The sequence below is a fragment of the Microbacterium sp. Be9 genome, from assembly GCF_011754135.1.
Lineage (GTDB): Bacteria > Actinomycetota > Actinomycetes > Actinomycetales > Microbacteriaceae > Microbacterium > Microbacterium maritypicum_A.
On the sequence record NZ_WNWT01000008.1, the window covers coordinates 55,248 to 141,271 of the forward strand.

An 86,024-nucleotide genomic window follows, 5' to 3' on the forward strand; every position below is an offset into this window, starting at 1 on the left:
CGATGGCACATCAGTCGACGAGTGGCCGAACACGGGCGGCTTCCCGTTCATCGGGGACGCACTCGATGAGGCGCGACGGAGGATCGACGAATGATCGAGATCGCAACCAAAGCCGGTTGGCGTGAGTACGTGGAAGCCACCTACGATCGACCCGCGCCGATCACTTCACAGGAACTTCGAGCGCTTAGCTTCGGCGACCGTGCTTTGTACAATCAGGGTCGCGCACAGTACGCGCAAGCAGGAGCATTCGTGCAGACTCCGCGGTTCAAGGCGTTTCAGCACGCTGTGCGAGACCGCGTAATGCTCAATACCTACCGACGAGTTGGAAAACTGGGCTTGATCTTGTCCGGGGAACCGGGTCATGGAAAAACGACTTCGCTGGTCGAGGTGGGTAGGTCACACGAACTCCGTCGGCGAGAGATCGGCCATCCTGCGGCAGGGCCGGGAAAGCTCCCTGTCGTTTACGTCGCGGTGCCGGCGCAGTGCTCTGCCAAGGCTTTGATGCATGAGTTTGCTAGGTTCTTGGGCCTGCCCCTCGTCGGACGAAAGACATACGGGGACCTGCTCGACATGGTGGCCAACGCACTTCGAGGATGCTCCACCGAACTCATATTGATCGACGACGTTCACCATCTCGACCTCAAGTACCGGCAGAACATCGAGGCTTCCGACATGCTCAAGCAACTGTCAGAGAGATGCGGGGGAACCTTCGTCTACGCAGGAATCGCGGTCGAAGGCACTGGACTGCTCGACGGTGAGCGCGGTGGGCAGATAGGGAAGCGGTTCGAAGTTCATGTCGCCGCACCGTTCAGCCTGGGCTCGAAAGCCGACGACTCCTGCTGGGGCGACCTGCTCCTGGCTATGGAGAACTCGTTGTGCCTCACGGAGCAAAAACTGGGGTCCATACTGTCCGTGGCAGAGGTTCTTCACGCGCTGACTGGTGGCGAGATCGGCTTGCTCAAAGATCTACTGCAGTTCGCTTCGCTCAAAGCCATGGACGACGGAACCGAAAAGCTCGACCTAGCGGCGTTTGATCACGACTTACAGCGGAGGCAGGAAGTCGCCAAGCTCCTCAATCCGAAGCCACCTCGCTCTCGAGTTGCGGCGCATTCGAGATGAGAAGCGTTACAGCTCTCCCTATTGCGGTTCAGCCCTTTCGCGACGAGACAGCAACGAGCTACTGGGTACGCCTGTGCCGCGCCAATGCCATCGCTCAGGCCGATCTCTGGCTCGCGTTAAGGCACCTCGATCGCGCGCTCCCAATCGGCGTCACGCCTAGGAACGCGATCAGGCATATCGAACTCCTGGGCGGACTCACCGAAGGGCTCTTGCAGCACCCAATGCGCAGAATCTCCTGCAAACACGGTGGATCCACGCGGCGGGTGGACTGTGCAGTTTGTCGGATGCTCCCCGCCGCGATCAGCCTGTGCAGGCGGTGCACTCGAGGCGAACTGGTGACCGCAGCACGTCGGAGTGGGCCGATCTGTGTGCGCCACCGCCGGTGGCACCTTGACAACCGTGACCTCGATGTCGGAGGCAAAACGAGGCACTTGAGAGCGCAGCGTCTGCTCAACGGGACGATGGCATTGCGCGGAGTGTCGTACATGTCGAGCGAAGTCGAGGCGGCGACCTTGCTGCTACAGCTGCGAGCGGGCGAGAACGATCCTGAGCCGCGCGACCGGGAGCATAACCAAGTCTCCTTGTTTCCACTGCACATCAACATCGCCCTGGTGCTTACGGATGACCGGATGGCGGGCGTGCTAATGTCCCGTCGGATCGGGCCTCACGCGACCGCAGTGGCGATCGATTGGGTCCTCAGTGCTCATTTCATTGGTCGCCGCGTCGGGAATGACGCGCTCAACGAAATCAGGATCGAAGGGCGCGAGCTCTGGCTTGGTAGAACCGCCGTCCGGCTTCAGGGCGGATGTGCTCTCACGTCATCCGCGCTGCGGCTCCTCCCGCACGTGAGAACGCTGAGGGTGCAACTCCTTCAGCATCGTTCCAAACTAGTCGGCGACCACTCATGATTCCCCTCCCTTGCCGAGTTCGACCGTTGACGGGGGAGACGCCAGACGGGTTCCTGGGACGACTCGCGGCGACGAACGCCATCGGTCTCACGAGTCTCCAGCGCTATATCTGGCAGGAGCTGGGTCTGACGACAGCGAACTCAACCAACGCTCGCTATGTCGCGGCAATTGAGCAGGCCGGGGGATTGGAGCCAGGGCACTTCGCCGGTCAACACGCTAGGTCTGGTCTGTTCCGCCGCTGCCATCACCACCACTGGCTTCTCATGCCCTGCCGCAAGTGTGGTGTGTTGGACCGCCCACGCGCGGCATGTTCAGTCTGCAGCGACGGGATCCTGACCGAGGTTGTCAGTCGAGGTGGGGGATTCTGCGTCCGGCACCGACGATGGCACATGTTCGGGCAGGACGAGTTGATTCGTCCCCCCGACGTCAACCGTCACGCCGAGCAGGTGCTGTCGGGACGGCTCTGGAACCGCGGCGTGACGATGCACACCGGCGAGATCGCGCTCGCGATCACCCTGATTCAAGACAGCCGAAGTGAGACATCCTGCAGCAGCGATGCCGCGCTCTCGCTTGTATATGGGCCTGCCGTTGAGCTGGCATTGACACTGACCGATGCCAGTGTGGCTCTCAGTTTGAGTGCTCTCTCAGAAGGCGAAGCACGCCAAGTCGAGGGACTCATCGGGCTGACGATCGGAGCAGGCCGAGGCTCTCGAACACCGGAGCTGGAGAGGACTGCGGCTCTGGTTGTCGCCGCGCATCGCACCGCGTTGGACGAGGCGGTACATATGCCGAACTCGCCCGCTACACGCGTGCGGATCGTGAGGTTTGAGAAAGGAATCGCCGAGGCGTCCTTTCGGAGCAAGGCCGTCCTGCTGCGACACGTCACACGCCCTGGGCGTCGAGTGAACGGCGCGAAGCTCCTGGTGCGAGGTGCTCCCAGTTCGCGGGTGGTTTCTCGCCGTATCGTTCCGGGGTGGGCTGATGACGCGCCGTGGATCCGAGATGTCGTCGTTCCGTCAACGGCTTCGAAGGTCGGGGACGTCGTCCGGAATCAAGTCGTGCAGTGAGATCCCCAGCACCTGCACCAGCGCGAGAACGGTGCGAATGGTCGGGTTGGCTGGATGGCCCGGACGGGACTCCCCTTTTTCGTACTTCTGGTACGTGTAACGCGTCAGGCCCGAGCGGTACGCGACGTCCTCTTGCGTCAGCCCCGCGCGCTCGCGCGCGGAACGAAGCGAGGTCGCGAGGCGGCGCGCATACGCGTTCCATTCCGCGTCGATGTCATCGTTCCGTCGGGGCACCTACCAAGCGTCGCGACGGGCAACTCCTCGTATGGCCTAATCGGTATGGCATAATTTCGAAGGCCATACGAAACAATCTCGTCCTCGTCGGATCGCTCCGCTCTTCCCTGCACGTGTGCTGCCCATCCCGATGACAGGCGGTCGCGTCGCGGGAAGGCCCGTGCGAGCGACCGCGATTGTGATGGTTGAGATGCCCGAGTCGTACCCGATCTGGTGGCAGGAAATCGACTCGCCGCCGCCAGCTGAGTGGGTGTTCATGTTCGAGGACTTCACCGGTGAAGACACCGCCGAGCAATGGGCGCTGGCCGCGGCGATCTTCATCGCCCAAACTCGCCGCCGCACGGCAGCCGGCCCCACCTTCGCTGAACTGTTCACCTACCTGCTGCCGGACACCGACGGACTCCCTGGCCCCCTGCCGCGGAACCTGGACTTCATCCAGCGGCGCCGCGCCGTCGCAGGTTTCCGCGGCCACGCGGCAATCGAGTGGCGCCGTCGGGGAATGATCAGCTTCGACATCGGCGTCATGCGCAGCCTTCGAGTTGGACGTGACTTCCGCGAGCGGTCGCGGCGTCGCCAACAGGCCCGAGAAGCGACACGCCATCAGCGCGGAATCGAACGCGAACCAAGATTGGAACTCACGGACATTGCCGCCACCACGGAACGAGAGAGTTGACATGACCGAGGAATATCCGCCGGAACTCCGCGGCCTACTCAAGCGGATCGCTCCAGGCTGGCCAGAACTGCTGGAAGTCGGTGCCGGCTGGTACCCGCTGCTGGCGAGACTCGATGCAACGCTGTCCGTCATCGCCCCGAGCTACGTCGTGCAGCAGGTGAAGTCGAAGTTTGGTGCCCTGAGCTTCTATGCCGACCCGTCCGATGACCCGTCGAACTTCGATCAGGCGTTCGCGGACGCGGTGCGTGCGGCTGAGTGGGAAAGTACCGAGACGTGCGAGGTATGCGGGGCTCCGGCGAAGCAGTACGTGATCAGAATGTGGGTATCGACACTCTGCCAACGTCACGCCGCCGAGGCGGGAGGTGACGTGCTCGACCCAGATCCGCCGCCTTCGGCAGCCTGACTCGACGTCGCTGGCCGACACAGATTCGCACTCCTGCCGAGCCGTAGACTCGACTGCATGTCCTCTCAACCCGGAGCCAAGCCGCGCGTCGGCGCTGCTCTGGATCGGGGGGCCGCCGAGGAACTGGCGCGCACGCTGAGAGCGGTCGCTGACCCCACACGTCTGCAGATCCTCAGCATCATTCTGGGATCGGTCGACGAGCGCGCGACCGTCGGTCAGCTTGCAGATGTGCTGGGATTGCGGCAGCCGACAGTCACCCACCACGTCCGAATCCTGCTCGACGACGAATTCCTCACGCGGCAGCAGGACGGAAAGCTGGGCTGGCTGTCCGTCAGCCCCTCACGACGCAGCGCAGTTGAGGACTTCCTCCGGTGAACGATCGCTCGGCACACCGCGTCGGTCGGCCACTCGACGTGCAGTCAGCGCGAGATCGCGCGGCGCAGGTCTCGGTGCTGGGCAACCCCGACACCCTGCGAGTGCTCAGCGCACTCGCTTCCGACGTGCCGATCGGTGATATCCCTGCCGAACTGGCGCTCGATGCTGGAGTAGTCGAGGCGGCGCTCAAGTCGCTGCGGATGACAGGGCTGATTCGTGACTCTGCCGGGGCTGTGGCGCCGACGGTCGATGCCTGGGTGAGATTTGGGCGTCTGTTGGCGAGCGAGTCGATACAGCCCGCCGCGGCGGCGCCTGCAGCCACCGCGCTCCCACCGGGCGTAGCCACGATCGTCTCTGATCTCGCTTATCGGTTCAACTCGACGTTCAGTCGTGAGACGGTCGCCAGCTATGTCGCACAGAGCTATCTGCTTCTGAGCCAGCGGGCTCGTGTGCGCGAACATTTGCTGACGATGACGGCGCGGTATGCGGCTGATCGCCTCGACGCTCTCGCGACTGCACAGGGATTGATCCTGAGGGATACTCCGGAAGTGCTGTTCGTCTGTGTGCAGAATGCGGGGCGATCGCAGATGGCCGGGGCGTTCCTGCGGCATCTATCGGGCGGGAAGGTGCACGTGCGAACGGCAGGTTCGTCGCCTGCGGAGACCTCTCATCCGCGGGTGGAGGCGGCACTGGCCGAGGTGGGTGTCGAGCTCTGGGGTGAGTTCCCTAAGCCGCTCACGGAGGACGTGGTGCGCGCCGCTGACTACGTCATCACGATGGGTTGCGGGGATGCATGCCCGGTTTTCCCGGGCCGCCGATACATGGAGTGGGACCTCGCAGACCCGCTCGAACTCGATGACCAAGGGCTTCGCGTCGTGCGCGACGATATCCGCAGGCGCGTACTGGGGCTTCTCGTTGAGCTGGGTATTGAGCCTCAGGACGCGAGCCGGTAGCCGGCGACGCGGACCGTCTCGATGAGCGCCTGTGCAGGAGCGAAGTTTGCCAGACGCGCGCGCAGTTTCGTCATCGCAACCCGGACTGAGGCGTGAGGGTCCTCCAGATCCGATCCGAAGGCGAGAGCAAGCGTGTCGATGCTCACGCTCTCCGGATAGGCGCGGACGATCTGATGCAGCAGCTCGAACTCCCGCGGCGGAAGCAGGAGCGCATGGTCCCGCCAGCGGAGACTCCGGTGCGGGACATCGAGGGTCAGTTCTCCGAAGCGGAGCGAGCGATCCTGGGGCCCCGTTCTCGGGTGCAGGCGAGCTACTTCCCGCAGGCGATCGGGCGTGATGGGAAGGCGGATAGTGCCGCGCAATCCGGCCCGCATCGCGGCTTCGATCGTGGCGGTCTCGGTGTCGTCGGAGACTCCGAGGAAGATCGATCCACCACACACCGGTTCCGCGATCTGCATGATGGCTGCAAGCCTCTCGAACGACTCGCCACCGGCGAGGATGAGAGACGACTCGTAGTCGTGGGCCAAATCGGCCAGCGCGTCGACGATCTCGGCGTGAACCGTGATGGGGACTCCGGCATGGCGGAACTCAGCGAAGCTCCCGCGGAAGATCTCCGAACTTCGCCCGTGTAGGACGAACCGAGGATCGCCGCCAGACGGGGAACTCATCCGAACCGTCCGCTGATGTAGTCCTCCGTGCGCTGGTCCTGCGGCTGCTCAAAGATGTTCTTGGTGAGGTCGTATTCCACCAGAACTCCGGTGCGGTCCCCCGTCGTCTCGTCAGCCAGGGCGGTGAAGAATGCGGTCCGGTCAGCGACTCGAGCTGCCTGCTGCATGTTGTGGGTGACGATGATGATTGTGTAGTCCTTGCGCAGTTCGTGCATGAGGTCTTCGATCCGCGAGGTGGCGATGGGGTCGAGGGCCGAGCACGGCTCGTCCATGAGGATCACATCGGGCTGCACGGCGATGGTGCGCGCGATGCACAGACGCTGCTGCTGGCCGCCGGAGAGCCCGAACGCGGACTGCTTGAGCTTGTCCTTCACCTCGCCCCAGAGCGCTGAGCGTGTCAGTGCTTCCTCGACGAGGTCGTCCATGTTGTCGACCTTCATCCCGGTTACGCGAGGGCCGTAGGCGATGTTGTCGTAGATCGACTTCGGGAACGGGTTGGGCTTCTGAAACACCATGCCGATGCGTCGTCGAACCTCGATGGGGTCGACGCCCTTCGCGTAGATGTCCTCTTCCTGGAAGATGACGTTTCCTTCGACGCGGGCACCGTCGACGAGGTCGTTCATGCGGTTCAGAGAGCGCAGGAGCGTGGATTTGCCGCAGCCGGAGGGGCCGATGAGTGCGGTGATCTCGTTGCGTCCGAACTCGAGGTTCACGCCGGTGACTGCGCGGAAGTCCCCGTAGTAGACGTTGACGTCTTCGCAGCGGATGAGTCCGCTGGGGGTTTCAGCAACGTGACGCGATTCTGCGGCCTGGAAGTGGGTGTGCGCCGCCGGTGCGGAGCTGTCCTTCGAGGTGCTCGTGGAGGTGCTCATGGGTTTACCACCGTTTCTGGAACTTGTTGCGGATGAAGATGGCGAGGGCGTTCATCAGGATGAGGACGGCGAGCAGGAGGAGGCTTGTGGCTCCGGCGAGCTCGTGGAATCCCTCCTGCGGGCGTCCGGTCCAGTTGAAGATCTGGATGGGGAGCGTGGTGTAGCCGCTGAGCAGACCGTTCGGATCGAATGTGATGTATACGAGCGCACCGAGGACGAGCAATGGGGCTGCTTCGCCGAGAGCTCGTGACAGCGCGAGGATCGAGCCGGTCGCGATACCTGGGACCGATGCGGGAAGCACCTGCCTCCACGTTGTCTGCCATTGTGTGGCCCCCAACGCCAGCGAGCCGTCGCGGATCTCCCGGGGCACGGCGCGCAACGCCTCCCTGGTGGCGATGATGATGACCGGGAGGATGAGGAGCGTCAGCGCGAATGCTCCACCGATGACGATGTTCTTATTGGTGACTCCGAGCATCGACAGGAAGGCGAGGGCGAGGAGACCGTAGACGATTGAGGGGACAGCGGCGAGGTTTTGGACGTTGAGTTCGACGAACCGGTTGAACCAGCGTTTCCGGTCGGCGAACTCCTCGAGGTGCACGGCGGCGGCGATGCCCAGGGGGAGCGTCATCACCGCGGTGGCACCAATCGCCCAGACTGATCCGAGGATGGCCGGACGAGCGCCGGCCTCCTCCGGGTCAGCGGAGGGGAAGTTCGTCACGAGGTTCCAGCTGAGCTTGTTCTGCCCGGTGATGAAGATGGTGATGAGCAGTGTGACGAGCACGGCGAACGCGACGAAGAGTGACAGCCAAAGGAGCAGGAGGAAGATCAGCGCGGTGGGACGCAGTTCGCCGTTTCGGCCGGTATTCAGCGGCCGGGTCGCGTTAAGGACGCGGGACTCGGGAGTCGTGGGCGCGGACATCAGTAAGCCTCCCGGAATCGGCGAACGAATCGGATGCTGATGAAGTTGATGAGCAGGGTGATGAGGAACAACAGCAGTCCGACAGCGAAGAGGGTGTTGTACTCGAGGCTTCCGACGCGGGAGTCGCCGAGGGCGGCGTTCGCGATGAAGCCGGTCATCGTCTGCCCTTGCTCCAGCGGATTACTCACGAGCTGCGCCTGACTACCCGCAGCGATTGCGACAATCATCGTTTCTCCGACGGCTCGGGAGATTCCGAGAACCACGGCGGCGACGATGCCAGACAGCGCGGCCGGGAAGACCACGCGGAGAGTGGTCTGCATGCGGTTGGCGCCAAGAGCGGCACTTCCCTGACGGAGCGCGCTGGGGACAGCAGACATCGCGTCCTCTGCGATGGATGCGATGGTGGGGATGATCATGACTCCCATGACGAGGCCGGCGGCGAGGACGCTGAACGCCCCGGTGGGGAGCTGCAACCAGTCGCGGAGGACGGTGCCCTGCACGAACTGGAGAGCGAAGAACCCGTAGACCACGGTCGGGATACCCGCGAGGATCTCCAGCAGGGGCTTGAGCACCTTGCGCACTCGCGGTTTCGCGTACTCCGCGAGAAGGATCGCCGCACCGAGGCCGAAAGGAACGGCGACGAGGAGCGCGATGACGGTGGTCCACAGGGTTGCGGTGACCAGGGGGAGGACGCCGAAGGAGGCGTCCGCGAATCGGGGGGCCCAGCGCGTACCGAAGAGGAACTCGAACGGTGAGACCTCCGCGAAGAAGCTCAGGGACGGAACCAGGAGCGCGATGACGATGCCCACGGTCGTGATGACCGTGATGGCTGCAGCAAGGCGCAGACAGAGTTTGATGAGGAACTCACCGGGCCGGCGGCGGCCGGCGAAAGACGAGGAGGGGGCGGGGGCCCGGCCGGTAGCCGGGCCCCCGGGCCGCTCAGTGACGGTGGTCATGGGTAGCGTCCTGAGCGGTCGGGTCAGCCGAGCGAGGCGAGCTCGTCAGCAGCCGTGGTGACCTGCTCCTCGGTGAGGGGCACGAAGAGTGCGCGCTCTGCGATGTCGAGCGAGTTCGCGACGTAGAAGTCGATGAACGCCTTCACCGGCTCCTTGTCGACGTACGACGCGTTGTTGACGTAGACGAACAGCGGGCGGCCGAGCGGCGTGTACGTGCCGTCCTGAACGGTCTCGGTGCTCGGCATCACGCCGTCGACCGCGACAGCCTTGATGACGCCCTCGTTCTCTTCGACGTAGCTGAGTCCGAGGAACCCGATGGCGCCGACGTCACCTGCGACACCCTGGATGGTGATGTTGTCGTCTTCCGAGGGGCTGTAGTCGGTGCGGATCGCGCCCTCTTCGCCGTTGATGGCGTCGGTGAAGTAGTCGAACGTGCCCGAGTCAGTGCCTGCACCGAAGAGCGTGATTGCCTGGTCGGGGAAGCTCGAGTCGACCTGGTTCCAGTTGGTGATCTCGCCCTCGGCCTCGGGGCCCCAGATCTTGTTCAGCTGCTCGACGGTGAGGTCTTCAGCCCAGTCGTTCTCGGGGTTGACGACGACGGACAGGCCGTCGTTGGCCGCGATGATCTCGGTGTACTTGATGCCGGCGGCCTCGCACTCAGCGGCTTCTTCGTCCTTGATGGCGCGGGAGGCGTTGGAGATGTCTGTCTCGCCGGCGCAGAAGGTCTTGAAGCCTCCACCGGTGCCCGAGGTGGCGACGGAGACGTTCACTCCGGCTTCCTCGTCGCGGAACAGGTCAGCTGCGGCCTCCGTGAGAGGGGCGACTGTCGACGACCCATCGGTGTTCACGGAACCGGTCAATCCGCCCGATCCTTCACCGGAGCCGGCGGATTCGCCTGCGCTCGGCTGCCCGCCACAGGCGCTCAGCGCAAGAACGCCGATGACCAATGCTGTGGAGGCGAAGATCTTTGCTGTGGTCTTTCGCACGATTGCTTCCTTCATCTCAGACTCGTGACAGGCGGCCGATAGACCGCCTCGAATAGATGGTGATCTATTCGACGTATTGATAGAAGGTCATCTATGTGAACGTGAGGTTAACGGACTTGGAAGAGCGCCCGCGGATCGCAGGCAGTCGCTCGGCGGACCGTCTAGGAGAACCGGGCGAAGGCGAGTGAGATCGCCGCGAGCCCGACGGCGATGAGAGCCATGGCGGAGTAGGAACCGGTGGCTACTGCGAGAAGCGGACCGAGTGCGGGGCCGAATGCTCCGATGAGCGTTATCGGGGCAGCGAAGATCCCGTTGATGGCGCCGTAGTTGTGGGTGCCCCAGCGGTCCGCGATGGCGGAACCCTGGACAAGCGTCTGAGCGCCTCGCACGGCTCCGGCCACGATTCCGATGAAGACCAGTAACCACGGTGGCCCAGGAACCAACGCCAGGAGCGCGAGGGACCCAACGCTGAGGCCAGCCGTGACAGTCAAGGGGACCCATGGCGCGGCAGTGTGCGGGACGGCCACATAGAGCAGGCGGCCGACTACCTGCCCTGCGCCCAGGAGCCCGAGGGCCCAGGCTGCGAGCTCGTAGCTCATGCCCTTCTCAGCGAACAGAGGAATGAGAGCGAGTGTGACGCTGAAGAGCGCGGCTGCGAGAGCAAGCGTCGACAGCTCGAGCATCCAGAAGCGCCGGGTGCGCACGACCGTGCTCACCGTGTGAACCTCTGTGGCATCGTCATATCGAACGGGAGACCAGGTGCGCTCGAGGCTGAACCAGTGCAGAGGCACGGTGGTGAGGAGCAGAAAGCCAGCAAGTATCAGGAACATCGTGCGCCAGTCGATGACACCCAGGAGGCCGGCGACGACGGGAGCAAAGATCGTGGACGCGAGCCCGCCGGCCAACGTCAGAATCGTCATCGCGCTACGGCGTCGCGCCCCGTATCGCCGAGCGATGACAGTGAACGCGGCCTGATAGAGCACCGCCGATTGCGCAACACCCGCCACAACCCACCCAGCCGTGAAGATTACGAGATCCGGTGCGAGGGCGACGACCACGAGGCCGAGTGGACCGAGGATGCTCCCGGCGGTCATGATGAGGCGCGGGCCCCGCTCGTCGAGCCATTTGCCCACGAACACGCCGGCGGCCGCGGATGCGACAAGGCCAGAAGAGAATGACAGGGTTACCAGGGCCACGGGCCAGCCCGTGTCATCCGCGATTGCCGGAGACGCGACAATCAGCGCATAGAACAGGATCCCCCAACTGATGACCTGCCCCACCGAGAGCGCAGCCAACCGTCCGCCCAGGCGAGGCGGAGCACTAACTGCGCTCACACTGTGCGGAGAGCGTCGGCAGCAGCATCCATCGCGTCGCCGTTGAGAGCGAAGTACGCCCACTTGCCGCGCTGCTCCCGTGTGACCAGTCCAGCATCCGCAAGGAGCTTCATGTGGTGAGAGACGGTGCCCTGCGAGAGGCCGACTGGCTCGGTCAAGTCGCAGATGCACGCCTCCCCACCCGCGCCAGCAGCGATGAGGGACAGTAACCGGACCCGCGTCGGATCGCCGAGTGCTTTGAACACCCTCGCGACGCGCTCGGCTTCCTCGGCAGTCAGCGAGGATGTGATTCGCGGGACGCAACAGGTCGTCGCTTCGATTGTCGTTGGCAAGCTCACGGATCTAGTCTGACACGTATTGACAATCTTCGATAGATGGACGACAGTCGTTACATTGAAGAATTTCGATTTGAGGAGATGTGATGTCTGAGCTTCCTGTCGTCGTCATCGGTGCAGGGCCGCAGGGTCTCGCTGCAGCGGCGCATTTGGTCGAACGCGACGAGAACGTCCTCGTCGTTGAGCGCGGGCACGGCCCTGCCACTGCAGTCGCCGAGTGGGGGCATGTGCGGTTGTTCTCGGCATGGCCGGAGCTCACGGACGCAGCTGCGCGACGCCTGCTCGAGCCCACAGGATGGAGCGCACCCGCCTCCGGGTATCCGACCGGGGCGGAGTGGGTGAGCGGGTACCTGGCGCCGCTCGCAGGCGCCTTGGGCGAGCGAATCCGCTACGCGACGACCGTCACCGGGGTCGCCCGCCAGGGCCGCGACAAGGTCGTCGACGCAGGGCGCCGGAGCCAGCCGTTCGTCGTGCACACCGTCGACGCCGCGGGTAACGAGTCCCGCCTCCTCGCCCGCGCCGTCATCGACGCCAGCGGCACATGGGGTCTCCCGAATCCCGCTGGGGCGGATGGATTCCCCGCCCTCGGCGAAACCGCAGCGTCCGACCTGATCTCGTACCGCATCCCCTCCGACGTGTCAGAACTTGCCGGTTCGCATGTCGTCGTCGTGGGAGCGGGACACTCGGCCACGCATGCCGTGCTGCGCCTGAGCGAGTTGGCCCGCCGGTCGCCGGGAACGCGTGTGACCTGGCTGCTGCGCAGAGGGAGTGCCGCAAACGTCTTTGGTGGCGGAATCGGGGACGAGCTGCCAGAGCGCGCCGCGCTCGGCTCCCGCGCGCGCAAGGTAATCGACGACGGGGTCATCGACCTGGTGACAGGGTTCCGCGTCGCCGAGTTCCAGCGAGGCGTCGACGGTCTGACAGTCGTCGCCGAAGATGGGCGCGAGGTGACGAATGTCGGGCGAGTAATCGCGCTCACGGGCTTCCGCCCTGACACCGGGATGCTGCGGGAGCTCAGGATCGACCTCGACCCCACGCTCGAGGCGGTCGCAGGCATCGCTTCCGAGATCGACCCGAACATCCACTCCTGCGGATCGGTGTCGGCAACCGGAGCGAGAGAGCTGGCGCAGCCGGAGCAAGGGTTCTTCATCGTCGGAGTGAAGTCCTACGGGCGAGCCCCGACCTTCCTCGCATTGACTGGGTTCGAGCAGGTCCGGAGCGTCGCAGCGCACCTCGTGGGCGACCACGAGGCAGCCGCCCGTAACGAACTCGCTCTCCCTGACACCGGTGTGTGCGGTGGATCCGGTACCTTCGACGACAACGCGGGTAGCTGCTGCGCAGCCCCCCAGACCCTGCAGATCGGCGCGCGGCCTGTCACCGTCGGCTGATTGCAACTCATGAGGGGTGGGGCTCCCGAACCGAGCCCCACCCCTCAGTACTTAGCTGACGAGCCGAGCCGCCAAACCACGCACCTTCGCGTCGATGGCGTCGCGGAGTTCTCGCACGCCGTCGGCCTCCCAGTTCGACGGATCCGGGAATGACCACTCGACCAGCTCTCCACGCACCTCACCCGGGAGCGGGAGGCCCGGCTTCATCAGGACCACGACATCGGCCGCATCGAGATCTTCCACTGTCACCGCCCGCGGCGTGGCCGCTGACGTGTCAATTCCGAGCTCGTGCAGTGATTCCGCGATGGCAGGGTTGATCTTTTCCGCTGGGCTGATTCCCGCACTCCTCGCCACCAGTCGCTCATCGCCGACGTGCCCGAGAAGATGAGCGCCCAGTTGTGAGCGCCCCGCATTGTGCTTGCAAATGAACAGAACCGTCTTGGGCTGGGTCATTCGTCGTCCTCTGATTCGCTGGGTATCTTGATTGCTTCAACCGCATGATCCGTCCGGCAGGTGACGAACAGGTGAACTCCGCCAGGAGCAGTTGCAATCGGTATCGATGGATGTCAATATAGACACATGTCGATTCAAGAGGTTGAGCTGGTCATCATCGGGTCTGGCCCTGCGGGATACACCGCGGCCGTCTACGCCGCGCGTGCAGGTCTCGCTCCCGCAGTCCTCGCCGGTTCCGTGACGGCGGGCGGCGCGCTGATGACCACCACCGAGGTCGAGAACTTTCCCGGCTTCGTCAACGGCGTGCAGGGACCCGAACTGATGGAGTCGATGCGCGCTCAGGCCGAGCGCTTCGGTGCCCGCATCCTCCTCGACGACGCCATCCGGGTCGACCTCGACGGGCCTATCAAGACGGTCGAGACCGGCGCTGGAGAGACCTTCCTCGCCCGCGCCATCATCCTCACCATGGGCTCCGCTTATCGCAAGCTCGGGCTGCCGGATGAGGATCGACTCACCGGCCACGGCGTCTCCTGGTGCGCCACATGTGACGGCTTCTTCTTCCGTGATCAGGAGATCATCGTCGTCGGCGGCGGAGACTCCGCGATGGAGGAGGCACTGTTCCTCACCCGCTTCGCCTCGAAGGTGACCGTCGTGCACCGCCGGGAAGAGTTCCGCGCGTCGAAGATCATGGCACAACGCGTGCTCGACCACCCGAAGATCGAGGTCGCCTGGAACAGCGAGGTAGCCGGCCTCGTCGGCGCTGAGAAGGTCGAAGCCGTCACACTACGCGATACCGTCACCGGCGCCGAGCGGAAGTTGTCAGCCACCGGAGTGTTTGTCGCCATCGGCCATGACCCGCGGTCCGAGATCGTCACCGGCCTCGTCGACACGGATGCCGACGGCTACGTGCTCGTGGAGCACCCCTCCACCCGCACGAACCTTGCGGGAGTCTTCGCCGCCGGCGATCTCGTCGACCACACCTACCGCCAGGCCATCACCGCCGCAGGCACCGGATGCGCCGCAGCACAAGACGCGCAGCACTACCTCGCTGCCCTTGACGAGTCCGCACCAGTACCGACCGAGACCGAGGAGGTCTTCGCATGAGCGTGCCCATCACTGTCACCGATGCCACCTTCCAGGCCGAGGTCATCGACTCCGATATCCCCGTCGTCGTTGACATCTGGGCCACCTGGTGCGGGCCGTGCAAGCAGGTCGCGCCCCTCTTGGATCAGCTCGCCGCCGAGTATGACGGCCGAGTGAAGATCGTCAAGCTCGATGCCGACCAGAACCCCGAGACGGTGACCGCTGTCGGTGTCACATCCATTCCTACCCTCGGCTTCTACACGGCAGGCGCGCGCGTCGACATGCTCATCGGCGCCCACCCGAAGCCCATCATCGCCGAGAAGATGGAGGCGCTCCTCGCATGAGCACCACAACCGCCGACATCCCCACCATCGCCGCCCCGGCGACGCGCCGCCTGTCGAACCTCGACCGGTGGTTGCCGCTCTGGATCGGCCTGGCCATGGTCGGCGGCATCGTCATCGGTCGCTTCATCCCAGGAGTGTCCGGCCTCCTGGCCAGCCTCGAGGTCGGTGGAATCTCGATCCCCATCGCCCTCGGCCTCCTGGTGATGATGTATCCGGTTCTCGCGAAGGTCCGCTACGACAAGGTCGCCGCGGTCACCGGAGACAAGAAGCTCCTCATCTCCTCCCTGGTGCTCAACTGGGTCATCGGCCCGGCGCTCATGTTCGTTCTCGCCTGGGCGCTCCTCCCGGACCTGCCCGAGTATCGCACCGGGCTCATTATCGTCGGCCTCGCCCGCTGCATCGCCATGGTCGTGATCTGGAACGACCTCGCCTGTGGCGACCGAGAAGCCGCGGCAGTGCTCGTCGCCATCAACTCGGTCTTCCAGGTCTTCGCCTTCTCGCTGCTCGGCTGGTTCTACCTGACGGTTCTGCCCGGTTGGCTCGGGCTCGACTCGCAGGGCCTGGAGATCTCGGTCTGGCAGATCGCGCTGAACGTGCTGATCTTCCTCGGCATACCCCTCGTCGCCGGATTCGCCTCCCGCTTCATCGGGGAGCGCACGAAGGGACGCGACTGGTACGAAGACCGCTTCCTCCCGAAGATCGGCCCCTGGGCCCTCTACGGTCTCCTCTTCACCATCGTGCTGTTGTTCGCTCTTCAGGGCGAACAGGTCACCAGCCGCCCCTGGGACGTCGCTCGGATCGCGCTCCCATTGCTGGCGTACTTCGGGATCATGTGGTTCATCGGCCTCTTCACCGGCAAGGTGCTGGGGCTCGGATACGCCCGCTCGTCGACACTTGCGTTCACGGCGGCCGGCAACAACTTCGAACTCGCCATCGCCGTCGCCATCGGCACCTTCGGCGCGACCTCCGGCCAGGCCCTCGCCGGGGTCGTCGGCCCGCTCATCGAAGTCCCTGTTCTCGTCGGACTCGTCTATGTCTCTCTCTGGGCGGCCCGACGCTGGTTCCACACCGATCCATTCACCGCTGAAAGGATGTAGACATGAACGCCGTGCTGACCACCCAGGGCGACACCTGCAGTCCCGTCGCCAGCCACGCCATAGGCGTCGATGCGGCCACCTCGGTCGCCTCGACTCTGAAGGCGCTGTCGGATCCGCTCCGACTTCGAATGCTGTCCGCCATCGCGTCCGACCCTCGCGGGGAGTCGTGCGTCTGCGACCTCGCAGAGCTCGCCGACGTCGCCCAGCCGACGGTCTCTCACCATCTGAAGGTGCTGAAGGACGTCGATGTCCTCACCTCCGAGCGGCGTGGAACCTGGGTCTGGTACCGGATCAACCCGAACCGGCGCAGCGCCGTTACGGCCCTGCTGGAATCCTTCGCGCCCGCGACGCTCGCGCCGTGGAGTGTTCCCGACGGCCACGATGAGCCACGGCCCGACTTCGATGCGCGGGTGACCCATCTCGCAGATGAGCTCGCAGCGGAAGTCCCCGAGCTCGACCCCAACGTCGTGCTCACCATCGTTCGCGAGTCCTACACGGCCCTCGCCCGCACCGCACGAGTCACCTCAGCACTCGTGCCACTGACCGAGCGCTTCGCACGTCAGCGACTCGCCGACCTCACACGCGACCGCGACTCCGCTGTGCCCCAGGTGCTCTTCGTCTGCGTGGCCAACGCTGGGCGTTCGCAGCTCGCCGCCGCGCTCGTCAACAAGCTGGCGGCCGGCAAGGTCGTGGCTCGCTCGGCAGGATCGGCCCCCGCCGACGTCATCCACCCGCACGTCCGGTCGATTCTCGCCGAGATCGAAGGAGACGCTGCCGCCGAGCGCTTCCCGAAACCTCTCACCGATGATGCCGTCCGCGCAGCAGATGTCGTCATCACGATGGGCTGCGGAGATGTCTGCCCGATCATCCCGGGCGTCCGCTACGACGACTGGGCAGTCGGCGACCCTGCCCTCGCGTCGCGCGATGGTGTCGAAGCCATCCGTGACGACATCGCCGGACGCGTGCGCGCGCTCGTCGACGACCTTCTTTCTTGACCAACCCCTCGCACCAGGAGCAACCATGACTGACACGACCACCAAGCCCTCCGTCCTCTTCGTCTGCGTGCACAACGCCGGCCGCTCACAGATGGCCGCAGGCTTCCTCCGCGACATCGCCGGCGACCGCATCGAAGTACGCTCCGCTGGCTCCATGCCCGCCGACCAGATCAACCCGACTGCCGTCGAAGCGATGAATGAGCTCGGGATCGACATCACCGCCGAGCAGCCCAAGATCCTGACGACCGAGGCCGTGCAGGCATCCGACGTCGTCATCACGATGGGTTGCGGCGACGCCTGCCCGTTCTTCCCTGGCAAGCGCTACGAGGACTGGAAGCTCGACGACCCGGCCGGCCAGGGCATCGATGCCGTGCGTCCGATCCGGGACGACATCCGTGCGCGCATCGAGCAGTTGGTGAGCGAGCTGGTCTAAAGACCAGTCAGAACCAGCTGAAGCTTCAGCGGTTCTGATCTGTGCGCTCGAGGACGGCGGCGATTCTGACGACGTCTTCGAGCGTGAGACCCACATGCTTGTTCGGCCGCACGACGAACGAGGGAACCTCGGTCATTGCCGTGAGCCGTCGTGCGGCATCTTCTGGCGCACGGTCGTCCGCCCAGGCGACGGCGGAGGGCTTCACGTCGCGCACGTAGGAGATCAGGCTTTGCAGTCGCCAGCCCTGTTTCGGCCAGTTCTGCCAGGGCACGTAGGGGCCTGAAAGCTTGCCGCGAAGAGGCCCCTGGATGAGCCAAGCGACTTGATCGTGAGGCCACGTTGTCAGCCATGCCACGTCAATCTGAGAACCCTCGACGAGTTTGTGGAGTGCATCGACTACGTCATCATCAACGCTCATCCACGAACGCCATTGCGGCTGGTCTTCATGCAGAACGCGCTCTTCGTTTCGGTAGATCCGAGAAATGGTCCCGTCGACGTCGAGCACGAGAAGCTTGCGTTGGGGTTGCCGAGCTGACGGTGGCACTCTGTCGGCTCCTTGTGGTCATCGTGCGGCGAGTTGGACGCTTAGAGCGGAGCATCCCAGGTCGTGATCGCGAGCTCGACGCGCTCTTCCTCGAATGTGTTCACTGTAATGCGGGCATAGTTCCCGGACTGCAGGCGGATGCAGACGCGTCCATCCAGGCGATGAGGCTCGATCGTTTTCGTGGGGGCATACCCGGTGGCGACGGCGCAAGTCTCATAGGCGGCTTTTCCTTCGGGAAGTAGGAGCACATCGATATCCCACAGTGAGGTCAGAACTCCGTCCCGGGACTGGAGGGTGTCCTTCTGGATCCGATCAGCACCGTTCCCGAAGTTGGGGAGCGTGGAGTTCAGATCTATCGAATCGCCGCCGTCGGCCAAAGTTACGGTGCCGATGTTTCGTGCAGCAGGCACTTGCTCCGGCGGGATGCTCGGCGGGAGCGCAGCCAGGAGTTCCCGGTTCTCTGCGCGGAGGTCCTCGATGATCTCCTCGCGATCAGTGAGCAACGCCTCGGCGGACGCCACATCTTGGTGAAGCCCGTTGATCGTGGCGTTGAGATGAGCGACATCGGAGTTCAGGTTGGTCACCCATACGCCGAGCGCGATGCTCACGATAGGAGCAACGACGGCGAGCGAGTTCGCGATCACGCCGAGGACGCTAGAGTGTCGACCCAATCGAAGATTGCCGCGCTCGACGCGCGAAGAATTGAAGGACGTCTGAGGCATGAAATCGCATACTGGGGCGTGCCATCGACATCGTCGCACCACTGACCGCTTACGTATGAATCAGCTCACGGACACCGCAATCCGATTCGAATCGTTGCTCAGACAACCTCCCGCGCGCACCCGGATGGCGCAAGATGTAAGCGGGAGGCGATGCCCATGAATCTCTACCTCGTGAGGAACCCTGACGGCGTGCCTGTCTGGGTTGCGTTCGAGAGTGACCAGGAGCGCCTGTACACGTACGTGCAAAACTCCGGAAGATTCCATCTGAACCCGGGAATCTACAATGACTTCTACTTCGAACACAAGATGACGTACGAACCATTGGACGAGGCGGCCGCGGAGGAAGCGATCCTGAGCGGTCTCGGCCTCCTGGACGAACGCACGGTATCCCACATCATCGGGCGCTACCACCGGGATCCGGACGCCATCTCACCCGAAACGGTGTTCGTCCATGCCCTCGAATCATCGGGCACCACAGCCCAAGTCAGAAGCGAGGCGAAAATCCAAGACCCCTAGCGTCGAGCTTTCGCGCTAAGCGCCAATCTGGCGCGACCGCCCGCGATCGCGGAGTTCGGGTACGAACGTCTAGGCCCACGGACCGGGACGTGACGGGTCGAGACATGGCGCAGGATGCAAGAACCCGAACGGTGATGGACGAGCTCACGCGCCTGGCAGCGGCGGGATTCCTGTTTCCATCAGCGAGAGCGCATCAAGGATGAGATCCGCTGTCCGTTCCGTGATGAACTCAGTCCAGTCGTCCGTGAACAGCTGTTCTGGTATCAGTTGTGAATGAAGGATCGGGCCGATGTTCTTGCCCATCAAGCCTCGGTAAGAGGACGGAGCCTTATCGGAAATCTCACGGTTCTCGGATCTGCTTAGGAACGCGAAGTTTGCGAGGCAATCGATGCGAGCGCCCTTGAGATCGACGCCCTGCCTAACCAGGTATGCCTTTGGGAAGCAGTGATGATACTCACGGCGGTTTGGCTCGGCGAGCACCTTATCGAGGGCGATTTGGTTACCGCTCAATAGCGATCGGGGATGATGAGCGGCAAGCTGCAGGATGAACGCCTTCGTTGCAACCGTTCCCGTGTTGAAGCCGCGCGACGTGTAGAACGAGGGATCGATGCTCGAGGTGACGTCGTCCAGGGTGTGTGGCTGGTCTAGGCGGAGCTTGACGGCCTGCTGAACATCCGATTTCACGTTCCGCGACGGGTTGCCGCTGTACCGATGTGTAAACGACGTGCGCCAAAACCAACGTACGAGGGCGTCGCGGTGGTGGGCCGGAACCGATTTGCCTTGCCGCTGAGAGAAATATGCAGCAAGCGGGATCAGCAACGCCGAGTACGGCAAGAACTTCAGGTGCCGAACTTGGAGGTTGCTTCGTAGAAAGTCAATGGCCGCGTCCAGCGCCTTCGACACCGAGTCGAACTTGTCGCGCACCTCAGCACCGTTGACGTCAATGAGCGCCGTGGGAGAAGGGTCACCTCGAAGCACGGCAGCCGCGCACCGAAGCATCAGGTCGTTATCGGTGCCGACATCTTGAAAGCCGAACTCTTCAAATCGCTCCGCGAGTGCCTCGAACTTTGCCTGTAGATCGAAGTCTTCACTCCAGGTCCAAGCTGTCAGCAGTTGGAAGGTGTCGAGCTTGATCCCGAGCCTGTTCACACGTTCAAAGACGATAGCCACGCTGGCTCTGTTCTCTTCAACGAACGTCTCGACGGGGATAAGAGTGCCCGCGAACCGAGACTGGGCGTTGACAATTTCTGTCAATCGATCGTCATCCAGGCGCCGCTGTTCGAGAGCAAACTTCACCGGGTCGAAGAAAGTGCGCAGTGCGAAGTGGCGCTCTGGGTCAACTGCGGCGGAAGGGAGAGCGACAAACTTCGAGTCTTGGGCATCGGCCTGCGCTTCGAAGTCGTAGTAGATCGGAAGCCAGACCGCGGGGTCCTCCGCCTTTGCGGGCAGAGCGGTCTGGAAAGTTGCAAAGATGCTGGTTATTCGCTGCTGCCCATCGAGGACGTAGTCCAGCGGATAGTCCGCCTCAGGGTTTGGTAAGGCAAAGCCTCCAAGCTCCTTTTCGGTGCGTAGCTCCGTGCGAGTTCGCCAGAGCAACACGGATCCGAACGGATATTGCTTGTAGATCGAGTCCATCAAGAGTGCGGCGCGCTCGGGATCCCACACGAAGTTCCGCTGGAACCCCGGAACGCGTATTTCGCCGTGCATCACACGTTCGATCAGTCGTTGGATCTGCATGGGTTCACCCATTTCTTACCTCATCCGTTAGGGGGTACCGCGCCGTTTCAACCTGATGTTCTTCACCACTCGTAGACCGCTGCTCCGCCGATCGTGCGTGTGGGCCGCTTCACCGTTCCGCCGAGCAGATCGACAACGTCCCCGCCGTCGATGTGCTCCGAGCCGCCTCGCGTACCCATGTTCTCGATGACACCCGAGACGTGAAGGGACCCCGCCAGCCGTCCGCCACGTTTGACGATGACTCGTCCTCCCTTCGCAACGTGAACGCTTCCACTTTGCTTGCCCCGAACTGTGACCGTTGCCTCGCCTGCAACATGGAGCGAGCCGGTGTGGGAACCGCTGATGATGACCTGGGCGCCAGGCTCGACCTGCAGTGAACCACTGTGTGAAGCACTCGGACCGATCGTGAAGACGCCGGAGTGGACACATATGCCACCGCTGTGAGAGCTCCGGAGCGTCTCATCCGTCTCGACGATCGTCCGAGGAACCGTCGTCTGCGAGCCGTCAGGGCCGATACGGATGTCGTCGTCGTGTGAGTGCATCTGCTTCCTTGCAGTTCGAGGTGTGAATTTCCAGAATAGGGCGGTCGGTGCCGGCGCAGGGGCCATGAAACTCACATGACTAAGTGCCCGCACCAGCTCGGCGACTGCGCCCTGTGACTTCCGCCAACGTCGCCGACGTCATTTCTGGGGCTCTAATGGATTGAGGATGAGCTATCCGGAGAGATCCGCTCGTGATGTCGGTGGTCGCCGCTAGCATTCACATGCGGCGGGCTGCCGTCGGAGGCTGGGGGAAAGATGCGACAACGAACGGCAGAACCGTCAGTGGCGAATCGTTTGTTGCTTCTCAACCAGGTGAGGGAGCTGTACGGGCGGATCGCATACACCCAGAAGACGCATGAGAAGCAAGCTGACATCTGCGCGATGTCCTCGCGGAGGCAACGAGGGTGGAAGGTCGTCCTTACAGCGGTTGGGTCAGGGACGTTCCTTGCCTCCCTCTTCGGGGTGCTTCTGGAACCGCAGTGGGCATCGCTTGCTACTTCATTCATCGCTGTGCTGGTTACGGCGGCGAGCCTGGGCGACCGGACATTCCGGCACGGCGAGGAGATGCAGCAGCACCGCGATACAGCGGCCCAGCTTTGGGATTTGCGGGAGTCCTATCTGTCGCTGATTGTGGATCTGAAGTCGGAAACGGTGTCGCTCGGCCAAGCGCTGCACAGAAGAGACGAGCTACAGAAGGCCGCTCAAGCAGTGCTCAGGGATGCCCCGCGCACGACGCCACGGGCGTACACCATGGCTCAATCCGGTCTGAAGGACAACGAGGATCTCACCTTCAGCACGGAGGAGATCGATGTGATGCTGCCGCAGGCGCTCCGAGAGAATGGGGCGCAGTGATATCACAAACCGGCGATATCTTCGATGGTCTCCTAACCAATCTGAAGGTCAACACAGCTGAGAGCATCGCAGACCGGCGGGACGAAATCACGAAAGCGCTGAACAGCGAGTTCCGAGGTTTGACCGGCTCCACGGCGAACAAGCTGATGGTCGGTTCCTACGGTCGTTGGACAGCGATCAAAGGCATATCCGACCTCGATCTCCTGTATGTTCTGCCGGCGAGTCTGCGCGACACCTACGAGCAGGAAGGCGGGCCACTCAAAGCGCTGCAGCGCACGCGAGCCGCGATCCAGAAGCGGTACCCGACCACCACGGTCGGAGTCGACAGGCTCGTCGTCGTGGTGGAGTTCTCGAACTTCACGTTCGAGGTGCAGCCCGTGTTCGAAAATGACGACGGGTCGTTCGACTACCCAGACACTTACAGCGATTCATGGAAGCTGACAAAGCCCCGCGATGAGATTTCGGCGATCAGCGAAGAAGACACGTCGACTAGCGGCAACTTGCGAAGCCTGTGCAAACTCGCTCGAGCGTGGCGGAACAAGCACGGAGTCGTGATGGGTGGACTGCTGGTAGACACCCTCGCCTACAATTTCCTGACATCTACGACGGAACATCGCTCGGGCGCATCCGAAACCTACGGCGAGATGATGCGCGACTTCCTTCTGTACCTCGCGGACCAGGTGGACCACGATTTCTATCTGGCGCTCGGAAGCCGCCAGCGCGTTCGAGTCAAGAAGCACTTCCAGAAGAAGGCTGCGTCCGGCGCTGAGCTTTGCACTGAGGCCGTCAACGCTGCTGGTCAGAAGAACGAATACAAGAAGTGGAGAGCGGTATTCGGGAAGTCCGTCCCAGCAGTAGTGAGTGGAGGAGAGACGGCTCTTGCAGCCCGATCGTTCAACGACACAGAAGAGTTCATTGAGGACACTCATCCCGTAGACATCCGTTTCTCTGTCGAGATCAGCTGCACCGTGACCCAGGACGGATTCCGTCCTACCTCGCTGACCGCATTTCTCAACCTGTTCTCGCGACTGCCAGCAAAGAAGCAACTTGCCTTCGCGATCGACAACACCGACGTGCCGGGCTCGTACGAGGTGCGGTGGAAGGTGCTGAACCGAGGAGCCGAGGCTGAGCGGCGGGATCACATACGCGGTGAAATTATTCGTCCAACACACGGCACCGAGCGCCGCGAAGTGACTTCCTTCCGAGGGAACCACTACGTGGAGTGCTACGTCATCAAGCGCAACGTTGTCGTCGCTCGGGGGCACATCGACATTCCGATCGCAGCAGAGGCGGCTTCCTAGGCCGCCGCGCTCCGAGGGCGGCGGATGCGCATGCTCCGCCGCCTGCGGGCCGATCCATACTGCCAGGGTGGCTGGTTCTCACGCCTCTTGAGCGAGTAAAAGTGGCCGATCATGCTGATTCGCGCGGCGCTTCCGGCGAAAGGCGAGGCCGATGAAGATGTCCGTCGTCGAAATTCTGACAAGTGTCATGAGACAAAATCGCTCTATGTGCCAGCTGCAGCTGTCCCGGAAATTCGCGGGATCTGTGTCTCATCTCATGACAACTCCCGTGAGATCGGACATTTCAAGCAGGTTTCGACCGGTCTCGCTCACGAGATCTGTCGCGTGCTGTCCGGGTGTCGCGCCGACGAGAGGGGCGCATCTCACGGCCTCACTGCGCTGGTCCCGCGGTACGACGCGAGGTTCATGCCGCAGGTGGATGCCGGAGACGTGTGCCCGTGAATAGCGTGGGGGAAGCCCACGCCGCGCGCCGGAACGGAGAAGCCAGATGCTCGAGCTCGTTGCCCCCTTCCTCATCGCTGCTGTGGGTGCCTTGGTGGTCTGGTACGCGGACGCCTGTCGCCGCGGAACCGTGCGCAGGCAGCGGATCCTCGGCTACCGCACCGCCCTCACGATGCGCGATCCGAAGGCGTGGATCACGGTTCACCGCGCCACGGCGCCGATGTTCTACCTCGCTGGTGGCGGTGCCGTTCTCGCCGGATTGGCGGGCGGGGGGCTGGCGATGCTCGGCATCACTGCAGCTGTACCCTTCGTCCTCGGGGAGCGATCGTCTGGCTGCTCCTGTGGACGGTGCTCTCCGCCATTCCGGGGGCAGCCGCCGCGCGAGACTACAGGGGGCTGGGCGATCAGGCGACGGCGGAGCGCAGTCCTCGGTGATGCGAGAACGGTCACCCGAGCAACGATCGCCCTTGGGCGACACAAAGCCGCTTTGAGTGACACAGGTTCCCCGGGTGGTGACACTGTGTGTCACCGCAAAGACCGAGCTGCCGCCTGGCGATGAGAGATCGAGAGCACGCCCTCGTGCCCCGCTGCCGCGAGCTCAGGGGCTCCGATACTCCCGGTGCCGGCGGGAATGATGGGTCGGCCGTCGCGCCCTAAGATGACTCGGCTAGGGGACGAATACACACGATTTCCCGCATGATTCCGGGGGAGCGGTCGCGCGGAGGACTCGTGAGCGCCCTGGCGCGGGCGTACACTCTACGAATAGGGTTTCGAAAGTTTGGGAACGGGTGCCTACAACAGTCGTACCTCTGTACGCGTACTCAATGACCACGGATCCCATTCCGCTGCCGCAGCTGCTCGACGCGGTCCCTGCGGGTTTCCCCAGCCCGGCCCAAGACTATGACGCCGGCCCGATCGATCTCACCGAGCTGCTGATCGAGGACCAGGCCGCCACCTTCCTCGTCCGCATCTCCGGAACATCCATGGTCGACGCCGGGATCCACGACGGCGACGTCGTCATCGTCGACCGATCGAAGACGGCGCTCTCCGGGGATGTCGTCGTCGCGATCCTGGACGGCGACTTCACCATCAAGCGCCTCGTCCGAGAACGCGGCACCTGGGCGCTGCGCGCCGAGAACGCAGAGTGGCCCGACGTCGTCGTCGACGAACTCTCCACACTCGAGATCTTCGGGGTGGTCACCGTGAGCCTCAGGTTTCATCGGAGCCGGAGATGATCGGACACGTCGACATCAACAGCGCCTACGTGTCTTTCGAGAGAATCGTGAATCCGCGTCTCGAGAACCGCCCCTGCGTTGTGTTGAGCAATAACGACGGAATGGTCGTGGCGTCGTCGAAGGAGGCGAAGGCCATCGGCCTGGATCTCGGCAAGCCCTGGTTCGAGCTGCGGCCGCACGCGAAGAGGCTCGACCTGACTGCCCTGTCGTCGAATTATGAGCTCTACCAAGATTGCTCGAACAGGGTCATGGACGTGCTGTCTCGCTTCACCCCAGATCTCTCCGTCTACAGCATCGACGAGGCATTCTTCGAGGTGAGTCCGCGGATCGCGAAAGACCCCGAGGCGATGGCCGCCCTCGGCCGAGACATCAAGGACACCCTCCGCCGGCTCATCGGCGTTCCGGTCTGCGTCGGGATCGCACCGACGCGCACGTTGGCGAAGTTGAGCAATAAAACGGCCAAGCGGATCGCGGTGTTCGACGGGGTGTGCGTGTGGCCGGCGACCAGGCCCGAGTGGCGCCACGCACTCATGTCCCGGCTCCCGGTCTCCGAGGTGTGGGGGATCGCGTCTCGCCTCGAGCGCCGCCTGGCGGGTATCGGCATCACGACGATCGCGGATCTCGCGGCCGCGGATCCCGTCCTCATTCGGAAGGCGTTCAACGTGGTCGTGATGCGCACGGCGCTCGAGCTGCGCGGGGTGCCGGCGATCGCCGCCGAAGAGGATCGCACGGGCAAGAAGGATCAGCTGATCGTGTCCCGCAGCTTCTCCGAGAAAGTCACCACCCGAGACGGGATGCGCCAAGCGTTGTCGATCTACGCCCAGCAGGCGTCGACCCGGCTCATGAAGCACCAGCAGGTGGCGAAGATCCTCACCGCCTTCGCAGGCACCAGTCACTACACCGAGCAGATCCGTTACCCGTCACAGATGGTGCGGCTGCCGTTTCCCACCGCCGATCCCGTGGGGCTCACCCGCGCCGCGCACCGGCTCCTCCCACAGATCGAGGAAGGGGTGAAGTGGGCGCGGGCGGGAGTCATGCTCACCGACCTGAAACCGGCAGCCGTCATCCAACCGCTCGAGCTGTTCCGTCATGCCCACGAAGACGCCGGGATCGCCACCATCATCGACCAGGTGCAGAAGAAGGCCGGGCGTGAGGTCCTCGGGCTCGGGTGGGGAGGGATGCGCCCCGGCCCGTCCTGGCAGATGCACCGCGGCATGCTCTCCAAACGCGCCACCACGCACTGGGATGAGCTGATCGTCGCCCGAGCCTGAACGGAGTCGGACCCCCTCTCTAAGATGAAGGTAGAGGGGGACGAAAATGCGAGATCAGTTCAGCACACGCGCCGAGGCGATCGCCCGCGCCGCGCACGCCGGCCAGGTCGACAAGAGCGGTCAGCCCTACATCGATCACCCAGCCCGGGTCGTGGCTCGCGTGCGGGGGGATGAGCTGCTGGAGGCGATCGCCTGGCTCCACGACGTCGTGGAAGACACCGACGTGCAGCTGGTCGACCTGCAGGCGGAGTTCCCTCTCGAAGTGGTCGACGCCGTCGATGCCATCACCCACCGGCCCGGCGAACCGCGCGCCGACTACTACGCCCGCGTCGGCCGGAACCCCCTCGCGCGTCAGGTGAAAGACGCCGACATCGACGACAACACCGATCCGGCGCGCACCGCCCTCCTCGACGACGCCACCCGTTCCCGACTGGCCGCGAAGTACGCCGCGGCACGAGAGGCCCTCTCCAGTGTGTAGATCATCTGAGGACGGCGGCCGCCGCTGCCTTGACCACCGTCACCTCCGCGAGGTCGACGTCGACGACCTTCGTCCTGCGGCCACCGACGATGCACCCGACGTCGATTGGGGAGAGCACCCGCCGTCGACGGCAGAGCTCTACGACACCTACGGCTCCACCGTCGCCGGCGCCGCGATCCACAAGCTCGAAGAAGTGGCGGCCATCGAGCCGGAGATCACCGCGGCGATCATCGACGCGGCCCCGGCAGACTGCCGGATGCACAACCTCGAGTACCGGATGAAGTCGCCGGCATCCCTCGCAGGCAAGATCGAGAGTCGGATCCTCGTCGACCCGACCGCGACGCCGGTGGAGATCACGGGGCGCCTCACCGACTTCGTTCGCTACACCGTGGTCGCACCGATTCCCGATCGAGTCGTCCCTGCCGCACAGGAGACGCTGGAGGGTCTCGTCGCCAAGGGGTGGGAGGTGAAGGAGATCGAGCATTCCTTCGTCGACGGCAACCCGTACAAGGGTCTGCACTCGATCGTCGTGCACCACAGCGAGACCGACCAGGACGTCGAGATCCAGTTCCACTCCGAAGCCGGCGCCGCGATCAAAGACCGCTACCACCACGACTACGAAACGCTGCGCGATCAGACGCAGCCCTACCCGACGCGCGCCGCGGCCCACACGACCATGGTCAACGCCTGGAACATTGTCCCGACTCCGCCGGGCCTCGTCGACCTCCACATCGGCAGCGTCGTCGCCGTCGAGAAGGCCTATGGGCCACCAACACCTCCCACCCCGCCCCCTACCAAGACGGACTAAGATAAACTAAGATGTAGGCAATTGAGAATGGAGCGAGGAACACCATGAACCTCTATCTGGTCCGAAACGCCGCCGGCACCCCGGTCTGGATCGCGCACGAAGACAACGAGCAGCGCATCTGGACCTACGTGCAGAACACGGGCAAGTTTCACCTCAACCAGGGCCTCTACCGCGACTTCTACTTCGAGCACGCGAACACGTACGCGCCCATCAGCGCCGACGATGCGCTGCAGCAGATCCGCGGAGGCATCGGCAAGCTCGATGAGCAGACCGTCGGCCACCTCGTCGAACGGTTCAAGCAGGATCCCGCCGCACGAACCGTCGAAGATGTTCTCGGCTCCTCACCGGTCCCCACGGCGCGCCAGCAGGCGGAGGCTCGCGTCAACGCGCTCGTGCAGGCTCCCCGGGGGAAGTGGATGACCTGGAAGTCCTACCGGCTCGCAGAGAAGCAGCTCGCTCACGTCTCAGCGCGAGATCTCCGCCTGGGCAGGATCAAGATCGTCAAGACCAAGGTCGGCGCCGTCGAGTCGCGCCTCGAGGAAGACGGCGAGAACGTCAACGTCATGGTCGCGCGCGCCGCCAACGGATAGTTCGACCGCGCGACACAGCCACAACCAGTAGCGGCCGCCCCCCTCGATTCAGGGAGCGGCCGCTACTGCTGTGTAGGACGAGTCTGGATCACTCCACCTCGGGGGTGATCGCCCCGCGGTAGACCAACAGCTGGTGCAACACAGGATGAGGGTTCGTCTCCTGCAGCTTCACCAGTGCCGCGGTCGCAACCGACGGGCCACGCGACGTCGTCGACGTCGACGGAAGGCCGAGATCCCCGAAGAGCACCTCCTGCAGCTGCCCGCGATCCTCGAGGTTCACCTCACGGCCGAGCAGTCGATAGATCTCCTGCGCTGCGGCGAGCGCGGTGGTTCCGATCGCTGCGGCGCGGACGCGGCCTTTCTGGTTCTCTGCAGCTGCGCGTCGGCCAGCGATGAAGACGTCGGCTTCGAGCTTGTTGAAGAGAGGGGTGCGGACGCCGGCGGGAGTGACCGGTTCAGGGAAGCCGTGGATGTACTGGCCGCTGGTGGGGGTGCCGTACTTGTATGCGGTCTTGAGTGAGATCTGCAGGGCATCGGCGAAGTAGGAGAAGTCGACGAGCTTGGTGAGGTCGATCTTGATCGGCTCGGGCGTCGGGTTCTCAGGCGCTCCAGCCTTGCGGTGTGCGTCGATGTAGCGGTCGGCGTCGACGCGGCGGAACAGGGGGGAGCGCTGGCCGGGGTTCACCGGCTTCGGGTAGTCGTCGTGGCGGTGCCGGTACTCGCGTGCTTGCTGAGCGCCTTTGAGGCCGATCCCGGCGGCGATGTAGTCGTATCCGACGAGGTCACGGCTGGCCATGGTCATCCTCCTGCGTGTCGGTGAGGTCGTGGTGAGCGTGGATGGTGGGGCGGCGCCAGTCGGGGTCCGTCTCCTCGAGCTCGCTCGAGGTGAGGATCATCTGATTGGGGTCGGTGGTGCCGCGGTCGAGGCGGGCGCGGATGCTGGTGCCGAGCCGGTCGATGTAGCGGTGGGCGGGGGAGTGTGCCCAGTCGCCGGCCTTGCTGCAGGCGTCGATGTAGGCCAGGCGGGTGCGTTCCAGCTGGAGGATGAGCTCGTCGACGAGCGTGGGCGTGAGGAGTTCGGCGACGGGCTGCCACTTGTAGGGCTCCGCGGATGCGGCGAGCGCGGCGTCGGTGAGGATCTGGCCGAGTGTGTCGGCGTCGGTGACGAGGCGTTCGTGGTGGGTGGTGAGTTCGTCATCGGTGCTGAGCGCGGCGACGGCGGCGGTGACGAGGAGGTCGATGCTGTCGCGGTGGAGCATCAGCGGGTGCCTTTCGTGATCGTGGTGGGGGTGCGGGTGATCGACGAGGTAGGCGGCACCCGGCTGGAGCTGCTGGGAAATGTCAGGTTCACAACAGGCTCGGACCACCGTCCCGCGCGTGGCGGGGGTGCTCGACAGCCGGGTGCCTTGGCTCATGATATCCGCGGTGCTGCGGCGAGCGCGGCGCGGGTCGTGTTCGGTGTGGGCGGGATTCGTGGGGTTGGTCATTGGCTTCTTTCCCAGATCTTGTAGGCCTGGTGGAATTCGGGGGTGTCGTCGAGGCCTTGGGTGACGAGGCGGTCGAGGTAGTCGTTGAGTTCGGCTTGTGACATCCGCTGGGGGTCGGGTTTGTCGCGCTGCTGCAGGCGTGTGGTGCAGGCGCGATCGTTCGAGCATTCCCCATCCTTCGGAGCCCCAGGGCACGTACCCGCGTGTCCCGATGCGGTGGCATCGGGGGCATCGGTGGCATTCGAGGGTCTCGCCCGGTTTGCGATCGCCGGCGCTCACCGGCATCGCTCCCTGGATGCGGCGAGCGCTGTGCGTTGACGGCGGGCGAATGCGGTGTGGTCGGTGCGGCTCATGCGGAGGGAGAGGCGGGCTTGCGCTCGCGCGGGGTGCGGCCTTCGCTGGAGTATCCGCATCCAGGCTTGGGGCAGTCGATCAGTGTCTCAGTCATCGAGGGTGCCTCCTTGGGGGGGATGCGGCGAGCGCGGGTGTGTCCCATGTGCCGTCGGGGTTGAGGGGCGGTTTGCCCGCGTCGACCCACCGGCTCACGGTCGCCCAGTCGGGGCGGGGGCCGGGTGGGCGCTCGCCTGTGCTCATGCTGTGCCTGCCTATGCCGACAGCCCATCACGCTTTCTCCTGGGTGATTTGTGAACCTGACATTTACAGAGTACGGGGAGCCACCGACGTCATCCTTGGCGCCGAATCGAAGACCAGCGGCGAGCACCCGATTCCTGTGTGACTGACGGAGGACCCCACTCATCTCCTGCAGCTACGAGGGCGACCCATGGACGCTGTCGGATGGTGTCCGGCAGGCAACCGGGAAACGCAGCGTTGCGACGTGTGCTGTGAGGCAATATGGGCGTGGGCAAAAGAGCCGCTGGAAGTGCTGGTCGACGCCATCGCCGATCAGCAGCGGTTGCTGTGCTCTGGGACCGCGTCGACGTTCCTCAGCCCACGGGGTGGGCGGCGATCTTCGAAGAGATGACGAGACAGCCTTCTTCTCACCATTGGGCAACGCGCAGCTCTAGTCGTCGGGCGGGTGCGCGTCGCCACCGGCCAAGGGCCTACCTTCCCTGAACTCTTCCGCGAACTTCTTACGAATACCGAGGGGTCCCGAAGCCGCTACCCGCGGAATACACCTACATCGATCGTCGCTACGCGGTAAATCGGTTCCGCTACGGCGTGCGATCGTGTGGGCTGATTTGGGGTGGAACAGGTGGCGGCGCGGCGTCGAACGCAGCTTAGATATTGGACCTCGAGCTGTTCGCGCAACGCGCAACGCGCAACGACGGCTGAGTATTTCAAAATCGGGCGGGACGAATCTCCAAGACACACCACACAGTCTTTGAGGAGAGTGTCTCAGGGTTTTCTCTATACCCCATCGAACTCTGCAGGCTTGTGGATAACCCAGCTCAGCATGGGTTCGGGGTTCGAATCGGTATCCCTATCGGGTTCGAAACGGTATAGAAGTGTGCCCTTGGATGTCAGTGCTGGAGCGAAGATCAATCGTCGCCTAACCTTTCATTCCTAACTGTTAACCTTGCGGTGCCCAGTGCAACCATACGACGCGCGCGCGAAACGTCGACACATCCCCTCCTGGACCTCATCGCACAGCCAATCGAAGCCACCTACTCGCATAGCAACACAGCTCAGGTGAGAAGATGAGACCAGCCCAGATTGCATGCTTCGCCACAATGCCGAACGGCTCCCGGTGGACGACAGCCACGCGACGAACAAAGAGGTCAGTCCGAAATGACACCCGGCTCACAACCCGACGAGCGAGGTGTGCGCACGCCAGCGAGAGACCTTGTCCGAGCACTCAACCATCTCGGATCACTGGAACGAGGGGAGCTTGAAGAACGCTACGGAGTCGCTCCGTCCCTCTTCACCCAGTTCGGCCTCTTCCCTCTCACCGCCCCGGATGAATCCGCCCCGCTCTGGTCACGCAAAAATCCTTTCGGCGCAGTCACCATAAGCCGGGGGGTTGCTCTCGACCGCGAGGGAAACCTGACTCTCACGCGGTACCCAGCCGGCGGGTTGCCTCGCTTGTTCCTCGTCGATCTCGCAAGTGAAGTCCTCGCCGCGCAGCGCCGCGGCGAAGAGCACCCTGAAGTAATCGACCTTGGCCGCACCCTCAACCGATACACGACCGAGCGACTTGGCCTCCGTAAAGGCAGCCAAAACCGCGCCGTGCTCGAACAGGTGACAGCAACAGCCCGAGCAACGATCACGTTATCCACTACCGAGACCGATGCCACTACCGGCCGCCGAAAAGCGATCGCATGGGATGCGCCCAAAGTCGCCGATCGCTACGAGCTCTGGATGCCGGAACAGGAGACCCTCGACGGGTTCGAACCGTCGATCACGCTCTCACCCGCATTCGTCAAACTCGTCCTCGAAGGCCAGCGCGTCCCCGTGCGCCGCGACCTGCTCGCCCGCCTCGCAGGCAAGCCCATGGCATTCGACATCATGCTCTGGCTCGGTAGCGTCACATACTGGCTCCACCGCTCCGGCAAGGCGGACGCCTTCTTCGAGTGGCCCTACCTCTTCGCAACCTTCACCCACGACTACTCGACCCTGAACAACTTCACCATCAAGTGGAAAGCCGCGCTCACCGAGGCAATGCGCTACTACCCAGAGGGCCGAGTCGAGATCGTCAGAGGCGTACGAGGCCGCGCCGGGGGGATCCGAATCTACCGCTCACCCTTGCTGATCGAACCACGACGAGGCGATTGACTGTTATACCAAATCGAACCCACCCCGAAATCAGTTCGAACCGGTATAGGTAAATTCGCCGATTTCGCTGTGCTGAAGCCCAATCCCAAGCGACTAAGACTCATTCCGCTAGAGCTCTACACCCAGCCCTATCGAAACGTGCTTTAGAAGTCCAAGCACGTTTCGGCGCTTCTGTCAGCCGAGTTCGATCACGGACCGATACGCTGTTGATGCTGCCAATCATCGATGATGGTTAGGTCGGAGTGGTGATGTTGATGTGGAGGATAGGTGATGGCTGGTGTCTCAGAGAGCTGCGATTGCGGGTGTGGTGCTCCGGCACGCTCGGCATTCTCTCCGTTTGTTACGCGCTCCGAGCAAGTAGCGGTGCAGCACACTAGCGGCTCACATGGTATCGAGCAGGCGGTGATTTCCGCAGGAACTTTCGTGATGGGTGATTCGTCTGGTGATCGCAATGTCGCCGATGGTGAGATGCCGCTGCATCGGGTGTCTCTCTCGGCCTTCTCGATCGATGTGACCACTGTCACGAATGAGGCGTTCGCGACGTTTGTCGATGCCACCGACTATCGCACTGAAGCTGAGCAGTTCGGCTATTCGGCGGTGTTCCACCTTGCGGTGACGGCTCCCGATGATGACATTGTCGGTGTGCCGCCTCAGACGCCGTGGTGGCGTGGTGTGCGCGGCGCGGAGTGGCGGCGACCGGGCGGTGCGGGCTCGAGTATCGATGACCTCGGTAATCACCCGGTGGTCCATGTCAGTTGGAATGACGCGGTCGCGTACTGCGAGTGGGCGGGTCGCCGACTGCCTACGGAGGCCGAGTGGGAGTACGCGGCCCGCGGTGGGATCGAGGGCGCCAAGTATCCGTGGGGTGACGACGAGGTCGATGCAGGGGGCTGGCGCGCCAACATTTTCCAGGGCACCTTCCCGACGTTGAACACAATTGAGGACGGCTGGGCGACGACAGCGCCAGTGCGCGCCTTCACTCCCAACGGGTACGGGTTGTGGCAACCCGTCGGCAATGTGTGGGAGTGGTGCGCTGACCGCTTCGATGCCTCGTACTACCTCTCATCCCCGTCGTCCGACCCGACCGGCCCAAACATCGGCGACGCGCGGTCGCTGCGCGGCGGCAGCTACTTGTGCCACATCTCGTACTGCAATCGCTACCGCAACTCGGCGCGTTCTCAGAACACACCGGAGTCATCCATGGGCAATACCGGCTTCCGGACGGTGGCTCTGTGAGCGCACGCGGCCGTTTTCCCGCCTCGGTGTACGCTCACGGGACTGAGCCCGATGCCCGCTTCACGCTGGCGAACGAGCGCACCTTCCTCGCCTGGATCCGTACCGCGCTGGCCCTCCTCGCCGGTGGCGTCGCACTCGAACTCCTCGGACTAGAACTGAAATCGGAGCTGCGTCTCGCGGCCTCCCTCGTGCTCGTACTCACCGGCATCGCGACGCCCGTGCTTGCCTGGTTTGGATGGGGAAGAGCCGAGCGGGCGATGCGCCTCTCACAGCCGTTATCGTCGTCGCCGCTCGGCGCCGTCCTCGGTATCGCCGTCTCGCTGGCCGGCCTGCTTCTGCTGCTGGCGATTGTGCTGCGATGACCCTTTTCGATCCTGGACTCCAGCCGGAGCGCACCGAATTGGCGTGGCGGCGCACCGCACTCGCACTGGGTGCAGGCTCTCTCGTCGCGTTTCGACTGCTCCCCGCGACGTTCGGAAACCCGGTGTGGGCGTTCGGTGGTGTCGCCGGGCTTGCGGTGGCAGCCGGGTTCTGGATTGCCGCGAGGCAACGGTACAGCGCAGTGAACGCGGTGCTCTCTCGCGACGGTGATCGCGGGATGCTGCCCGGCGCATTGCCGATCGCGGCTCTCGCAACGGTCGTGCTCCTGATCGGCCTATCATCCCTCGCGGTCGTCATCATCGGCGCAGCATGAGGTAGACCACGCGGCTTCGAGCCGAATCATCCCCGCCTGAGAAGAGCAACGCTCCCGAGATTCGCAGTTCTCGCCAGAGCACGCGCTGGAGATCGACCGGCCGAGGTTGAGGGTGAATGGCGACGACGACGATTGTGCCCCGCATCTTCGCAAGCGACGTCGCTCCCAGCACTGCGCCTGCCGCACCGGACACTTCGAACACCACGTCGGCGCCCGCTTCACCGGTCCACGCCCCGACCGCAGATACCTGGTCTTCGGCGCGGGGATCGAGGGTGCGGAAGCCGAGGTTGCCGACGGCGGCACGGCGATCATCGTCCACCTCGGCGCCGAAGTCCCGCGCGACCGTCGCGATCAGCATGCCGATGGGGCCGGCGCCGATTGCGTCGGGTTGACCGTCCGCGGCCAGTTCGGATCGGCGGGCATCATGTACGGCGTCGGCAACGGGGTCAACAAGCGCAGCATCGTCAAGGGCCAGCGTGTCGGGCATGCGGACGAGGTTGGCGGGCACGTTCCACAGCGGCTGGAGCCCCGGGGAGTGGATGCCGATGAAGTTGAGGTTCTGGCAGATGTGCTGGTTGCCCGCGAGCTCGCGGGTCCTCCGCGTGTCGGCGTGCGATACCAACTTCCTCGTCGCTTCGACCGCGTTCGCTGGTACGGGCGAGGGCCTGGGGAGAGCTACCCCGAACGCAAGCGGCAGCATGATCGGCTTGTGGGAGGCGCGGATCGATGCTTGCCCGTACATCCTGCCGCAGGAGCACGGACTGCGCACTGATGTGCGCTGGTATGAACTGACCCACTCGAAGAGCGGCCAGCGCGTGCACGTTAAGGCCATAAACGCTCCTCTGTCAGTATCGGCGACTCGTCACACGTCCTATGAGTTGCACGCGGCACTACACGCCGACGACCTAGGACGTGTTTCCCAAAGCTCGAGAGGCTTCCCTAAGAGACTTGCGGGGTGGCGGGCACTCATCATGTCGAAGTGTGGGTCGCGAATCTCACGGGGCCGGCGCATGACCGTCGAAGTCCAGGCGTGAATCATCTCGCGTTCAAGGGCGGCGACGCCGACCAGATCGATCCCACGTGCCATCGCCGGAATAGCGGCGGTGCCGCTTCCACAGCGTCTGCCACGGCCCGAACGAGCGCGGCACGTCCCGCCACGGCGTCCCCACCCGATACCGCCAGATGATGCCCTCGATCACCCGTCGGTCGTCACGAAACGGCCGGCCCCGACGCCCCGCAACGAGGATAGCAGCGGCCGAATCCGATCCCACTGAGCATCCGTCACCACCTCATCTCGAGTCACTCAAGAATCACCCGCGAACATCCGCAAGGAATTAGGAGAAACGCCCGTTGACGATGAGCACTTTATCCTGACCATCGACGGTGTGCACGACGTGTCGTCGGCAATCACGCGTACGGTCCGGAGGTGTTGGAGTCATACCGCATCACGCGGGTCGGCATTCGTTCGCTCACTCGCTCAGTGTTTTAAGCGAGCGATCCGACGTCCGAACATGAATTGAAATTGGCTGAGAGTCCTTTTCGTCACAGTCGGTCAGCAGCACTTCACAGTGTTACACGGTCGCACTCCCCGCGAGTCCAGCCGATACGAACCAGTAGCCAACGCCAAAGTCGGTGCAGCCCAATGATGACCAGCGGATGGGGTGAGTAACCTCGCTACAATGGTCAGATGAATAACGGGGTTTCAGAGCGTGTCCGAGAGTCGACGGTATCTCAGACCGATGTCGTGGTCGAAGGAATCAAGACCATGATCTTGACGGGCGAACTGAACGCCGGTTCACGGTTACCCATCGAACGCGACCTGGCTGCACGCCTTTCTGTGTCCAGGGGGCCGCTCCGCGAGGGTGTCCGAGCGCTATGCACCATGGGCATCTTGACGACACGTCAGGGGGATGGCACATACGTCACCTCGCTGGATCCCGGACTGCTTATGGAGCCGATGAGCTTTCTTGTCGAGATGCAGGGCGGTCGGGGATCGGGGCACATCCAGGCAGTGCGACGGGTGCTCGAATGCGAGGCGGTTGCACAGGCATGCTTACGCATCTCGGACAGTCAGCTCGCGCACGCTTCCGAAATCATCGAGAGAATGGGGGAGTTTCTCTCAGCAGACGCACCGGATCACGAACAGATCATGGACGCAGATATCGCGTTTCATCGGATCATTGCGCAGGCGTCCGAGAACCCGGTACTGGAAGGATTGATAGATGCGCTTGCCGGGCGTACTGTCCGTGCTCGGCTGTGGCGCGCGATCGCCGACGACGATGCTGAAGCGCGCACGCATACCGAACACTTGGCCATTCTCGAGGCGTTGCGCCGTCGTGATCCGGACATAGCTCGCGTTCGGATGGCGAGCCATCTGCTCGAGGTCGAGGGCTTCCTCGAGCAACGTCCCACGAACGAGATCGTCTCACCGTTGCTCGCGCCAACGACTCGCTGAGAACGCACCACCCCCACGATCTCGTCCCTACAAGAGAGACACGCCCATGTCGATGCGACGTACAGAGAAGATGGTAGACAACTGGCGATTCAGCTATGAATGCGACATTGCTGCCGACGATCGCGTCTACGGCAATGTGCAGATCATCGCCAACGAGACAAGCCTGTGGCAGAAGGCTGGCAATCACGGGCTGTCCCGTCCCGTTGGAGTCAGCCAAACCGTCAGCAGTCCCTATCCGGGAGATGAGGTCAGTGGGCTTGCACGAGTGGCGGGATACGCGGTGCGTCGACCGTGGGCGGGACGAATCGGATGCGGAGGACAGGCATCCGTCCGGAATCTCCAGGAAGCTCGACTGTGAGGCCGTCGGGACCCTGCGCCCACTCGAGGTCGGTGCCGTCGGCAAGGAGCTGCACACGGGAGATCGAGCCTCCGAACGGTGACGCGGAACCGAGAGTACGGATCACGACTGCATCGCCGGACTCGCCGCCGAGCACGGCAGCGTAGAGGTCGCCGCGGGCGGTGCTGAACCGGATGTCGTCGCGCGTAAACGGGGTCCGTGCCACGTCATTGAACGTGCCGGGGGTGATTCGAGTAGGTCCCTCGCCGTAAATGTCCCATGGTTCGGTGCCGTAGATCGCTTCGCCGTTGGCATCGAGCCAGTTACCTATTTCGAGGAGCATGGCGGCTTCCTCGTCTGGAATCCGGCCATCGGACGTCGGTCCCACGTTGAGGAGCAGCGCACCGTTCTTGCTGACGATGTCGATCAGGTCGCCGAGGATGTCGTCGACGGTCTTGTACTTATGGTCATTGATGTGCGACCAGGAGTTCTTCGATAGCGAGGTGTCGTTCTGCCAGAACTCGGGATGTGCTTGGGCAACCTGTCCTCGTTCGATATCGAGCACCGCGGTGCCGGGAGCGAACGCATTGAACTTGTAGTTGATGGCCACTTCCCGATCCCATTCCACCCCGCGGTTGTAATAGAATGCCGCCAGTCGGCGCAGGTATGGCTCGAAAGCGGGCTGCTCGATCCACCAGTCGAACCAGAGCAAGGATGGCTGATAGCGGTCTATGATCTCGGCGGTACGTACCAACCAGTCCTCGAGAAATGGCTTGTCTGGCTGGAGCGTCTCGGGTGCGGCGGGGCCGTAGAGGGCGCGTGAGAGGCCGACATCGAGGACGTCGGAGTCGCCGTGGGCGCCGCCGTTGAAGAACCACCAGTTCTCCGCGCGGTGCGAGGAGGCACCGAATGTCATCGACTGCGTCGTGACTGCGGTGCGAAGTTCGCCCAGTACGTCGCGCTGTGGACCCATGGCGGCCGCGTTCCACGGCGTGAACTCGCTCTTGTACATCGCGAACCCGTCGTGGTGTTCGGCGACGGGGACGACGAAGCGCGCACCGGCCCGCCGAAACAGAGTGGCCCACTCGTTCGGGTCGAAGTTCTCGCCGCGCAATGCAGGGACGAGGTCCTTGTAGCCGAAGTCGGATTGTGGGCCGTAGGTGGCGCAGTGGTGACGGAACGTCTCGCTTCTGGACTGGTACATCTCGCGGCCATACCAATCCCCACCCGCACCTTCACCGGCGGTCTCGTCGCGATGAGCGGGAACCGAGAACACGCCCCAATGGATGAAGATGCCGAACTTGCCTTCGCGATACCAGCGCGGAACGTCGACCTTTTGCAGACTCGACCATTCGGCATCGTACGGACCATTGCGGATCACCGCGTCGATCAGCGCGAGGTAGTCGCGGTGGGCGGCGGTGTCGAAGTATGGGGTCGCGTCAGTGGTCATCAGGAACTCTCAGAATCGGTCGGGGGCACGGGGACTACTTTCTGATTGGGGTGGGGTGAGTCTCCAACCGCACGCTGCGCATTCGCAAGATCGGTGATCAGTCGGTCGCGGACTTCTCGATATGCCGAGTCGTAGAAAACGTTGCGAAGTTCATCGGGGTCCTGCTGCAGGTCGTAGAGTTCCCATTCGCCCGAGTAGTAGAACTGGCCCGTTCCGGGCAGGCACATGCCGTCGTTGTAGAAATAGATGATCTTGTAGCGCTGATCGCGGTAGCCGTAGTGGCCGGGGACATTGTGCCCACCCTCGTGTTCCCAGTACCGGTAATAAAAACCGGCGGCGGGGGGTTCGGGATCGGGAGCGTCGGTACTGTCGATCACGATGTCCGGCCAGAAACTGCGCCCCTGCATGCGCGGGTGGGGTGACGCCTGGGCGGCGTCCAAGATGCTGCGGGCGAAGTCGACGTTGGTGATGATTCCGTCGTGGACTCGACCAGATGCGAGCGCACGCGGATAGCTCATGACCAACGGCATCCGGATCGATTCCTCGTACATGAAACGCTTGTCGAACCAGCCATGGTCGCCGAGAAAGAAGCCCTGATCGGAGGAGTACATCATGACGGTGTCGTCGAACTCGCCGCGCGCATCGAGCCAGTCGGTGAGGCGGCCGACGTTGTCATCGACGGATGCGACGCACCGCAGGTAGTCCTCCATATAACGCTGGTACTTCCATAGCGCCTCCTGCTCATAGTCGAGCCCAGGAGGCGGATCCTGCTTCAGGTCGCCGAAATCGAGATGGTCGGCGACGCGCAAGGTGCTGCGCCGTGCCGAGGAGGTGCGTGTCTTATAGTCGTCGGTGAAGGTCGCGGGTACCGGGATCGGGTCAGAGTACATTTCGGCATGGGCTGCATCCGGTTCCCACGGGCGGTGGGGGGCTTTGTGGTAGACGAGCATGCACCAAGGCTCGTCACCTTCTAGGCTCTCCACCCAATTGATCGCGAGATCGGTGATGATGTCGGTCGCGTAGCCAGGGACAATTCGCACCCCGTCTTTCGACAGGAACTGCGGGTCGTGGTACTCGCCCTGACTAATCAGCACATCCCAGTAGTCGAATCCTTCGGGGTTATGGCCCTGTCCCTGCCCCAGGTGCCACTTGCCGATCATTGCTGTCCGATAGCCGACCTTGCCAAGCTGCGTGATGAACGTCGGCTGGTACGCATCAATGTCCATGGACAGCGTCTTGACGCCGTTAACATGACTGTGCGTTCCGGTGAGAATCGATGCTCTGCTGGGAGAGCAGAGCGAATTGGTGGCGAAGCAATTATCGAATCGCCACCCGCGGTCCGCGATTTCGTCGATCCGGGGAGTCCGATTGACGACAGAGCCATACGCGCCGATCGCATGTGCGGCATGGTCGTCGGTCAGCACGAGGACGATGTTCGGGCGGCGGGATGATGCGTCGGGCCGATCACTGTCCGGCGAGAATTCTTCGCTCATTGGTCATATGTTACAGATGTCTCAACCGATAGTCTAGCTGATACGGGCCCAGAAGCGGATTATAGATCTGATCTATCCATCCTCTCCCGTGGGTCTGCCTGTCTAGGTAGCCTCATGTTGATCTCTGATCAAACGTTTGTGCATGGCTTTGCTCGACGCTAGCCTTTCGATGTAGTGATGCGGAACGACACTTCCCCACCGCGGACCTCTCGAAGAAGTTAGGAGTCTGGGCGCACCCTGATCTGCGTGCGGCTCCACCCAGGACAAAGGAAGATTCACCTCGACCTCCATAACAGTGCGTATGTGGGGGCGATCTGCAGCGACTTCGACGCAGTGGCATGCGCCAATACGCTCGTCGGCGCAGCGGTGGACTCGATCGTCTTGTTCGCGAAGGACATGCACGGATACTTCTACTACTCTCGGATCTCGGTCCGGTACATCCCGGCTCGGCGCCGGGCGAGACCTCCCTGGCGAACAGATTGATGCATGCCGTGCTCGAGGCATTCGAACCTACGTTCACTACTGCACGACGTGGGACAACCATCTTGCGGAAAACCACCCCGAGTGGCTGTACACCACAAAGGATCGTCGCTCCTACCTGCCGCGGTCTGACGAAACGCCGGCGTGGACCGCGTTGTGTCTTGGAAACGAAGGATTCGTGACGTTGATGCTGGACCACTCGAGGGAGATCCTCGAGCGCTATCGTCCGGATGGCATCTGGTATTACATGCCGATGACCAACCTAGACGGTGAATTTACTTAGCGCGGTGTGCCTCGCGCTCTCCACGAGGGTGGTAGCGATCCGTTCGACATCGAATCGCAGCGAGACCGAGCGCAAGAGCTGGTCAGCCGCTGGCTGGCGCAGTCGCACGCGCTTGCTCGTGAGATCGTTCCGGAGTGTGTAGTCGAGCAAAGCAACCACAATCGTTTAGGGCTCGGGACTGCTGCACGAATAGGTGACATCTGATCGGGCTTGCCCGGGAGGGCGGCCTGGAAGGATGTTGCTGTGCCCAAGCCCTACCGGAGCGAGTTCCGTGACGACGTCGTGCGCGTCGCGAGGAACCGCGAGCCCGGCGCGCCCATCGAGCCGATCGCGAAAGACTTCGGTGTCCACCCGATGGCGCTGCAGAAATGGCTGCGCCGCGCCGACGTCGACGAGGGCGCGAAGCCCGGCCAGACCCGGACCGAGGCTACCGAGATCCGTGAGCTGCGGAAGCGGATCCGGCTGCTGGAGCAGGAGAACGAGGTGCTCCGGCGGGCGGCGGCGTATCCGTCGCAGGCGAACCTGCCGGGAGAAGGCTCTACCCGCTCGTAACGGAGCTCGCCGAAGCAGGGATCCCTGTGACGGTGACGTGTCGGGTGCTCAAGCTCTCCCGCCAGCCCTACTACCGCTGGCTGGCGACCACCATCACGCCGGGTGAGGTGGTGGAGGCGTATCGTGCGAACGCGCTGTTCGACGCGCACCGGGACGACCCTGAGTTCGGACATCGCCTGCTCGCCGACGAAGCCCGCGATGCCGGTGAGACGATGTCGGATCGCGTCCAGCAACGGCTGGTTCAGCGCGTTCGGGAAACCCAAGCGCGGCAAGCACCGCCGGCCCGGTCCTCCGGTGCACGACGATCTTTGCGCGGTCGTCGATGAGCACGGCCGGAAACGGCACGTGTTCGCCGCCGAGACTGCGAACGAGCTGTGGTTGACGGACATCACGGAGCATAGAACCGCCGAGGGCAAGCTCTACTATTACGACACCGTGATCGCGCGAGACGACGTCAGCTTTTCTCTTCGGGGCGCCGCTGCGCACCGACTTGTTCTGGATGCGACCTGGCGATCGTATCCGGATCGATCTACCAAAGATCGAGACGCACGAGATCCTCGCTATCGAGGACTGAACCCACATAGATCATACGAAAATCCCTGAAAACTAGTGGGCAATCGTTCGTTCCTCGCCTGCAACTAGACAATTCAGCTGATGAATATGTACGGTGGTGTTCAACACCACATCATCCGCGCGGTCCCTAGCCTCGCTCCACCGTAGGGACGGGCCCATCCGTGACTGCCAACCTCAAGGAAGAGCGTATTTTGAGAAAAACCGGTTTTGCAATAACCATTCTTGCGATTTCATCGCTTGGACTTGCCGCATGTTCGGGAAGCGGGAGCGAAGACGTCAGCAACTCGGCCGACGGCAGCGTCGACTGGTTTACGACTGCGGGGTCTGAGCAGGAGAAAGCGGTATGGAATCACATCGCTGACATCGCCCATGAAGAGAATCCTGACATCACCGTCAACCTGACGACGGCAGCGTGGCCCGACTACTGGACCAAGCTACCCACCGTGATCCGGGGGAACGAGGCACCGTGTGTTGCCTTCTTCCAGATGGCTCGTCTTGCTCCGTTCGCCGACAGCCTCACACCAATCACCGATGAGATGTTGCAGAAGGCGGGCGTCGACCTGTCCGACTTCGAACCCAGCATCCTGGACGCGATGAAGGTCGATGACACGCTGTACGCGCTGCCGTATGACCTCGGACCATACATCATGTACTACAACAAGGACCTCTTGAAGGAACACGGTGTGGCCGAGCCGGAAGACGGCTGGACGGTGGAGGACTTTGTTAAGGCGGGCAAAGCCGTCACCGGTGACGGAACGTGGGGTTTCTCGGTTTCGCAAAACCCCGAGCGTTTCAACGCCTGGTTGCCCACCTTGACGGGGGGACTGCTGGTCAACGAGGAGTACCAACTCGAAGCTGCCACACCTGCGGTGGAAGACGCACTCAGCTGGTACGCGGGGTTGGTTTCAGAAGACAAGATCGCGTCGCCAGTCAGCTCCTCCACGCAGGATCTAGAGCAGCAGGCCTTCCTTGCGGGTAACGCGGCGATGTATGTAGACGGACCGTGGGCCATGGTGAACCTGAAAGAGAACGCCAACTTCGATCTCGGCACCGTGACCATGCCCGTCGGACCCGCAGGCGGAGGTACTGTCGTCGGCGGATCGGGCTTCGCAATTCCGAAGACATGCAGCAACCCCGATGCGGCGATGAAAGCGCTCGCGTCGATCACCGGTCCCGACGCGCTCAATCACCTCGCTGAGGAGGGGCGTGCGTTCCCCGCGCGCACCGCGGAGCAGAACGCGTGGTATGAGAACGCCGTCCCTGGTGCCGAGAAGACGATGGAAGACTCTCTCACCGTCGCCACCGGCTATCGGGCTACCCCCACGTGGGTACAGGACGCGATCCTCTGGCAGCAGGGGATCGTCGGTGTGCTCAATGGTGACTCGACGGCGGAAAAGTTCCTCATGGACTTCCAGAGCAGAGTCGCCGGCTAGTTACCGTTTGGGGGCCGGTGAGTCGGCCCCCCAGAACGACGCGTCCGAGAAGGAAGAACACATGACACTCCTCGATACTAATCCGAGAGGCACGCGGCTAAACGTGCCGCGCCCCCACCATGCAACTCGGCGAAAGCGGGGTGATGGACTTGCCGCAACCGGCTTTCTCGCGCCGATGCTGGGAGGTTTCGGCATCTTCACACTGTTGCCGATCGTGGCCGCGCTGGCGCTGGCGTTCATGGCGTGGCCGCTGCTGGGCAGCCCGGAATTCGTCGGGCTCGACAACTTCATCCGCCTTTTCTCGAACGATCCGGGCTTCGTGCAAGCCCTTCGCAACACCCTGGTGTTCGTTCTTGTCTTGACGCCGCTCAATCTCGCGCTGTCACTGGGACTCGCAACGTGGATCTCGCCGAAAATGAAGTTCGGCAATGGGTTCCGTGTTCTGTTCTTCATCCCCGTTGTGACACCGATGGTAGCGAATGCTGCGGTGTGGCAGCTCATGCTCATTCCGAACGGGCTGATCGACTCTATCTGGCGCGAGCAATTCGGCGTAGCCGCGCCGAATTTCTTGGGCGACCCGCAGTGGGCAATGGCATCCGTGATCATCATGTCCCTTTGGCAGGGATTCGGCTACAACCTCATGATCTTCACAAGTGCGCTTAACGGAGTCCCGGAGAGTCTTTTGGAGGCTGCGGCCCTGGACGGAGCAGGAAAAGCTCGGATCTTCTTCAGCGTCCGAGTGCCGCAGATCTCGCCGGCGATTTTCTTCGCGACGACGATGACGTTGATCGGATCCTTCCAGGTCTTCGCTCAGCCCTACGTCCTCACAGGAGGCGGGCCGAACAACGCGACGACAACGCTAGCGATGAAGATGTACGACGAAGGATTTCAGTTCCAAGATCTCGGATACGCCTCTGCGATCGGAATGGTGTTGTTCGCGCTGATCCTGGTCGTGAGCGGAATTGTCTTCGCCTTCCAGAAGAAGCTGGTGCACTATGAATGAGACAACGATGGCAACGCGCGCTCTCGTCGCGCCGGGAACGCGCGGGAGCAGCGAGTATGCGCCCGGGAGCAAGAAGAAGTGGCCGGCGGTCCTCTCACGGGTCCTCCTCGTCGTGGTCGCCATCGTCTTCGCCTTTCCGCTCGTGTGGATGGTGGCAACGTCGCTGAAGCCCGCGTCGGACGTTTTCGCCTCGCCGCCGCAGTTAATCGGTTCAGAAGTGAAGTTCTCGAACTACGCCGATGTCTGGACCTATGTGCCGTTCGGGCAGTTCATGCTGAACGGCCTCCTGGTGTCACTCCTGGGGACGATGCTAGTCGTGCTGGTGTCGCTTTTGGCGGCTTACGCGTTCTCGCGTCTGCGGTTCCGGGGTCGAGACAAGCTGTTCTTCGTGTTCCTCGCGACGTTGATGGTGCCCGGGGAGGTCGTGGTGGTGCCGATGTTTCTGTTCATGCAGCAGTTCGGCTGGGTGAACTCTTACCAGGCGCTAATCGTGCCGTGGGCGTTCGGGGCCTTCGGAACGTTCCTCCTTCGACAGGCGCTCCTGTCCGTGCCGACCGAGCTCGAGGACGCGGCGAAGATCGACGGCGCGAATCACCTTCGTATTCTGTTCCAGATCATGGCGCCCATCGTGAAGCCCACGTTGGCAGTTCTGGTCGCTTTCACCTTCATTAACTATTGGAACAGCTTCCTGTGGCCATTGATCATCGTGAACGGTCCCGACAAGGCAACCGTCCCACTGGGGCTGAACTACTTCCTCGGGCAGGGCGGCGCTCAATGGCAGCTCATTATGGCGGCCTCGGCTATTTCGATGCTCCCAACAGCCGCCCTCGCGATCGGTCTTCAGAAGTTCCTCGTGCGTGGAATCTCGATGACCGGCATCGGCGGCAGGTAGATCGCGTCGCGCGATCTTTGAAAAGACGACAGGTTGTGAAGCACAGTGAGAAGTGAGATGAACCTTGCCGAGTGGCGCTTTCGGAGGGGCGACCCGTCCGGGGCTGCCATGCCCGCGTTCGACGATGGTGAGTGGCGGGCTGTAACGGTCCCGCACGACTGGAGCGTGGAGGCGCCGTTCGATTCCGAGCTAGAAGGCGCCACGGGCTACCTGCCAGGCGGCATCGGGTGGTATCGGACGACGTTCTCGGCGCCCGATACCACGGTTGCGCAGCTGGTGTTCGACGGCGTATACAACAACGCGACGGTCTACCTCAATGGCGAGCGAGTGGCCGAGCATCCCTACGGGTACTCACCTTTTGTCGTCGAAGTCGGCGGCCGGCTTCACCCGCACGGCAACGTCCTTGCTGTCCGGGTCGACCATTCCCACTATGCCGACAGCCGCTGGTACACCGGATCGGGAATCTATCGGCCCGTGAAGCTCGTGGGAGGCGGTGCGATCCACATCCCGGTGTGGGGCACGTTCGTCTCCACGCCGGAGGTCTCGGCCGACATCGCGATCGTGCAGGTCGAGACCGAGATAGTCGGCGTCGCCAGCGGCGCGCTCGTTAAGACCGATGTCTTCGACGGTGAGGGGGCCCATGTTGCCACGTCAACGACGTCCGCGACTTCGCAAACGGTGCAGACGCTGACGGTTCGGCGTCCGTACCGGTGGTCGCCGTCCACGCCGCACGTGTACCGCGCGGTGAGCACCGTGTCCTTCAACGGCGAAGTCGTCGACGAAGTGACCACGTCCTTCGGCATCCGTTCACTTCGTTTCGACCCAGACGAGGGTTTCTTCCTCAACGATGAGCGCATGCTCATCAAGGGGGTCTGTCTCCATCACGATGCCGGATGCGTGGGGGCGGCGGTGCCTCGCGATGTCTGGCGGCGTCGCCTTGCCGCGCTGCGCGATGCCGGTGCGAATGCCGTGCGCATCTCTCACAATCCGGGCGCGGAGGAGTTCCTCGACCTGTGCGACGAGATGGGTTTTCTTGTTCAGGAGGAGTTCTTCGACGAGTGGGACAACCCGAAAGACAAGCGTAAGAACGGCAACGAGCAGAGCGTTGATACCATCACCCGCGGGTACGTCGAGCACTTCCAGGAGTGGGGCGAACGCGATCTGAAGACCGTGATCCGGGCACACCGCAACCATCCGTCGATCTTCCAATGGAGCATCGGCAACGAGATCGAGTGGACGTACCCGCGGAACGTCGAGGCGACCGGGTTCTTCGATGCGGACTGGACCGGGAACTACTTCTGGGAGCAACCGCCGCACTCTCGTGCGCAAATCCAGGACATGCTCACCACGCTTCCGCGCGGCGATCACGACATCGCCGAGACCGCACGCACGCTAGCTGCGTGGACGAGAGAATTGGACACCACGCGTCCCGTCGTTGCGAACTGCATCCTGCCCTCCGCCAGCTACGAAGCGGGGTTTGCTGAGGCCCTCGATGTGATCGGCTTCAGCTACCGGCGCGTCATGTACGACTATGGTCACGAACACTTTCCCAACCTCCCCCTCATGGGCACCGAGAATCTACCGCAGTGGCACGAATGGAAGGCCGTTATTGAGCGAGACTTCGTCGCCGGCACCTTCCTGTGGACAGGCATCGACTACCTGGGTGAGTCCGACGGTCAGTGGCCGATCACGACCACTCGATCCGGGCTGCTTGATCGTGCCGGTTTCCGCAAGACAGCGTTCCACATGATGAAGACGCTGTGGAGCAACGAACCGCACCTGCATCTCACGGCGCAGACGTTAAAGCGCTCGCCATATGTGCATGACCCGACAACAGGGTTCATCGGGGAATCGGACGCCGATGCATGGCAGCGGAAGTTGTGGTTCTGGCATGACGTCACCACTCACTGGAATCATTCCGACGGCGAGATGATGGCCGTCGAGGTGTATTCGAACTGTCCCACGGTCGAGCTGTTCCTCAACGATGTGTCGTTGGGAGCAAAGCACCTGTCGGACTTCGATGACCGCATCTACAAGTGGGCTGTGCCCTTCAAGGCGGGGACGCTGGAGGCGCGCAGCCGAGAAGCCAGCGACGTGTTGGTCACGGCAGGCACAGCGACGGCAATCGACGTGGTCGTTGACGGGTGCCACGTGATCAGTCAGTTGGTCGATACGGCCGGACGCGCTGTGCGCCACGAAGAGCGAGAGTTCGTCTTCGCGGCATCGGGTGCGCGGATTCTGGGCGTCGACAACGGCGCGCCCGATAGTACGCAGGACTTTGCAGCAGATCGTGTGACGACATCGCAGGGACGTGCCCTTATGATTATCGCCGGTGCTGGCGGCGTGACGGTCTCAGGCAACGGCCTGTCGGGCATGAGCGTCGCCGTCGACGGGAACGAACGCGTTGGCAGAGCGGATACGGTCCGGACGGTGATTCATGCGAGCGCGTAGAACTATCGGGTCAGTCGCCCTCACCGAGATGGGCCTAGGCACATCCACATTCGGAAACCTGTACCGACAGACAACGGATGATCAAGTGGAGGGCGCATTCGCATCGTCATGGGCTGGTGGCATCCGCTACTTCGACACCGCCCCGCACTACGGACTCGGACTGTCCGAGCAACGACTAGGCACTTTGTTGCGACAACACCCACGCGACGAGGTGATCGTCTCGTCGAAGGTCGGACGCATTCTGGAACCGAGCCCCGACACCGCGGATCGTGCCGATGCCCAAGGTTTCGCCGTTCCGGCGGCGACGGTGCGACGTTTCGACTTCAGCCGCGACGGGATTTTGCGCTCGATCGAGGAATCGCTGCTGCGCACCGGGTTGGATCGCTTCGACGTGCTGTATCTGCACGATCCCGAGGACCACTGGGAACAGGCGGCTACTTCGGGAATAAGCACGCTCATCGAACTGCGCGATCAGGGCGTCGTCAGTGCGGTCGGAGCCGGGATGAACTACGCGGCGCCGTTAGCGGAGCTGATCCGACGTGCGGACGTCGATCTCGTGATGATTGCAGGGCAGATGACGCTTCTCGAGCACGCGGCATTCGGCGATCTGCTCCCGTTGGCACTCGACCGAGGCGTGGGAATCGTCGCCGCTGGGGTGTACAACTCCGGAATCCTCGGTCGTGATCGTCCCGTCCCTGATGCGAAGTTCAACTATGCGGATGCGCCGACCGAAACCATCGTGCGGGCTGATCTTCTGGCGACGATATGCGAAGCCCACGGAGTGAGTCTGCCGGTGGCCGCCATCGCCTATCCGCTCCTTCATCCCGCCGTGGCGTCGGTGGTGTTGGGAGCCCGCGACTCAGCACAGGCGGTCGGCAACCTGGCGCGATACCGAACTCCGGTGCCCGACGCGCTGTGGAGCGAACTTCAAGACGCGGGGCTGATCCCCGAGATTTCGACCGACCCCTCCGAGAGGACGCCCTGATGACGACGATCACCGCCGTTACCGCGCACGATGTGCGCTTTCCGACTTCACTGAGCATGGATGGCTCAGATGCGATGAATAAGGACGGCGATTACTCTGCCGCCTACGTCGTTATTCACACCGATGATCCAGCGCTAAAAGGGTACGGGTTCACTTTCACGATCGGACGGGGAAATGACCTGTGCGTCGAAGCGGCGCGTCAGCGCGGAATTCCTCTCATCGGCAAGGATGTCGAGTTAGCGGTCGCAGACCTGGGCGGAACCTACCGCGAGTTGCAATCGGATTCCCAGTTGCGGTGGCTCGGACCGGAGAAGGGCGTCGTGCATCTCGCCCTGGCCGCTGTGATGAACGCCATGTGGGACCTTGCGGCTCGACAGGCAGGGAAACCCCTGTGGCGACTCCTATGCGACATGACGCCCGAGCAGCTCGTCGACGCGGCCGATATGCGGTATCTGTCGGACGCCCTGAGCCGGAGCGAGGCCATCGTCCTCCTCAGTGAGCTCGCGCCTACCCGCGGAGAGCGGATCACCGAACTCGAAGCGTCTGGGTACCCCTGCTACACCACCAGTGCGGGCTGGCTCGGCTACAGCGACGAGAAGCTGCGCCGCCTGCTCTCTGAAGCTGTGGCCGATGGCTACCGTCATCTCAAGCTCAAGGTAGGCGCGAACCTCGACGACGACATCCGTCGGTGCAGCATTGCACGCGAAGTGATCGGCTGGGATGCCACCCTCATGATCGATGCCAACCAAGTATGGGATGTGCCGGAGGCCATCGATTGGGTGAGAGCGCTCTCTGATTTCAAACCGCTGTGGATCGAGGAGCCAACCAGCCCCGACGACGTCCTTGGTCATGCCGCGGTGCGCCGGGCGGTCGCACCGATTGGCGTCGCCTCTGGCGAGCACGGTATGAACCGCGTGCTCTTCAAGCAGATGTTCCAAGCGGAGGCGATCGATTTCTGTCAGCTCGACTCGGCAAGGCTGGGGAGCGTGAACGAGATCCTCTCAGTGTATTTCATGGCCAAGAAGTTCGGAGTTCCGGTGTGCCCGCACGCGGGCGGCGTCGGCCTCTGCGAATTGGTGCAGCACCTTTCGATCTTCGATTACGTCGCCGTTTCCGGCAGCCTCGAGGGACGGGTCACCGAGTTCGTGGATCACCTGCATGAGCATTTCGTCGATCCGTGCGTGGTCCGCAATGGTGCATATGTGTTGCCGTCCCAGCCTGGGTACAGTGCCGAGATGTTCGATTCGACATTGCAAGAATTCAGCTTCCCTGCCGGGAGCTATTGGGTCGAAACGAGTGGCAGTAGTCAACCGTCATGGGTGTGATCAGTCCTGTCATCGACTCACACCAACACGTCTGGGACCTCGAACGCGCTCACTACGACTGGTTGGGGCCGGATTTCGGGCCGATTGATCGCACAGTCACCTTCGATGAACTGGCTCCATCATTGGTGCGTACCGGCGTGCATGCGACAGTGCTGGTCGAGTCAGCGGACAATATCGAAGACACGCAGGTGATGTTCGACACCGCGGCAAGGCATCGCACAGTTGCGGCGATCGTGGCATACGTTCCACTTGACGACCCCGATGAAGTTGCGCGCCAACTGTCGCAGCTCACGTCGAGTTCGCTCACGGTCGGGGTGCGAAACCTTATTCACAACCGTGCTGATCCTGACTGGCTCCTCCGTCCTGAGGTCGACGCCGGGTTGGCTCTCGTCGAAGAGGCCGGCCTCGCCCTCGATGTTGTCTCCGTTTTGCCCCGGCATCTGGAGTTGATCCCGATTCTGTCGGAACGGCATCCGCGCCTTCGGATGGTCATCGATCACCTCTCGAAGCCCCCGATCGGCCTCGAGCCGGACCATCCCTGGTGGGGCCTTCTCGCTGACGCCGCAAAGAATCCTTCAGTGCATGCGAAGGTGAGCGGGCTCTACGGTGCGACACCAAACGAGGGATCTTGGACCGTAGATCAAGTGCGGCCCTACTTCGCGCACGCTCTGCAATTGTTCGGCCCGAAAAGGTTGATGTACGGCAGTGATTGGCCGATTTCGATCACCGCGGGTGGGTATGACCGGGTATGGGACGGACTCAACTCACTCTTCTCAGACCTCGATGCGGCGGACCGCGACGAAATCATGGGGGCCACCTGTGCGCGCTTCTACCAGATTGATCCCGACAGGATTCGTGTGGCCGTCGACACGTCTTTGTCTGCGCACCGCTGACCAGCTTGGAAGGATCGAACCCGTGGTTCACCGCATAGCGTCTGTAATCGGACTCCCGCCAGAAAATGCAGAAGCCTACGAACGGCTGCATGCAAACGTCTGGCCGGGAGTGCTTGCACGACTGCGAGCCAGTAAAATCACCAACTATTCGATATACCGACACGGTGATGTGCTGTTCTCGTACATGGAGTACACCGGCGAAGATCTTGAGGCTGATCTGGCCGCCATCGCCGCTGACTCGGCGACGAAGGAATGGTGGGCCGTCTGTGAACCTCTCCAGAGGCCCCTCAATGATCGAGTGGAGGGGGAGTGGTGGAAAACGATCCCTGAAGTCTTCCACCTTGACTGACTCACCAACTGCCGAGAGGCCAGGGCCTCCCTAGAGATAACCGGGGGAAAACCATTCCCAATAACAAACAAGCGGTTGGCGGCCTCATATGCGTACTCGAGAACGGTGACCGAGGCCCGAATCGACTGAACCTTTCGCTCGCTTCAAGCATTCGCCGATTCGCCCATCGGGGCGCTGGCTCGTGTCTCGTCCTGAGCGGGATCTACTAGAAAGCCCTCATCGTGACGACGAAGAACGCAGTCCGTAGAAGCAATGTCGCCGCAAATGTGTTGCTCGCGTCCGCTTCGCTAGTGGTGTTAGCGCCGGTCGCATGGATGGGGTCGACCGCATGAACCCTCCAGAAGAACTGTTCTCCAGCGAAGACAAGAAGACCGTGCCCGTGGGCATCGGCCAGTTGATCGGCCAGTACCGAATCGAGTGGAACGATCTGATGGCAGCATCCCTTTATGCGCTGGTGCCCCTCACATTGATCTTCATCTTCTTGCAGAAGCGAATCGTGAGTGGCATGACGGCGGGAGCAGTGAAGTGACCGGGATAACGGCCGAGCGTGCCGACCAACTGTTCGATGATTGGTTCGCGCGATCGCGGGTCATGTCCATCCTGCGCGGCTATGACTCCGAGACCACGGTGTCTCTTGCGTCTCGAGCGTGGGACGTAGGTTTCGCACTCGTCGAGGTCCCTCTGTCGAGCGAGGCCGCGACGGTGACGCTCGCTCGAACCGTGGAGGCGGGCCGTGCCCGTGGGCGGGTGGTCGGTGCGGGCACGGTGACGGACGCGCATGCCGTCGACCTCGCGAGAGAGGTCGGAGCCGCGTTCACTGTGGCGCCAGGGTGGGATCCAGAAGTCGCCGAAGCAAGCCTCAGCGCGGGAATGCCGCACCTTCCGGGCGTGATGACGCCGTCAGATGTCACCGCTGCGCGTGCTGCGGGACACCGTTGGCTCAAACTCTTCCCCGCAAGCGTGCTCGGCCCATCGATGGTTCGCGCGATGCTCGGCCCGTTCCCGGACCTGCGCTTCGTGGCAACGGGCGGGGTGGACGCTGACAACGCGAGTGCATTCCTTGAAGCGGGAGCGTCAGCGGTGTCGCTGAGTGGTGCCACGCAAACCATATCCGCAGATCATGTGCGCGCTCTCTCCGGGCAGCCTCGAACGCGAAAGTAGGACCATGAAGATCACGCGAGTACGAATCTTCCACGTTCGGCCGCGATGGACATTCGTCGCCGTCGATACCGATTGCGGGATCACGGGCTATGGCGAGCCAGTGGTCGAGGGCCAGGCCCTCGTCGTCGCCGAAGCGGTCCGCCACTTTGCCGACTACCTCATCGGCAAAGATCCGCGAATGATCGAACACCATTGGCAGGTCATGTATCGGGGCGGCTTCTATCGCGGCGGCGCCATCGGGGTCAGCGCGATAAGCGGGCTCGAGCACGCTCTGTGGGACATCAAAGGGAAGTTCTACAACGCCCCCGTGTATGAACTCCTGGGCGGGCGGGTTCGCGACCGGATCAGGATGTACGGTCACGGCCGTGGCGAGACGGATGCGGACTTTGCACAGGCGGCCCTCCGCGCGCAGGCCCAGGGTCTCACGGCCATCAAGATCGGGATCGACGGGCCGGCCCGCGCGCTCGAAAACCAAGACTACGTCGAACGCCAGGTTCGCCGGCTGGCGGCGGTTCGTTCGGCGGTCGGCGCGGACTTCGACATCGCGATCGACATGCACGGCCGCACGTCGCCCGCCACGGCGAAGCAGCTCATTTCAGGGTTCGAGCGGTTCCACCCGCTGTGGGTAGAGGAGCCGTGCCTTCCTGAGAATGTCGATGCGCTCTGTGACATCGCAGCGACGACAAACGTTCCCATCGCGGCGGGCGAGCGAAGATTCACCAAGTGGGAGTTTCGCGAGCTCATCGACCGCCGCGCGATCTCGGTGGCACAACCAGACCTGTGCCACGCGGGAGGGATCTTCGAGTCTCGGAAGATCGCAGCGATGGCGGAGGCGCAGTACATCAGCGTCGCGCCCCACAATCCGCTCGGACCGATCTCGCTCGCCGCATGCGTGCAGCTTGACGCGTGCACTCCGAACTTCGTGATCCAGGAGCATCCGTCGATGGATGATGGCAGCGATCTCGGCCACGGGCTGCTCGTCGAGCCTTTCGAGATCATCAACGGCTCCGTTGAACTCCCGACGGCGCCCGGGCTAGGCGTCCAACCCGACGAGGATCTGTTTGCGGAGCGCGCTTACCCAGGCGAATGGCGGACCCCGGTCTTCGTCCACGACGACGGATCACACGGCGACTGGTAACTCGCGCAAAACGAGGAGGAGGGCGTCCCGAGTACGGAACGCCCTCCTCTTCTTGGTGCGCTAGTTCAGCGTGAAAGCGATGCTGAACTCGTTGCCCGCGCGGTCGAACACGATCATCGTGTTCTGTCCGCTGCGAGCGCCGAGCACTCCGGGTGTGACGAAGTTGACGTCTGACCAGGCGTTGTCGGACAAGTCCTTCGTCTGACCGTTGATCTCCACTTTGTCGACCTTGCCGGCGTCGTGGAGCTTGAAGCTGACCATGTCGTAGGAGTCCCCGTTTGCGACAGTGAACTTCGTGCCGTCTTTGATCGTTGCCGTCGGCGGCGTCGCGTCGATGACGAAGTCGACGGTGCTCGTCTTCGAGACGTTCCCCGCTGAATCGTGCGCGTTGTACTTCAGCGTGTACGTGCCGTCGGACAGTGACACGTCGGCGATGTGCGAAGCGCTTATCGCGCCATCCGCGGCTGTCTGGGTGCTCTTGATCAGCGTCGACCCCTGGTAGATGTTGGCAATGATCTTCTTGAGCCCGCGGTCGTCGGTCGCATCCACCTGGATGGACGCCGAACGAGACGGTGTGAGCGAGTTGGGTCGCACCAGGGTGACCGCCGGCTTGGTGACGTCAGGAGTGGGTAGGTCGAGGTCTCCGAAACGTCGCTCATAGAGCTCGCCATTCAGTTGCCGAGCGGCGTCGACCATCTCCGGATACGGGCGGTCGGTCACCGACACGAAGCCCACGTTGTAGTTCTCACCGTCGATCTGTCGACCGCTGATCGGCGAGTCCACGTACTGGAACCAGTGGCCGCCGACCATGTACGGGCTGTCGATCAGGCGCTCCATGTACTCGCGATACATGAGTCCGCGCTCGGCTTGGGATCCTGCAGAGATCAGGCCCGGGTGCGGGTTGCCGCTCGTTGTCGCACCCATATGGAATTCACCGATCAGGCTGGGCTTGTCGAGGTCGGCGAGGAAGGCCCACTCTTGCGGGTGAAGACCCTCGCGATACTCGTTGTAGGTCATGACGTCGACGTACTCGGCTGCTGCCTCGAGCACCTCCGGTGTTCGACCCCAGCTGGCGAAGCGCGGCCCCATGTAGAGGGCGTCGGGGAGCACTCGCTCGAGCTCGTCGTGGACGACCTCGAAGTACTTGCTCGCATACACCTTCATCAGCCATGCGTAGTCGGCGGTTCTCGCGGCCTCGTCGTTTCCCTGGTCGAAGGACCCTGCGTCGAACTCCTCCCATGACGCCACCGATGTCGACCACGCGGTGTTCAGGGCATCGATCGTCCCGTACTTCTCCTTCAGAAGGCGACTGAACTCAGCCTTGGTGGGCGTGTCGGAGGCATCCCGGCCGAGCGTGTCGATCGCGATTCCGTAGCGCGTGGCGAAGCTGCCCCCGTTGCCCCAGCTGCGCTCGTTGTCCATGAACACTCCGACCAGCCATGGGTTGTCCTCTCCGGTCTCCGCCGCGACGGCCTCGGCTGTCGCGCGCGCCGCCTGTTGGAAGTCCGAGTCGAACGGGTCGGGAAGCGGGCCCCAATAGTCCTGTCCGGTGCTGACCGTCTTGTAGTCGCCGATGATCCAGCCGTGCGCGAACACCGGCAGGGTGGCATTGTCGTACAGCTCTGGGTCGGCCCAGTTGCCGAACGAGGTGAATCCCCAGCTGCGCATTCTCTCCACGGTGTTGTCTTGCCACAGGTCCACGACCTCGCTCGTGTTCTTCGCGCTCGGATACTTGAGAGCCAGGTTGTTTCTATAGAAGTGGAAAGTCTCTCCCTGCTCCATCGGTCCGGCGAAGGTCTGCGGGTTGTAGCCGTAGTGCTCAGCGCCCTTCTTGTTCAGTTTCGGGAGCTTCTCGAACAGGTCCGCGCGGATGTCGTTCGTCTGCTCTCGAGTCTTCACGACCGGGCCTTCGAGGCGGTTGAGATCCTCGGGGGTCGCCGCTGTGCGCCCGCCGACGTACTCTGTTTCGAAGTCGGGCAGCAGCTCGTGATCGTAGTCGTAGCCGGTCATCGTCTGTCCGTCGAACAGGCGGGCATTGTCGATTCCGGTCGAGAAGTAGAGGTAGCCTTCGGGGTCCACGAGGGTCCACTCGCCGTTGGGGAGCTTCTCGGTGCGGAAGTGCCCCGTGGCTTCCAGGCGTGGGCCGTCGGCCCAGCCGCCGTATGTCGAGCGATCACTGAGTTCGGGATGTGCCGCGAGGTCGGCCTGTTCCTGCTTGCGTTGCTTCTTGATGTCGCCCGCAGATGAGATCTTGCCGTCGTACTCCATCTTCGCGTTCTGCCCGAACTTGTCGACCAGCCCGGTGAGGTAAGCCGGGTCCGCCGGCGCGTCGCGCACGATCGCGATGTCGTCGATGATGACTTCACGGTCGTGCTGGAGGCCCACGACGTAGAAGATGACCTGTTGGACCTCTGCGGGGTCCAGCTTCTTCGTTCCCCACATCCAGACGGCTTGTTGAACCTCCTTGTCAGCGAGCCACGATGGATCGGCGCGAAGACCCGAGTCACGGTCGTTGGCGGGACTGTCGATGTCGACGTAGTAGGTGCCGCTGGAACCCGCCGCGACGTTGATCGCGCGGGTCGCGACGCCAGTAGAGGAGAACACGTCCACGAGGAACTGCACTGAGCGATCGCCGGGATTGGTCAGTTCGACGGAGAGACCGACTGACTCCGATCCCGACAGGTCCAATCCGCCGGGGTGCCGAACATGGAACGACGAGTAGTACTGCGACTCAGCATTGAAGTGGACCTTCCACTTCTGATCACCGTCAACTGTCACGGCCTCGCTGGACGCGTTGTACGCACCTACCTCGACGGGGTCAGGGAGCGACCCGTCGAAGTCGTACAGCACGGTCTGATCGCCGAGATTCGGCGAATCCTCAGCATGGGCTGCGGGTATCGCCGCAGTCGACAACGCCAGGGCGACTGTCATGGTGGCGGCAACCGCGGTGCGTGGCCGACGCCGCGTGGGTGGAGTGGAGGAAAGGGTCATCCCGAGACCTTTCTGCATCAGCGCGCGACGAGCAGGCGATCCGAGAGGCACTCGCATCGACGTCGACGCACTGAGCGGGGCTTCTCATCGATGAGTCGCCGCTTCGCCCTGACAACATTAAACCGGTTTTCTTAACGCTTCACAAGGAAAAGTCCCTGACGAGGCGTCTTTCGCGGCGCTGATCAGCGAGCGACGGGATCTGTCCGGGTGAGAGATGCCACGTCCTCGCGTGTCGGGAGAGACTCCCAGTCGCCGGCCGCGGTGCAGGCGCACGCTCCTGCGGATGCGCCCATGCGCAGACATGACTCGGGACTCGCCGCACGCACCCGCTCCGCGAGGTAGCCGGCGACGAATGCGTCGCCCGCGCCCACGGTGTCGATGACGTCCACCGGCACCGCGTCGACGTGGAACGCGTTCCCGTCGATGTGAGCGTCAGCTCCCTCCGCGCCACGCTTGATGATGACCTCCGACGGACCGAGCGCGGCGAGGCCGTGTGCGAGAAGAAGCGCGCTCGTCTCTGATGTGTCGAGCACCAGGGCAGCCTCTTCGACGCCGGCGAAGACGATGTCGCTCGACGCGATCAGCTCGCGATAAACAGGTCGCGCGAGACCGGCATCCCAGAGACGAGAACGATGATTCACGTCGAAGGAGACGCGCACACCCGCTGCTCGCGCACGTCGGATTGCGGCGAAGATCGCCTCCTTGGCGTCGCCTGACAGTGCCGGCGTGATGCCGGTCACGTGCAGAACGCGCGCATTCTCGATGATTCCCGCAGGGATGTCTCCGGGGGTAAGGCGACTGCCGGCGCTGCCGGATCGGTAGTACGAGACGGACGTCTGCGTGGACGAGCGGCGCTCCTTCACCATGAGCCCGGTCGGAGCATGAGCGTCGATGATCTCCACGACGTCGACGGACTCTGCCCGAAGCGTCCGCAGGATGCGCTCGCCGAAGGCGTCGGCGCCAACCCTGCCGAGCCACGCTGCAGCCACTCCCAGACGGGCCAGTCCGATTGCCGTATTCGACTCGGCCCCGCCGATGCTCACGCCGACCGCGTGGGCCAGGTCGAGACGCCCGGGGTGTAAAGAGTGCAGCAGACCCATCGTTTCGCCGATCGTGATGACCTCGAGATCACGCTCCATCGCCGACCACCGCCTCTGCGGCGGCGCGGCTGAGGTGCTCGATGCGCCTCCAGTCTCGGGCCTCGACCGCATCCGGCGGAACCATCCAACTGCCACTGACCGCGAAGACCGCCTCGTGCCTCATGTAGTGGGGCGCATTCTCTGCGGTTACACCCCCACTGGGCATGAACGAGATCTCGGGGAAGGGCGCGGAGAGCGCCCGGATGGCGTCGAGCCCGCCGAGTGGCCCTGCCGGAAACAGCTTCACGTGGGTGAGCCCGAGCGCGATCGCTTCGAGCAGATCGCTTCCCGTGGCGATGCCGGGAATCACAGGAAGCGCCGCGCTCTGGGCGGCTTCGACGATCTCGCGGGACAGGCCGGGAGCAACGAGGAATCGGGCACCCGCTTCCGCCACCGCAGTCACGTCCGCGGCATTGCGCACCGTGCCGGCGCCGACGACGACATCGGTCCGGTCGCGCAACGCCGCGATCGCCTTCAGACCCTCTGGCGTTCGCAGCGTGATCTCGATGATCGAGATTCCGCCTGCGGTGAGAGCATCAGCGAGTGCCGTCGCGTGGGTGGCGTCCGTGAGTGTGACGACCGGAACGATCGGCGACGAGGGCAGGAGAGCGTGCATGGGGATGCTCATCGGCCGAGCCATCCCCCGTCCACGGGTAGGGTGATCCCTGACACGTAGTCGGCGGCCGAAGAGGCGAGGAACACGGCGGCACCCTTGAGGTCTTCGGGACGGCCCCACCGACCGGCCGGGATTCGCTCCAGGATGCTGCGCGAGCGATTCGGGTCGTCCTGGAGCGCCTGCGTGTTGTCGGTGGCGATGTACCCGGGAGCGATCGCATTGACGGTGACTCCCTTTGCCGTCCATTCATTGGCCAGGGCTCGGGTGAGGCCCGCGATGGCGGACTTGGATGCCGTGTAACCGGGAACGGTGATTCCTCCCTGGAAGCTGAGAAGGCTCGCGGTGAAGATCACCTTGCCCCGCCCGCGCTCGAGCATGTGCCGTCCGATCTCCTGCGTGAGCACGAACTGGCTGGAGAGGTTCACCTGCAGCACGTGGTCCCAGTCTTCGAGCGAGTGGTCGGCGGCGGGTGCCCGTCTGATCGTGCCCGCGTTGTTCACAAGGATGTCGACGGGGCCCGTCGTGGTCACTTCTCGAGCGAAGTCGATCACGGCAGCTCTGTCAGAGAAGTCGACGGCGTGTGACGTAAAGGTCCGGCCGGTTGCTTCGACCGCGCAACGTGCGGGACTGTCGCCGGGCGCCAATGTCGCCGATACGCCGATGATGTCGGCACCCGCCTCGGCCAGGCCCTCAGCGATGGCCAGCCCGATGCCACGCGCTGCGCCGGTGACGACGGCCCGCTTGCCTGTCAGGTCGAACGCGCCCAGGTGGTTGAACACCGTCATGCCGCGCCTCCCGTCTGGACATCGACGAGAATCTTCATGGCTCCGCCCGACTGCAGCTGATCGAAGGCCGCCTGGGTCTGGTCGAGAGGAAGAACGCCCGTGATCATGGTCTCGTGAGGGATGGATCCCTCCGTGAGCAGATCGACGGCGCGCTCGAAGTCCCGGCGCTGGTAGACGCGCGCGCCGAGGATCCTCAGCTCGCGCCAGAAGACGCGCTGGAGGTCCAGCGGCCGAGGTTCGGGGTGGATCGCGACCACGACGATGGTTCCACGCACCTTCGCGAGGGAGGTCGCCCCGAGCACGGCGGCCGGTGCGCCGGACACCTCGAACACGACGTCGGCACCCGCGCCCTCCGTCCACGCTTCCACCGTCGCCTGCTGATCCTCGGCTCGGGGATCGATGACATCGAATCCCAGTTCTCGCGCAACCTGTGACCGCGCGGCATCCAACTCGATGATGCGGACGTGCGCTCCTTCGACGCGCGCGACCGAGGCGATGAGGAGGCCGATGGGGCCTCCTCCGATGACGACCACTTTGTCGCCGGCCGCCACCTCGCCGCGCCGCACATCATGGACGGCGACCGCGACAGGCTCGGCAAGTGCCGCAATCCGCAGGTCGAGGTCGTCGGGCAGTCGCACGAGAGTCGCCGCCGGAACATTCCACCGGCCTTGAAGGGCGCCGGGGGAGTCGATCCCGATGAAGTCGAGGTTCTGGCAGATGTGCTGATTGCCTGCTCGGCACGCGGGGCACGTACCATCCCAGGCGAGGGGCATCACGGTGATGCGGTCGCCCACTTTCCAGTCCGTGACGTCGGGCCCCACCTCAGCGATCGAGCCGCTCATCTCGTGGCCGATGACGGCCGGCATCGTCACGCGTGCATCCATGTGGCCGTGAAGGATATGAAGGTCGGTGCCGCACAGTCCGACGTAGGCCACTTCCACCTGTACTTCCCCCGCAGCGGGCGGCGAGGTAGGAGCATCCATGATCGTCATCTGCGCGTTTCCCGTATAGGCGGCGGCGGTCACAGTGGCTGTTCCGTTCATCGCGGCGCTCACTCTCCGTACTCCGGGCCGTAGCCGACGTAGGCCGTCTTCCGCCGCACGTAGCGCTCGTAGCCGTGCACGCCGTCGTCGCCGCCGAGTCCGGAGTCCTTCCAGCCCGTGTGGAATCCCTGAGGCCGCTCCGGTCCCGCCTTGTTCACGTAGATCTCACCAAACTCGAGGTCGTCCAAGGCACGCATCACGGTGTGGAGGTTGCGGCTGTAGACGTACGCCGACAGGCCGTACGGCGTGGCGTTGGCGCGTGCCACCACCTCGTCATAGCTGGCGAATGTGGTCAGCGAGAGCACCGGCCCGAAGACCTCGCTGCGTGCGATGTCCATCTCGGCCGTCACGCCAGTCAGCAGGGTGGGGGCGAACCAGTTCCCGGTGGCGAACTCTTCGCCCTCGGGGCGCCCGCCGCCCATCTCCAGGGTTGCGCCCTGCTCGACAGCCCTGTCGACCATGGACTTGACCTTGTTCCACTCGCGGTCGGCGACGAGAGGTCCGAGTGCCGAGGACGGATCGAAGGGGTCCTTGGGCTCCACGGCACGCAGGTGAGCACGCACGCGTTCGAGGAACTCGTCGCGGACGTCTTCGTGCACATAGGTGATCTCATTGCAGGTGCAGACCTGACCGGCGTTCCAGAGACGAGCATCCACGGCATCCTTCGCTGCCCGATCGAGATCTGCATCCGGGAACACGATGAAGGGAGCCTTGCCACCGAGCTCCAGCGAGACCGGAATGAGCTTCTCGGCAGCCTGGCGCATGATCTCGCGCCCGCCGCGGGTCGAGCCCGTCATCGTGATCATTCCGACGTCGGGGTGATCCACGAGCGCGGCTCCGGTCTGCCGTCCCGGGCCGCATACAACGCTCACCAGACCGTCCGGCACGCCGGCGCGCCGGCATAGCTCGGCCAGGGCCATCGCCGACAGGGGTGTGAACTCACTGGGCTTGACCACTATCGCGTTGCCGGCCATCAATGCCGGCGCGACCTTCCGCGCGAAGATCGCGGCGGGGAAGTTCCAGGGAAGGATTGCACCGACCACGCCAATGGGAACCTCACGCACCGTCAGCTGTTCACCGGACTCGGTAGCGAGCACCTCACCGATTTCTCGGTACTGCTGGCTGATGGCGAACTCGAAGAAGTTCTGCGCTCCACCGATCTCGCCGACGGCGTCTCGGAAGGGCTTGCCCTGCTCGACGGCGACGATTCGGCCGATCTCTTCCGCGTGCTCGCCGAGAAGCGTGTGGATGCTCCGCAGCACCTGCGCGCGCTGAGTGTGACTGCGTCGGCCCCATTCGCGCTGCGCCTGCACGGCAAGTGAGACTGCCTCCGCGACGAGTTCGGCGGAAGCCGATGGGACATTCGCGACGTGCTCGCCGGTGGCGGGGTTGACCACGGGGAGCGGATCGCCGCTGCCCTCCGTTCGCCGCGCACCGCCGATGACGTGGCCAGGCTCGGCGCCGAGCAGGCTGTCAGCTGTGAAGATCGATCGCACGTCCACGCGAGTTCCTTCCTCGGCGCCGCAGGTCGACGCCAATGTCTTCGTGATCGGATCCATACGGGAACCGGTTTTTCAGACTAGCGGATCCGCGGCTCGAGGGCAACGTCCCTATGCTATTCGTAATCCCGCCCGACGGATCGGCTGGGAGTGGCGATGAAGCAGGGGGCCGAATGAGCGAATCGCAGATGGACAAGGTCGAATCGCCGGATGCTGCGGCTTCGACGCACCGTGGTCGTGCGCGCCTCGTGGATGTCGCGGAGCGGAGCGGGGTGACGAAGTCGATCGTCTCGCGCATCATGAACGACGACCGCAGCCTGCGAATCCGACCTGAAACCCGTCAGCGCGTGAAGGCTGTCGCCGAAGAGCTGGGCTATCGCCCGCACGCAGGCGCGCGAGCCCTCTCGGTATCGCGCACAGGTGCGTTCGCCCTTCTCATTCCGGACCTGACTAACACCGTGTACGCCGCGATCATGCGCGGAGCCTTCCGGCGTGCGAAGGAGCATGGCTATGTGCTGCTGATCGCTGAAGACACGCCCGATGCGCCGGCCGGCCCGGACGACTACGCCGAGCTCGTCGTCTCAGGACGCGTCGATGGCCTGCTCGTTGCCTCTGCGCGCCCGGGCAACCCATTGGTGGACAGGCTCATGCAAGACCCCGCTTCGGTGGCACATGTCTTCGTGAACCGCGAAGTCGAGGGCTCCGGCCGCAACATCGGGCTCGACATGCACGGGGCGAGCGGGCTGGCCGTCGATTTTCTGCACTCACATGGTCATCGTGCGATCGGGCTCACGGCCGGTCCGCCCGATTTGCATCCCGCGCGCTCGAGACGCGAAGGGTTTGTTGATCGCATGACATCTCTTGGTCTCGATGCCGCGCGCATCGAGCACGGAGACTTCAGTGAGCGTGGCGGCTTCGAAGCAGCGAATCAGCTCTTGGCGGCGCATCCTGAGCTGACGGCCATCTACGCTTCGACATTCGGCCAGGCCGTTGGTGCTTTGAAGGCTGCGAGGGAGCGTGGGTTGCGCGTACCGCAAGACCTGTCGGTGATCGCGTACGACGACCTCTCCGTGGCAGAGTATCTCGACCCGCCGTTGACGACGGTAGCAATGCCATTGGATGCTCTCGGCGTCGCTGCCGTCGATGCGCTCGTTAAGCAACTTGCCACTCAGCGGCCAGCGGAGTATCGACTGCCAGACGGATATCGAGTTGTGGAGCGCAAGTCGGTAGCGGCGCCTCGCATCACGAACTGACGCCAGTTCGCGCCCGGGCTTGCGCGCTGCGCACTCTTCCGCTTACACTCTGGAAAACCGGTTCTCTGGTCGGTAGCACCACGCCTGCATTCGCAATGACGCATTGAAAGGGATTGCAATGACGAAGTCATCTTTCGACCCTCGGGGGATCTCCCGTCGAGGTTTTCTGGTTGGTGGGATGAGTGCGGCCAGCATCGCCGTTCTCGCCGCCTGCTCCCCTGGCGGAGGAGGCTCGAGCAGCGGCGGAGGCTCGTCCCCGCTGCCGTTCTGGGATATGCCGTGGGGGTCGCCGGGGCAGGCCTACATTGACGCCGGCAAGTCGATCACCAAGAGCTATTCGCCGAGCGGCGACTTCCCGGGCGCGACCTATCAGTCGATCCCCTGGAATAACTGGCTTCAGACCTTCAGCTCCGCGGTGTCGGCGGGAACGGGTCCGGCGATCAGCACCGGCGGCGCTTTCCAGTCGCTTCAGTACTACGTGCAGGACGCCATCCACCCCGCCGACGGCGTGCTGAAGAAGCTCGAGGCCAGCGGGAAGATCGGCGACTTCCTGCCCGGGACGATCGATCAGTTCTCGTATGAGGGGGTGCACACCGCCCTGCCGTGGAACGTCGACGCGCGCATGTTCTGGTATCGCAAGTCGCTCCTCGAGGCTGCAGGGGTCGATGTGCCGACTTCGTGGGATGAGCTGCACTCCGCGGGGCTCGCGCTCAAGAAGAACGGCGTCTACGGCATGATCGCTTCAGGAGGAGGCGGCGGTAACGCGTACCAGACGCTGCTGTCGATCGTGTTCAACAACGAGGGCGGCCTCTTCAACGCTGCGGGCGAGCCCGACACGATGACCGATCGCAACCTTGAAGCAGTCGAATTCATGCGGATGCTGTCGATCGACGGCATCTTCGATCCCGGTAGCGTGAGCTACTCGGTCGCGAACGTAAACGAGCAGTTCATCGCCGGCAAGGCCGCGATGTCCATCCTGCCCCCTGATCTGGACAATTCCCTCGAGGATCCCGAGCTGGCAGCGGACACGCTCATCGGAAGCCCACTCGCAAGCCCCAATGGCACGTACGGTACACAGGCTTACACGAGCGATCTCATGATGTACACGGGGCGCGGTGACTGGGACGTCGAGGCGGTTGAGGATTTCGCGATTTACTACCTCAGCGCGATGGAGGAGTACTGGAAGCTCGGCGTGCTCAACAAGATCCCCGTCCTCCAGAGCACGGTGGATCTCCCCGAAGTGCAGGAAAACCGCAACTTGGTGAAAGCGATCGACGAATGGCTGCCGGTTGCTCGTCCGCTGTTCTCGAACGCAGACCAGGCCTTCCCGGAGATCAACGCCGTCGACGGCGGCCAGGCGATCACCACCTGGGCTCAGGAGGTCATCCAGGCGGAGAAGAGCGCTGAGCAGATCATGCAGACGCTGCAGGACGAGATCGAAAAGGTCATGTAGTTGCCGACGATGGCGAGCACGAGAGCAAAGAAGCTGGCGGAGAAATGACGACGACGGAACGACTGGTAACCAAGCGACCGACCCGTAAGGGCTTGGTGCCTGGCGGAAGGGGGCCCGCGGGACCGCGGGGTTCGCTCTCGCCTGGACGGACTACCACCATGGCAGCGCTGCTGGCGCCGTCCATTCTCCTCCTGGTCGCGATCAACGCCTACCCTCTCGTGTTCGCCATCGGGCAATCACTGCATGATGGCGGGATCACCGGCGCCGGTGATTTCGTCGGGCTGGAGAACTACGCGACGGCACTACAGGATCCTGCATTCTGGAACGCCGCCTGGTTCACCCTGATCTTCACCGTCGTCTCGGTCGGAGTCAGTTGGATCATCGGCATGACGTTCGCTCTGGTGCTGCGCAATCCGTTCCCCGGTCGATCGGGATTTCGACTGCTTCTCCTTCTGCCATGGGTCGTGCCGGTGGTCGTATCCACGACCAGTTGGAACTTCTTGGTCGCGACCCAGAGCAGCCCCGTGCCTACTCTCTTTCGCGCACTGGGATTCGGGAACGTGCAGTTCCTCGCCGACCCCACATGGGCGATGATCACGGTGATCGTCTTCAAGATCTGGGGCAGCTTTCCGTTCATGATGCTGATGATGAACGCAGCGCTGCAGTCGGTCGACCCCAGCGTCGAGGAAGCCGCGCGCATCGACGGGGCAACTGCGTGGCAGAAGCTGCGACACATCATCCTGCCGATCATTGCGAAGCCGATATATATCAGCTGGGTTCTCGCCGCGATCTTCACCGTGAACGATTTCCCCACGATCTATCTCCTCACAGGGGGAGGTCCGGTCGGGGCGACGAACACTCTCGTCGTGTTCGCCTACCGGCTGGTGTTCCAGGACTTCCGCACCGGCTACGGCGTGGCCGTCGCCTTCTTGATCACGATCGTGATTGTGGCGGTTTCGGTGTACTTCTTCCGGCGCATCAATCGCGCCCCCCTCGCGAACTGATCGGAGCGCAGTCATGAGTGAAACTCAGAACCTGGTCGTCGCCCGGCACGATGCCCGGCGCGCGCAAGCTCGACCGACCTCGCGGTTCGAGCGCAAGCAACGCATTCGCGGGTGGACAACGTTCGCGGTGATGGCGATTATCACGGCGCTCATCCTCACGCCTATCATCAACATCATCGTGCTCTCGTTCCAGGGCGGGCAGACGCTTTCGGGCGAGACGATCTGGACGTTCGACAACTTCACCGAGATCTTCACCGAAACTCCGGTCATCACCTACCTGACGAACAGCCTAACGGTGACTCTCGGGACCACGGTCTTCGGAGTGATCATCGGCGCGATGGCCGGATATCCTCTCTCGCGGCTGAGGAACCGTTTTGCGCGGGGCTACTCCCTCACCCTGTTCGTCGTGCAAGGTCTGCCGGTGATCGTCATCGTGATTCCACTGTTCGTTGTATTCGCCAGCCTTGGCCTCGCGGACAGCCTGACAGGCGTTGCAATCATCTTCATCGCCGGAAGCATGGCAGTCACCTGTTGGATGATGGCGTCGTACTACGACAGCATCCCGTTCGAACTCGAAGAGGCCGCCTGGGTCGACGGAGCGAGCGTCTTCGGCGCCTTCGTGCGTATCGTGCTGCGCAATTCGTATCCAGGCATTCTGTCGGCGGCGATCTTCAGTTTCTTGGTTGCCTGGAATGACTACCTCGTGGCTGTCGTGTTCCTGCGCAGCGAAGACAACTTCACGCTTCCGATCGGCCTGCAGTACTTCTTCCAGCAGAACTCCACCGACTGGGGGCCGGTCATGGCCATGTCTGTCGTCATGCTGCTCCCACCTGTCATCATCTTCGCCGCGCTTAACCGATACTTCTCCATCGGCGGCGTCGGCGGCGCAATCAAGTAAGACCGAAAGGCCATCCGAGCTATGCCCATACCCATGCTCAGCACCGCGAGCCAGCGAGCTGCTGCGTACTCATCAGACCCGCAGTGGTTCTGCGACTTCACCGAGGAAGACATCACTGGTCTCGTTCCCGAGCCAGGCGTTCACCGCCGAGACCCCTCCAGCGTTCTGTTGAAGGACGGTACCTACCACGTCTGGTACACCAAGTCGACGGGCGAGGCCGTGGGATTCGGCACAGCCGACCCGCGCGCCAAGGTGTTCCCGTGGGACTGGTCTGAGATCTGGCACGCGACCAGCGTGGACGGCGTGGAGTGGGTAGAAGAAGACAGGGCCGTCGGAGTCGGCGCATCGGGCGAGTACGACGACCGTTCCGTATTCACTCCAGAGGTGCTCGAGCATGAAGGGCGCTACTACCTGGTGTACCAGGTAGTGCAATCCCCTTACCGGCTGCGAAGCTTCGAATCCATCGCCATGGCATCTGCGGATCGGCCAGAGGGTCCGTGGACCAAAGTCTCGGCGCCGCTGCTAGAGCCAGCAGCCAACGGAGAGTGGGCGGGAGAGGAGGATGACCGCCTCGCGGTGCTCTCGCGAGGCGACTTCGACAGTCACAAAGTTCATGACCCGCTGTTGCTGCCACTGGATGGAAAGTTCTTCCTCTACTACAAGGGCGAGCAGATGGGGGAGCGCTTCACCTCGGGTGGACGCTCGACGAAGTGGGGCGTGGCGATTGCGGATCACATCGAGGGACCGTACACGCGGTCCGAGCTGAACCCCATCACGAACAGCGGCCATGAGACGTGCTTGTGGTTGCACGACGGCGGTGTGGCGGCATTGCTCACTACCGATGGACCGGAGCGAAACACGATCCAGTTCGCCGCTGACGGCGTGAACTTCGAGATTCAGTCATACGTCCCTAATCCGCCGATCGCGGCGGGTCCGTTACGATTCGACGCACCTACTCAAGTGCCACTGGACGGTCTGCGCTGGGGGCTGTGCCACGACGTCACCGGCGAGTGGGGCTACCTCAAGGCGTTCCGCGCGGACGAGACCCAGAAGCTGAAGTACGAGCTCGGGGTGAGCCCCGAGAAGGGGAACGAGGCGTTCCAGGCGAAGCTTGCCGAACGCGCGGACGGGGCACGCTGATGGCCATCATCGAACGGGTGCGCACCGACCTTTATCGCGTGCCGCTGGCGAACCACCTCACCGACAGCACCCACGGCGTCATGATGGACTTCGAGCTCATCACCGTCCGGATCGATGACAGCGATGGTGCCACCGGAGTCGGATACACGTACACCGTGAATCACGGTGGTGCTGCCGTCGCCACGATGATCGAAAAGGATCTGTCGACCTGTCTCATCGGGAAGGACGCCGATCAGATCGAGCGCCTCTGGCAGGACATGTGGTGGTGCTTGCACTACGCCGGTCGCGGCGGCCACCAGACATCTGCGATCTCGGCTGTCGATATCGCCTTGTGGGATCTGCTCGGTGTGAAGACGCGGATGCCGCTGTGGAAGCTGTTCGGAGGATACGACCCACGGGTGCCGGTGTACGCCGGCGGTATCGATCTGGAGTTTCCGCTCGCGCGCCTCCTCGAGCAAGCTGACGGATTCTGTGCGCAGGGGTTCCGCGCGATCAAGATGAAGGTCGGTCGAGCGGATTTGCGTGAAGATGTGGCGCGCGTGGCTGCGATGCGCGAGCACTTGGGCGACGGATTCCCACTGATGGTGGATGCCAACATGAAGTGGAACGTCGACGAGGCCCTCCGCGCCTCGCGGGCATTCCTGCCCTTCGATCTGACGTGGATCGAGGAGCCCACGATTCCCGACGACCTTGCCGGCAATGCGCGCATCGTCGCGCACGGGCAGCACGCGATCGCGGCGGGGGAGAACCTGCACACGATCTACGACTTCGCTCAGGCGATCGAACGCTCCGCGCTGACGCTGCCGGAGCCCGACGTCAGCAACATCGGCGGATACACCGGGTTCCGCAAGGTCGCGGCGCTGGCCGAAGCACACAATCTCAGCCTCACGTCGCACGGTGTGCACGACTTGACGATTCACTCGCTCGCCGCGGCGCCGCATCGCACGTTCATGGAAGCCCATGGCTTCGGTTTGGACGAGTTCATCGCTCAACCCATGCAGATCACCGATGGTTTCGCTACAGCTCCTGATCGACCTGGCCACGGCGTGGAGCTCGACTTCACCGGCCTGACCGCTCTCGACGCGGCCTGACCGCAGCACCGCACATCGGCACCGAACCCCCACCGCTTCGACGGAGCCGACGCTCTCCGCGCCTCGGCTCCGTCGGCGCACCCAAGATTGAGGACAAGCATGCTTCCTGTCGTCGGCCCTTTCCGACCCTGGACAGACCCCACACAGACGGCTATCGGGCGGCTCCCTATGACGACCCGCGGCGTTGAGGCGAGCGACATCACGCTGGATGGCACGTGGTCCTTCCGCTTGTTCGATACGCCGGACGACGTTCCGGTCGATGCGCTGAATGGCGACACGGACGCCGTCGGATGGCACGAGGTCGCGGTGCCGGGCAACTGGACCTTGCAGGGTGTCGGCGACCTCCCTCACTACACGAACATCGTCATGCCCTTCGACGGGCCGCCACCGATCCTGCCGGCGCGCAATCCGACTGGTGTCTACCGTCGTTCGTTCGTGGCGCCGGAGCGCGCGGACAGTTCGTGCATCCGGATCTGTGTCGGCGGGGCCGATAGCGTGCACGTCGTCTACCTCAATGGCCAGTTCATCGGGTACGGAACGGATGCTCGCCTCGACAGCGTGTATGACGTCACCGACCAGGTTCGCGATGGTGAGAACGAGCTCGCTATCGTCGTGGTCCGCTTCAGCGCGCACAGCTACATCGAAGATCAGGATGCGTGGTGGATGGCCGGGCTCCACCGCCCAGTGCACCTGATGATCAGACCTGCTGATCGCCTCGAAGACGTGCGAGTGGAAGCCGATTGGGATCCCACGGCGGGCACCGGGTCGCTGCACGTACGTGCCGTCGCGGCTCTGGAAAGGCTGGAGGCGGGATGGTCGCTGCGCGCAACAATCCGTGACGCGGCCACCTCCGTTGCTGTCGCGCATCCCGCAACAGCTCCCGTGGATGTCGATCACACGACCACCTATCAGTTCACCGATGTCGGCGGCACCGTCAGTCTCGACGCGCTCGCTGTCGAGCCCTGGAGCGCCGAGAGCCCGACGCTTTACACCTGCGTGATCGATCTCCTGAACCCCGAGGGTGACGTCGTCGACACCGTCACTCAGCGCGTGGGCTTTCGGAGAGTCGTCATTGACGGCCCTGATCTGCTCGTCAACGGCCAGCGGGTCTGGATCCACGGCGTGAACCGACATGACCACCACCCCGATCGCGGAACCGCGGTCACCGTGGATGACATGCGCGCGGACCTCGTGCAGATGCGTCGCCACAACATCACCGCGATCCGGACCGCGCACTACCCGAACCGGCCGGAGTTCCTGGACCTGTGCGACGAGCTGGGCTTCTATGTCGTCGACGAGGCGGACATCGAGTCGCACGCCTACAACTGGCACGTGTGTGACCGTCCGGAGTATCGAGAAGCGTGGGTGGAGCGCGTCGCGCGCATGGTGCAGCGTGACAGGAATCACCCCAGCGTCATCATATGGAGCCTCGGGAACGAGTCCGGCTATGGAGCCAATCACGACGCTGCGGCTGCCTGGGTGCGCCGCTCAGAGCCGACCAGACCGCTCCACTACGAGGATGCGATTCGTACGCAGGGGTGGATCGACGGCGGTCGTCAAGCGACGGATGTGGTGTGCCCGATGTATCCCACCATCCCCGAGGTGGCCGATTACGGTCGCGCTGTGGCGGACGGCCGCGCAGACAGGCCGTTCATCATGTGCGAGTACAGCCACGCGATGGGCAACGCGAATGGCTCGCTCGCCGATTACTGGGACGTGATCCACTCCTACCCCGGGCTGCAGGGAGGCTTCATCTGGGAGTGGAAAGACCATGGGCTCCGGCATCCTGACGCCGCCGATCGTCGGCTGCACTACGGAGGCATGTTCGGCGACAACCCCCATGACGGAAACTTCATCGCGGATGGACTGGTGTCCTCTGAGCTGACGCCTCATCCCGCTATGACAGAGGTGTCGTGGGTCTATCGCCCCGTGGCGACATGGGTCGAGGACGGCCAGCTCTTCGTAGAGAACCGTCGGTCATTCGCATCCCTGGACGACCTGCATGCACGCTGGGTTTTCACCGACGGCGACACAGAGATTTCCGGTGACCTGGAGGGCGTCGATGTGCCACCCGGTGAGCATCGGAGCGTCCCTCTCCCCATCGCTCTTCCGCAAGACCTCGGGGGCGTGCTGACCGTCCGCTGGTACCTGCGCGACGCGAGGTGGTTCGCTGAGGCGGACCATCTCGTCGCCTGGGACCAGTACATCGTCGACAGCCCGATCGACGGCCGGTCGACAGGCGCACCCGTCGCTGACGGAGCCATCGTTGCGGGCCCTGTGCCGCAGCTGTGGCGGGCGGCTGTGGACAACGATGGATTCAAGCTCATGCTCGAGTGGGCGGCCGCCGAATCCAAGGGCAGCCAGCGGCTGCACAAGTGGCTGCAACAGGGGATCGACAGCATGGCACCGACGGACCTCATCGAGTACGACCGCGAGGTCCAGCCCGGCCACGAATCGCATACCTTCACGATCCCCAACGACCTGGCGGGACTGCCTCGCGTGGGGGTCCGATACGAGATCGACGCTCGATTCACCAGGATGCGCTGGTTCGGCCGAGGGCCGGGAGAAAACTACGTGGACCGCAAGCGCGGGAGCATGATCGGCCTCTGGGAAGCCGGCATCGACTCTCAGCCCTACCTCGTTCCTCAGGAGTACGGATTGCGTACAGACGTCCGCTGGGTCGAACTGATCGACCCAGCCAAGGGAGATCGGCTGCGGATCGAGACTTCAGGGGAGCCGTTCTCGTTCTCGGCGGTTCGACATACCGCGGAAGAGTTGTATAACTCCTCGCACGAAACGGAACTCACCGAGCATCCTCATCTGATCTTGAGCTTGGATGCCGCCCACCGCGGCCTGGGCAACGGCGCATGCGGTCCTGAGCCGCACGAGGAGTACGAGATCGGCCCGGGGACGTACACACTCGCCTACACGATCACGCGCTGACACCGTCGAAGAAGTCCTCGCGACGCCGCTCGTTAGGCGGAGCGACGGCCTCATGGGCATCCGATACGTTTGAGAAATCGGTTTAACGGTGGGATGGTCAATGTCGACAACTCACCAATCGCCCCCGCGTGGGCCAGCAACGACTCGCCGTGAGCCGCCTTCGCGACGTGGACGCGGGCGAATCGAGCGCTCCCAGGCTCGAGCCGGACTCGGGTTTCTCGCACCATTTCTCATCGTGTTTGCGCTGGTGTGCATCGCCCCATTGCTGTACGCCTTCTACCTGAGCTTGTTCAGGACGCAGCTCATCCGACGGTGTGCCCAGGGCCATCTCAATCTAGAAAACCGGTTGCGCAGATCCAGATCCCGATCTACACTCAGATCACATCGTCCGCCCGCCGCACAGGAGCGGGGCGCACAGCAAAGGAGCACTTCGATGTTCGCAAACCTGACCGGGTGGCACATGATCATCCTTCTCGTCGTCATTCTTCTTCTCTTCGGTGCGGCCAAGCTGCCCGCACTGGCCAAGAGCGTGGGCCAGTCCGCTCGCATCCTGAAGGGCGAGATTCGCGAGTCGCGAGCGGAAGATCAGGCGAGCACGGATGTCGCAGAGACGTCACAGCAGCACGACAACGCGCCTGTGGCGGCGCCGCGGGCCGCCGGCCCTCGGCCGACTGCGTAGCGGGTTCAGTCGTGGTGACTCTCGTGCGGCAGCGCCGGGGCCAGGGTGACCGAAGCAAGGGGACGATGCGCCTCGCGGCCCACCTCGCGGAGCTGCGTCGCAGACTGTTCATCTCCTTCATCGCGCTGCTGGTTGCCGCCGTCGCTGCCTTCGCGCTGACGGATCCGATCATTCACTTCCTAGCGTCCCCGATCCGCGACATCGCCGCGAAGCAGGGTGATTCTCTGACCGCGCTGACGTTCACCACAGTGACGGCCGCTTTCGATCTTCGGCTTCGCATCGCCATCGCGGTCGGCGCCATCGTTGCTTGTCCAATATGGCTGTTGCAGATCTGGCTGTTTCTCGTTCCCGGTCTCACTCGACGCGAGGTGCGATGGACACTCGGATTTGTGTTCTCAGCGATTCCTCTATTCATTGTGGGGTGCGCCACAGGGGTGCTGATCGCCCCGCACACGATCACATTGCTGGCTTCCTTCGTTCCTGAGGGGAGTGCACTGTTACTGCAGTCGGCGTACTACTACGACTTCGTTCTCAAGCTGATGCTGGCTGTAGGGGTCGCGTTCTCGGTGCCGGTGTTCCTCGTAATGCTCAATCTCTCCGGCCTGGTCAGTTCCCAAGGACTGCTCCGCGGGTGGCGCGTCGCAATGGTCGCAGCCGCCGTTTTCTCAGCTCTTGCGACGCCGGCTGCGGATATCATCTCGATGCTGCTCCTCATGGCGGCGATCACCACGCTGTATTTCGGCGCATGGTTCGTGACGGTGCTCCTAGAGCGCCGCAGCCGTCGCAGCCTCGAGCGCTCGCCGGGCGCCGGCGCCGCGATCGCGCAGGGCGACGTTGCCGACTAGGAGACGATCATGTACTTCGGACTCACCATCGAGAAACTGCTTCTCATCGCCCTCCTCGTGGCGCTCATCATCGGACCCGAGCGGCTCCCGGCATACGCGGAGTCGGTCAGAAAGTGGATTCGAGAGGGGCGGGATCTGGTGCGAAATTTCGCCGATCGCGCCAAAGGCGAGCTTGGATCCGACTTCGACGACGTCGACTGGCGCTCTCTCGATCCACGGCAGTATGACCCTCGACGCATCATCCGTGCAGCGCTGCTCGAGGCGGATTCGCCCACGACACGACCATCCTCCGATCTGCAGTCGGCGGCTTCAGGCAGATTGCGTCCCGCGCTCCCAGCGGCGATGATGCCGAAGAACTCGCGGTCGACGGCTCTTCCCGTCCTCGACGTGACCGTGCCCGATCAGGGGATCGCGTCAGACGCGGCGGGCGCGGCGGGCGCGGCAGCGGAGTCGGACGGTTCGGAGACCTCGACCGTCGGCCGCGAGTAGTCCGCTCAGATCGCCTCGAACTGGAAAGAGAACGTCCGCGCCGACGGCCACAGCGCATGTCGCGGCTCGACATCGGGACCGCACGCCCGAGAGCCGAGACCGTGCACCGCATCATCGAGATAGAGGTGATTGCGAGATGATTCGGGGAGGTCATACGGATGCTGCGCCGCGTCGATCTCCTCAGCGGACCAGCGTGAGTACACGAAGCCCGGGTGGCCGATTTGCCCCCGGGGGCCCGAGGTGATCCTCAGCCCGCGGCCGTCTGCGTCGAGCATCTTGAGGTAGCGAACGTTCGCGCGGTGACCGGACTCCTGCGGCCGGGCGTGCATCGTGTTCATCGCATCGATATGGCCGGTGTGAGATCCGAGCCATGCCCCGAGAGCCATGTCCGGATAGCTCTCTCCTGGCCCGTCGCCCAACCAAGCCACATGGTCGAATGTCGAAGGAACCGTGAAGTGCACACCGACCCGGGGCCAGGTCGAGTCCCATTTGGCATCCGGGGCGACATCGACCAGGAGAAGAGGGCTCGCTGAATCCAGGGCGTGCCACTCATAGCTCACCCGCAGCTGAGCCGCCTTGTCCGCGGCCGCGACGACGGTGTCCACCCTCAGCGTGACCGCGCCGCACTCGATGCTGGTGACGCGATGGCGAAGCCGGTCGAGTCCGCGCTGACGCCAACGTTGTTCCGAGGAGTCTGCGGGCACGTGCCCGAGTCCGCGGTGCGTCGATCCGGGAGCACCTAGCTCATAAGAGCCGGCCCCCTTGCCGCGATCGTTGTCGGTGGGCGCGCGCCACAGCTCGAGGAACGGCCCGTCGACGGCAATCCCCAGCAGAGTGCGAAGCGAACCTGTCGCGGGATCGAAGTTTGCGGCGTTGAAGGACAGCTCCTCGAGGACGGTCACTGAAGCGCCGGGTGCCACGGGCTGGGGGAGTGCCACGCTGGGTGCCTTCTCGAAGTCGGCGCGAGCAACGATGTGGCCGGTGGGCGCCCACGGGGCGTCCCGGCGAAGCGCCGCAGTGACGCTGATCCATGCGCCGGCGTTGGTGACCTCTGCCTTCCGGATGTGAGGTGGGATGGCAACGCTCATCTTGTGGCCCGGCCGAAGAGCATCGGTCGGCAGCTCAGCCCGGGCGATGGAGCCATCATGTCCGTATACTGCGATCGTCACGACGTACACCGCGGCACTTTGCGAATGCGCACGATTGTGAACATGAATATTGTCGCCGTCGCGCGTGAACCGAAGCGGTGCCGAGACCGCAGCGAACTCCACGAGTCCGGCCGTCGGCGTCCCGTCGGAGAGCACGAGGCCGTCGATGACGAAGTTGCCATCGTGTACCTGCTCGCCGAAGTCGCCGCCATAGGCGAAGTATGTGCCGTGGGTCGGGTCATCTACCGCGAGCCCGTGGTCGCGCCACTCCCAGATGAACCCGCCGTGCAGGCGCGGGCTGGCCTCCACGGTTTCGTCGTACCAGTCGAGCCCGCCAGGTCCTGTCCCGAGCGCGGCGCCGTACTCGCACATCACCATGGGCCGCGACCTCACACGCGCAGCCTCCGCCGGTGCACACGCGAAGACATCTCCCTCATCGGCAGCGATGATCGCCAGCTCGACGGGGGTCGGGTACATGCGCGAGTACACGTCGGTGTATGCCCCCGTATAGTCGCCTTCGTAGTGAACGGGCCTGCTCGGATCACGCCGCTTCGTCCACGATGCCATCGCTGCGAGGTTCTGTCCGGTGCCGGATTCGTTGCCGAGAGACCACATGACGATCGACGGATGGTTCTTGTCTCGCTCGACGGTGCGTTGCATGCGGTCGAGGTATGCGCCACGCCACATCGGGTCATCACTGGGGTTCCCCACCCAGTCGACGAAGAAGAACTCGTGTGTCTCGAGGTCGCACTCGAGAACCACCCATAGCCCGAGCTCGTCGCAGAGATCCAGCGTGCGAGGGTGGGGGGGATAGTGACTGGTGCGAATCGCATTGACGTTGTGGCGCTTCATCGTCAGCAGATCCGCTCGTACCGCTGCTTCGTCGAAGACGCGTCCGGTTCGATGGTGGAACTCGTGGCGGTTCACTCCACGAAAGGTCACCGCCCGGCCATTGACGAGGAAGCGGTCGCCATCGATGCGTACGCGGCGGAAGCCCACGCGCAGGGACACGGTCTCGCCGGCTGCGGCCACCGTTGCGGCGTAGAGTCGTGGCGTCTCGGCTGACCACGCGTGAACCGTCCCTACGCTCAACGGGGGACTGGCGTCCAGCGCCGTGCGATCTGCAAACGTGTGCTCGATGCCGAGCTCGGGGACGCTGACGGTGATCGGGAACGAGTTCTCGCCCGCGTCCACCTGCAACCCGAGCGTGCCTTCTTCGCTCGCCGGGTCGAAGTCGGCGTGGAGCCACACATCATCCAGGCAGCCCGTTGGGCGAGCCAGCAGTGCTACATCACGGAAGATTCCGGGGAGCCACCACTGATCCTGATCCTCGAGGTAGGTCCCTGCAGACCACTGATGCACGCGCACCGCGAGCACGTTTCGCCCGGGCCGGAGCAATCCCGTGACGTCGAACTCCCGTACCAGTCGACTTCCGGTGCTGCCACCGACTTCGACTCCGTTCAACCAGATGACGAAGGCGGACTCCACCCCGTCGAAGCGCAGCAATGTGCGCGCAGGCGACCATGAGGCCAGTTCGAACTCGCGACGATAGTCACCGGTCGGATTCTCATCGGGAACGAATGGGGGGTCGAGCGGAATCGGCAGCTGGATGTTGGTGTAGATGGGAGCTCCTCGATCGCCGCCCCCCGGCAGCACCCAATGCGAAGGCACGGTGATCCGTCCCGCTGCCGGAGCCGGATCATCGGGGGAGATGAAGTCAAGGGGCGCCGTGGCTCGTGGAGTGAGGCGGAACCACCACTCTCCGTTGAGATCGACCTGCTCCGCGTCGCTGGTCAGATGCGAGCGCGCGGGAGCGACTCTGCCGAAAGCGGGTTGGCGCGTGCCCAGAATGCTCGGTGGGGAAGCTGGCGTATCTGCTAAAGACATCATGTAACCGGTTTTCTTTAAATCGAAGAAGAAGGGCGCCCGCATCAAGCGGGCTGAGCGAAGTAGGAGACTACCTCGCGGGCCCCGACCCGTTCAGCGTGAGCTGCAGGTCACGAGCGGTGCGTTCGAGATGCCGTTTCATGGCTTTCTCCGCGCCCGCACTATCCCCAGCAGAGACGAGCTCGAAAACGTGGCGGTGCTCCTCCACGGCATCCTGGACATCTCCGCCTGCGGCGACGAACCCATAGAAGCTCTGCGTGAAGCTGTGGTGCAGCGACGACGCCAGGCTTTCGAGGAGCAGGGAGAGCATGCGATTGCCGCTGGCCAGGGCCAGAGCTTCATGGAACTCGACATCGGCGGTGTTGTATCGGGCAATGCTCTCAGTTGATCCGTCCAGCCCGTCCGCAGAGCGCTGCATCTCGCCGAGCGCCGAGCTCATCGCACTCAGCGCCGCCCTGCTGGCGTGCTTCGCAGCCTCGGAGGCCGACAGCACCTCGAGTGAGCGGCGGACGTTGAGAAGCTCGAGCACAGAACGTGAGTCGCGTCGGATGGCAACGCTCAAGAAGCGCGACATCACGCTGCTGTCGGGTTGACGGACGGTGGGTCGTCGTCCGCGGCTGAGTTCAACGAGACCTTGGCCGGCCAGAACCTTGAGTGCCTCGCGGACCGTGAGGCGGCTGACGCCGAGCGATTCCGCCAGCGACGCCTCTGCTGGCAGCTGATCACCTGCCTCGGCTTGGCCGACGATCAGCTCCTCCAGTTCTCGCATGGCATAGGCCAGCGCGGTCTCGTCCGAGCGGGCACCGGACGAGACAGTGCCGAGATCATGCGGATCAGCGTGAGGTTCCGAGGGTACGCTGGCGACCATAGCGAGGAGCTTATCTTCCCTGGTGATCTCACGGTTCACGAATGTCGTCGGAGGCATCAGCTCACCACTCGGCGAGGCTTCCGTCACGATGCCGCCACACCGGCGCGTGCCAGTCGTGACCGCGCTTGGCCGCCTCGCGAACAGCTGCGTCGTCGATCTCGATTCCGAGGCCTGGACGCGTGGGGCGCTCGATCGAGCCGGCCACCACGTCGAAGACCGAGCCATCGAGCACATAGTCGAGAACGTCCCAGTCGTCGTTGTAGTGAATGCCACGGCTCTGCTCCTGGATCAGGAAGTTCGGCGCCGCGAAGTCAACCTGCAGGCACGATGCCAGGGCGATCGGACCGAGCGGGCAGTGCGGGGCCAGTGCGACCCCAGAGGTCTCGGCCTGCGCGGCGATGCGTCGCATCTCTGAGATCCCGCCGCAGTGGGAGACATCCGGCTGAGCCACGGCGATTCCCGACGCCAACAGGGGGACGAAGTCCCAGCGCGAGTACGCGCGCTCGCCGGTGGCGATCGGAACTGTCGTCGATTCCACAATCCGAGCCAGATTCGCCGCGGCGAGCTCGGGAACCACCGGCTCCTCGACGAACAGCGGATTCAACGGCTCCAGCAGGGGAAGCGTTCGACGCGACATCGCGGGCGAGAACCGGCCGTGGAAGTCGAGGGCGAAGTCGTCATCGCCCACGGCATCGCGTACCGCCTCTGCGCGCGTGACAACGGAGCGGAGATCGCCCGCAGACGGGATCGTAGTCAGCTCGGCGGATGCGTTCATCTTTACGCAGTCGAACCCCTGTTCGCGTCGGATCTGCGCCTCGGCGGCGATGTCGCCGGGGCGGTCTCCCGCGATCCAGGCGTAGACGCGTGCGCGGTCGCGCACAGCACCGCCGAGCAGCTGATAAATCGGGACGCCCAGGCGCTTGCCGGCGATATCCCAGAGAGCCTGGTCGAGTCCTGCGATGGCGCTGGAGAACACTGCGCCACCGCGGTAGAAGCCGGCTCGCGTGAGCTCTTGCCAGATGTCCTCGATGCGGCTCGAGTCACGCCCGATGAGCGGGGCCGCGAGCTCTTCGACGGCGGCCTTCACCGTACGTGCGCGGCCCTCGACAACGGGTTCACCCCAGCCGACCAGGCCCTCGTCGGTCTCCACGCGTACGAACAGCCAGCGCGGCGGCACCAGGAACGTCTCGATCCGGGCGATCTTCATCTGAACCTCCCTGTTTGCAGTAAAGGTATCAGATACCAAAGGTGCACAAGCAGCGAATACGGGGAATAGAGGCCTGTTTGCGGAGCTGAGGTATATGATAACTTGCATTCGAAACGTGCTTGTTGAGCCGAGGAGTGGACGATGAAATTCCTTCGTGTGGGAGAACCCGGGCAGGAGATCGAGGTGGCGAGCCACGATGGCGTCACGGGGCTCGATGTGCGCTCGGTGATCCTCGAGGGTGCGGATCCCTGCACCCTCGAGGGAATGCGCCTCATCGAGGACGCACTTTCGGCGGGAACCCCGGACATCGATCTGACCGACGTGCGGATCGGATCCCCGTTGGCGCACCCGGGTAAGGTCGTTTGCGTCGGTCTGAACTACCGTCAGCACGCTGCGGAAGCGGGGATGCCGATCCCCGACGAGCCCATTCTGTTCATGAAAGCGCCGTACACGGTGCAGGGTCCGCACGATGCTGTGGTGATCCCGCTCGGCAGTGAGAAGACCGATTACGAGGTCGAACTCGCCGTGGTGATCGGCCGGAAGGCCGAATACCTGTCCTCGCCGGAGCAGGCCCGAGGCCACGTTCTCGGCTATGCGATCTCGGACGATGTGTCGGAACGCCACTTTCAGTTGGAGAGGGGCGGGCAGTGGGACAAGGGAAAGAACTGTGCGACCTTCAACCCACTAGGACCCTGGATCGCCACGGCGAACGAGGTGGCGGATCCTCAGCAGCTCGACCTTTCTCTGCTCGTCAACGGCGAGGTTCGGCAGAACTCCTCGACCGCGGACATGATCTTCGATGTGGACTACCTGGTCTGGTACATCAGCCAGTTCATGACTCTCCTTCCGGGCGATGTCATCAACACCGGCACGCCGCAGGGAGTGGGCTCGGGCTTCACGCCGGGGAAGTTCCTGTCGGCAGGGGACGTGGTCGAGGTCTCGATCACCGGACTGGGCACCCAGCGGCATCGTTTCGTCGCACACGACCGCGAGGCACGTTCATGACGCGCTCAGTGGCCGTCGAGCAATTCCCCGAGGGATATGCCGCGATGGTGATCGGCGGCGCTGCGGGCATCGGTCGAGCCACGGCAGAGCTTCTCGCGCGTCGCGGGGTCGATGTCACCATCGCAGATCGCGACGGCGATGCAGCCGATATCGCCGCGCAGGCGGTGCGGGATGCCGGGGGCGCGGCCGCAGCGGCCGCGTGCGATGTCACGGACGAAGCATCCCTCACCCGCGCATTCGAATCCGCGGTCTCTCGTCACGGTGTCGTGCACGCGGTGATCAACTCGGCCGGCATCCAGGGGCCGCTCGGCAGGCCCAGCCACGAGGTCGGGATCGCAGAGTTCGAGCGCACCCTTGCTGTGAACCTCACACCGGGGCTGACGATCGCGCGCGTCGTGATCCCGCACTTCCTCGAGCGGGGCTACGGGCGAATCGTGCACGTCGCCTCCATTGCCGGCAAGGAGGGCAACCCGCAGATGATCGGCTACTCGGCGAGCAAGGCCGGCCTCATCGGACTGGTCAAGGCACAGGGCAAGGAGTACAGCCGGTCGGGGATCACGGTGAATGCAGTAGCCCCGGCTGTGATTCGCACGCCGTTCCTCGACAGTCAGCCCGAGTCGGTCGTCAACTACATGCTCGAGAAGATCCCGATGGGCAGGACAGGCGAGCTGCACGAGGTTGCCGAGATGCTCGCCTTCATCGCGTCGCCGGCTGCCGGGTTCACGACCGGTTTCACGTTCGACCTGAGCGGCGGGCGGGCGACCTATTGAGCAACAGCGACACGCTCCTCGACGAGCGCACTGTCATTCCGTACCTCGCCGAGCGGGGGGTCGTCGATGCCGCGTCGACGACAGCTCACCTCTTGGGCGGCGGGGTCAGCAATGTCGTCATCTCGGTGACGGACCTCCGCCACAGTCTGGTGCTCAAGCAGGCGCGCCCGAAGCTCGCCGTCGCCGAGGCATGGTACGCCCCGCGAGAGCGTGTGCTCCGTGAAGCCGAGGGGCTGCGCGTGCTGGCCACGATCAACCCCTCGGTAGCCCCGACGGTGGTCGACGTCGATCCCGACGCGCTCACCATGACCATCGAGCGCGCTCCGGACGACTGGTCGGACTGGAAGAGCCAGCTGATGGGCGGATCCGTCGACGCTGCGGTGGCCTCGCGTCTCGGCGAGGTGCTGCGACGAATGCACATCGCCACGTCAGGGGGCGCGGGGCTGAGCGCAGAAATCATCGCCGACACCGAGACGTTCGAGGTTCTCCGGCTGTCTCCGTATCACCGCACGGCGGCCGAACGGAACCCCGATTTGGCGCCTCAGATCGATGCTGTGGTCGCACGGATGTCGGGCACCCGAGAGTGCCTCGTGCACGGTGACTTCTCGCCGAAGAACGTCCTGGTCGGCGCGGCAGGGGCATGGGTCATCGACTTCGAGGTCGCTCACCTCGGCGATCCGACGTTTGATGTCGCCTTCCTCGAGACGCACCTGCTGCTGAAGGCGCTCCGGTTCCCGCAGTGGCGCGGGCGGTTCGAGGACGCATCGCGAGCGTTCGTCGACGCCTACACGCGTGACTCGACCTTCCCCGACGTGGCACATCTCTCGCGTCAGATCGGATGCCTCCTTCTGGCGCGGGTCGATGGGAAGTCGCCCGCCGAGTACCTCGACGCAGAACAGCGAAACCGTGCCCACGCGTTGGGACGGACCCTGCTCACGAAGGCCCCCGACACTTTCAATGCCGCGTGGACCCTGAGATAAGAGGAGTTGTCATGACCGACGACCGCATCGTGCGCACCCACGCCTGGGAGGCGCTGGATTCGCGCGGCCGGCCCACCGTCGCCTGCTCGCTCACGTTGGCCAACGGGGCCCGCGGCCGCGCAGTGGTGCCCTCGGGGGCATCCACGGGACGCCATGAAGCGCTCGAGCAGCGTGACGGAGGTGCACGCTACGGAGGGTGGGGAGTATCCGGGGCCGTCAACGCTGTCAACGCTGAGTATGCAGAGCTCATCCAAGGACGCCGGGTGAGCGACCGGGTCGCCATCGACGCGGCGGTCGCGGCCCATGACGGCACGCAGAACCTCGGACGGTTCGGATCCAATGCGGCGCTCGCCGTCTCGCTGGCCGTCACCGTCGCGCACGCCGCGTCGGAGAATGCTCCGTTGTGGTCGACACTGCAGGGGCCTCGGCGCCCGAGCATCCCGATGCCGATGGTGAACATCCTCTCGGGTGGAGCGCATGCCGGCCGGGCCGTGGACGTTCAGGACTTCCTCGCCGTTCCGGTGGGTGCGTCATCATTCACCGAGGCGATCGAGCAGGTCTCGCGTGTGCGCGCCGCGTGTGCGCGACTTCTCGATGAGCGCGGCGGCTGGTCGGCGCTGGTCGCGGATGAGGGCGGACTCGCCGCACGTCTCGACAGCAATGAGGCGGTGCTCGCGCTGCTCGCCGACGGTATCGAGGCCGAAGGGTTCGGCGGTGACGAGATGGCTATCGCCCTCGACATTGCGGCGACCCAGCTGGTGGACGGCGACGCAATCGTGCTCGCCGGTCAGGGCGACAGGCTGAGTGTCGAGGAGTGGATCGATGTCGTGGCGGGATGGACGCAGCGGTATCCGATCGTCTCGATCGAAGACGTCGTCGGCGAGGACGATTGGGCAGGATCGCGTGCGGCGACAGCGCGCCTTTCACACGCGCAGGTGCTCGGGGACGATCACTTCGCCACCAACCTGGAGCGGGTCCGACGGGGGATCGAGGAGAAATCCGCGAACGCGGTGCTCGTGAAAGTGAACCAGGCAGGCTCTGTCTCGCGAGCGGAGCGCGTAGTGTTCGAGGCGATCGGTGCGGGTTTCGAGACCGTCGTCAGCGCGCGCTCGGGTGACACTGAGGATGTGTGGCTCGCAGACTTCGCCGTCGGGTGGGGAGCGGGACAGATCAAGGTCGGCTCCACCATGCGCAGCGAACGTACTGCCAAATGGAATCGACTGCTCGAAATCGAAAGCCAGGGAGATCTGCCCTTCGCTGGACGCGAGGCATTGGCAGGACAGCGGCAGCCCACACGCGTGGAGAATTGAGGAGACGGTCATGGATGTTGCAGAGCCGATCGGTGCCGGCCCCACGGGGCGGCTGTGGGAAGGCAAGACCGCGATCGTCACCGGCGGCGCGCAAGGCATCGGTGCGGCGATCGCCGCGCAGGGAGTCGCCGACGGCGCGCGGATCTGGATATTCGATGTTGCGGACGAAGCCGGCGAAGCGATTGCTGCGCGGATGGGGGACAGATGCCGCTACCTCCACGTCGATGTGACCGACGAGAGCGCTGTCGGCAACGCGGTGGCTGACGTGGTTGCGGCGGACGGCGGCATCCAGATTCTGATTAACAACGCCTGCGGCGACGCGAATGAGGATGCCGTCTCGATGAGCGTCGAGCGGTGGGACTCCATCATGCGACTCAACCTCACATCAGCATGGCTCGTTTCACGCGCGGTGCTCCCGTCGATGCTCGCGGCGGGAACGGGCAGCATCGTCAACATCGGGTCGCTGCACGCTCGACTGACCGAGGAGGGGGCGTTCCCGTATGCTGCAGGCAAGGCCGGACTCGGCGGCCTCACGCGCTCGCTGGCTCTGGACTACGGCCCGCGAGGAGTGCGTGTCAACATGGTCAGTCCAGGGTGGACGCGCAGCGAGCGCGTTCAGGAGCTCTTCGACCGCATCGGGCGCGAGGCCGTTGAGCGCATCGAGAGCACGCACGCTCTGCGCCGAGTCGCCACGCCCGCCGACATCGCGCCCACGGTCTCGTTCATCGCCTCTGATCATGCGGCCTTTGTCACAGGGGCGACGTGGGAGGTCGACGGAGGCCTCGGAGCCCGCTTTGCCTGAGCCGGATTCATCGCAGGAGAGCCGGCAGCTCGCGCGACTCGGCACCCGGACCTTCCAGCTGGGGGAAGGCCCGACTTGGGACGCTCGTCGAGAGCGAGCGCTGTGGGTGGATATCGATGGACGTTCTGCGTGGGCGTGGAGATTCGGCGACGATTCCGATGAGAAAGAACCCACCCTGGTCTACTCGTCCGATCGGGAGGTCTGCGCTGCCCTTCCCGCCGATGACGGCGGAATGCTCATCGTGGAAGCAGATCGTCTCGTCCAGCTCGGCCCGTCGGGCGCCGTCGTGGATTCACGACGCTGCGCTCTTCCCGCGAACCGCCGCTTTAATGACGCCACGATTGACCCGCAAGGTCGCCTTGTCGTTGGCACGCTCACGCGTGATGGCGAGACCTGGGGCGGGGAGCTCTTCCGACTTGAGCCCGATGGGCGCTTACGACTGCTGCGCTCGGACATCTCCCTGTCGAATGGAATTGCCTTCTCGCCGGACGGCACTCTGATGTACCACGTGGACACGTTCCGGTGCCGCATCGATGTCCTCGATGCCACAGGGGACATCCCGCATCTTGTGGACAGCTGGATTGTCGATGGGGGATTCCCGGACGGACTCGCGGTGGACTCGGACGGCTTCGTCTGGGTGGCGCTGTGGGGCGGCGCAGCCGTGCTCAGGCTGACTGCAGGAGGAGAGGCCGTCGGCCGAGTCGATACTCCGGCTGCACATACGACGTCTGTCGCCTTCGTCGGGAGCGCGCTGGGGGAGCTGCTCATCACCACCGCTCGTGCGGGAAGAGATACCCCGTCGAATCGCGACGGCGGCGTCTACATCAGCTCTGCACCTGCTGGCGGAGTCCCCGTGCCAAACTGGCGCGTAGTGCCCTTGAAGGGTTGAGATGCCGGGTTTTGCGACGCCCATTGTTGCTTTGTAGGTGGATGCATCTGTGAACAGGCCGAACAGTGTCGTTATCTACAGGGGACGACCTCGGGTATGTGGTCGTCGGCGCGTACGGTGCGCTATCGGGGGAAGGGCCCGTGCATGGATCGGCTGGCCGGCGGGGGAGAGATATTCACGGACGGCTACGCCACCTCTGGTCGTGAGGATCCTCTGGTTGTGAGAATCCTCCGGGCTTGCGGCCGAGGTGCGCGGTGAGTCTTCGTTTCGGTCAGGGCTGGCTCGAGATTCACTTGGAGGCCGCCTCTCCGGTCGGTGGCCGTCGCGTCGTCGTCCCGCTTGTGGGGCTCCCTTGCCTTGGCCATCGGAGCCGCGTGGGACTGCTGCACGGATAGGTGACAAGTAAAGTCACGCCGCCAGTGCGACGGTTGTGTTCATGATGGTCTCGAACTCGATGGGCGTCAAACGGCCCAGGCGGGCCTGTCGACGGCGTCGGTGGTAGGTCCATTCGATCCAGGTGGCGACGCCGATGTGCAGCTGCTCGCGGGTGGTCCAGGAGCGGCGGTCGAGGACGTTCTTCTGCAGCAGGGCGAAGAACGATTGTGAGACTTTCGGCATGCTGCGCGGCAAGGTGGTGTTGGCTGGCGTGACCCGCAGAATGACCGCCCCATCCGGTGTCCTCATTTGGAGATATGTCCGCCGGCTGCACTGCCGACTTCAGATGGCTTGATTAGGAGCTTGTCCCTGCGGGTGACTCATCACAGTCCTGCCTCGTTCTCTCCGGTGGTGGAATCAACCGCGAGGAAGAGGTGAGGAAATGGTTGTTCTTGCAGAGCTTGTCGATCATGTGATCGGCGTTGACCCGGACCGCGATCGAGTGACTGCGGCCGTGGTGAGCGTGACCACTCAAGGTGAGCTGGCATCGGAGACGTTCCCGGCAACACGGCGTGGATACGGGCAAGCGATGGGCGAAGGGGTTCACGAGCGTTGAAAGGAGGGCATGGGCGATCGAATCCACGGGAAGCTACGGCGCGGGTCTTGCCGCGACGCTCGCCGGAGAAGGGCGAGTTCGTCATCGAGTTCGATCACCCGTCCACGCTCGCATCGAAGGATAGCGCGAAGTCCGATTCGCTGGACGCCGTCCGCGCAGCGCGAGAAATGCTGGGACGGAAGACATGGGCAACCTCTCGATCACGAGGATTACGAGAAGGTCTTCGGACGCTCATCGTTGCCCGTTTGTTCCTGTTGTGTGAAC

Annotated in this window: 83 protein-coding genes and 1 pseudogene (1 of these 84 only partly in view); 57 read left to right on the plus strand and 27 right to left on the minus strand. The window is 63.6% G+C overall.

Annotated features, from left to right (window positions below; translation table 11 throughout):
• The 4 genes from GLO27_RS19120 to GLO27_RS19135 form a co-directional block, all read left to right on the plus strand.
• On the plus strand, nucleotides 1–94 hold the 3' end of the coding sequence (locus GLO27_RS19120; protein WP_136054077.1) for a Mu transposase C-terminal domain-containing protein. The gene continues 1,910 nt to the left of window position 1, outside the view; the window shows 94 of its 2,004 coding nt (coding positions 1,911–2,004); its start codon lies beyond the left edge, outside the window; the stop codon is at nucleotides 92–94.
• The gene (locus GLO27_RS19125; protein WP_136054076.1) at nucleotides 91–1,119 is read left to right on the plus strand and encodes an ATP-binding protein; all 1,029 of its coding nucleotides are present in this window, start codon (nucleotides 91–93) and stop codon (nucleotides 1,117–1,119) included. The genes GLO27_RS19120 and GLO27_RS19125 overlap by 4 nt, the downstream gene beginning before the upstream one ends.
• Nucleotides 1,120–1,604: 485 nt before the next feature.
• Nucleotides 1,605–2,027: a hypothetical protein gene (locus GLO27_RS19130; protein ID WP_136054075.1), complete on the plus strand. Its 423-nt coding sequence runs from the start codon at nucleotides 1,605–1,607 to the stop codon at nucleotides 2,025–2,027.
• A gap of 389 nt (nucleotides 2,028–2,416) precedes the next feature.
• Nucleotides 2,417–3,094, plus strand: a complete 678-nt coding sequence (locus GLO27_RS19135) for a hypothetical protein (protein ID WP_136054074.1) — start codon at nucleotides 2,417–2,419, stop codon at nucleotides 3,092–3,094.
• Here the strand turns inward: GLO27_RS19135 and GLO27_RS19140 are convergent.
• Entirely contained in the window at nucleotides 3,044–3,328 is a 285-nt protein-coding gene (locus GLO27_RS19140; protein WP_136054073.1) for a helix-turn-helix transcriptional regulator, read from the minus strand. The genes GLO27_RS19135 and GLO27_RS19140 overlap by 51 nt on opposite strands.
• Before the next feature lie 190 nt (nucleotides 3,329–3,518).
• Between GLO27_RS19140 and GLO27_RS19145 the strand changes: the two genes are divergently transcribed.
• Genes GLO27_RS19145 through GLO27_RS20355 form a run of 4 tightly spaced genes read left to right on the plus strand, consistent with a single transcriptional unit; the run spans nucleotide 3,519 to nucleotide 5,732 of the window.
• Complete coding sequence (locus GLO27_RS19145; RefSeq protein ID WP_167256552.1) at nucleotides 3,519–4,001, plus strand: hypothetical protein; 483 nt, start codon at nucleotides 3,519–3,521, stop codon at nucleotides 3,999–4,001.
• Between the two features lies 1 nt (nucleotide 4,002).
• Complete coding sequence (locus GLO27_RS19150) at nucleotides 4,003–4,404, plus strand: hypothetical protein (RefSeq protein WP_136054611.1); 402 nt, start codon at nucleotides 4,003–4,005, stop codon at nucleotides 4,402–4,404.
• A 57-nt stretch (nucleotides 4,405–4,461) separates the two neighbouring features.
• A complete protein-coding gene (locus GLO27_RS19155; RefSeq protein WP_136054610.1) occupies nucleotides 4,462–4,779 on the plus strand; it encodes a metalloregulator ArsR/SmtB family transcription factor in 318 nt (105 codons plus the stop codon).
• A complete protein-coding gene (locus tag GLO27_RS20355) occupies nucleotides 4,776–5,732 on the plus strand; it encodes a hypothetical protein (protein ID WP_240747073.1) in 957 nt (318 codons plus the stop codon). Before GLO27_RS19155 ends, GLO27_RS20355 begins: the two co-directional genes overlap by 4 nt.
• Here GLO27_RS20355 and GLO27_RS19165 read toward each other — a convergent pair.
• From GLO27_RS19165 to GLO27_RS19195, 7 genes are all read right to left on the minus strand, one after another.
• Nucleotides 5,714–6,400, minus strand: a complete 687-nt coding sequence (locus GLO27_RS19165; protein ID WP_136054609.1) for a winged helix-turn-helix domain-containing protein — start codon at nucleotides 6,398–6,400, stop codon at nucleotides 5,714–5,716. The two genes, GLO27_RS20355 and GLO27_RS19165, sit on opposite strands and share 19 nt — an antisense overlap.
• Nucleotides 6,397–7,272, minus strand: a complete 876-nt coding sequence (pstB, locus tag GLO27_RS19170; RefSeq protein ID WP_136054608.1) for a phosphate ABC transporter ATP-binding protein PstB — start codon at nucleotides 7,270–7,272, stop codon at nucleotides 6,397–6,399. The genes GLO27_RS19165 and pstB overlap by 4 nt, the downstream gene beginning before the upstream one ends.
• Nucleotides 7,273–7,276: 4 nt before the next feature.
• Nucleotides 7,277–8,191 (minus strand): phosphate ABC transporter permease PstA, encoded by a 915-nt coding sequence (pstA, locus tag GLO27_RS19175; protein WP_136054607.1) that lies wholly within the window; start codon nucleotides 8,189–8,191, stop codon nucleotides 7,277–7,279.
• Complete coding sequence (gene pstC / locus GLO27_RS19180; RefSeq protein ID WP_136054606.1) at nucleotides 8,191–9,147, minus strand: phosphate ABC transporter permease subunit PstC; 957 nt, start codon at nucleotides 9,145–9,147, stop codon at nucleotides 8,191–8,193. The genes pstA and pstC overlap by 1 nt, the downstream gene beginning before the upstream one ends.
• Nucleotides 9,148–9,170: 23 nt before the next feature.
• The gene (locus GLO27_RS19185; protein ID WP_240747072.1) at nucleotides 9,171–10,133 is read right to left on the minus strand and encodes a PstS family phosphate ABC transporter substrate-binding protein; all 963 of its coding nucleotides are present in this window, start codon (nucleotides 10,131–10,133) and stop codon (nucleotides 9,171–9,173) included.
• A gap of 161 nt (nucleotides 10,134–10,294) precedes the next feature.
• Nucleotides 10,295–11,428, minus strand: coding sequence for an MFS transporter (locus GLO27_RS19190; RefSeq protein ID WP_167256554.1), 1,134 nt, complete (start codon nucleotides 11,426–11,428; stop codon nucleotides 10,295–10,297).
• Nucleotides 11,429–11,463: 35 nt separating this feature from the next.
• Entirely contained in the window at nucleotides 11,464–11,805 is a 342-nt protein-coding gene (locus GLO27_RS19195) for a metalloregulator ArsR/SmtB family transcription factor (RefSeq protein WP_136054603.1), read from the minus strand.
• Nucleotides 11,806–11,888: 83 nt separating this feature from the next.
• Here GLO27_RS19195 and GLO27_RS19200 point away from each other — a divergent pair, with 83 nt between their 5' ends.
• The gene (locus tag GLO27_RS19200; protein ID WP_136054602.1) at nucleotides 11,889–13,190 is read left to right on the plus strand and encodes an FAD-dependent oxidoreductase; all 1,302 of its coding nucleotides are present in this window, start codon (nucleotides 11,889–11,891) and stop codon (nucleotides 13,188–13,190) included.
• A gap of 51 nt (nucleotides 13,191–13,241) precedes the next feature.
• Here GLO27_RS19200 and GLO27_RS19205 read toward each other — a convergent pair whose 3' ends face one another.
• Nucleotides 13,242–13,643 (minus strand): low molecular weight phosphatase family protein, encoded by a 402-nt coding sequence (locus GLO27_RS19205; RefSeq protein ID WP_136054601.1) that lies wholly within the window; start codon nucleotides 13,641–13,643, stop codon nucleotides 13,242–13,244.
• Nucleotides 13,644–13,769: 126 nt separating this feature from the next.
• On the opposite strand from GLO27_RS19205, the gene trxB reads away from it, so the two are divergent.
• From trxB to GLO27_RS19230, 5 genes are read left to right on the plus strand one after another with little or no spacing between them, the layout of a single operon-like run.
• The gene (gene trxB / locus GLO27_RS19210) at nucleotides 13,770–14,747 is read left to right on the plus strand and encodes a thioredoxin-disulfide reductase (RefSeq protein ID WP_136054600.1); all 978 of its coding nucleotides are present in this window, start codon (nucleotides 13,770–13,772) and stop codon (nucleotides 14,745–14,747) included.
• Nucleotides 14,744–15,070, plus strand: coding sequence for a thioredoxin (trxA, locus tag GLO27_RS19215; protein ID WP_136054599.1), 327 nt, complete (start codon nucleotides 14,744–14,746; stop codon nucleotides 15,068–15,070). Before trxB ends, trxA begins: the two co-directional genes overlap by 4 nt.
• On the plus strand, nucleotides 15,067–16,167 hold the full coding sequence (arsB, locus tag GLO27_RS19220) for an ACR3 family arsenite efflux transporter (protein WP_136054598.1): 1,101 nt from the start codon (nucleotides 15,067–15,069) through the stop codon (nucleotides 16,165–16,167). The genes trxA and arsB overlap by 4 nt, the downstream gene beginning before the upstream one ends.
• Before the next feature lie 2 nt (nucleotides 16,168–16,169).
• Nucleotides 16,170–17,162, plus strand: coding sequence for a metalloregulator ArsR/SmtB family transcription factor (locus GLO27_RS19225; protein WP_136054597.1), 993 nt, complete (start codon nucleotides 16,170–16,172; stop codon nucleotides 17,160–17,162).
• A 25-nt stretch (nucleotides 17,163–17,187) separates the two neighbouring features.
• The gene (locus GLO27_RS19230; protein ID WP_136054596.1) at nucleotides 17,188–17,595 is read left to right on the plus strand and encodes an arsenate reductase ArsC; all 408 of its coding nucleotides are present in this window, start codon (nucleotides 17,188–17,190) and stop codon (nucleotides 17,593–17,595) included.
• Between the two features lie 25 nt (nucleotides 17,596–17,620).
• Here GLO27_RS19230 and GLO27_RS19235 read toward each other — a convergent pair whose 3' ends face one another.
• The gene (locus tag GLO27_RS19235; protein ID WP_136054595.1) at nucleotides 17,621–18,100 is read right to left on the minus strand and encodes an HAD domain-containing protein; all 480 of its coding nucleotides are present in this window, start codon (nucleotides 18,098–18,100) and stop codon (nucleotides 17,621–17,623) included.
• Between the two features lie 80 nt (nucleotides 18,101–18,180).
• Nucleotides 18,181–18,783: a hypothetical protein gene (locus tag GLO27_RS19240; protein WP_136054594.1), complete on the minus strand. Its 603-nt coding sequence runs from the start codon at nucleotides 18,781–18,783 to the stop codon at nucleotides 18,181–18,183.
• A 234-nt stretch (nucleotides 18,784–19,017) separates the two neighbouring features.
• On the opposite strand from GLO27_RS19240, the gene GLO27_RS19245 reads away from it, so the two are divergent.
• Complete coding sequence (locus tag GLO27_RS19245) at nucleotides 19,018–19,377, plus strand: hypothetical protein (RefSeq protein ID WP_136054593.1); 360 nt, start codon at nucleotides 19,018–19,020, stop codon at nucleotides 19,375–19,377.
• A gap of 144 nt (nucleotides 19,378–19,521) precedes the next feature.
• Here GLO27_RS19245 and GLO27_RS19250 read toward each other — a convergent pair whose 3' ends face one another.
• Complete coding sequence (locus GLO27_RS19250; protein WP_136054592.1) at nucleotides 19,522–21,126, minus strand: DUF262 domain-containing protein; 1,605 nt, start codon at nucleotides 21,124–21,126, stop codon at nucleotides 19,522–19,524.
• Nucleotides 21,127–21,938: 812 nt separating this feature from the next.
• Here GLO27_RS19250 and GLO27_RS19255 point away from each other — a divergent pair.
• From GLO27_RS19255 to GLO27_RS19290, 7 genes are all read left to right on the plus strand, one after another.
• Nucleotides 21,939–22,508, plus strand: a complete 570-nt coding sequence (locus GLO27_RS19255; RefSeq protein WP_208323991.1) for an SLATT domain-containing protein — start codon at nucleotides 21,939–21,941, stop codon at nucleotides 22,506–22,508.
• Nucleotides 22,505–23,809, plus strand: coding sequence for a nucleotidyltransferase (locus tag GLO27_RS20360; RefSeq protein WP_136054589.1), 1,305 nt, complete (start codon nucleotides 22,505–22,507; stop codon nucleotides 23,807–23,809). Before GLO27_RS19255 ends, GLO27_RS20360 begins: the two co-directional genes overlap by 4 nt.
• 1,265 nt (nucleotides 23,810–25,074) lie before the next feature.
• Entirely contained in the window at nucleotides 25,075–25,485 is a 411-nt protein-coding gene (gene umuD, locus GLO27_RS19270) for a translesion error-prone DNA polymerase V autoproteolytic subunit (protein WP_167256560.1), read from the plus strand.
• The gene (locus GLO27_RS19275; RefSeq protein WP_167256562.1) at nucleotides 25,482–26,756 is read left to right on the plus strand and encodes a Y-family DNA polymerase; all 1,275 of its coding nucleotides are present in this window, start codon (nucleotides 25,482–25,484) and stop codon (nucleotides 26,754–26,756) included. The genes umuD and GLO27_RS19275 overlap by 4 nt, the downstream gene beginning before the upstream one ends.
• A 46-nt stretch (nucleotides 26,757–26,802) precedes the next feature.
• Nucleotides 26,803–27,234: an HD domain-containing protein gene (locus GLO27_RS19280; RefSeq protein WP_167256564.1), complete on the plus strand. Its 432-nt coding sequence runs from the start codon at nucleotides 26,803–26,805 to the stop codon at nucleotides 27,232–27,234.
• Entirely contained in the window at nucleotides 27,227–28,042 is an 816-nt protein-coding gene (locus tag GLO27_RS19285) for a hypothetical protein (protein ID WP_167256566.1), read from the plus strand. Before GLO27_RS19280 ends, GLO27_RS19285 begins: the two co-directional genes overlap by 8 nt.
• Nucleotides 28,043–28,086: 44 nt before the next feature.
• Nucleotides 28,087–28,632, plus strand: coding sequence for a hypothetical protein (locus tag GLO27_RS19290; protein ID WP_167256568.1), 546 nt, complete (start codon nucleotides 28,087–28,089; stop codon nucleotides 28,630–28,632).
• 88 nt (nucleotides 28,633–28,720) lie between these two features.
• Here the strand turns inward: GLO27_RS19290 and GLO27_RS19295 are convergent, their stop codons facing one another.
• Both GLO27_RS19295 and GLO27_RS19300 read right to left on the minus strand, forming a co-directional pair.
• Nucleotides 28,721–29,428 (minus strand): DNA polymerase, encoded by a 708-nt coding sequence (locus GLO27_RS19295; protein ID WP_167256570.1) that lies wholly within the window; start codon nucleotides 29,426–29,428, stop codon nucleotides 28,721–28,723.
• Complete coding sequence (locus tag GLO27_RS19300) at nucleotides 29,415–29,891, minus strand: hypothetical protein (protein ID WP_167256572.1); 477 nt, start codon at nucleotides 29,889–29,891, stop codon at nucleotides 29,415–29,417. Before GLO27_RS19300 ends, GLO27_RS19295 begins: the two co-directional genes overlap by 14 nt.
• 1,977 nt (nucleotides 29,892–31,868) lie before the next feature.
• On the opposite strand from GLO27_RS19300, the gene GLO27_RS19305 reads away from it, so the two are divergent.
• The 4 genes from GLO27_RS19305 (at nucleotide 31,869) to GLO27_RS19320 (ending at nucleotide 34,782) form a co-directional block, all read left to right on the plus strand.
• On the plus strand, nucleotides 31,869–32,852 hold the full coding sequence (locus GLO27_RS19305) for a replication protein RepA (RefSeq protein WP_279588037.1): 984 nt from the start codon (nucleotides 31,869–31,871) through the stop codon (nucleotides 32,850–32,852).
• A gap of 270 nt (nucleotides 32,853–33,122) precedes the next feature.
• Nucleotides 33,123–34,088 (plus strand): formylglycine-generating enzyme family protein, encoded by a 966-nt coding sequence (locus GLO27_RS19310; RefSeq protein WP_208323992.1) that lies wholly within the window; start codon nucleotides 33,123–33,125, stop codon nucleotides 34,086–34,088.
• The gene (locus tag GLO27_RS19315; RefSeq protein ID WP_167256576.1) at nucleotides 34,085–34,450 is read left to right on the plus strand and encodes a DUF202 domain-containing protein; all 366 of its coding nucleotides are present in this window, start codon (nucleotides 34,085–34,087) and stop codon (nucleotides 34,448–34,450) included. The genes GLO27_RS19310 and GLO27_RS19315 overlap by 4 nt, the downstream gene beginning before the upstream one ends.
• On the plus strand, nucleotides 34,447–34,782 hold the full coding sequence (locus GLO27_RS19320; RefSeq protein ID WP_167256578.1) for a DUF202 domain-containing protein: 336 nt from the start codon (nucleotides 34,447–34,449) through the stop codon (nucleotides 34,780–34,782). Before GLO27_RS19315 ends, GLO27_RS19320 begins: the two co-directional genes overlap by 4 nt.
• Here the strand turns inward: GLO27_RS19320 and GLO27_RS19325 are convergent.
• A complete protein-coding gene (locus GLO27_RS19325; protein WP_243844958.1) occupies nucleotides 34,766–35,482 on the minus strand; it encodes a zinc-binding dehydrogenase in 717 nt (238 codons plus the stop codon). The genes GLO27_RS19320 and GLO27_RS19325 overlap by 17 nt on opposite strands.
• 987 nt (nucleotides 35,483–36,469) lie before the next feature.
• On the opposite strand from GLO27_RS19325, the gene GLO27_RS19335 reads away from it, so the two are divergent.
• Nucleotides 36,470–37,237, plus strand: a complete 768-nt coding sequence (locus GLO27_RS19335; protein WP_167256582.1) for a FadR/GntR family transcriptional regulator — start codon at nucleotides 36,470–36,472, stop codon at nucleotides 37,235–37,237.
• A 248-nt stretch (nucleotides 37,238–37,485) separates the two neighbouring features.
• Here GLO27_RS19335 and GLO27_RS19340 read toward each other — a convergent pair whose 3' ends face one another.
• Both GLO27_RS19340 and GLO27_RS19345 read right to left on the minus strand, forming a co-directional pair.
• Nucleotides 37,486–39,024, minus strand: a complete 1,539-nt coding sequence (locus tag GLO27_RS19340) for an alpha-L-fucosidase (protein ID WP_167256584.1) — start codon at nucleotides 39,022–39,024, stop codon at nucleotides 37,486–37,488.
• Complete coding sequence (locus GLO27_RS19345) at nucleotides 39,024–40,517, minus strand: sulfatase (protein ID WP_167256586.1); 1,494 nt, start codon at nucleotides 40,515–40,517, stop codon at nucleotides 39,024–39,026. Before GLO27_RS19345 ends, GLO27_RS19340 begins: the two co-directional genes overlap by 1 nt.
• Nucleotides 40,518–41,523: 1,006 nt before the next feature.
• On the opposite strand from GLO27_RS19345, the gene GLO27_RS19655 reads away from it, so the two are divergent.
• The 13 genes from GLO27_RS19655 (at nucleotide 41,524) to dgoD (GLO27_RS19415) (ending at nucleotide 54,035) form a co-directional block, all read left to right on the plus strand.
• Nucleotides 41,524–41,832, plus strand: coding sequence for a transposase (locus GLO27_RS19655; protein WP_208323994.1), 309 nt, complete (start codon nucleotides 41,524–41,526; stop codon nucleotides 41,830–41,832).
• Between the two features lie 44 nt (nucleotides 41,833–41,876).
• Complete coding sequence (locus GLO27_RS19660) at nucleotides 41,877–42,158, plus strand: hypothetical protein (RefSeq protein ID WP_208323995.1); 282 nt, start codon at nucleotides 41,877–41,879, stop codon at nucleotides 42,156–42,158.
• A 408-nt stretch (nucleotides 42,159–42,566) separates the two neighbouring features.
• Entirely contained in the window at nucleotides 42,567–43,838 is a 1,272-nt protein-coding gene (locus GLO27_RS19365; RefSeq protein WP_167256590.1) for a sugar ABC transporter substrate-binding protein, read from the plus strand.
• A gap of 61 nt (nucleotides 43,839–43,899) precedes the next feature.
• Nucleotides 43,900–44,841 (plus strand): sugar ABC transporter permease, encoded by a 942-nt coding sequence (locus GLO27_RS19370; protein ID WP_167256592.1) that lies wholly within the window; start codon nucleotides 43,900–43,902, stop codon nucleotides 44,839–44,841.
• Between the two features lie 7 nt (nucleotides 44,842–44,848).
• The gene (locus GLO27_RS19375; protein WP_167256594.1) at nucleotides 44,849–45,733 is read left to right on the plus strand and encodes a carbohydrate ABC transporter permease; all 885 of its coding nucleotides are present in this window, start codon (nucleotides 44,849–44,851) and stop codon (nucleotides 45,731–45,733) included.
• Between the two features lie 57 nt (nucleotides 45,734–45,790).
• The gene (locus GLO27_RS19380; protein ID WP_167256596.1) at nucleotides 45,791–48,184 is read left to right on the plus strand and encodes a glycoside hydrolase family 2 TIM barrel-domain containing protein; all 2,394 of its coding nucleotides are present in this window, start codon (nucleotides 45,791–45,793) and stop codon (nucleotides 48,182–48,184) included.
• Between the two features lie 28 nt (nucleotides 48,185–48,212).
• Nucleotides 48,213–49,169, plus strand: coding sequence for an aldo/keto reductase (locus GLO27_RS19385; protein WP_347878417.1), 957 nt, complete (start codon nucleotides 48,213–48,215; stop codon nucleotides 49,167–49,169).
• Entirely contained in the window at nucleotides 49,169–50,494 is a 1,326-nt protein-coding gene (locus GLO27_RS19390; RefSeq protein WP_167256600.1) for an L-fuconate dehydratase, read from the plus strand. The genes GLO27_RS19385 and GLO27_RS19390 overlap by 1 nt, the downstream gene beginning before the upstream one ends.
• The gene (locus GLO27_RS19395) at nucleotides 50,485–51,387 is read left to right on the plus strand and encodes an amidohydrolase family protein (RefSeq protein ID WP_167256602.1); all 903 of its coding nucleotides are present in this window, start codon (nucleotides 50,485–50,487) and stop codon (nucleotides 51,385–51,387) included. Before GLO27_RS19390 ends, GLO27_RS19395 begins: the two co-directional genes overlap by 10 nt.
• A 22-nt stretch (nucleotides 51,388–51,409) precedes the next feature.
• A complete protein-coding gene (locus GLO27_RS20195) occupies nucleotides 51,410–51,736 on the plus strand; it encodes an L-rhamnose mutarotase (RefSeq protein WP_347878418.1) in 327 nt (108 codons plus the stop codon).
• Between the two features lie 310 nt (nucleotides 51,737–52,046).
• Nucleotides 52,047–52,265 (plus strand): hypothetical protein, encoded by a 219-nt coding sequence (locus GLO27_RS19405; RefSeq protein ID WP_243844960.1) that lies wholly within the window; start codon nucleotides 52,047–52,049, stop codon nucleotides 52,263–52,265.
• The gene (locus GLO27_RS19410) at nucleotides 52,262–52,897 is read left to right on the plus strand and encodes a bifunctional 4-hydroxy-2-oxoglutarate aldolase/2-dehydro-3-deoxy-phosphogluconate aldolase (RefSeq protein ID WP_081811623.1); all 636 of its coding nucleotides are present in this window, start codon (nucleotides 52,262–52,264) and stop codon (nucleotides 52,895–52,897) included. Before GLO27_RS19405 ends, GLO27_RS19410 begins: the two co-directional genes overlap by 4 nt.
• A 4-nt stretch (nucleotides 52,898–52,901) precedes the next feature.
• On the plus strand, nucleotides 52,902–54,035 hold the full coding sequence (gene dgoD / locus GLO27_RS19415; RefSeq protein ID WP_025104817.1) for a galactonate dehydratase: 1,134 nt from the start codon (nucleotides 52,902–52,904) through the stop codon (nucleotides 54,033–54,035).
• 60 nt (nucleotides 54,036–54,095) lie between these two features.
• Here the strand turns inward: dgoD (GLO27_RS19415) and GLO27_RS19420 are convergent, their stop codons facing one another.
• The 6 genes from GLO27_RS19420 to GLO27_RS19445 all read right to left on the minus strand — a co-directional run bounded on the left by GLO27_RS19420 (nucleotide 54,096) and on the right by GLO27_RS19445 (nucleotide 62,111).
• Nucleotides 54,096–57,026: an Ig-like domain-containing protein gene (locus tag GLO27_RS19420; protein WP_025104818.1), complete on the minus strand. Its 2,931-nt coding sequence runs from the start codon at nucleotides 57,024–57,026 to the stop codon at nucleotides 54,096–54,098.
• Nucleotides 57,027–57,208: 182 nt separating this feature from the next.
• A complete protein-coding gene (locus GLO27_RS19425; RefSeq protein WP_167256606.1) occupies nucleotides 57,209–58,165 on the minus strand; it encodes a sugar kinase in 957 nt (318 codons plus the stop codon).
• Nucleotides 58,155–58,793, minus strand: a complete 639-nt coding sequence (gene eda, locus GLO27_RS19430) for a bifunctional 4-hydroxy-2-oxoglutarate aldolase/2-dehydro-3-deoxy-phosphogluconate aldolase (protein ID WP_025104820.1) — start codon at nucleotides 58,791–58,793, stop codon at nucleotides 58,155–58,157. Before eda ends, GLO27_RS19425 begins: the two co-directional genes overlap by 11 nt.
• The gene (gene kduD, locus GLO27_RS19435) at nucleotides 58,790–59,566 is read right to left on the minus strand and encodes a 2-dehydro-3-deoxy-D-gluconate 5-dehydrogenase KduD (RefSeq protein WP_029989756.1); all 777 of its coding nucleotides are present in this window, start codon (nucleotides 59,564–59,566) and stop codon (nucleotides 58,790–58,792) included. The genes eda and kduD overlap by 4 nt, the downstream gene beginning before the upstream one ends.
• The gene (locus GLO27_RS19440; protein ID WP_243844962.1) at nucleotides 59,563–60,609 is read right to left on the minus strand and encodes an alcohol dehydrogenase catalytic domain-containing protein; all 1,047 of its coding nucleotides are present in this window, start codon (nucleotides 60,607–60,609) and stop codon (nucleotides 59,563–59,565) included. The genes kduD and GLO27_RS19440 overlap by 4 nt, the downstream gene beginning before the upstream one ends.
• Nucleotides 60,610–60,617: 8 nt before the next feature.
• Entirely contained in the window at nucleotides 60,618–62,111 is a 1,494-nt protein-coding gene (locus GLO27_RS19445) for an aldehyde dehydrogenase family protein (RefSeq protein WP_167256608.1), read from the minus strand.
• A gap of 170 nt (nucleotides 62,112–62,281) precedes the next feature.
• Between GLO27_RS19445 and GLO27_RS19450 the strand changes: the two genes are divergently transcribed.
• From GLO27_RS19450 to GLO27_RS19495, 10 genes are all read left to right on the plus strand, one after another.
• Entirely contained in the window at nucleotides 62,282–63,361 is a 1,080-nt protein-coding gene (locus tag GLO27_RS19450; RefSeq protein ID WP_167256610.1) for a LacI family DNA-binding transcriptional regulator, read from the plus strand.
• A gap of 178 nt (nucleotides 63,362–63,539) precedes the next feature.
• The gene (locus tag GLO27_RS19455; RefSeq protein WP_240183574.1) at nucleotides 63,540–64,814 is read left to right on the plus strand and encodes an extracellular solute-binding protein; all 1,275 of its coding nucleotides are present in this window, start codon (nucleotides 63,540–63,542) and stop codon (nucleotides 64,812–64,814) included.
• Between the two features lie 158 nt (nucleotides 64,815–64,972).
• A complete protein-coding gene (locus GLO27_RS19460) occupies nucleotides 64,973–65,818 on the plus strand; it encodes a sugar ABC transporter permease (RefSeq protein WP_115642580.1) in 846 nt (281 codons plus the stop codon).
• A gap of 13 nt (nucleotides 65,819–65,831) precedes the next feature.
• A complete protein-coding gene (locus GLO27_RS19465) occupies nucleotides 65,832–66,716 on the plus strand; it encodes a carbohydrate ABC transporter permease (RefSeq protein ID WP_025104827.1) in 885 nt (294 codons plus the stop codon).
• 33 nt (nucleotides 66,717–66,749) lie between these two features.
• Nucleotides 66,750–67,856, plus strand: coding sequence for a glycosyl hydrolase (locus tag GLO27_RS19470; RefSeq protein ID WP_243844963.1), 1,107 nt, complete (start codon nucleotides 66,750–66,752; stop codon nucleotides 67,854–67,856).
• Nucleotides 67,856–68,947 (plus strand): mandelate racemase/muconate lactonizing enzyme family protein, encoded by a 1,092-nt coding sequence (locus GLO27_RS19475; RefSeq protein ID WP_045262157.1) that lies wholly within the window; start codon nucleotides 67,856–67,858, stop codon nucleotides 68,945–68,947. Before GLO27_RS19470 ends, GLO27_RS19475 begins: the two co-directional genes overlap by 1 nt.
• Nucleotides 68,948–69,115: 168 nt before the next feature.
• The gene (locus tag GLO27_RS19480; RefSeq protein ID WP_243844964.1) at nucleotides 69,116–71,890 is read left to right on the plus strand and encodes a glycoside hydrolase family 2 TIM barrel-domain containing protein; all 2,775 of its coding nucleotides are present in this window, start codon (nucleotides 69,116–69,118) and stop codon (nucleotides 71,888–71,890) included.
• Nucleotides 71,891–72,323: 433 nt separating this feature from the next.
• The gene (tatA, locus tag GLO27_RS19485; protein ID WP_025104831.1) at nucleotides 72,324–72,569 is read left to right on the plus strand and encodes a Sec-independent protein translocase subunit TatA; all 246 of its coding nucleotides are present in this window, start codon (nucleotides 72,324–72,326) and stop codon (nucleotides 72,567–72,569) included.
• A 65-nt stretch (nucleotides 72,570–72,634) separates the two neighbouring features.
• Entirely contained in the window at nucleotides 72,635–73,414 is a 780-nt protein-coding gene (tatC, locus tag GLO27_RS19490) for a twin-arginine translocase subunit TatC (RefSeq protein WP_167256638.1), read from the plus strand.
• Nucleotides 73,415–73,423: 9 nt separating this feature from the next.
• Complete coding sequence (locus GLO27_RS19495) at nucleotides 73,424–73,903, plus strand: Sec-independent protein translocase TatB (protein ID WP_167256617.1); 480 nt, start codon at nucleotides 73,424–73,426, stop codon at nucleotides 73,901–73,903.
• Between the two features lie 5 nt (nucleotides 73,904–73,908).
• Here the strand turns inward: GLO27_RS19495 and GLO27_RS19500 are convergent, their stop codons facing one another.
• The 3 genes from GLO27_RS19500 to dgoD (GLO27_RS19510) form a co-directional block, all read right to left on the minus strand.
• A complete protein-coding gene (locus GLO27_RS19500) occupies nucleotides 73,909–76,902 on the minus strand; it encodes a glycoside hydrolase family 2 TIM barrel-domain containing protein (protein ID WP_347878420.1) in 2,994 nt (997 codons plus the stop codon).
• A gap of 106 nt (nucleotides 76,903–77,008) precedes the next feature.
• A complete protein-coding gene (locus GLO27_RS19505) occupies nucleotides 77,009–77,806 on the minus strand; it encodes an FCD domain-containing protein (protein WP_167256619.1) in 798 nt (265 codons plus the stop codon).
• 61 nt (nucleotides 77,807–77,867) lie between these two features.
• Complete coding sequence (gene dgoD, locus GLO27_RS19510) at nucleotides 77,868–79,013, minus strand: galactonate dehydratase (protein WP_025104836.1); 1,146 nt, start codon at nucleotides 79,011–79,013, stop codon at nucleotides 77,868–77,870.
• Nucleotides 79,014–79,154: 141 nt separating this feature from the next.
• Between dgoD (GLO27_RS19510) and GLO27_RS19515 the strand changes: the two genes are divergently transcribed.
• From GLO27_RS19515 to GLO27_RS19540, 6 genes are read left to right on the plus strand one after another with little or no spacing between them, the layout of a single operon-like run.
• Entirely contained in the window at nucleotides 79,155–80,018 is an 864-nt protein-coding gene (locus GLO27_RS19515) for a fumarylacetoacetate hydrolase family protein (RefSeq protein WP_025104837.1), read from the plus strand.
• Nucleotides 80,015–80,788, plus strand: coding sequence for an SDR family NAD(P)-dependent oxidoreductase (locus GLO27_RS19520; protein WP_025104838.1), 774 nt, complete (start codon nucleotides 80,015–80,017; stop codon nucleotides 80,786–80,788). The genes GLO27_RS19515 and GLO27_RS19520 overlap by 4 nt, the downstream gene beginning before the upstream one ends.
• Nucleotides 80,785–81,768: an aminoglycoside phosphotransferase family protein gene (locus GLO27_RS19525; protein ID WP_025104839.1), complete on the plus strand. Its 984-nt coding sequence runs from the start codon at nucleotides 80,785–80,787 to the stop codon at nucleotides 81,766–81,768. Before GLO27_RS19520 ends, GLO27_RS19525 begins: the two co-directional genes overlap by 4 nt.
• A gap of 11 nt (nucleotides 81,769–81,779) precedes the next feature.
• Entirely contained in the window at nucleotides 81,780–83,078 is a 1,299-nt protein-coding gene (gene eno / locus GLO27_RS19530) for a phosphopyruvate hydratase (RefSeq protein ID WP_025104840.1), read from the plus strand.
• 10 nt (nucleotides 83,079–83,088) lie between these two features.
• A complete protein-coding gene (locus GLO27_RS19535; protein ID WP_025104841.1) occupies nucleotides 83,089–83,880 on the plus strand; it encodes an SDR family oxidoreductase in 792 nt (263 codons plus the stop codon).
• Nucleotides 83,816–84,769 carry an SMP-30/gluconolactonase/LRE family protein gene (locus tag GLO27_RS19540; RefSeq protein WP_081811624.1) on the plus strand — a complete coding sequence of 318 codons (954 nt, stop codon included), beginning with the start codon at nucleotides 83,816–83,818 and terminating at the stop codon, nucleotides 84,767–84,769. Before GLO27_RS19535 ends, GLO27_RS19540 begins: the two co-directional genes overlap by 65 nt.
• Nucleotides 84,770–85,177: 408 nt before the next feature.
• Here GLO27_RS19540 and GLO27_RS19545 read toward each other — a convergent pair.
• Nucleotides 85,178–85,372, minus strand: a pseudogene (locus GLO27_RS19545) (IS3 family transposase); the annotation flags it as partial.
• 214 nt (nucleotides 85,373–85,586) lie between these two features.
• On the opposite strand from GLO27_RS19545, the gene GLO27_RS19550 reads away from it, so the two are divergent.
• Nucleotides 85,587–85,760 carry a hypothetical protein gene (locus GLO27_RS19550; RefSeq protein ID WP_167256621.1) on the plus strand — a complete coding sequence of 58 codons (174 nt, stop codon included), beginning with the start codon at nucleotides 85,587–85,589 and terminating at the stop codon, nucleotides 85,758–85,760.
• Nucleotides 85,761–86,024: the final 264 nt, after the last annotated feature.

What these genes read in the sequence shown, in the direction of transcription:
- GLO27_RS19205 (WP_136054601.1), bottom strand. Translation starts at nt 13,643, where the DNA reads ATGACCCAGCCCAAGACGGTTCTGTTCATTTGCAAGCACAATGCGGGG.
- GLO27_RS19495 (WP_167256617.1), top strand. Translation starts at nt 73,424, where the DNA reads ATGTACTTCGGACTCACCATCGAGAAACTGCTTCTCATCGCCCTCCTC.
- GLO27_RS19405 (WP_243844960.1), top strand. Translation starts at nt 52,047, where the DNA reads ATGGATGGGGTCGACCGCATGAACCCTCCAGAAGAACTGTTCTCCAGC.
- GLO27_RS19470 (WP_243844963.1), top strand. Translation starts at nt 66,750, where the DNA reads ATGCTCAGCACCGCGAGCCAGCGAGCTGCTGCGTACTCATCAGACCCG.
- GLO27_RS19440 (WP_243844962.1), bottom strand. Translation starts at nt 60,609, where the DNA reads ATGAACGGAACAGCCACTGTGACCGCCGCCGCCTATACGGGAAACGCG.
- GLO27_RS19300 (WP_167256572.1), bottom strand. Translation starts at nt 29,891, where the DNA reads ATGCTCCACCGCGACAGCATCGACCTCCTCGTCACCGCCGCCGTCGCC.
- GLO27_RS19145 (WP_167256552.1), top strand. Translation starts at nt 3,519, where the DNA reads ATGCCCGAGTCGTACCCGATCTGGTGGCAGGAAATCGACTCGCCGCCG.
- GLO27_RS19515 (WP_025104837.1), top strand. Translation starts at nt 79,155, where the DNA reads ATGAAATTCCTTCGTGTGGGAGAACCCGGGCAGGAGATCGAGGTGGCG.
- GLO27_RS19480 (WP_243844964.1), top strand. Translation starts at nt 69,116, where the DNA reads ATGACGACCCGCGGCGTTGAGGCGAGCGACATCACGCTGGATGGCACG.
- tatC (WP_167256638.1), top strand. Translation starts at nt 72,635, where the DNA reads ATGCGCCTCGCGGCCCACCTCGCGGAGCTGCGTCGCAGACTGTTCATC.
- GLO27_RS19155 (WP_136054610.1), top strand. Translation starts at nt 4,462, where the DNA reads ATGTCCTCTCAACCCGGAGCCAAGCCGCGCGTCGGCGCTGCTCTGGAT.
- GLO27_RS19275 (WP_167256562.1), top strand. Translation starts at nt 25,482, where the DNA reads ATGATCGGACACGTCGACATCAACAGCGCCTACGTGTCTTTCGAGAGA.
- GLO27_RS19375 (WP_167256594.1), top strand. Translation starts at nt 44,849, where the DNA reads ATGGCAACGCGCGCTCTCGTCGCGCCGGGAACGCGCGGGAGCAGCGAG.
- GLO27_RS19245 (WP_136054593.1), top strand. Translation starts at nt 19,018, where the DNA reads ATGAATCTCTACCTCGTGAGGAACCCTGACGGCGTGCCTGTCTGGGTT.
- GLO27_RS19505 (WP_167256619.1), bottom strand. Translation starts at nt 77,806, where the DNA reads ATGGTCGCCAGCGTACCCTCGGAACCTCACGCTGATCCGCATGATCTC.
- GLO27_RS19320 (WP_167256578.1), top strand. Translation starts at nt 34,447, where the DNA reads ATGACCCTTTTCGATCCTGGACTCCAGCCGGAGCGCACCGAATTGGCG.
- GLO27_RS19200 (WP_136054602.1), top strand. Translation starts at nt 11,889, where the DNA reads ATGTCTGAGCTTCCTGTCGTCGTCATCGGTGCAGGGCCGCAGGGTCTC.
- umuD (WP_167256560.1), top strand. Translation starts at nt 25,075, where the DNA reads ATGACCACGGATCCCATTCCGCTGCCGCAGCTGCTCGACGCGGTCCCT.
- GLO27_RS19150 (WP_136054611.1), top strand. Translation starts at nt 4,003, where the DNA reads ATGACCGAGGAATATCCGCCGGAACTCCGCGGCCTACTCAAGCGGATC.
- GLO27_RS19130 (WP_136054075.1), top strand. Translation starts at nt 1,605, where the DNA reads ATGTCGAGCGAAGTCGAGGCGGCGACCTTGCTGCTACAGCTGCGAGCG.
- GLO27_RS19295 (WP_167256570.1), bottom strand. Translation starts at nt 29,428, where the DNA reads ATGGCCAGCCGTGACCTCGTCGGATACGACTACATCGCCGCCGGGATC.
- GLO27_RS19345 (WP_167256586.1), bottom strand. Translation starts at nt 40,517, where the DNA reads ATGAGCGAAGAATTCTCGCCGGACAGTGATCGGCCCGACGCATCATCC.
- kduD (WP_029989756.1), bottom strand. Translation starts at nt 59,566, where the DNA reads ATGACGGTGTTCAACCACCTGGGCGCGTTCGACCTGACAGGCAAGCGG.
- GLO27_RS19455 (WP_240183574.1), top strand. Translation starts at nt 63,540, where the DNA reads ATGAGTGCGGCCAGCATCGCCGTTCTCGCCGCCTGCTCCCCTGGCGGA.
- GLO27_RS19390 (WP_167256600.1), top strand. Translation starts at nt 49,169, where the DNA reads ATGACGACGATCACCGCCGTTACCGCGCACGATGTGCGCTTTCCGACT.
- GLO27_RS19460 (WP_115642580.1), top strand. Translation starts at nt 64,973, where the DNA reads ATGGCAGCGCTGCTGGCGCCGTCCATTCTCCTCCTGGTCGCGATCAAC.
- GLO27_RS19135 (WP_136054074.1), top strand. Translation starts at nt 2,417, where the DNA reads ATGTTCGGGCAGGACGAGTTGATTCGTCCCCCCGACGTCAACCGTCAC.
- tatA (WP_025104831.1), top strand. Translation starts at nt 72,324, where the DNA reads ATGTTCGCAAACCTGACCGGGTGGCACATGATCATCCTTCTCGTCGTC.
- GLO27_RS19125 (WP_136054076.1), top strand. Translation starts at nt 91, where the DNA reads ATGATCGAGATCGCAACCAAAGCCGGTTGGCGTGAGTACGTGGAAGCC.
- trxA (WP_136054599.1), top strand. Translation starts at nt 14,744, where the DNA reads ATGAGCGTGCCCATCACTGTCACCGATGCCACCTTCCAGGCCGAGGTC.
- GLO27_RS19370 (WP_167256592.1), top strand. Translation starts at nt 43,900, where the DNA reads ATGACACTCCTCGATACTAATCCGAGAGGCACGCGGCTAAACGTGCCG.
- pstA (WP_136054607.1), bottom strand. Translation starts at nt 8,191, where the DNA reads ATGTCCGCGCCCACGACTCCCGAGTCCCGCGTCCTTAACGCGACCCGG.
- eda (WP_025104820.1), bottom strand. Translation starts at nt 58,793, where the DNA reads ATGAGCATCCCCATGCACGCTCTCCTGCCCTCGTCGCCGATCGTTCCG.
- eno (WP_025104840.1), top strand. Translation starts at nt 81,780, where the DNA reads ATGACCGACGACCGCATCGTGCGCACCCACGCCTGGGAGGCGCTGGAT.
- GLO27_RS19305 (WP_279588037.1), top strand. Translation starts at nt 31,869, where the DNA reads ATGACACCCGGCTCACAACCCGACGAGCGAGGTGTGCGCACGCCAGCG.
- GLO27_RS19230 (WP_136054596.1), top strand. Translation starts at nt 17,188, where the DNA reads ATGACTGACACGACCACCAAGCCCTCCGTCCTCTTCGTCTGCGTGCAC.
- GLO27_RS19165 (WP_136054609.1), bottom strand. Translation starts at nt 6,400, where the DNA reads ATGAGTTCCCCGTCTGGCGGCGATCCTCGGTTCGTCCTACACGGGCGA.
- GLO27_RS19540 (WP_081811624.1), top strand. Translation starts at nt 83,816, where the DNA reads ATGCGGCCTTTGTCACAGGGGCGACGTGGGAGGTCGACGGAGGCCTCG.
- GLO27_RS19290 (WP_167256568.1), top strand. Translation starts at nt 28,087, where the DNA reads ATGAACCTCTATCTGGTCCGAAACGCCGCCGGCACCCCGGTCTGGATC.
- GLO27_RS19550 (WP_167256621.1), top strand. Translation starts at nt 85,587, where the DNA reads ATGGTTGTTCTTGCAGAGCTTGTCGATCATGTGATCGGCGTTGACCCG.
- GLO27_RS19395 (WP_167256602.1), top strand. Translation starts at nt 50,485, where the DNA reads ATGGGTGTGATCAGTCCTGTCATCGACTCACACCAACACGTCTGGGAC.
- GLO27_RS19420 (WP_025104818.1), bottom strand. Translation starts at nt 57,026, where the DNA reads ATGACCCTTTCCTCCACTCCACCCACGCGGCGTCGGCCACGCACCGCG.
- GLO27_RS19475 (WP_045262157.1), top strand. Translation starts at nt 67,856, where the DNA reads ATGGCCATCATCGAACGGGTGCGCACCGACCTTTATCGCGTGCCGCTG.
- GLO27_RS19535 (WP_025104841.1), top strand. Translation starts at nt 83,089, where the DNA reads ATGGATGTTGCAGAGCCGATCGGTGCCGGCCCCACGGGGCGGCTGTGG.
- GLO27_RS19380 (WP_167256596.1), top strand. Translation starts at nt 45,791, where the DNA reads ATGAACCTTGCCGAGTGGCGCTTTCGGAGGGGCGACCCGTCCGGGGCT.
- GLO27_RS19225 (WP_136054597.1), top strand. Translation starts at nt 16,170, where the DNA reads ATGAACGCCGTGCTGACCACCCAGGGCGACACCTGCAGTCCCGTCGCC.
- GLO27_RS19520 (WP_025104838.1), top strand. Translation starts at nt 80,015, where the DNA reads ATGACGCGCTCAGTGGCCGTCGAGCAATTCCCCGAGGGATATGCCGCG.
- GLO27_RS19450 (WP_167256610.1), top strand. Translation starts at nt 62,282, where the DNA reads ATGAGCGAATCGCAGATGGACAAGGTCGAATCGCCGGATGCTGCGGCT.
- GLO27_RS19280 (WP_167256564.1), top strand. Translation starts at nt 26,803, where the DNA reads ATGCGAGATCAGTTCAGCACACGCGCCGAGGCGATCGCCCGCGCCGCG.
- GLO27_RS19335 (WP_167256582.1), top strand. Translation starts at nt 36,470, where the DNA reads ATGAATAACGGGGTTTCAGAGCGTGTCCGAGAGTCGACGGTATCTCAG.
- pstC (WP_136054606.1), bottom strand. Translation starts at nt 9,147, where the DNA reads ATGACCACCGTCACTGAGCGGCCCGGGGGCCCGGCTACCGGCCGGGCC.
- arsB (WP_136054598.1), top strand. Translation starts at nt 15,067, where the DNA reads ATGAGCACCACAACCGCCGACATCCCCACCATCGCCGCCCCGGCGACG.
- dgoD (WP_025104836.1), bottom strand. Translation starts at nt 79,013, where the DNA reads ATGAAGATCGCCCGGATCGAGACGTTCCTGGTGCCGCCGCGCTGGCTG.
- GLO27_RS19465 (WP_025104827.1), top strand. Translation starts at nt 65,832, where the DNA reads ATGAGTGAAACTCAGAACCTGGTCGTCGCCCGGCACGATGCCCGGCGC.
- GLO27_RS19340 (WP_167256584.1), bottom strand. Translation starts at nt 39,024, where the DNA reads ATGACCACTGACGCGACCCCATACTTCGACACCGCCGCCCACCGCGAC.
- GLO27_RS19425 (WP_167256606.1), bottom strand. Translation starts at nt 58,165, where the DNA reads ATGGAGCGTGATCTCGAGGTCATCACGATCGGCGAAACGATGGGTCTG.
- GLO27_RS19385 (WP_347878417.1), top strand. Translation starts at nt 48,213, where the DNA reads ATGGGCCTAGGCACATCCACATTCGGAAACCTGTACCGACAGACAACG.
- GLO27_RS19325 (WP_243844958.1), bottom strand. Translation starts at nt 35,482, where the DNA reads ATGCTGCCGCTTGCGTTCGGGGTAGCTCTCCCCAGGCCCTCGCCCGTA.
- dgoD (WP_025104817.1), top strand. Translation starts at nt 52,902, where the DNA reads ATGAAGATCACGCGAGTACGAATCTTCCACGTTCGGCCGCGATGGACA.
- GLO27_RS19250 (WP_136054592.1), bottom strand. Translation starts at nt 21,126, where the DNA reads ATGGGTGAACCCATGCAGATCCAACGACTGATCGAACGTGTGATGCAC.
- trxB (WP_136054600.1), top strand. Translation starts at nt 13,770, where the DNA reads ATGTCGATTCAAGAGGTTGAGCTGGTCATCATCGGGTCTGGCCCTGCG.
- GLO27_RS19310 (WP_208323992.1), top strand. Translation starts at nt 33,123, where the DNA reads ATGGCTGGTGTCTCAGAGAGCTGCGATTGCGGGTGTGGTGCTCCGGCA.
- pstB (WP_136054608.1), bottom strand. Translation starts at nt 7,272, where the DNA reads ATGAGCACCTCCACGAGCACCTCGAAGGACAGCTCCGCACCGGCGGCG.